Source organism: Archangium sp. (genome assembly GCF_045802675.1).
In the GTDB taxonomy this organism is placed as follows: domain Bacteria; phylum Myxococcota; class Myxococcia; order Myxococcales; family Myxococcaceae; genus Archangium.
This window is the reverse complement of the sequence record NZ_JBJMQO010000042.1, coordinates 56,051-168,971: the sequence shown is the minus strand read 5'-3', so window position 1 is coordinate 168,971 and position 112,921 is coordinate 56,051. Positions and strand designations below refer to the sequence as shown.

At 71.2% G+C, this 112,921-nt stretch carries 94 protein-coding genes (2 of these 94 cut by a window edge); 47 read left to right on the top strand and 47 right to left on the bottom strand.

Going from position 1 to position 112,921, the window contains the following annotated elements:
• The 4 genes in view from ACJ8AN_RS13020 to ACJ8AN_RS13005 are tightly spaced (at most 41 nt apart) and all read left to right on the top strand, a layout consistent with a single transcriptional unit that may run on beyond the window.
• A protein-coding gene (locus tag ACJ8AN_RS13020; RefSeq protein ID WP_407755639.1) for a hypothetical protein crosses the window boundary here: on the top strand, window positions 1–489 show its 3' end. It extends 618 nt beyond the left edge of the window; 489 of the gene's 1,107 nt are visible here — the last part of the coding sequence; its start codon lies beyond the left edge, outside the window; its stop codon occupies window positions 487–489.
• Between the two features lie 41 nt (window positions 490–530).
• Window positions 531–1,448 (top strand): DMT family transporter, encoded by a 918-nt coding sequence (locus tag ACJ8AN_RS13015; protein WP_407755638.1) that lies wholly within the window; start codon window positions 531–533, stop codon window positions 1,446–1,448.
• Entirely contained in the window at window positions 1,445–1,846 is a 402-nt protein-coding gene (locus tag ACJ8AN_RS13010) for a hypothetical protein (protein ID WP_407755637.1), read from the top strand. The genes ACJ8AN_RS13015 and ACJ8AN_RS13010 overlap by 4 nt, the downstream gene beginning before the upstream one ends.
• Window positions 1,847–1,881: 35 nt before the next feature.
• The gene (locus ACJ8AN_RS13005; RefSeq protein ID WP_407755636.1) at window positions 1,882–2,538 is read left to right on the top strand and encodes a glutathione S-transferase family protein; all 657 of its coding nucleotides are present in this window, start codon (window positions 1,882–1,884) and stop codon (window positions 2,536–2,538) included.
• 178 nt (window positions 2,539–2,716) lie between these two features.
• Here ACJ8AN_RS13005 and ACJ8AN_RS13000 read toward each other — a convergent pair whose 3' ends face one another.
• A complete protein-coding gene (locus ACJ8AN_RS13000; protein ID WP_407755635.1) occupies window positions 2,717–3,532 on the bottom strand; it encodes a GNAT family N-acetyltransferase in 816 nt (271 codons plus the stop codon).
• A gap of 90 nt (window positions 3,533–3,622) precedes the next feature.
• Between ACJ8AN_RS13000 and ACJ8AN_RS12995 the strand changes: the two genes are divergently transcribed.
• The 4 genes from ACJ8AN_RS12995 to ACJ8AN_RS12980 all read left to right on the top strand — a co-directional run bounded on the left by ACJ8AN_RS12995 (window position 3,623) and on the right by ACJ8AN_RS12980 (window position 10,908).
• Complete coding sequence (locus tag ACJ8AN_RS12995) at window positions 3,623–4,660, top strand: tetratricopeptide repeat protein (protein ID WP_407755634.1); 1,038 nt, start codon at window positions 3,623–3,625, stop codon at window positions 4,658–4,660.
• 78 nt (window positions 4,661–4,738) lie between these two features.
• Complete coding sequence (locus ACJ8AN_RS12990) at window positions 4,739–5,368, top strand: TPM domain-containing protein (RefSeq protein ID WP_407755633.1); 630 nt, start codon at window positions 4,739–4,741, stop codon at window positions 5,366–5,368.
• 5 nt (window positions 5,369–5,373) lie between these two features.
• The gene (locus ACJ8AN_RS12985; protein WP_407755632.1) at window positions 5,374–6,951 is read left to right on the top strand and encodes a TIM44-like domain-containing protein; all 1,578 of its coding nucleotides are present in this window, start codon (window positions 5,374–5,376) and stop codon (window positions 6,949–6,951) included.
• A gap of 78 nt (window positions 6,952–7,029) precedes the next feature.
• A complete protein-coding gene (locus tag ACJ8AN_RS12980; RefSeq protein WP_407755631.1) occupies window positions 7,030–10,908 on the top strand; it encodes an SNF2-related protein in 3,879 nt (1,292 codons plus the stop codon).
• 18 nt (window positions 10,909–10,926) lie between these two features.
• Here ACJ8AN_RS12980 and ACJ8AN_RS12975 read toward each other — a convergent pair whose 3' ends face one another.
• From ACJ8AN_RS12975 to ACJ8AN_RS12955, 5 genes are all read right to left on the bottom strand, one after another.
• Window positions 10,927–12,738, bottom strand: a complete 1,812-nt coding sequence (locus tag ACJ8AN_RS12975) for an ATP-binding protein (protein ID WP_407755630.1) — start codon at window positions 12,736–12,738, stop codon at window positions 10,927–10,929.
• A 234-nt stretch (window positions 12,739–12,972) separates the two neighbouring features.
• Window positions 12,973–14,622: an ATP-binding protein gene (locus ACJ8AN_RS12970; protein WP_407755629.1), complete on the bottom strand. Its 1,650-nt coding sequence runs from the start codon at window positions 14,620–14,622 to the stop codon at window positions 12,973–12,975.
• 169 nt (window positions 14,623–14,791) lie between these two features.
• A complete protein-coding gene (locus tag ACJ8AN_RS12965) occupies window positions 14,792–15,661 on the bottom strand; it encodes a hypothetical protein (RefSeq protein WP_407755628.1) in 870 nt (289 codons plus the stop codon).
• 343 nt (window positions 15,662–16,004) lie between these two features.
• Window positions 16,005–17,342, bottom strand: a complete 1,338-nt coding sequence (locus tag ACJ8AN_RS12960; RefSeq protein WP_407755627.1) for an MFS transporter — start codon at window positions 17,340–17,342, stop codon at window positions 16,005–16,007.
• Between the two features lie 38 nt (window positions 17,343–17,380).
• Window positions 17,381–17,857, bottom strand: coding sequence for a hypothetical protein (locus ACJ8AN_RS12955; RefSeq protein ID WP_407755626.1), 477 nt, complete (start codon window positions 17,855–17,857; stop codon window positions 17,381–17,383).
• A 187-nt stretch (window positions 17,858–18,044) separates the two neighbouring features.
• On the opposite strand from ACJ8AN_RS12955, the gene ACJ8AN_RS12950 reads away from it, so the two are divergent.
• A complete protein-coding gene (locus ACJ8AN_RS12950; protein ID WP_407755625.1) occupies window positions 18,045–18,224 on the top strand; it encodes a hypothetical protein in 180 nt (59 codons plus the stop codon).
• 15 nt (window positions 18,225–18,239) lie between these two features.
• Window positions 18,240–18,521 carry a hypothetical protein gene (locus ACJ8AN_RS12945; protein ID WP_407755624.1) on the top strand — a complete coding sequence of 94 codons (282 nt, stop codon included), beginning with the start codon at window positions 18,240–18,242 and terminating at the stop codon, window positions 18,519–18,521.
• Window positions 18,522–18,601: 80 nt separating this feature from the next.
• On the opposite strand, the gene ACJ8AN_RS12940 is transcribed toward ACJ8AN_RS12945, so the two are convergent.
• Complete coding sequence (locus ACJ8AN_RS12940) at window positions 18,602–19,000, bottom strand: hypothetical protein (RefSeq protein ID WP_407755623.1); 399 nt, start codon at window positions 18,998–19,000, stop codon at window positions 18,602–18,604.
• Between the two features lie 162 nt (window positions 19,001–19,162).
• Here ACJ8AN_RS12940 and ACJ8AN_RS12935 point away from each other — a divergent pair, with 162 nt between their 5' ends.
• Complete coding sequence (locus tag ACJ8AN_RS12935) at window positions 19,163–19,420, top strand: type II secretion system protein (protein WP_407755622.1); 258 nt, start codon at window positions 19,163–19,165, stop codon at window positions 19,418–19,420.
• Between the two features lie 103 nt (window positions 19,421–19,523).
• Here the strand turns inward: ACJ8AN_RS12935 and ACJ8AN_RS12930 are convergent, their stop codons facing one another.
• The 5 genes from ACJ8AN_RS12930 to ACJ8AN_RS12910 all read right to left on the bottom strand — a co-directional run bounded on the left by ACJ8AN_RS12930 (window position 19,524) and on the right by ACJ8AN_RS12910 (window position 27,092).
• Window positions 19,524–20,471 (bottom strand): hypothetical protein, encoded by a 948-nt coding sequence (locus ACJ8AN_RS12930; RefSeq protein WP_407755621.1) that lies wholly within the window; start codon window positions 20,469–20,471, stop codon window positions 19,524–19,526.
• Window positions 20,472–20,576: 105 nt separating this feature from the next.
• Complete coding sequence (locus ACJ8AN_RS12925; protein ID WP_407755620.1) at window positions 20,577–21,764, bottom strand: Rieske 2Fe-2S domain-containing protein; 1,188 nt, start codon at window positions 21,762–21,764, stop codon at window positions 20,577–20,579.
• The gene (locus ACJ8AN_RS12920) at window positions 21,761–23,434 is read right to left on the bottom strand and encodes a GH3 auxin-responsive promoter family protein (protein ID WP_407755619.1); all 1,674 of its coding nucleotides are present in this window, start codon (window positions 23,432–23,434) and stop codon (window positions 21,761–21,763) included. The genes ACJ8AN_RS12925 and ACJ8AN_RS12920 overlap by 4 nt, the downstream gene beginning before the upstream one ends.
• 19 nt (window positions 23,435–23,453) lie before the next feature.
• The gene (locus ACJ8AN_RS12915; RefSeq protein ID WP_407755618.1) at window positions 23,454–24,227 is read right to left on the bottom strand and encodes a hypothetical protein; all 774 of its coding nucleotides are present in this window, start codon (window positions 24,225–24,227) and stop codon (window positions 23,454–23,456) included.
• Between the two features lie 9 nt (window positions 24,228–24,236).
• Window positions 24,237–27,092 (bottom strand): FG-GAP-like repeat-containing protein, encoded by a 2,856-nt coding sequence (locus ACJ8AN_RS12910; RefSeq protein WP_407755617.1) that lies wholly within the window; start codon window positions 27,090–27,092, stop codon window positions 24,237–24,239.
• Between the two features lie 113 nt (window positions 27,093–27,205).
• On the opposite strand from ACJ8AN_RS12910, the gene ACJ8AN_RS12905 reads away from it, so the two are divergent.
• The 5 genes from ACJ8AN_RS12905 to ACJ8AN_RS12885 all read left to right on the top strand — a co-directional run bounded on the left by ACJ8AN_RS12905 (window position 27,206) and on the right by ACJ8AN_RS12885 (window position 32,919).
• Window positions 27,206–28,186, top strand: a complete 981-nt coding sequence (locus tag ACJ8AN_RS12905) for a fatty acid desaturase family protein (RefSeq protein ID WP_407755616.1) — start codon at window positions 27,206–27,208, stop codon at window positions 28,184–28,186.
• Entirely contained in the window at window positions 28,186–28,821 is a 636-nt protein-coding gene (locus ACJ8AN_RS12900) for a hypothetical protein (RefSeq protein WP_407755615.1), read from the top strand. Before ACJ8AN_RS12905 ends, ACJ8AN_RS12900 begins: the two co-directional genes overlap by 1 nt.
• 66 nt (window positions 28,822–28,887) lie before the next feature.
• Complete coding sequence (locus tag ACJ8AN_RS12895; protein WP_407755614.1) at window positions 28,888–29,244, top strand: hypothetical protein; 357 nt, start codon at window positions 28,888–28,890, stop codon at window positions 29,242–29,244.
• Window positions 29,245–29,285: 41 nt separating this feature from the next.
• Complete coding sequence (locus ACJ8AN_RS12890) at window positions 29,286–31,106, top strand: hypothetical protein (RefSeq protein WP_407755613.1); 1,821 nt, start codon at window positions 29,286–29,288, stop codon at window positions 31,104–31,106.
• A gap of 247 nt (window positions 31,107–31,353) precedes the next feature.
• The gene (locus ACJ8AN_RS12885; RefSeq protein ID WP_407755612.1) at window positions 31,354–32,919 is read left to right on the top strand and encodes a S8 family peptidase; all 1,566 of its coding nucleotides are present in this window, start codon (window positions 31,354–31,356) and stop codon (window positions 32,917–32,919) included.
• Between the two features lie 42 nt (window positions 32,920–32,961).
• On the opposite strand, the gene ACJ8AN_RS12880 is transcribed toward ACJ8AN_RS12885, so the two are convergent.
• The 4 genes from ACJ8AN_RS12880 to ACJ8AN_RS12865 all read right to left on the bottom strand — a co-directional run bounded on the left by ACJ8AN_RS12880 (window position 32,962) and on the right by ACJ8AN_RS12865 (window position 35,396).
• The gene (locus ACJ8AN_RS12880; protein WP_407755611.1) at window positions 32,962–33,351 is read right to left on the bottom strand and encodes an STAS/SEC14 domain-containing protein; all 390 of its coding nucleotides are present in this window, start codon (window positions 33,349–33,351) and stop codon (window positions 32,962–32,964) included.
• A 121-nt stretch (window positions 33,352–33,472) separates the two neighbouring features.
• Window positions 33,473–33,964: a CinA family protein gene (locus ACJ8AN_RS12875; protein WP_407755610.1), complete on the bottom strand. Its 492-nt coding sequence runs from the start codon at window positions 33,962–33,964 to the stop codon at window positions 33,473–33,475.
• Window positions 33,965–35,035 carry a GRAS family protein gene (locus ACJ8AN_RS12870; protein ID WP_407755609.1) on the bottom strand — a complete coding sequence of 357 codons (1,071 nt, stop codon included), beginning with the start codon at window positions 35,033–35,035 and terminating at the stop codon, window positions 33,965–33,967.
• A 142-nt stretch (window positions 35,036–35,177) separates the two neighbouring features.
• Window positions 35,178–35,396 carry a DUF3185 family protein gene (locus ACJ8AN_RS12865; protein WP_407755608.1) on the bottom strand — a complete coding sequence of 73 codons (219 nt, stop codon included), beginning with the start codon at window positions 35,394–35,396 and terminating at the stop codon, window positions 35,178–35,180.
• A 95-nt stretch (window positions 35,397–35,491) separates the two neighbouring features.
• Between ACJ8AN_RS12865 and ACJ8AN_RS12860 the strand changes: the two genes are divergently transcribed.
• The 3 genes from ACJ8AN_RS12860 (at window position 35,492) to ACJ8AN_RS12850 (ending at window position 39,028) form a co-directional block, all read left to right on the top strand.
• The gene (locus ACJ8AN_RS12860; protein ID WP_407755607.1) at window positions 35,492–37,039 is read left to right on the top strand and encodes a class I adenylate-forming enzyme family protein; all 1,548 of its coding nucleotides are present in this window, start codon (window positions 35,492–35,494) and stop codon (window positions 37,037–37,039) included.
• A 106-nt stretch (window positions 37,040–37,145) separates the two neighbouring features.
• Complete coding sequence (locus ACJ8AN_RS12855; RefSeq protein ID WP_407755606.1) at window positions 37,146–38,675, top strand: RAD55 family ATPase; 1,530 nt, start codon at window positions 37,146–37,148, stop codon at window positions 38,673–38,675.
• The gene (locus ACJ8AN_RS12850) at window positions 38,672–39,028 is read left to right on the top strand and encodes a PleD family two-component system response regulator (protein ID WP_407755605.1); all 357 of its coding nucleotides are present in this window, start codon (window positions 38,672–38,674) and stop codon (window positions 39,026–39,028) included. The genes ACJ8AN_RS12855 and ACJ8AN_RS12850 overlap by 4 nt, the downstream gene beginning before the upstream one ends.
• Before the next feature lie 21 nt (window positions 39,029–39,049).
• On the opposite strand, the gene orn is transcribed toward ACJ8AN_RS12850, so the two are convergent.
• From orn to ACJ8AN_RS12830, 4 genes are all read right to left on the bottom strand, one after another.
• Window positions 39,050–39,610, bottom strand: coding sequence for an oligoribonuclease (gene orn, locus ACJ8AN_RS12845; protein WP_407755604.1), 561 nt, complete (start codon window positions 39,608–39,610; stop codon window positions 39,050–39,052).
• 69 nt (window positions 39,611–39,679) lie between these two features.
• Window positions 39,680–40,954, bottom strand: a complete 1,275-nt coding sequence (locus tag ACJ8AN_RS12840; RefSeq protein WP_407755603.1) for a bifunctional alpha/beta hydrolase/OsmC family protein — start codon at window positions 40,952–40,954, stop codon at window positions 39,680–39,682.
• 5 nt (window positions 40,955–40,959) lie between these two features.
• Complete coding sequence (locus tag ACJ8AN_RS12835; protein ID WP_407755602.1) at window positions 40,960–41,634, bottom strand: dienelactone hydrolase family protein; 675 nt, start codon at window positions 41,632–41,634, stop codon at window positions 40,960–40,962.
• 19 nt (window positions 41,635–41,653) lie between these two features.
• A complete protein-coding gene (locus ACJ8AN_RS12830) occupies window positions 41,654–42,349 on the bottom strand; it encodes a phosphoribosyltransferase (RefSeq protein ID WP_407755601.1) in 696 nt (231 codons plus the stop codon).
• Between the two features lie 186 nt (window positions 42,350–42,535).
• On the opposite strand from ACJ8AN_RS12830, the gene ACJ8AN_RS12825 reads away from it, so the two are divergent.
• Window positions 42,536–43,450 (top strand): ribose-phosphate diphosphokinase, encoded by a 915-nt coding sequence (locus tag ACJ8AN_RS12825; protein ID WP_407755600.1) that lies wholly within the window; start codon window positions 42,536–42,538, stop codon window positions 43,448–43,450.
• Window positions 43,451–43,693: 243 nt separating this feature from the next.
• Here ACJ8AN_RS12825 and ACJ8AN_RS12820 read toward each other — a convergent pair whose 3' ends face one another.
• On the bottom strand, window positions 43,694–44,386 hold the full coding sequence (locus ACJ8AN_RS12820) for a DUF1361 domain-containing protein (protein ID WP_407755599.1): 693 nt from the start codon (window positions 44,384–44,386) through the stop codon (window positions 43,694–43,696).
• A 144-nt stretch (window positions 44,387–44,530) separates the two neighbouring features.
• Here ACJ8AN_RS12820 and ACJ8AN_RS12815 point away from each other — a divergent pair, with 144 nt between their 5' ends.
• Window positions 44,531–45,280, top strand: a complete 750-nt coding sequence (locus tag ACJ8AN_RS12815; protein ID WP_407755598.1) for an enoyl-CoA hydratase — start codon at window positions 44,531–44,533, stop codon at window positions 45,278–45,280.
• Window positions 45,281–45,307: 27 nt separating this feature from the next.
• Here the strand turns inward: ACJ8AN_RS12815 and ACJ8AN_RS12810 are convergent, their stop codons facing one another.
• Both ACJ8AN_RS12810 and ACJ8AN_RS12805 read right to left on the bottom strand, forming a co-directional pair.
• Window positions 45,308–45,544 carry a hypothetical protein gene (locus ACJ8AN_RS12810; protein ID WP_407755597.1) on the bottom strand — a complete coding sequence of 79 codons (237 nt, stop codon included), beginning with the start codon at window positions 45,542–45,544 and terminating at the stop codon, window positions 45,308–45,310.
• A 149-nt stretch (window positions 45,545–45,693) separates the two neighbouring features.
• Entirely contained in the window at window positions 45,694–48,438 is a 2,745-nt protein-coding gene (locus tag ACJ8AN_RS12805; protein WP_407755596.1) for a M1 family metallopeptidase, read from the bottom strand.
• 95 nt (window positions 48,439–48,533) lie between these two features.
• On the opposite strand from ACJ8AN_RS12805, the gene ACJ8AN_RS12800 reads away from it, so the two are divergent.
• Together ACJ8AN_RS12800 and ACJ8AN_RS12795 are read left to right on the top strand one after the other, a co-directional pair.
• A complete protein-coding gene (locus ACJ8AN_RS12800) occupies window positions 48,534–49,523 on the top strand; it encodes a lysophospholipid acyltransferase family protein (RefSeq protein WP_407755595.1) in 990 nt (329 codons plus the stop codon).
• 13 nt (window positions 49,524–49,536) lie between these two features.
• On the top strand, window positions 49,537–50,196 hold the full coding sequence (locus ACJ8AN_RS12795) for a metallophosphoesterase (RefSeq protein WP_407755594.1): 660 nt from the start codon (window positions 49,537–49,539) through the stop codon (window positions 50,194–50,196).
• A 3-nt stretch (window positions 50,197–50,199) separates the two neighbouring features.
• Here ACJ8AN_RS12795 and ACJ8AN_RS12790 read toward each other — a convergent pair whose 3' ends face one another.
• A complete protein-coding gene (locus ACJ8AN_RS12790; RefSeq protein WP_407755593.1) occupies window positions 50,200–51,498 on the bottom strand; it encodes a universal stress protein in 1,299 nt (432 codons plus the stop codon).
• A gap of 254 nt (window positions 51,499–51,752) precedes the next feature.
• Here ACJ8AN_RS12790 and ACJ8AN_RS12785 point away from each other — a divergent pair, with 254 nt between their 5' ends.
• The 3 genes from ACJ8AN_RS12785 to ACJ8AN_RS12775 all read left to right on the top strand — a co-directional run bounded on the left by ACJ8AN_RS12785 (window position 51,753) and on the right by ACJ8AN_RS12775 (window position 54,879).
• A complete protein-coding gene (locus ACJ8AN_RS12785; protein ID WP_407755592.1) occupies window positions 51,753–52,202 on the top strand; it encodes a thioredoxin family protein in 450 nt (149 codons plus the stop codon).
• 21 nt (window positions 52,203–52,223) lie between these two features.
• Window positions 52,224–52,889 (top strand): phosphoribosyltransferase, encoded by a 666-nt coding sequence (locus ACJ8AN_RS12780; protein ID WP_407755591.1) that lies wholly within the window; start codon window positions 52,224–52,226, stop codon window positions 52,887–52,889.
• A 127-nt stretch (window positions 52,890–53,016) separates the two neighbouring features.
• Window positions 53,017–54,879, top strand: a complete 1,863-nt coding sequence (locus tag ACJ8AN_RS12775) for a hypothetical protein (RefSeq protein ID WP_407755590.1) — start codon at window positions 53,017–53,019, stop codon at window positions 54,877–54,879.
• Between the two features lie 30 nt (window positions 54,880–54,909).
• On the opposite strand, the gene ACJ8AN_RS12770 is transcribed toward ACJ8AN_RS12775, so the two are convergent.
• Entirely contained in the window at window positions 54,910–55,683 is a 774-nt protein-coding gene (locus tag ACJ8AN_RS12770) for an SDR family oxidoreductase (protein WP_407755589.1), read from the bottom strand.
• A gap of 173 nt (window positions 55,684–55,856) precedes the next feature.
• On the opposite strand from ACJ8AN_RS12770, the gene ACJ8AN_RS12765 reads away from it, so the two are divergent.
• On the top strand, window positions 55,857–56,027 hold the full coding sequence (locus ACJ8AN_RS12765) for an SEL1-like repeat protein (RefSeq protein ID WP_407755588.1): 171 nt from the start codon (window positions 55,857–55,859) through the stop codon (window positions 56,025–56,027).
• 84 nt (window positions 56,028–56,111) lie between these two features.
• Here the strand turns inward: ACJ8AN_RS12765 and ACJ8AN_RS12760 are convergent, their stop codons facing one another.
• On the bottom strand, window positions 56,112–57,227 hold the full coding sequence (locus ACJ8AN_RS12760) for an isoaspartyl peptidase/L-asparaginase family protein (protein ID WP_407755587.1): 1,116 nt from the start codon (window positions 57,225–57,227) through the stop codon (window positions 56,112–56,114).
• Window positions 57,228–57,501: 274 nt separating this feature from the next.
• Between ACJ8AN_RS12760 and ACJ8AN_RS12755 the strand changes: the two genes are divergently transcribed.
• Window positions 57,502–61,794 (top strand): OmpA family protein, encoded by a 4,293-nt coding sequence (locus ACJ8AN_RS12755; protein WP_407755586.1) that lies wholly within the window; start codon window positions 57,502–57,504, stop codon window positions 61,792–61,794.
• A gap of 67 nt (window positions 61,795–61,861) precedes the next feature.
• Window positions 61,862–65,629 carry a protein kinase domain-containing protein gene (locus ACJ8AN_RS12750; RefSeq protein ID WP_407755585.1) on the top strand — a complete coding sequence of 1,256 codons (3,768 nt, stop codon included), beginning with the start codon at window positions 61,862–61,864 and terminating at the stop codon, window positions 65,627–65,629.
• 12 nt (window positions 65,630–65,641) lie between these two features.
• Here the strand turns inward: ACJ8AN_RS12750 and ACJ8AN_RS12745 are convergent, their stop codons facing one another.
• From ACJ8AN_RS12745 to ACJ8AN_RS12735, 3 genes are all read right to left on the bottom strand, one after another.
• Window positions 65,642–66,013 carry a hypothetical protein gene (locus ACJ8AN_RS12745; protein WP_407755584.1) on the bottom strand — a complete coding sequence of 124 codons (372 nt, stop codon included), beginning with the start codon at window positions 66,011–66,013 and terminating at the stop codon, window positions 65,642–65,644.
• Between the two features lie 178 nt (window positions 66,014–66,191).
• Complete coding sequence (locus ACJ8AN_RS12740; RefSeq protein WP_407755583.1) at window positions 66,192–67,820, bottom strand: sigma 54-interacting transcriptional regulator; 1,629 nt, start codon at window positions 67,818–67,820, stop codon at window positions 66,192–66,194.
• A gap of 190 nt (window positions 67,821–68,010) precedes the next feature.
• Window positions 68,011–68,766 carry a hypothetical protein gene (locus ACJ8AN_RS12735; RefSeq protein ID WP_407755582.1) on the bottom strand — a complete coding sequence of 252 codons (756 nt, stop codon included), beginning with the start codon at window positions 68,764–68,766 and terminating at the stop codon, window positions 68,011–68,013.
• Window positions 68,767–69,238: 472 nt separating this feature from the next.
• Between ACJ8AN_RS12735 and ACJ8AN_RS12730 the strand changes: the two genes are divergently transcribed.
• The 8 genes from ACJ8AN_RS12730 (at window position 69,239) to ACJ8AN_RS12695 (ending at window position 78,443) form a co-directional block, all read left to right on the top strand.
• Entirely contained in the window at window positions 69,239–72,745 is a 3,507-nt protein-coding gene (locus ACJ8AN_RS12730) for a tetratricopeptide repeat protein (RefSeq protein ID WP_407755581.1), read from the top strand.
• A 237-nt stretch (window positions 72,746–72,982) separates the two neighbouring features.
• Window positions 72,983–73,375 (top strand): TIR domain-containing protein, encoded by a 393-nt coding sequence (locus ACJ8AN_RS12725; RefSeq protein WP_407755580.1) that lies wholly within the window; start codon window positions 72,983–72,985, stop codon window positions 73,373–73,375.
• On the top strand, window positions 73,372–73,851 hold the full coding sequence (locus tag ACJ8AN_RS12720) for a tetratricopeptide repeat protein (RefSeq protein ID WP_407755730.1): 480 nt from the start codon (window positions 73,372–73,374) through the stop codon (window positions 73,849–73,851). The genes ACJ8AN_RS12725 and ACJ8AN_RS12720 overlap by 4 nt, the downstream gene beginning before the upstream one ends.
• A gap of 19 nt (window positions 73,852–73,870) precedes the next feature.
• Window positions 73,871–74,098 (top strand): hypothetical protein, encoded by a 228-nt coding sequence (locus ACJ8AN_RS12715; protein WP_407755579.1) that lies wholly within the window; start codon window positions 73,871–73,873, stop codon window positions 74,096–74,098.
• Between the two features lie 285 nt (window positions 74,099–74,383).
• Entirely contained in the window at window positions 74,384–74,809 is a 426-nt protein-coding gene (locus ACJ8AN_RS12710; protein WP_407755578.1) for a universal stress protein, read from the top strand.
• Between the two features lie 23 nt (window positions 74,810–74,832).
• The gene (locus ACJ8AN_RS12705; RefSeq protein ID WP_407755577.1) at window positions 74,833–75,339 is read left to right on the top strand and encodes a universal stress protein; all 507 of its coding nucleotides are present in this window, start codon (window positions 74,833–74,835) and stop codon (window positions 75,337–75,339) included.
• Window positions 75,336–77,852 (top strand): cation-translocating P-type ATPase, encoded by a 2,517-nt coding sequence (locus tag ACJ8AN_RS12700; RefSeq protein WP_407755576.1) that lies wholly within the window; start codon window positions 75,336–75,338, stop codon window positions 77,850–77,852. The genes ACJ8AN_RS12705 and ACJ8AN_RS12700 overlap by 4 nt, the downstream gene beginning before the upstream one ends.
• Window positions 77,853–77,921: 69 nt before the next feature.
• On the top strand, window positions 77,922–78,443 hold the full coding sequence (locus ACJ8AN_RS12695) for a DUF3060 domain-containing protein (RefSeq protein ID WP_407755575.1): 522 nt from the start codon (window positions 77,922–77,924) through the stop codon (window positions 78,441–78,443).
• Between the two features lie 14 nt (window positions 78,444–78,457).
• Here the strand turns inward: ACJ8AN_RS12695 and ACJ8AN_RS12690 are convergent, their stop codons facing one another.
• The 7 genes from ACJ8AN_RS12690 to ACJ8AN_RS12660 form a co-directional block, all read right to left on the bottom strand.
• Window positions 78,458–79,930, bottom strand: a complete 1,473-nt coding sequence (locus ACJ8AN_RS12690) for an ATP-binding protein (RefSeq protein ID WP_407755574.1) — start codon at window positions 79,928–79,930, stop codon at window positions 78,458–78,460.
• Between the two features lie 208 nt (window positions 79,931–80,138).
• Entirely contained in the window at window positions 80,139–80,957 is an 819-nt protein-coding gene (locus ACJ8AN_RS12685; protein ID WP_407755573.1) for a hypothetical protein, read from the bottom strand.
• Window positions 80,958–80,998: 41 nt separating this feature from the next.
• Window positions 80,999–82,069 carry a nicotinamidase gene (locus tag ACJ8AN_RS12680; protein ID WP_407755572.1) on the bottom strand — a complete coding sequence of 357 codons (1,071 nt, stop codon included), beginning with the start codon at window positions 82,067–82,069 and terminating at the stop codon, window positions 80,999–81,001.
• 104 nt (window positions 82,070–82,173) lie between these two features.
• Entirely contained in the window at window positions 82,174–84,042 is a 1,869-nt protein-coding gene (locus ACJ8AN_RS12675) for a hypothetical protein (protein WP_407755571.1), read from the bottom strand.
• Between the two features lie 4 nt (window positions 84,043–84,046).
• Window positions 84,047–84,853 (bottom strand): protein phosphatase 2C domain-containing protein, encoded by an 807-nt coding sequence (locus ACJ8AN_RS12670; protein WP_407755570.1) that lies wholly within the window; start codon window positions 84,851–84,853, stop codon window positions 84,047–84,049.
• Window positions 84,854–84,980: 127 nt separating this feature from the next.
• Window positions 84,981–85,670: an NUDIX hydrolase gene (locus tag ACJ8AN_RS12665; RefSeq protein ID WP_407755569.1), complete on the bottom strand. Its 690-nt coding sequence runs from the start codon at window positions 85,668–85,670 to the stop codon at window positions 84,981–84,983.
• Between the two features lie 75 nt (window positions 85,671–85,745).
• A complete protein-coding gene (locus ACJ8AN_RS12660) occupies window positions 85,746–86,762 on the bottom strand; it encodes a nucleoside hydrolase (protein ID WP_407755568.1) in 1,017 nt (338 codons plus the stop codon).
• Window positions 86,763–86,916: 154 nt separating this feature from the next.
• On the opposite strand from ACJ8AN_RS12660, the gene ACJ8AN_RS12655 reads away from it, so the two are divergent.
• Window positions 86,917–87,411, top strand: a complete 495-nt coding sequence (locus ACJ8AN_RS12655) for a DUF1579 domain-containing protein (protein WP_407755567.1) — start codon at window positions 86,917–86,919, stop codon at window positions 87,409–87,411.
• Window positions 87,412–87,515: 104 nt separating this feature from the next.
• Here the strand turns inward: ACJ8AN_RS12655 and ACJ8AN_RS12650 are convergent, their stop codons facing one another.
• Window positions 87,516–88,526 (bottom strand): diacylglycerol/lipid kinase family protein, encoded by a 1,011-nt coding sequence (locus ACJ8AN_RS12650; RefSeq protein WP_407755566.1) that lies wholly within the window; start codon window positions 88,524–88,526, stop codon window positions 87,516–87,518.
• 539 nt (window positions 88,527–89,065) lie between these two features.
• Between ACJ8AN_RS12650 and ACJ8AN_RS12645 the strand changes: the two genes are divergently transcribed.
• The 3 genes from ACJ8AN_RS12645 (at window position 89,066) to ACJ8AN_RS12635 (ending at window position 92,599) form a co-directional block, all read left to right on the top strand.
• Entirely contained in the window at window positions 89,066–90,562 is a 1,497-nt protein-coding gene (locus tag ACJ8AN_RS12645; RefSeq protein ID WP_407755565.1) for a PEGA domain-containing protein, read from the top strand.
• A gap of 25 nt (window positions 90,563–90,587) precedes the next feature.
• On the top strand, window positions 90,588–92,012 hold the full coding sequence (locus tag ACJ8AN_RS12640; protein WP_407755564.1) for an IgA Peptidase M64: 1,425 nt from the start codon (window positions 90,588–90,590) through the stop codon (window positions 92,010–92,012).
• A gap of 128 nt (window positions 92,013–92,140) precedes the next feature.
• Window positions 92,141–92,599, top strand: a complete 459-nt coding sequence (locus ACJ8AN_RS12635) for a DUF2267 domain-containing protein (protein WP_407755563.1) — start codon at window positions 92,141–92,143, stop codon at window positions 92,597–92,599.
• Between the two features lie 68 nt (window positions 92,600–92,667).
• Here the strand turns inward: ACJ8AN_RS12635 and ACJ8AN_RS12630 are convergent, their stop codons facing one another.
• Window positions 92,668–93,447: an SIMPL domain-containing protein gene (locus ACJ8AN_RS12630; protein ID WP_407755562.1), complete on the bottom strand. Its 780-nt coding sequence runs from the start codon at window positions 93,445–93,447 to the stop codon at window positions 92,668–92,670.
• A gap of 264 nt (window positions 93,448–93,711) precedes the next feature.
• Between ACJ8AN_RS12630 and ACJ8AN_RS12625 the strand changes: the two genes are divergently transcribed.
• Together ACJ8AN_RS12625 and ACJ8AN_RS12620 are read left to right on the top strand one after the other, a co-directional pair.
• Window positions 93,712–94,323, top strand: coding sequence for a hypothetical protein (locus ACJ8AN_RS12625; RefSeq protein ID WP_407755561.1), 612 nt, complete (start codon window positions 93,712–93,714; stop codon window positions 94,321–94,323).
• A 158-nt stretch (window positions 94,324–94,481) separates the two neighbouring features.
• Window positions 94,482–95,447: a PDR/VanB family oxidoreductase gene (locus tag ACJ8AN_RS12620; protein ID WP_407755560.1), complete on the top strand. Its 966-nt coding sequence runs from the start codon at window positions 94,482–94,484 to the stop codon at window positions 95,445–95,447.
• Window positions 95,448–95,480: 33 nt separating this feature from the next.
• On the opposite strand, the gene ACJ8AN_RS12615 is transcribed toward ACJ8AN_RS12620, so the two are convergent.
• The 3 genes from ACJ8AN_RS12615 to ACJ8AN_RS12605 all read right to left on the bottom strand — a co-directional run bounded on the left by ACJ8AN_RS12615 (window position 95,481) and on the right by ACJ8AN_RS12605 (window position 100,423).
• Window positions 95,481–99,104 (bottom strand): two-component regulator propeller domain-containing protein, encoded by a 3,624-nt coding sequence (locus ACJ8AN_RS12615; RefSeq protein WP_407755559.1) that lies wholly within the window; start codon window positions 99,102–99,104, stop codon window positions 95,481–95,483.
• Window positions 99,105–99,284: 180 nt separating this feature from the next.
• Window positions 99,285–99,479, bottom strand: coding sequence for a hypothetical protein (locus ACJ8AN_RS12610; protein ID WP_407755558.1), 195 nt, complete (start codon window positions 99,477–99,479; stop codon window positions 99,285–99,287).
• A gap of 98 nt (window positions 99,480–99,577) precedes the next feature.
• Window positions 99,578–100,423 (bottom strand): alpha/beta fold hydrolase, encoded by an 846-nt coding sequence (locus tag ACJ8AN_RS12605; RefSeq protein ID WP_407755557.1) that lies wholly within the window; start codon window positions 100,421–100,423, stop codon window positions 99,578–99,580.
• 198 nt (window positions 100,424–100,621) lie between these two features.
• Between ACJ8AN_RS12605 and ACJ8AN_RS12600 the strand changes: the two genes are divergently transcribed.
• Window positions 100,622–101,293 (top strand): hypothetical protein, encoded by a 672-nt coding sequence (locus tag ACJ8AN_RS12600; RefSeq protein WP_407755556.1) that lies wholly within the window; start codon window positions 100,622–100,624, stop codon window positions 101,291–101,293.
• 83 nt (window positions 101,294–101,376) lie between these two features.
• On the opposite strand, the gene ACJ8AN_RS12595 is transcribed toward ACJ8AN_RS12600, so the two are convergent.
• The 4 genes from ACJ8AN_RS12595 to ACJ8AN_RS12580 form a co-directional block, all read right to left on the bottom strand.
• Window positions 101,377–101,721, bottom strand: coding sequence for a hypothetical protein (locus ACJ8AN_RS12595; RefSeq protein WP_407755555.1), 345 nt, complete (start codon window positions 101,719–101,721; stop codon window positions 101,377–101,379).
• Window positions 101,722–101,865: 144 nt separating this feature from the next.
• Window positions 101,866–102,678 (bottom strand): SEC-C metal-binding domain-containing protein, encoded by an 813-nt coding sequence (locus tag ACJ8AN_RS12590; RefSeq protein WP_407755554.1) that lies wholly within the window; start codon window positions 102,676–102,678, stop codon window positions 101,866–101,868.
• Window positions 102,671–103,855 carry a hypothetical protein gene (locus ACJ8AN_RS12585; RefSeq protein WP_407755553.1) on the bottom strand — a complete coding sequence of 395 codons (1,185 nt, stop codon included), beginning with the start codon at window positions 103,853–103,855 and terminating at the stop codon, window positions 102,671–102,673. Before ACJ8AN_RS12585 ends, ACJ8AN_RS12590 begins: the two co-directional genes overlap by 8 nt.
• Before the next feature lie 111 nt (window positions 103,856–103,966).
• Complete coding sequence (locus tag ACJ8AN_RS12580) at window positions 103,967–105,109, bottom strand: hypothetical protein (RefSeq protein ID WP_407755552.1); 1,143 nt, start codon at window positions 105,107–105,109, stop codon at window positions 103,967–103,969.
• A 195-nt stretch (window positions 105,110–105,304) separates the two neighbouring features.
• Between ACJ8AN_RS12580 and ACJ8AN_RS12575 the strand changes: the two genes are divergently transcribed.
• Window positions 105,305–105,868: a TetR/AcrR family transcriptional regulator gene (locus ACJ8AN_RS12575; protein WP_407755551.1), complete on the top strand. Its 564-nt coding sequence runs from the start codon at window positions 105,305–105,307 to the stop codon at window positions 105,866–105,868.
• Window positions 105,869–105,899: 31 nt separating this feature from the next.
• Window positions 105,900–107,288 (top strand): hypothetical protein, encoded by a 1,389-nt coding sequence (locus ACJ8AN_RS12570; RefSeq protein ID WP_407755550.1) that lies wholly within the window; start codon window positions 105,900–105,902, stop codon window positions 107,286–107,288.
• 3 nt (window positions 107,289–107,291) lie between these two features.
• On the opposite strand, the gene ACJ8AN_RS12565 is transcribed toward ACJ8AN_RS12570, so the two are convergent.
• Window positions 107,292–108,353 carry an NAD(P)H-dependent flavin oxidoreductase gene (locus tag ACJ8AN_RS12565; protein ID WP_407755549.1) on the bottom strand — a complete coding sequence of 354 codons (1,062 nt, stop codon included), beginning with the start codon at window positions 108,351–108,353 and terminating at the stop codon, window positions 107,292–107,294.
• Window positions 108,354–108,453: 100 nt separating this feature from the next.
• Between ACJ8AN_RS12565 and ACJ8AN_RS12560 the strand changes: the two genes are divergently transcribed.
• Entirely contained in the window at window positions 108,454–110,058 is a 1,605-nt protein-coding gene (locus tag ACJ8AN_RS12560; protein WP_407755548.1) for a HEAT repeat domain-containing protein, read from the top strand.
• A gap of 43 nt (window positions 110,059–110,101) precedes the next feature.
• Here ACJ8AN_RS12560 and ACJ8AN_RS12555 read toward each other — a convergent pair whose 3' ends face one another.
• Window positions 110,102–112,921 carry the 3' portion of a PAS domain S-box protein gene (locus ACJ8AN_RS12555; protein WP_407755547.1) on the bottom strand. The gene runs 432 nt beyond the window's last position, so only the last 2,820 of its 3,252 coding nucleotides appear in the window; its start codon lies off the right edge, out of view; the stop codon is at window positions 110,102–110,104.

Here is a 112,921-nt window from a genome sequence, read left to right as displayed (position 1 = left end):
CACCGGCTGGAGCGCTGGCCGGGCCTGGGCGTGGAGGGCTGCTACCTGGCCTTCGACAGCGGCGGGAAGCTGGTGGGGTGCACCTCGGTGTGGGACCCGGACGCGGTGAAGCGCTACCGGGTGATGGCGTACCGGGGCTCCATGCGCTGGGTGAAGTGGGGCTACGACGCGATGGCCACGGTGCTGCGCGCACCGCGCCTGCCCGAGCCCGGCACCGACTTCCGCTACTTCTACCTGTGCAACACGAGCATCGCCGCAGAGGACCCGGCCATCCTGCGCGCGCTGGTGGAGCGGGTGTACGCGGACCACCACGGCAAGGGCTACCACTTCTTCTCGCTGTACCAGGGCGAGGGAGATCCGCTGGCGCCCGCGCTGGAGGGCTTCTTCCAGCGGCGGTTGGACTTCCACCTGTACGCGGTGACCCCGGCGAGCCTCGCGCGCGAGCACTTCCCCGAGGGCCGCACCGGCTTCGAGATGGCCCTGGCCTGAAAGACGAGGACGGGCCTGCGTTTCCAGGTTAGTGGGGGGCCATGAGCGAGCGGCGCGGTGCGGATGCGTTTTGCTTCCAGGTGATGATCGCCCTGTGCATGACCTGGGGTCTGCAGCAGGTGGCCATCAAACTGGCGGCGGCGGACATCGCACCCATCATGCAGGCGTCCACGCGCTCGGGCATCGCCGCGCTGCTGGTGGCCCTGCTGATGTTCTGGCGCGGAGGCTGGGAGGGCCTGCGTCAGGGCACGTGGCCCGCGGGCCTGCTGTGCGGTGTGCTGTTCTCCCTGGAGTTCCTGTTCATCGCCCTGGGCCTCGAGCGCACCACCGCCGGGCACATCTCGGTATTCCTCTACACCTCGCCCATCTTCTCCGCCCTGGGACTGCACCTGCTGCTGCCCAGCGAGCGCCTGCGCCGCATGCAGTGGCTGGGAATCGGCCTGTGTTTCGTCGGCATCGCGGTGGCGTTCGGAGGCGGCGTCTCCCTGGCCCAGATGGATTCACGGATGTTGCTGGGCGATGCGCTGGGGCTCCTGGCGGGCGCGGCCTGGGGTGCCACCACCGTGGTCATCCGAGCCTCGAAGCTGTCCGAGGCACCGCCGGGCCTGACACTCTTCTACCAGCTCGCCGCCGCCTTCGTGCTGCTGCTGCTGATCGCCATCGGGAACGGACAGGTCAGCCACTTCCAGCTCACCCCGCGAGCGGTGGCCAGCGTGCTGTTCCAGGGCGTGGTGGTCTCCTTCGTCAGCTACCTCATCTGGTTCTGGCTGTTGCGCCGGTATCTGGCGTCGAACCTGGCCGTCTTCTCCTTCATGACCCCGCTGTTCGGCGTGACCATGGGAGTGCTGATCCTCCATGAGCCCTTGTCGTTGAACTTCGTCGGTGGCGCCGTGCTGGTGCTGTTGGGTATTACGCTCGTGAGTGGTGAAACCTTGTTCCGGCGGTGGCTACAGTCATGAGAGACAAGCAGATCTTCCAGGACGCGTACTTCACCGTCCTCGTCGACGAGCAGATCGGCATCGTCCGCACCATTCGCAGCAGCACACCGTTCGCCTCGCTCGAGGAGCTCGACGGCGTCTTCGCGCGGCTCGGTGACGCCCTGGATGCACTGGGGCGCTCGCGGTACGGACTGCTCGCCGACCTCCGGGCCGGTCCTGGCCGGAACGATCCCCAGTTCGAAGCCGCCATGGAGCGCCTCCGCCCTCGCTGGACCGGCGGCTTCCGGAGGGTCGGCGTGCTCGTGCGCAGCACCGTGGGGCTGCTGCAGATCCAACGTCACGCCCGGAGCGATGGCTTTGAACGGATGATCTCCAAGCACGAGGACGAGTTGCTGACGTACCTCACCCGGGACGTCTAGAGTTGGCGCGTGACAACACGCCTGAAAGGATGCCGATGATCACCGTGACCGCGTTTCGCTGGGTGCCCCCGCTCGCACAGGGGCTCGTGAGGGATTTCCGGGTGCGATGGGCGCTCGAGGAGGCGGGGCTTCGCTATCAGGAGAAGCTGATCGGACTCGGCCAGGACCAGGCCTCCGAGGAGTATCGCCGCCAGCAGCCCTTCGGCCAGGTGCCGGTCTACGAGGAGGAGGGCCTGACCCTGTTCGAATCCGGCGCCATCGTGCTGCACATCGCGGAGAAGTCGGAGGTGCTGATGCCGCGCGAGCCCGCCGCCCGGGCACGCGCCATCACGTGGATGTTCGCGGCCCTGAACTCGATGGAGCCGCACATCTGGAGCTTCGTCGCCGTCGACAGCTTCTTCGCGAACGAGGAGTGGGCGAAGCTGCGCCGCCCGAGCGCGCTGCAGCTGGCCGAGAAGCGGCTCGATGAGCTCGCCACGTGGATGAAGGGCCGGGAGTGGCTCGAGGACCGGTTCACCGCCGGAGACCTCCTCATGTCGAGCGTGCTCCGCATCCTGCGCAACACCGACCTCCTCGCCGCGCGCCCGGCGCTCGAGGCCTACCGCCAGCGCTGCGAGGCACGGCCCGCCTTCCAGAAGGCACTGGCCGACCAGCTGGCGCCGTTCGCGAAGTACGCGCCTCCAAAGGCGTGAAGGCATCATCCGCCCGCCCCTGGACTGACGTCTCCTTCACGAGGTCAGTCCGTGGGGCCAGGGCAGCGGCGGCCTGAGCACGGCCCCGGAACGAGGATTGAACGAAACCGGGGCATGGGGCTTCGCGCATGGAACGAATGGGACCGGGAGATGCGCTCCCGCGCGAGCCCCCGCACACTCAGTACGAGGCGAGCGGCGGCCGCACCATCACCAGCTTCGGGTAGGCGCAGTGGAAGCCGGCCTTCTCGTAGCTGCGCTGCGAGGCCGTGAGGGGCTCCGTCGAGGACGCCACCACATCGCACCCCCGCTCGGCCGCCCAGGCCATCCGCGCGCGGATGAGCGCCAGTTGCAGGCCCTGCCCCCGGTACGGCGGCGCCACGCCGTCCGCCGACAGCAGCGCCACGCCCTCCGTCGCCGACGCCACGCCCACGCCCCGGGGCTCGCCCTCCTGGAGCGCGAGGAAGCACGTGTTGCCCCGGGTATGCACCAGGCCCAGCCCCCCGGACAGCTCCGCCTCGGAGCCCGCGGGCCGCCCCAGGTACGCGACGAAGAAGAGCTCCGCCCAGCGCCGCTCCTCGCCCGGGAGGATGGGCCGCACCTCGATGCCCGGCATCGGCGGCGGCAGCGGCGAGGGTGTGCGCCACCACACCTGGAGGAAACGCTCCACCCGGTAGCCCCGCGCGCCCAGCTTCGCGGCGAGCGAGGGCTCGCAGAAGGGATTCAGCTCGATGCGGACCGCGCCCCCGCCCCGGCCCAACAAGCTCTCGATACGGTCCAGGTCCGCCAGCCCCACCATGCCCTCCAGCCCCACGCCCACCGCCACCGAGTACGGCGAGCGCGCACCGAGGAAGATGGCCCGCCCGCCCGCGACGTACAGCGAGGGCACCCCCTGCCGCGCGGGGAAGGGCGTCCGGTCGATCTGCTCCGCCTGGGCGTTCTCGATGCGCCTGGCCAGCACGCGAGGATCCACCCCGGGAAGAGACACGGCTGTCATGCGAGGCCTCCTGCGGCGAGTCTGCTCGCAAGCGCCCCGGCGGGTCGAGCGTGCTTGCGAGCCATGCGTCCGCCACTTCATGCTTCGGCAATGCCAAGACTCCGACTCCTGGGGGGACCGTGCGCCGCCCTCGCCCTCCTGGCCAGCACCGGCTGCACCGCGGGCCGCGTCACCGCCCCGCCGCCCGAGCCGACGCGGACCTCCGACGCACCGCGGCTGGACGAGGCCGCGTCCCACTACCAGCGGGCCTTCTCCCTGGGCGGTGAGGGCAAGGCCGCGGAGGCGCTGCCCGAGGCCCTGCGCGCCACCGGGCTGGACGCGGGGAAGAGCCGGTACTGGGAGCTGCTGGGCATGCTGTACCTCCAGCTGGAGAAGCCAGCCGAGGCGCGCGCGGCCATCGACAAGACGCTCGCGCTGGAGCCGGACAACGCGCAGGCGCTCTTCGTGCTCGGCATGCTGCACCTGGACGAGGGAAGGGCCGACGAGGCGCTGGCCGCCTACGAGAAGGCACGCGCGGCCAGGCCGGACTTCACGCTGGCGCACTACAACGCCGGGCAGCTGCACCAGTTGCGCGGCGAGGCGGCCGAGGCGCTCGAGTGCTTCCAGAAGGCCGCCGGGCTGGAGCCGGAGGACTGGAAGACGCGGGCGAAGCTGGTGCAGATGCACCAGGCGCTCGGGCACAAGGCGGAGCGCGACTCCGAGCGCGAGTCCCTGCTGCTGCTGCGCCAGGCGGGCAAGGTGGACAAGGAGTACTTCGTCCGCGAGCAGTTCAGCGTGGACGGCCAGAACGTGATGGCGGTGGAGAACTTCGAGCTGGAGGGCGACTGGGCCCGGCGCTACGAGTTCCAGGTGTTCAAGCCGGGTGCGGAGCGGCCCTCGCTCGTCCTCTCCCTGGGCTCGTATGCCTTCGTCAACGCGTTGAACCGCGAGGACGACGCCAAGGAGGGCGGCAAGAAGGAGAAGGGCCCGCGCCTGTTCCACCTCGACGGCTACCACCCGGACAACTCGCACGACACCTACGGCTTCTTCCAGGGCGAGCCCTCCTACGACGAGACGCGGGAGCAGGTGCTCGCCATCCTCCAGGGCGAGCTGCGGCCCATGTCCTCCACGAAGCCGCCCCCGCCCTGACACGGAGTGCGGGTGCCCGGGCAAGGATTGGGCCCCGGGCACCGGCTCGCATACGCTGCGCGTCCCAGGAGATGACCCATGTGGGCTCGCGCATTCTTCGAAGACGCCACCAAGACGAAGGCCGCTGACGAGGTGAAGGCCATCGAGGCCCGCACCGCCGCCGAGGTGGTGGTGTCCGTCCGCCGCACCTCCGGCCACTACCGGCACACCGACTACCTCGTGGGCTTCGGCCTGGCGCTCGTGGCGCTGCTGGCCATGCTCTTCCTGCCCCCCGAGTTCGACCTGGAAATCTTCCCGGTGGGCCTCGTCATCTCCTTCGCCCTGGGGGCGGTGCTGACTCCCCGGCTGCCCGGACTCCGCCGGCGGCTCACCTCGCGCAAGTTGCAGGAGGAGAGCGTGCGCACGGCCGCGCGCGCCGCCTTCGTGGAGCTCGGGGTGTCGCGCACCACGGGGCGCACCGGCCTCCTCGTCTTCGTCTCCCTCTTCGAGCGGCGCGTGGAGGTGGTGGCGGACACCGGCGTGGACACCGCGGCCATGGGCGAGGAGTGGACCCAGGCGCTGGCGAAGCTGTCCGCCGCCGTGGCCTCCTCCGAGTCCCCCGAGCCCTTCTTCGAGGCGCTGCGCCTGCTGGCCCCTCCGTTGGAGCGGGTGCTGCCGCGCTCCGCCGATGACATCAACGAGCTTCCCGACGCTCCCCACGCCGCGTGAGAACCATGAACCGCCTTGGCAAATGGCTCGTCTTCACCTCGCCGCTGTTGCTGGCGCTCGTCCTCGCCGCGCCGGAGGGCCTGGCCCGGCCCGGAGGTGGCAACACCTACCGCGGCTCGAGCTCCTCCAGCAGCGGCTCCTCGCGGAGCTACTCCAGCAGCGGCTCCTCGCGGAGCTACGGCTCCTCGAGCAGCTCGTACAGCGGCTCGTCGAGCGGCTCGTCCGGCGGGGGCTCGAGTGACGGCAGCGGCTTCTGCTGCCTCGTCTTCGGCGTCCTCGCCGTCGTCATCGTCATCTCGAGCGTCTCCAACAAGAAGAACCCGCCGCGGGCCCAGGACTGGAGCACGGTGAAGCAGCGGGAGCAGCCGCGGCCCTGGTCACAGGAGCGGGAGAAGCTCGAGCGGCTGCGCACGGTGGGGCCGGCGGGCCCGGACGGCAGGCCCGTCCCGTTCGATCCGGACTTCTCGCTGGTGCCCTTCGAGGACTTCCTCTACGCGCTGTACGCGCGGGTGCACACGGCGCGCGGCGGGGGCCAGCTGGAGACGATGGCCGCGTACCTCTCCGAGAAGGCGCTCCAGACGCTGCGGGGCGTGGGCGAGCCGCAGCGGGTGGAGGCCATCGTGGTGGGCGCCATGAAGTACCTCTCGGTGAGCGCCATCACCTCGGGCAGCCTGCGCGTCAGCGTGCGGATGCGCTTCGAGGCCAACTACACCGAGGTGTCCGCGTCGGGCCCGCGGAGCTTCTACGTGGCGGAGGAGTGGCTGCTGGTGCGCTCCACGCAGGTGAAGTCGCGCTCGCCGGAGAACGCCCGCGTCTTCAAGTGCCCCAACTGCGGCGCGCCGCTGGATGGCATGCAGGGCAACACCTGCTCCTACTGCCAGAAGACGGTGAACACGGGCGAGTTCGACTGGGTGGTGTACGAGGTGACGGAGGTGGAGCGGGAGAGCCGTGGCCCGCAGCTCGGCGGCGACACGCCCGAGGAGGGCACGAACCTGTCCACCGTGAAGCAGCCCCGGGTGGACGAGCGCATGCAGCGGCTGTTGCAGCAGGACCCGGAGATGTCCTGGGAGGCGCTCACGGCGCGGCTCGGGTTCATCTTCCAGGAGCTGCAGGTGGCCTGGTCCGAGCGCCAGTGGGAGCAGGTGCGGCCGTACGTGAGCGACAGCCTCTTCCAGACGCAGCTGTACTGGATGGGGGCGTACGAGCGGGCGGGGCTGCGCAACGTGACGCAGAACGCACGCATCACCCAGGTGGAGCTGGCGCGGGTGGTGTCGGACCGGTACTTCGTGGCCCTCACCGTGCGCGTGTTCGCCACCGGCCTGGACTTCACGCTGCGCGAGTCGGACGGGAAGGTGGTGGGCGGCAGCCAGCGGCGCGAGCGCCGCTACACCGAGTACTGGACGCTCATCCGCAGCTCGACGGCCCGGGGAAAGCCGAGCACGGAGAAGCGCTGTCCGTCGTGCGGCGCGCCGCTGTCCATCAACATGGCGGGCCAGTGCACGCACTGCTCGGCGCGGGTGACGTCCGGCGACTTCGACTGGGTGCTCAGCCGCATTGAGCAGGACGAGTCCTACCAGGGATGAGCAGCAGGCGGGCAGGCGTGTTGCCCCGGTGAGACGGCAGTGGGTCCACCGGGGCTTCGCGGTTAGAGTCCGCGGCCCGTGTCGCTGCCCACGCTGCTCACCGCCGAGAGTCTCCGAGCCACCGCTGGAAACACCTTCGCCCGGGGCGAGGCGTACTGGCGCGAGGGCCGGGTGCGCTCGTGCGTGCTGCGCGACGACGAGCTCGAGGGGCTGGTGGAGGGCACGCAGCCCTACCGCGTCCGGGTGTCCGCTCCGCGCGGCTCGCTGCTCGCCCGCTGCACGTGCCCGGCCCGCGAGGAGGTCTGCAAGCACGCCGTCGCGCTCGGCCTCTCGTTCCTCGCCCAGCGCGGCGTGGTTCCGGAGACGCCACCGGAGCCGGCCGGCGGGACGGGCTCGCGGGAAGGGCCCTTCTCCCTGCGCAAGGACCTGGAGCAGTGGGCGGAGGCCCATCACGTCCGCTACGCGCTCTCCGTCTCCGCCGAGGTCCTCCTCCCGGACCTGCCGCTCAACGAGCCCCAGCGCAACGGGCTTCGCTACGCGCTCAACGGACTGGCCCTGCGGGACGTGGGCTCGCGGGAAGGCGCGCAGCGGCATGGGGGCGCTCGCGGCAGGGGACTCGAGACGGCGCTCACCGAAGCCACCTGGGACTACCTGAAGGCCGAGGCCACCTCCGTCCAGCAAGCGTCCGCCGAGGAGAACGCGCGCCGCGAGGTCCATCCGGACGCCGCGCTCGCTCCCCTCTGGTCGCGCCTGCTCGAGGTGCGGCGCACCCTCCGCCCCCTGGCGTCTCCGCGCTCCCGCGAGCGGCGTGCCTCGGGCACGTGGGGCTTCGATGCCCAGGCCCTCGCGCTCACGTGGAAGGAGCGGGACCGGGTGGTGCGCGGCGGCCCCGACTACTCCACGGTGAGCGTCTCCGCGCGGCTCACCTTCCCCGGCGGTGGCGAGGGCCAGGCCGAGTGCAGCTGCGGCGCCCGGCAACGGGGCTGCACGCACCTGCTGGGGTTGATCGACACGACGTTGGAGCTGCTCGATGACGCCAGGCGCGCCACCGAGGCCCGTGCGCTCGCGGATGAGCTCCTCCGTCCGAGCTGGGCCCGTGCACTGAAGGAACTGGAGCTCTTCGAGACCGAGGCCGCGAAGCCTCGCGCCACCATCGAGGTGTGGTGGTGCATGGAGCACGAGCTGGGGACGCTCACCGTGTCGCCGCTCGTGAAGAAGCAGACGCGCCGGGGGACGATGAGCTCGGGCGCGCGGATGACGGCGGCCCGGCTGCTCGAGGAACACCGGGAGCTGCTGTCCGAGGCCGACCTGCGCATCGCCGAGAACCTCGCCTCGTGGGCCCCTGCTTCACGGGCCGCGGGGACATACCCGTCGCGGGCCTTCCTCGCGCTCGTGGGCCATCCCCGGGCCGTGCTGGAGCTGCGCCCGGAGGAGCCGCTGGAGGTGAAGCGCGTGCGGCTCGGCTTCTCCGCCCTTCCGGCCGATGACCACATCCGCCTCGAGCCCTCGGTGGAGGGCGAGCGCTTCAACCCGAAGCTGCTGGGCACCCTGCTCCGCGCGTTCGCCCCGGGAGAGCCGCTCTTCACCGTCGAGGAGCAACGCGGGCGCTGCCTCCTCATCGACGTGAACGAGGACGCGCGCCAGCTGTGGAACGTGCTCGAGAAGCACGGAGACCGCTTCCCCCCGGAGAGCCACGAGCAGCTGCTCGAGCGGCTCTCGCGGCTGGAGGCGCGCCTGCCCCTCGTGGTGCCCAACACCCTCAAGGGCCGCGAGCTGAAGACGGAGACGCGCACCGTCGTCCGGCTGCGGCTGCTGCCCGACGTGTCGCTGGAGCTGGAGCTGCTCGTGCGTCCGGGAGAAGGCGCGCCGCTGTACCACCCCGGCGTGGGCCCGAGGGACGTGCTCCTCTCGCGCGGGGGCGAGCGCGGTTACGTGCGCCGGCAACTGCTGCAGGAGAACGAGCGGGCCCGCGCCGCGCTCGGCCAGCTCCCGCTCAAGGGCGCCGAGGAAGGTCCGCCCTTCTGCTTCCGGATGGGGGACACGGACGCGGCGCTGCGGCTCGTGGCCGCGCTGCGCGATCCTCCCGGCGACATCGACGTCGAGTGGCTGGACGAGAAGCCCCACATCACCTCCTCCGTCGGCCCGGAAGCGCTGAAGGTGCAGGTCGAGCGCAAGCGGGACTGGTTCGGCGTGAATGGAGAGCTGAAGGTCGAAGCGGGGCGGCTGGAGCTCGCGGTGCTGCTCGATGCCGCGCGCAGGCAGAAGCGCTTCGTCCGCGTGGATGCGTACCGGTGGGTGGAGCTCAGCGACACCCTGCGCCAGCGGCTGCTCGCGGTGTCGGACCACACGTTCATCGGCAAGAACCGCGTCGAGCTCTCCCCCGGAGCCGTCCCGGCCATCAACGCGCTCGTCGACGCGGGCGCCGAGGTGAAGACGGGCCCCGAGTGGCGGTTGCTCACGCAGCGGCTGGCGCACTCGCTCTCGTTGAAGCCCAAGCCGCCCACGGGGCTGAAGACGACGCTGCGGGACTACCAGGTGGAGGGCCATGCCTGGCTCAGCCGCGTGGCCGCCTGGGGCGCGGGCGCCTGCCTCGCCGACGACATGGGCCTGGGGAAGACGGTGCAGGCCATGGCCCTCCTCCTCGACCGGGCGCGGCTCGGCCCGGCGCTCGTGCTCGCGCCCACGTCGGTGGCCTACAACTGGGTGCAGGAGCTCGAGCGCTTCGCTCCAGGGCTCCGGCCGGTGCTCTACGCCGAGCAGGCGGACCGGGCGAAGTGCCTGGCGAAGCTCGACAAGAAGGACGTGCTCATCGTGAGCTACGGGCTGCTCGTGCGCGATGCGGCGCTCCTCGCGGCGCTCTGCTTCTCCACGCTCGTCGTCGACGAGGCCCAGGCGCTCAAGAATCCGAACACGCGGCGCGCGCGCGCGGCACGGCAGCTCCAGGCGGACTTCCGCATCGCCCTCTCGGGCACGCCGCTGGAGAACCACCTCGGCGAGCTGTGGAGCCTGTACGCCATCGTCTTCCCGGGCCTGCTCGGAAGCTGGGAGCAGTTCCGCGAGCGCTTCGCCGGCCCCATCGAGCGCGGCAAGGACCCCGAGGCCAACGCGGCGCTCGCCCGCGTGCTGCGTCCCTTCCTGCTGCGGCGCACGAAGCAGGAGGTGGCGCGTGAGCTGCCCGCGCGCACGGAGATTCAAGTCCCCGTCGCGCTCTCCGAGGAGGAGTGGGCGCTGTACGAGGACGCGCGTCTGGCCGCGGTCGCCGAGGTCAGTACCCAGGGCAAGGGGCTGCGCGACGAGCAGCAGCGCTTCCAGGTGCTCGCGGCACTGACGCGGCTGCGCCTGCTGGCCTCGCACCCGCGGCTCTACGACTCCGAGTCCCAGGTCACCTCCTCCAAGATGCGGCGCGTGCTGGAGCTGCTCGAGGAGCTGCGCAGCGAGGGCCACCGGGCGCTCGTCTTCAGCCAGTTCACCTCGCACCTGGCGCTCGTGCGCGAGGAATTGGACCGGGCCGGCTTCACGTACCAGTACCTCGACGGCTCGACGCCCGCGGGGGCCCGGGCCCAACGCATCCAGGCCTTCCAGGACGGCGCGGGCGAGGTGTTCCTCATCTCGCTCAAGGCCGGCGGCACGGGCATCAACCTCACGGCGGCCGACTACGTCATCCACCTGGATCCGTGGTGGAACCCGGCCGTCGAGGACCAGGCCACGGACCGGGCGCACCGCATCGGCCAGAACCGGCCGGTGACGGTGTACCGGCTCATCGCGCGGGGAACCATCGAGGAGCAGATGCTCTCGCTGCACTCGGACAAGCGCGCGCTGGTGGCGGGGGTGCTCGAGGGCACCAACGCGGCGGCGCGGCTCACGACGAAGGATCTGCTCGCGCTGCTCGCGGCGGGCGAGTCTCCGCGCGAGGGAGCCGACGACGGCGAGGGCACGCCAGCGCGCACGGTGCACTGACGTCCGCCGCGCGAGCCCTCACCCGGTGTCCCGGCCGCGCTCCCGCTCTCCCACCCGCTCGCGCTGCACCGGCAGCTCCAGGGTGAAGGTGGCGCCCTGGCCCAGGCCAGCGCTCGCGCACGAGAGCAGGCCGCCCAGCTCCTCGGCCGCCACAGCGCTGGTGTGCAGCCCGAAGCCGTGCCCGTCCTTCTTCGTGGTGAAGCCGTGGGAGAACAGGCGCGCGAGGTGCTCCGGCGCCACGCCCACCCCGTTGTCGCTCACGGAGATGCGCAGGCGCCCTTCCCCTCCCGGCTCCACGCGGATGGTGAGACATGGGTCCTCCCGGCCGCTGTCCTGCATCGCGTGGCGCGCGTTGCTCAACAGGTTGAGCAGGATTTGCAACAGCCGGTGCCGGTCCACCCAGACTGGAGGCACGTCGGCGTACTCGCGCCGCACCTCGATGTGCAGCCGCTCGAGCGAGACGGATTGCAGGCGCAGTGCGCCGTCGAGGACCTCGGGCAGGGACACCCGCTCCACCAGCCCCGAGTGGCTCGCGTACTGCTGCTGCATGGCCACCACCATGCGGATGTGCTCCACGCCCTCGTGCAGCGTCCGCACCTCCTCGAGAATCCCCTCCCGCTCCTTCCCCAGCTGCGCGATGGCGGCCTGGAGGTAGGCCGGGAGCGTCCGGCCCCGCGGGTCCTCGGCGAGGAAGGCGCCCAGGCCCGCCTCGTGCTCGCGCAGCAGCTCCGCCGCCTTCTCCAGGCCGGCCATCCGCAGGCCCCGCAGCCGCTCCTCCAGCAGGCTCGCCGATACGTTCACGCTGTTGAGCGTGTTGCCCACGTTGTGCAGCACGCCCGTGGCCACCTCCGCCATGCCCGCCTGCCGCGAGGCATCCACCAGGCCGCGGTGCAGCTCGCTCAACCGCGCCTCGGCCGCCTTGCGCTGCGAGATGTCCCGCCCGAAGACGGTGAGCTTCACCACCCGCCCCTGCTCGCTCAGCACGGGGCTGACGATGAACTCCATGGTGAGGTAGCCCCCGTCATGCGTGGGGAAGCCCATCTCCTCGTGCACGAGCTGTCCCGCACCGGCCCGGGCAATCCACTCCCTCCAGCGCTCCTGCCGATCCGGAAGGGACAGGCCGAAGATGAGCTCGCCTCGCGGCAGCTCCCTCCCGAAGCGCCGCAGGAAATAGGCCCGCGCCGCCTTGTTGATGATGATCAGCCGGCCTTCCAGGTCCAACGAGCACACGACGTCATCCGTGCTCTCGATGATGCTGACCAGCTCGCTCTCGCTGTCGCGCAGCGTCCGCAGTGCCCGCTGGCTCGCCGCGTGCGTCTCGGCGCGCGAGGCCAGGAACAGCCCGCTCACCGCCCAGCCGCATAGCTGGAACATGGCGGCCAGAGCGCTCAACAGCCAGCCGCTGCCGCTCGCGTCCGGGTCCGCATGGAGCACATGGAAGAGGAGCGCGTTCGAGGAGGAAATCAGGGAGAAGAACAGCCCCAGGCGCCACCCCAGCAGGTAGACCGAGGTCACTGGGATGAGCATGCCCAACGCATGCGTGGCCATGGCCAGCGAGCCCAGGCTGAAGGTGCAGACGAGGTCCGCCCCCGAGATGACGGAGCACACGAGCAGTGAGGGCAGCCGCGTCGACGCGCCCCGGCGCAGCAGCGACAGCGCGACCACGAAGCTCGCCACGCACACCCCGCCCACGAGGCTCAGGCTCCGCGCGTGGGGGGTGAACCACGCCAGCACCACGAACAACACATCCAGCCCGAACAGCAGCGCGCACACCCCCACGAGCAACCGGGCCCGGCTCAGCTCGATGGCGTCCCCCCGGCGCAGGCGCACCGAGAGACACGCGTCCAGCCACGTCCGGATGCGCGCCCAGACTGTCCGGCTCGCGGCTCTCCGCTCCCGCTGCCACGAACCTCTGGACGCGTCAGCGCGTCCATCGGAAATGCTCGCCATGGGCGCTGACCATGCCCCAACAGGGTGGAGGCGAGAAAGCCACCCCCGTGCGTTTCCCGCACCGCGGGTACGGATGCCCGCGCCCCCTCCCATGCCGGGAGTGAAGGGCGCGGCTCAGGAGGCCAGCGCCGCCGGCGCTTCGAGCGCGCGCTCGCCCATGGGCAGCAGCAGCGAGAAGGTGGTGCCCTGGCCCTGCTCGCTGTGCACGCGCAGCTCCCCGCCCATCTTCTGCACCAGCGAGTGGCTGATGGACAGGCCCAGCCCCGTGCCCGAGCCCGCGGGCTTGGTGGTGAAGAACGGGTCGAAGATGCGCGGCAGCACCTCGGGAGCAATCCCGTGGCCGGTGTCCGAGACGTCCACGCGCACGAAGCCGTCCTCGGACGAGGTGCGCACGCGCAGGGTGTGGCGCTGCGGCGCGCCGGGCTGCATCGCCTGGAGGGCGTTGATGACGAGGTTGAGGAACACCTGGCTGAGCCGGCTCTCGCTGGCGAACACCGCCGGCAGCTCCACCCCGTAGTCCTTCTCCAGCTTCGCCGTGCGCTTGAGCTCCGTCTGGGCCATGCGCAGCACGAAGTCCAGGCTCGCGTTGACGTCCACGGGCGCGAGCGACTCGTCCGGGGCGTGCGAGAAGTAGCGCATGTCGCGCACGATGTCCCGGATGCGCTTGCACCCATCCAGCGACTCGGCGAGCACCTCCTGGGCCTCGACGAGCACATCCGCCAGGTGCGCCGGGAAGCCGGGCAGCGCGGCCAGCTGCCGCTCCAGGTCGTCGCGCCACCCCTGCAGGTAGCTCAGGTTGGAGAGCACATAGGCGATGGGGTTGTTGATTTCGTGGGCGATGCCCGCCGCCAGCGCCCCCACCGACGCGAGCCGGTCGTTCTGGATGCTCTGCTGCTCCAGCCGCCGCTTCGCCGTCAGGTCATGCCCCACGACGAGCAGGCGCCGCGAGGAGCCCACCTCCTGGAGCGTGGCGGAGAGGTCCAGCACCACGCGCTCGCCCCGCGCGGACCGCAGCCCCACCTCCACGCGCACCGAGCCGCGCGCGAGCAGCGTCTGGAGCGCCTCGCGCAGCGGCTCGCGCTCGGACTCGGGGGCCAGCTCCTCGAAGGAGGTGCCGAGCAGCGCCGAGGGCTCGCGCTCCAGCAGTCGTGCGGCCACCGGATTGGACTCCACCACCCGCCCCGCGTCGTCGAGCAGGAAGACGGCATCCCCGGAGGACTCCATCAGCTGCCGGTCGCGCTCCTGCGTCTGCTTCACCTGCAGCCGCAGCCGCAGCAGCAGCTCCACCTGGCGCTTGAGCGCGAGCAGGCCGCGGCGCTGGTCCTCGCTCAGCACGTGGGGCACGCGATCAATGACGCACAGCGTGCCCAGGTTGAAGCCGTCCTCGGACTGGATGGGCACCCCGGCGTAGAAGCGGATGTAGGGAGCTCCCGCCACCAACGGGCAGGCGGCGAAGCGCGCGTCCTTCGTGGCGTCCTCGATGACGAAGACCTGCTCCTGCTCGATGGCGAAGGTGCAGAAGGAGATGCAGCGCTCCGTCTCCTTCACCCCCGGCAGGCCGGTGATGGCCTTGAACCACTGCCGCTCGCGGTCCACCAGGCTGATGAGCGCGATGGGGACACCACACATGCGCGCGGCCAGTTGGACGAGGTCGTCGTACTCGGACTCGGGAGGCGTATCGAGGATGCCGTAGCGCTGGAGCGCCTGGAGCCGCTGTTCTTCGTGCAGAAGGCCTGGGGGAAGCATGCGCTGTTTGATTTGCATCCCAACCCCGCATGCGGCAGTGCTCCGCGGCACCACTGTGGGAAGGGCGACACTCGCGTGGTGTGTCCTTCAACACAGAGAGAGCAGCCAGCCTGAAGTCCGCCAACGCCGCTGGAAGAAGGGGCCACGGAGCAGCGGAGAAGGCCTCCCGGAAGCCCGCGCGGGCCGCTCAGTGATACGCGACGAGCGTGACCCGGACCCGGCTCTTGCCGGCGAAGCTGGGGAGCCCGGTGAACCCCACGCCCAGGGCGGATGGACCCGCGACGGTGCGCAACAGCTCGAAGCGCCACTCGCTCACCACCGCGTCGCGGCCCTTCAACACCTCCGGCGGCGGTGGCCCCGCCTCCTCGCCGAGCGCCTGCACGGACGACACGGCCGCCCCGTCCAGGCCCGGATCGCCCGAGGACGCGAGGAGTTCCACGGCGAGCACGTGCCCATCGGCGGCCTGCGTGAGACGCACCCCCACCACGCCATCGGTGCGCGTCCATTCGTAGGGCAGAGAGTAGGCCAACCGTTTGTAGGCGTCCTCGACCACGGCCGGTTGCGAGGGCAGGCTCGCGAGTGGATCGGGCCGGCGCAGCTGCGCGAGCGGGTCCTCCATCGTCGCGGAACGGGAGAGCACGCTCGAGACATCGCGGGCCTTCTGGCGCACCTTCGCCCCGAGCTTCGCCTCGCGCTCGGCGTCCGCCTGGGCCTTCTCGAAGCGGCGCAGGAGGGTCCGGCCCACGCCGCTGAAGTACGAATGCGACAGGCCGTTGCGGGTCCGCGCTTCGGCCATGCTGTCGCGGACCGTTCCGGCGACGAGCTCCTCGGGAGAGGCGGGGTGCTCGGGGGCGTGGAGGCGGGTGCCCGGCGGCCCGGGCTCGGCGGGCGTGACGGGGAGGGTTCCGTTGGGCGGCGGCACCAGCGTCTCCGCGCCCGGAAGGAGCGAGGGCCGCGAGGGGCTGTCCTCCGCTCGGGGGCTGTCGTTGGCCAGGGGCGCGGGCGTGGGAGCCGCCTCGGGCACGTCCTCCTGCGGCGGGCGATCGCTTCGCTCCACGCGTGTCCGCTGCTTCGGCGCACGGCGGGGTGGTACCGGCGGAGGCGGTGGCAGCGGAGCGGTGCGGACGGGAGGAACGTCGACGACGTGTACCTCCACGGGGACGTTGAAGGCACGCGAGGGCGGAGGGGGCGGCGCTGGAGGCCGCGTCCACAGCCAGCCCAGGAGGCACAGATGCAGCAAGAGACTCGCGGCCAGGGCGAGCCGCAGGCCACCGGAACGTCTCCTCTGGATACGTGGCTTCGTGGACACCGGGCCGCGGGCCCCCCACTCACATGTGTCCTTCCTCTACGCGAGCGTCAACCGGCCATTGCGTCCCGCTGTCGGGGGGTGCACGCCCCCGTCACTCCGCGTGGGCGTCGAAACGGTTGTGCCGTTGCGTGTCGCGCATGAGGCCGTACACGAGCAGCGAGCACAGGATGCAGCCGGACACGTACCAGAAGAACCAGCTCTCGTGGCCCTGGAGCTTGAGCCACGTACCCAGGTACTCGGCCGTGCCGCCGAAGATGGAGACGGTGAGCGCATAGGGCAGGCCCACGCCCAGGGCACGGATGCTCGCCGGGAACAGCTCGGCCTTCACCACCGCGTTGATGGACGTGTAGCCCGACACGATGACGAGCGCCGCCAGCACCAGCAGGAAGGCCGTGAAGACATCCTTCGTCCGCGTGAGCGCCGTCATCAGCGGCACCGTGCACAGCGTGCCCATGACGCCGAACCACATCAGCACCGGCCGGCGGCCCACCTTGTCGGAGATGAAGCCGAACACCGGCTGGAGCAGCATGTAGATGAACAGGGACACGACCGAGATGAGCGTGGACTGGTCTCGCGTCAGGCCCACCGAGTTCACCAGGAACTTCTGCATGTAGACGGTGTACGTGTAGAAGGCGAGCGTGCCGCCCATGGTGAGCCCGACCACGAGGGTGATTTCCTTCGGGTGGTTGAGCAGCTCGCGCATGGGCCGGTGCGCCGTCTTCCGGGCCCTCTCCGCCTGGAAGGCCTCCGTCTCCTCCATGTTGCGGCGCATGTAGAAGCCGAACACGGCCAGCGCGGCACCGCACACGAAGGGGATGCGCCAGCCCCACGCCTCGAGCTGCGCGCCCGTGAGCACCACGCGCTGTAGCACCAGCAGCGTCAGCGTCGCGAGCAACTGGCCCATGATGAGCGTGACGTACTGGAAGGAGCTGTAGAAGCCGCGGTGGCGCGAGGTGGCCACCTCGCTGAGGTACGTGGCGCTCGTGCCGTACTCACCACCGAGCGAGAGCCCCTGGAGCAGCCGCGCCAGCACGAGCACCACCGGCGCCAGCACGCCGATGTCCGCGTACGTCGGGCACACCGCGATGACGAGCGAGCCCAGACACATCAGCGTGACCGACAGCGTCAGCGCCGCGCGGCGCCCGCGCAGGTCCGCGTAGAGCCCCATCACCCAGCCGCCAACGGGCCGGATGAGGAAGCCGAGCGCGAACACCGCCGCCGTGTTGAGCTGCTCGACGACGGGGTTGTCGCTCGGGAAGAACGACTTCGCGAAGTACAGCGAGAACGCCGAGTAGATGTAGAAGTCGAACCACTCGATGAGGTTGCCCACCGAGCCGCCGAAGATGGACAACAGCCGCTGCCGCATGCCGCGCTCGGCGGTGGCCGATGATTCGGTGCTGGTCGAGGACACGGACTGGGTCGGGTTCACGGGGCCGAACCTATATCAAACCCCGCGCCCCGCTCCGCTCAGGCCGGAAACAGGTGCCCGCGCAGCTCGTCGAGTCCCAGCGGCGAGCACAGCTCGGGCGAGAAGAGCACGTCGAGCGCACGCTGGGCGAGCGCGGCGGCGGGCGCGGCGACGAGCACCCGGCCACACTCCTCGAGCTGCTCGCGCACCAGCCCGATATCGCCGTACAGCTCGGCGAGCTTCATCCGGTCCTCGACGGACAGGTCGCGCTTGAGCTCCGCGGTGACCTGGCGCAGCTGCACCGAGCGCCCATCCGGCCGCTGCACCATGGGCTCGGGCTCGTCCTCGTCCACCTCCTCGCCGAGCAGCGGCCAGATGTCCGTGAGCGCCGTGGGCGACTCGACCACCAGGAGGCCCACGCGCCGGGCGCACTCCTGACACGAGGCGCCACCGAAACGCGGCAGGTTCAACGCGGGAGAGGCTTCAGCGCCACAGAAGAGACAGGCGGCCACGGCCGGACGGGGAGTGGAATCCATGGGGCTCTCCCGTAACGTCCTCGCGCCATGGAGGCCAGCACTCCCGCTCCATTTCGCCTGCCTGCCCGTCTGGCCTGCCTCCAGGTGGACAAACCGCGGGCCGCCCGCGTCCGTCGGCCCGTCCCTGCCGCACCGCCCGCGCCGTGGCCATGTTCGAGCAAAATTCCTCACGAAAGGCGGGGCGGAGATGAACGAGCAGAATCCGGACGACAAGAAGGGAACGCGTCAGGGCGCGGGCGAGAACCAGGACGAGCAGATCCGACACAAGGGAGGCGAGCGCTCCACCTCCGAGGAGAAGCAGTCGGGCCCGCAGCCCGAGGGCAACGGCGGCACCGGCCAGCCCGCGGCCTTCCCACCGCACAACTGAGCGCGAGGAGGCACCATGTCTTCGGAGTGGGCGCAGGAGGCCGAGCGTCAGGCGAAGGCCATCACGCGGGACCTCGTCGAAGTGGGCAAGGTGAAGGGCTTCCGGGTGCTGTACCAGAAGCGGGAGGCGCGCTTCGTGCTGCACGCCCGGACGGCGACGGCCTACTTCTCGGCCCACGATTACCAGACGCCCCGGGGCATGGACTGGCTGCAGCTGCGCATCGACATCCTCACGCGCGTACGGCAGGGAATGCAGCAGGGCGAGCAGGACGAAGCCGAGTCCACGCCCGCCCCGTGAGGACGCACAGTGTGGAGCCGCGTCGCTCCAGCGGCTTCACGTCTTCAGGATGAACCGAGCGCCTCTCCCTCGAGCCAGTCTCAGTGCTTGCAGAACCAGTCCCACATGACGCAGTGGCCCAGCTTGTCGTTCTCGACGCACTCCTTGCGCCAGATCTTGCATCCCGGCGTCTCGCCGGGCAGGTCCTCGAGCTGGCTGCTCATCGACTCGCTGAGCTCCAGTCGATTTCCCTGAGGCAACCCGAGCAGGTCGCGCATCTCGTCATCGCAGACGAACACGACGTTCCCCGGGTTTTTCTCCGCCCGCTCGAGCTGCTCACGCTGGCTCGTCATGAAGGCACGCTGGTCGGCCGTCAGCTCGAACTTCGGAGGCAGTTGGTGGTTGCGGTTGGCCTGGATGAGCTGCTCCAGGTAGCCCTTGATCGAGGCGCGCTGCTCCCGCGTGAGCGCGGGCAACCGGATCTCGATGTCGCTCTTCATGGTGTGCTCCCCCTGTGATGGACGAAGCGTAGCAAACAGAGGCCGAACCGGCATCCGACGCTCACGCCCAGCAGGCACAGCCCACCGCATCACCGCCTTGGGTTCTTTAGGGTTGCGGACCAGGGCTGGCGTCCATGAGCGGCGCCAGACGCGAGGAACGACATGGACCCGAAGAAGACGCGGACGCAGTGGCGCGGTCAGCGCGGTGTGACCCTCATCGAGTTGATGGAGCTCCTCACCTTTCTTGGACTGATCACGGCGGCGGTGGCCGTGGTCATCATTCCAAGGATCGAGGAGCCCGCGCAGGGCATCGCCACCACCGCCTCCGGCGCGAACGGCACGCCGGGTGGAGAAGGGCCCCACGCGGATGGCTCCTCACTCGGCCTTCAAAGAGACGCCGCGGTGAGCCAACAGCCCTGACTTCACTTCCCGGTGGGCTACCGCGACAGCCCGTCGAAGTGCGTGTCGAGGCGAACCCGAGCGTCGGGGCGGTTGAGCTCGTTGACCTTCGGCGACCCACTCCTCACGGGCCGCGGAAGGCGGCGGCGTTGCGGAGCGCGCGGAAGGTGGCGGTGCCGACACGGTAGGTCTCGGAGACCTCGGCCGCGGTCGCGAACGGCCGCTCGGCGATCAGGGAGTCGACGACAGTCTGGTTGATCTCGAAGGCGAGGATGCCGTGCAGCTCCTCGGCGTTCGCCTCGTTGGCGAGGGCGACGATCGCGGTGGCCTCGGTGGCCGAGGTCGCGATCTGGTCGTAGATGCCGCTGCAGCTCGCGCCGACGAGGCTCGCGGCTCGCGCGGCGGTGAGGAGTTGCTGGAGCCGGGTCTCGGCGACGCCGTTGACGGCGACCACCGACGCGATCGAGCTGAACGGCGCGACGGTGCGCGCGTCGACGATCGCCTGGGCGACGTTGCTCGGCAGGTAGGCGTCGAGCGCGGCGTACGACGCGGTGTTGACGTAGGTGAGGAAGCCGGCGCACTCGGGCGCGGTATCGCCCTGATCGTAGTCGTAGGTGAGCGGGCCGCACTCCTCGGGATAACCGTCGTGGATCGCGGCGCCGACGACCGTGGTGTTCCAGTAGAGAACCGCGCCATACGGGTTGTCGCCGACGTGGTAGTCGACCTGGACGTAGCGCTGGCCGGTGCCGCTGTCGCGCAGGATGGTGGCGCGGAGCTCGTGATCGTCGGCGTGGAGGAAGGCCTCCTCGACGGTGGTGATGTCGTTCCAGGCCGACTCGCGGAACGCGGTGACAAACTGGGCCTTCTGGAGCGCGGTCAGCTCGGGAATGTCGGCGGTGGTGTAGGTCCGGACCGACAGCACCTCGTCGCCGAGGCCGCAGGCGCCGATCGACTGCGCGGCGCTGCCGAAGTCGGTGGAGTCGGTGGAGTCGGTGGAGCCGGCGGCGCAACCGGCGGCGGTCACGGCGAGGAGCGAGGACGTGATGAGCGCGAGATAGAGCCTGCGATGCATGTGGGTTCTCCTGGGGGCAGGCAGACACTCTAAAGCAGCGAGCCCCCAGGGACGAGGGCGCCAATCCCCATGGGTTGCCAGGTCTTCCAAGACATCGCACCCGGCTCAAATCCAGAAGACGATGTCGCGCTCCTCGTCGCCGGGGCCCGGGCCGTGTCCGCCCTCGCGCAGCCAGCCGCGGTAGGCCTCGATGTCCGCGTGGAGCAGGTCCGCCTCGGTGCCCGTGAAGACGCCGCCGCCGGGGCCATTGAGCAGGCCCTCGCGCTGCACCTTCATGATGTTCACGTCCTGGAGGATGACCTGCGTGGTGTACCACTTCACCAGCGGCTTCAACGCCCGCGCCACCAGCGCGCGCGGCAGGTCATACGGCAGCCGGTAGCTGATGGCCGTGTACACGAGGCTGTCCGTGGGACCGATGGGCGTCACCTGTGAGTTGATGGCGAAGCCGCTTCGGTCGCCCCACATGTAATCCACGCGCGTGACGTTCGGGACGAAGTAGTGGTCCGTGTGGACCATGGGCAGGCCCCCCGGATTGAAGAGGCGCCCGAGCCCCGTCACGGTGTCCTGCTCCTGCTTGTACGTGACGAGCACGCTGCCCTCGGAGCGCTTCACCGTGGCGGGCACGCGCTTCTTCGCCACGCGGCGGAACCAGCCCTCGTGGACGAAGACGGTGTGCGGCACGTCCATGAAGTTCTCCACGAGGTTCGTCACCCCGTTGGGGAAGCGCGTCACCATGAAGTACACGGTCCACTTCGGCTCGCCCCAGTACGGCACCCGGAAGGCGGGACGGCGCGCGCGCGTCGAGTCCCCACCCATGAAGACGAACACGAGCCCGTCCTGCTCCAGCGTGTCGAAGCGCTGCAACCGGCCGAGGTCACACGGGCGCACCTGGAGGCCCGCGCTCGCGTGGCCGTTCGCATCGAGCACCTCGCCGCACTGCTTCGGCCCGAGCGAGGGAACCTCCACCACCGCGCCCGACGCGTCATACACCCAGCCGTGGTACGGGCAGCCGAGCCGCCCATCGAAGACGGCTCCGGCGGACAGGCGCGCGTTGCGGTGCAGGCACCGGTCGCGCAGGGCCACGGGCCGGCCATGCTCGTCGCGGAAGAGCACGACGCTCGTGCCGAAGACGGTGCGCGAGAGCGGCTTGCCCGCGGGCAGCTCGGTGGAGAGACAGGCGACGTACCAGAAGTCCTCGAGGGCGCCGCAGCGGGTGAGGTCGGCCTCGGCCTCGAGGTCCACCGCGGGCGCGGTGACGAGCGCGAGGCTCGGGGCTTCGTTCGGGTTCCTCATGGGTGCTTCGCTCCTCGGTGGGAGAACCAGGCGCTCCAGCCCGCCTGGCGATGAAGGTCGGTGGGTTTGATGTCCCCGGCTCGCTGCCCGAGCGCGATGCAGCGGGCCTCGTAGTTCCGGGTACCCTCGGTGACGCGGACGGCGCGCACGGGCCCGAGCTGGCCGAGTTCCCGGGCATAACGGTAGTGGTAGCCCTCGCGGAGCGCGTGCTCGAGGGCGTGGGCGGCCTCTTCGAGGCGCGTGTCGGGCGCCTCGGTCTCGAGGAAGAGCCGGTAGGCCGGAGGCGCGCCGCTGTCCCACTCGGGAGCCACCATGGCGAAGGGCGGGCGCTGGCCGCCGAACGCACCGGGCAACAGGGACTCGAGCACGGCGGAGACGCGCGTGGCGGCGAGCTTCTCGCCGACGAGGTCGCTCACGGTATCCGCGCGGCCGAGGAAGCGCAGACACGGCGTGGCGTGGTGGTAGCCCTCGACGCGGACGAGGTCTCCGATGCGGTAGCGCAGCAGCCCGCCCGAGGTGGACAGGAGCACGGAGTAGGTGCGCCCCACCTCGAGCTCCTGGGCGAGCCGGGGACGGGCCTCGGGGTGCTCGGGGTCGAGGAACTCGAAGAAGTGGCTGCGGATGGCGAGCACGGGGGCGGGGGCACCGAAGAGCGGGAGCGAAACCACCCCCTCGGTGGCGAGCAGCCCCTTGCCCTGGACCTCGACGCCCTCGAAGCGGCGGCGCGCGGGAGCGACGGAGTGCGAGGCCTGCGCATCGGTCCACATGCTGAGCAACGAGAGCCGGGGCCAGAGCGCACGTCCCTGAAGCCCGGAGCGGAGCACCTCGCGAAGAACGCGAGCCCGCTCGGGCCGGGGCTCGAATCGCATCCGCGATAGCACCGAGCCCAAGCTTCCCTCTCCCTCCGGGAGAGGAGGCCTGCACACCCCGCGTTCCAAATCCTCGGCCAGCCGCTCCCCGTGCCGCTCCAGCGCGTCCATGAGGAGCGTGAGGAAGCTCGGGTTCCACACGCTCAGGAGCGCGAGGTCCTCGCACGCCACGAGGAACCACAGCGTCACATACCGGCACGACTCGACGTCGGGCAGGTGGGCCACGGCGCCGGGCACGGCGAACACGCGCGAGAGCAACGGCTGCAAGAATCGCGGGAAGTACGCCGAGTCCTCCACGCTGCCCACGGGAATGCCTCCCGGGGTGCGCCCCTGCTTGCGGCCGATGGGCGAGATGGACCAGTAGCTCGGGCCCTCGCGGAGGGCGGGGCGCGAGTGCAGCAGGTCGTACAGCATGGGCGCGAGCGCGCGGTGGAACTCGTCGAGCAGCCCGCGCGTCACGGGGACGAGCTTGGACGCTCCCGAGGAACCGCCCGAGGGCTCGAAGCGGACCACCGGCTCGCGGGTGAGGACGCGCGGTGTCCCCGCCTCGAGCGCCTCGATATCCCCGAGCACCGAATCCGGCGTGGAGATGGGCACGGCGTCCTGGAGCTCGCGCGCGGTACGCAGGAGCGAAAAGCCCGGGACTCGCGTGGCCTGGGTGGTGTCCCGGGTGGCGCGGAGGACGCGGGACAGGCACTCGGCCTGCGCCAGCTCGGGACGGGTGAGGGCCCGGTGGAAGCGCAGCGCCGACGGTGCCTGGGCCGCCATCAGGCACGACAGCATGCGGCGTGACGTCAGCACGGATCCAACCCGGGGCTCGTCATGCCCTGGCTCCCACTCCCATCCACTTGAGGCCCCGGCGCGTCCACAGCCGCAGCTGCTTCATCGTCAGCTCCGTCAGTGCCCACAGCAGGTCCCTCGCGCGGATTTCCGCCAGGCACACCAGCTCTTCCCCATCCACGTGCCCGGGGTTGCTCTTCGCGAAGAAGGCGATGTCCGGATGGGCCGCCGCCGCCCGGTCGATCGGCGCCACCCCATCGCGCACCCGGTAGTGCGAGCTCCCGAAGCGCACCGTGCCTCTCGCCGCGTCGTACTGCGAGCCGAACCACCGCGCGGCCAGCGAGTGCACGAAGGACACGCGTCCCGCCGGAGCCTCCCAGTCGTGGCGCGGCAGGGTGCGAGGGAAGTGATTCACCGCGAGCAGGTACGTCTTGTAGCCCGCGCTCAGCAGCAGCCACAGCAGGGGGCGCAGGGGGCGGCGCAGCTTGCGCGCGAGCATGAAGCGCCCGAAGCGCACCTGAAGCTCCTTCTGTCCCCAGTAGTCCGGATGGATGACGGTGTCGCCCGAGAAGACGACCTCCACCGTGCGCCCCTCCACCTGCTCCTCGGCGACGCGCAGGGTGCTGAAGCCCACCAGCTCGCCCGAGCGCCGCGCGGACAGGAGAATCACATACTGTTTGTCGGCCAGGTCCCGGGCGAAGCGCTCGGCACTGACGCCCGCGTAGCACACCTGCATCAGCGCGAGCAGCTGCGCGCGCTGACGCTCGGTGAGCGACGCGCACGGGACGGTGGCACCCTTCAAGGCGGAGAGCATCGGGGCCTCCTAGTGGCTGCCCCGCAGGTCCGCGGTGACGGCACCCTGCGAGATGACGTGGTAGCGATCGGCCTCGAGCTGCACGGACTGCACCCCGCCGCCGTACCAGTGGATGGTGGCCGTCACCGGGCCCGCGTGGTGGCCGAGCCCGAAGTGCAGGCGAGGGTCGGCCGAGGCGCTGAGGCCTCCCATCAACCCCACCTCCTGCACCTGCTGCACGGGGTGGCCGCCCTCCTCGTAGGACACGACGACGCGCGAGCCCACGGCGCTCCGGGCCGTGCGCTGCCCATCGCCCACGAGCGAGAGGGCCACGAAGTGCGCCGCGTCCTTCCCCGCTCCGTCGCGCAAGGTGTTGCGGTACACGGACACGGGCCCGTGCTGGTTGGTGATGACGGCATCCAGGTCGCCATCGTTGTCCAGGTCCGCGAGCAGCACGCCGCGCGAGTTGTCCGGATCATCGATGCCCAGTTCCTTCGCCACATCGACGAAGTGACCGGGGTCCTCGTCGCCGAGGTTCAGGTACGCGCGCCGGGGCTCGTTCGGATAGATGACGCGCCCGCGGATGTCGCCCCACTTGTCCGCGTAGGTATGGACCTCGGGGCCGGACTGCATGAGCTTGTGATTGACGTACCAGTAGTCCTTGCGGCCCGAGTCGTACAGATGGTCCAGCCGGTCATCGAGGTGGCCATTGGCCTGCACGAGGTCCGGCCAGCCATCGTTGTCGAGGTCCCCCGCCGCCGCGCCCCAGCCGAAGCGCCGCTCGTTGAGCGCACCGCGGAAGGTGGCCTCGTCCTTGAACTCGGGGACGAAGGGATCGTCTTTGCCCGGGGACACCATCCACAGCAGGCTGCCCTCGGCCTGCAACGCGTGGTGCACGTTGGAGACATAGACATCCAGCCACCCGTTGCGATCGAAGTCCGCCACGGTGGAGTTCATCCCCTTGTACGTGTCCTTGCCAATCTCCCCGAAGAGCTTCCCCTCGACGCGGCGGAAGTGCTTGCCCTGCTCGTTGAGGTAGACCTCGTCCGGGCCGAAGTCGTTGGCGATGTAGAGGTCCGTCCACCCATCCTGGTTCAGGTCCACCGTGCTCACGGCGAGCGACCAGCGCGTCTCCTTCAGCCCCAGGGCCGCCGAGTCGAGCTTCTCGAAGGTGCCATCGCCCCGGCCGCGGTAGAGCACGTTGAGGCCGCCGTTGTCGGCGTTGTGCCAGCCGTTGTGGAAGAAGCGCAGCATGCGCCGGTCGCCGGGGTACTCGGGCGGTGGCAGCTTGAAGAAGTTGAACGGCGTGGGCTTCTCGTAGTCCGGCAGGTGCGTGGTGAGCGCATTGGCCACGAAGAGATCCAGAATCCCATCGCGGTCATAGTCGAGCAGCGTCACCACCATGCTCACCGAGTGGTCTCCCATGCCGGCCTTGGTGGTGACGTCCTCGAAGGAGGGCGTGCCCGTCTCGCGCATCATGTTGCGCAGCAGCTTCGAGGGCCCGAAGGCCACGGCGATGGCCAGGTCCATGTCCCCATCGCCGTCGTAGTCCACGAAGGTGCCACCGGCGGCGGCGCCCTCGGTGGTGTAGCTCGCGGCGATGTGCTCGAGCGCGGGCACCTTCACGCGCTCGAAGCGGAAGTCCCCGAGGTTGCGGAAGAGCGCGGCGCGGTCCGCGTCCGACTTGAGCGGATTCGTCAGGAACAGGTCCAGCTTCCCATCCCCGTCGAAGTCCCCGGCGGCCACCGCGTCGCCCACGCTCAGCACCCACTTGGCCACGTGCAGCACGCGTGGATCCACGCGCGTCAGCACATCCCCCATGGTGGAGCCGAGCCCCGTGCGCGAGGCCTCCATGCGCTCCATGTGGAAGGGCAGCGGGCGATTCAGCGCGCCCGGCGTCACGGCGAGCGAGTAGCCCGCGGCCAGCGCGGCCCCGAGTCCTCCCACCGCCGCCACGCGCTTGAGCGGCCCGGGAGAGAACAGGCCCGCGAAGTACGCGCGAGGCCCGCGCTGCCACAGGGCGCGCCCGTGCAGGAAGAGGAAGCGCACGGTGGCGACGGTGAGGGCCGCGTAGAAGAAGGTGAAGACGCTCTCCTTGAGGTGGAGCACCAGGTCCACCAGCGTGAGGGCGAGCGCGAAGAGCACCTGGGCCCGCGGCGTCTTCGGAGACGTGCCGGGATCGGTGATCATGTAGAAGGTGAAGATGAAGAAGGCTGGCGCCCCGAGCGTGCCGAGGAAGAGCACCTCGGGCGGCAGGTGGTGGCGGAGGATGTACGCGCGCAGGCCCGTCTGCAGTGCGTAAAAGAAGAGGAAGCTCAGCACCAGCCACGTGCGGCCCACGCGGAAGAAGAAGAGCACCAGCGCCGCCATGACGATGAAGGCAGACAGGGCGATCTCGCCATTGGCCCACTGGTAGGCCGGCGCGGCGGTGATGAGCTCGCGGGTGAGGAGCAGCGAGGTGGCCACGCCGAACATGGACGGATTGAAGACGTGGCGGCCCTCGTAGGTGAGCACGTACTTGGAGCCGATGGTGAGCCACACCGGCAGCAACAGCAGCCAGCTCGAGTGCGAGTAATTGAGCAGCAGCGCCAGCGAGCAGCACGAGATGTAGCCACTGAGCGGCACCACCTTCTCGCGGCGCAGCAGCCAGCCGAGCCCCGCGTCCAGCACGCTCCCGCTGACGACGATGGTGGCCATCTGCCACGGGCTGCGGTTGAAGCCGAAGAAGCAGAAGCCCAGCACGCCATAGAGCGTGAGGATGGCCGCGAAGGGGATGCGCGCGTCGCTCCACCTCGGCCAGACCCAGCCCCAACGCTCGACACGGGGCGTCGTGTGCACCACGGTGCTCAGCGGCACCGCGTGTGTCACTGCCTGCTCAGCTCTCATGGGATGCGCCTCCGAGCGCGCGCCGAGAGTGCCGCGCCCCCGTCCCTCTGTCCAGGTTGGGCGGGGGGCTTGCATGTCCCCCCGGAAGCCTGCCCACCATCTCGCTGATTCCCATGTCTCCCTCCACTGGCGCGGCCCTCGCTGCAAACTCCGGGCACACCGCGCGCCCCACTCCCACCGAAGGTCTCCTGCCGCTGCGTGCCCCGGTGCCCGTGGAGCTCCTCACGCGCGCCACCCTCCCGGGGCTGTACCGGCTCGCGGCCGCGCAGTGGGCATGGATGGGGCTGTGCTGGGCCGGCATGGTGCTCGTCCCCGAGGCCGCTCCGGTGCTCGCGCTGCTCGTCGCGGGAAGGCTCCACGCGCTCGGCGTTGTCCTCCACGACGCCATCCACCTGCCCTGGCGCCACAAGGGCCCGGCCCTGCGCGTGCTGGAGCTCTTCTGCGGCCTGCCCGTCGCCACCACGCTCGAGGCCATGCGCTACCACCACCTGCGCCACCACCACGACGCGGGCCTGCCGAACGACCCGTACCGCCGCCCTCCCGCGAGTCCCTGGCGCCAGCTCGGCGTGTGGCTGCGCGTCTGCCCCATCCTCCCCTTCTGGGTGCTGCGCGGTCCCTTCGGCCTGCTCGCGTGGCTGCTGCCGCCGCTGCGCACCCCGTACGCGCGGCTCTTCCTCCAGGAGCGCTCGGGCCGGGAGCTCTCGCGCGACGCCGAGGTGCTCGCCTGCGCCCGCGCGGAGACGGGACAGGTGCTCTTCCACCTCGGGGTGCTCGCGGCGGCGCTGCGCTGGCCCACTGCGGTGGGGCTCGGCTACGGACTGCCCTTCCTGATGGCCTCGGGGCTGTGCGCCTGGCGCCTGCTCGCCGAGCACACGCCCGAGTCCGTCCAGGGCCGCACCCTGCGCGACGTGCTCGCCTGCACGTCGGACCATGGGTTGGGACTCGTGGGCCGGCTCCTCACCGCGCCCCTCCACGTGGGCTGCCACGTGGTGCACCACCTGCATCCCCAGGTGTCCCTGCACCACCTGCCCCGCCTGCGCGCCTGGTACCTCCTGCGCTACCCTGACCTCTACCCCCGCCCGCGCCGGCCCTGATGCTCTCCCCGCTCTCCCGCGTCCTCATCCTCGCCCTGCTCGCCCTGGCCGCGCTGCTCGGCTTCCTCTTCTGGCGCAAGCAGAACGTGCAGCGCTCCCGCGGCGGCCGCATCTCCCCGCCCAAGCTCGCCTGGCTCTTCTACGCCATCTTCCTCTGGTTCCTCCTCTGCCCCCTGGTGGCGCTCGACGCGGCGGTGGAGCCGAACCTGCGCGGGGTGCTCGGCGGCTTCGGCGTCCTCATGTGGGTGCGCGGCGGGGCCGAGCTCTACATGCTCTACGTCTCCCACAACTGGAAGCCGCCCTACGGCATCGGCCACGACGTGCTGTGCATCGCGTTCCTCCTCGGCGGCCTCTCCTGGTACCAGCTCCACCGCACGGGCCCGCTCTCCCGCCTGGACGCGTGGGCGCTGTCGCTGCTGGCACTCGTGCTGGTGAGCCTCTTCGTCGAGGTGATGTACGCCACGCTCTTCTTCCAGGCGGTGGAGGGACACACCACGGGTGAAGACGGCATCTGGTTCGCCGACGAGGAGCAGGCGCGCTTCCGCCGCATCAACCGCATCACGCTGGCCTGCAACATTCCGCTGTATGCGGGACTCGCCAGCCTGCTCGCGATGGCGCTCGGGTTCGGGGTATAGGAGGTGCCCCAACTTCCTCCCAGGCCGGTGCGAGGAAGCACGCACCCACTCGGGGGGACACATTCCATGACTTTCAAGACGCTCGCTTCCGCCACCCTTCTGTTCACGCTGGCACCGCTGACCCTCGCCTCGGCGCAGTCCTCCACCTATCTCGAAACGGTCGTCTTCGAGGCCGTGGACAGCTACGCCTCCGCTGACGGGCGGCTGTCCGTCACCGGAATCGTCACGGGAGAGGCCACGCCCCGGACCCTCGCCGTCGACATCAACTACTCGTTCCCGGGCCACATCGAGCTCGGGCGCTCCTGCGAGCGGCTGACGCTCATGGCCATGACGAAGCCCGGCCAGTACCTCCTCCAGGTGAGCTACTACAACTACGGCGCCAGCGACCATCCGCTCAGCACCTGCCGCCTCACCCGCCGCTAGTCATTCCCTCGCACGCGCACGAACAAAGGCGGAGCAGAGATATGACGCGATGGATGTGGATGGTGCTCGCGCTCGCGCTGGGCGGAGCACAGCTCGGCTGTGACGGCGGCACGGCGGAGCCCGACCCCAATGGGGACTCGGACGGCGACGGCGTGGTGAACAGCGAGGATTGCGACGACACCTCGAACCAGCGCTGGAAGCAGGTGCGGGTCTACCGCGACGACGACAAGGACGGGCACGGCTTCGGCTCGGTGGTGACGCTGTGCATCGGCGACGGGTTGCCCACGAGCTTCGCCCTCGACGCGGACGACTGCGCGCCCGACGACGCCACGCGCTGGCGGCTGCCGGACGATTTCATCTACGCCGACAGGGATGGAGACGGCGTGGCCTCGGCCACCCCGCTGAAGCTCTGCGTCGGCACGGGGCTGCCGGGCGGCTACAAGGCGGCGCTGGCCGAGGGCGAGGACGACTGCGACGACGCGGACGCGAAGGTGTGGACGCGGCGCGCGCTGTACGAGGACGGGGACCAGGACGGCTACCCCGGGGGCGCGCTCGTGCCGCACTGCATGGGCACGACGCTCCCGGCGGGCACCTCCGAGACGGCGACGGACTGCGCGCCCGAGGACCCCATGCGCTACACGATGGTGGCCTACGCCTACCGGGACGCGGATGGGGATGGGCGCACCGTGGCCGGGAGCGGCGAGGTGTGCGGCGGTGCCACCCTGCCCGCGGGCTACCACTCGAGCCCCAGCGCCTCCAGTGACTGTGACGACACGCGCGCCAGCGTGTGGCAGCTGCTCGGCGTGTACGCCGACTCCGACGGCGATGGCGCGGGCAGTGGCGCGCAGGAGCTGCGCTGCTCCGGCTCCGTCCCCGAGTCCGGCTACTCCCAGCTCGGCTCGGACTGCGCTCCGGAAGACAACACGCGCTGGATGACGCAGGCCTACTCCCACCGCGACGCGGACGGGGACGGCGCACGGGTGGCCGAGTCCGGGCAGGTGTGCGCGAACAGCGTGCTCCCGTCCGGGTACTTCACGTCGGCGGGCTCTTCCGCGCCCGATTGCGACGACACCAACCCCCTGGCACGCGTCACCTGGAACGTCTTCGCGGACGCGGACCTCGACGGCATGGGCGCGGGCCCGGGCGTGACGCTGTGCGCGGGCACCTCGCGGCCCGCCGGCTACGCGGACACCCACACCGACTGCGCTCCCGACGAGCCCTCGCTCTGGCAAGGCGCCACCTACCAGTACCGCGATGCCGACGGGGACACCTTCACCGTGGCCTCCGGTGGCTCGCTCTGCATAGGCGCCAGCCTGCCCGCGGGCTACACCCACTCGCCCAAGGGCAACGACTGCGACGACTCGCGCGCGGACCTGTACCAGGGCTACCAGGCCTACGTGGACGAGGACGGCGATGGCGTGGGCGCCGGCAGCGCAGCCCCCTTCTGCACGGATGGCACCGTGCCCGCCGGCTACTCGCTGAAGGGCACCGACTGCGCCCCCACCGACGCGGCGAGCTGGCAGCGCCTGCCCTACAAGTACGTGGACGCCGATGGCGATGGCCGCACCGTCCCCTCCACCGGCGACGTGTGCACGGGCGCGACGCTCCCCGCCTCCTACGCCACCACCGCCACCGGCAACGACTGCGACGACTCCCACCCCGCCCTCTACCTCTGGCGCGTCCTCTACCCGGACCGCGATGGCGATGGCGTGGGCGCTCCTCCCCGCACCGTCATGTGCCTCGACGACGGCCCCGTTCCCCCCGGCTACTCCCTCTACGGGTTCGATCCCGACGACTCCAACCCCGCCACCGCCTGGCCCTCCGAGGAGCCCGAACTAGAAGTGCTCCTTCTCGACGAGTGACAATACGCTTACCCGTTCAGAAACGGAAAACAGGATTTCGCGGGGTTGTTCCCCAGTTGAAGAATCTCTGCTAATAGTGCCTTCAACGTAAAAATCTACAACCCCGGGCTCTTGTGCGTGTGGGTCGGACCCGCATGGCAGGCTGCCTGCATGACGGCGGTGGGGAGTCTCCGGGCGATCCCCCCCGCTCGTAGCCCGCCGTCATGGCCGTACCTCCCCCCCCCTCCACTCGTAGGAAGGATGGACGATGAAGGCCACTTCTCTGAAAACCCGCGTGACTCGCACCCTGATGATGGGCCTGTGCCTGCTGGCGGCGCCCGCCGCCCGGGCCAGTGGCGTCCTGGTGCTGGAGCCGCGGCTGTCCACCGTGAAGCCCACCAGCCCCGAGCTCGAGCCGGAGACGCCGGTGCAGCGACTGGTGGTGAAGTTCCACGAGGGCACCCGGGTGCGTCTGCGCGGCGGCCTCATCCAGGTGCTGGCGAGCGAGCGTAGCAAGGCCGAGCACGGCCGCCTGGCGCGCCTCGGGCTGTCGGAGAACAAGGTGCGCAAGGACCTGGTGTCCGCGCTGAGGGTGTTGGCGCTGGTGCCGCGCATGGGCCCGGCGGGGCGGCTCTTCCGCCAGGACGAGCTCACCCTGGCCGAGCACAAGCGCCTCGCCGAGGAGCGCTCCGGCAAGGAGATGGCGGACCTGGACCTGTACTTCGAGGTGCCGTTGCGGCCCGGCACGCTCGCACAGGACGTGAACGAGCTGGTGATGAAGCTCAACGCGCTCGACAGCGTGGAGATCGCCTACGCCGAGGCGGCCACCGAGCCGGCCTTCTTCGGCCGTAGCTCCGAGGCGGACGCGGCCCCGTCCGCGGACTTCGAGGCGCGGCAGGGCTACCTGGACGCGGCCCCCGGCGGCATCGACGCGCGCTACGCCTGGAGGCTGCCGGGCGGCACGGGCACGGGCGTGAACATCGTGGACGTGGAAGGGGCCTGGAACGACTCGCACGAGGACCTGCCCCGCTTCTTCTACATGGGCGGCGTGCAGTACGGCGACGCGGGCTGGCGCAACCACGGCACCGCGGTGATGGGCGTGATGGTGGGCCAGGCCAACGGCCACGGCGTCACCGGCATCGCCCACGGGGCGCAGGTGGGCAACGAGGGCATCGCCGGCCAGAGCATCGCGAGCGCCATCACCCGCGCGTCGCTCGCGGCGGGCCGGGGTGGCGTGGTGCTGCTGCAGCTGCAGGCCAAGGGGCCCCGCACCGCGCGCGACTGCACCTGCAACACCAGCCAGTGCAATGAAATCCCCCTGGAGTACTGGGCGGCCAACTTCGACGCCATCGCCCAGGCCACCGCCAACGGCGTGCACGTGGTGGAGGCCGCCGGCAACGGCGGCGTGGACCTGGATGACCCGGGCTACCACGGCGCCTTTGATCGGACGGCGCGTGACTCGGGCGCCATCTTCGTGGGCGCCAGCACCGCCACCACGCACGCGCCCATGTGCTGGACGAACCACGGCGGCCGCGTGGACGTGCACGCCTGGGGCGAGAAGGTAGTGACGCTCGGCTACGGCGACCTGTCCGCCGCGGGAGAGAATCGCGCGTACACGGCCACCTTCAGCGGCACCTCGAGCGCCGCCCCCATCGTGGTGGGCGCGGTGGCGGACCTCCAGGGCATCGCCCACGCCGTGGGCCTGGGCGCCCTCGAGCCGCGCGCCCTGCGCGAGCTGCTGCGCGCCACCGGCACGCCGCAGGCCCCGAGCACCTGGCGCATCGGCTCGCAGCCCGACCTGCGCACCGCCATCCCCGCGCTGCTCTCGCGCTGAGTGGGCACTTCCCCTCTCCCTTCTTCGGGAGAGGGCGTTGACTCAGGCGGAGATTACCTGCTCGTCGCCGTGGAGCAGCCAGTGCCTCGCGGCGTCGTCGTCGGTGAAGCGGCGCAGAATCTTGTCCGTCCCGCTCTCGCGCGCCACCCGGTTGAGCTGCAGCACCGCCAGCTGGCTCTCCACCATCTCCGCCACCCGCTTCACCCCGTTGTGCAGCCCGAACTGCTGCACGTCCCGGAGCATCTCCGCCACCTCCGGCGAGGTGGGACGGAAGGTGCGCATGTCCGCCTTGACCTTCACCTCGCGCCCGGCGAGCCCGAGCGTGGCGGCCTTCAACTCCTCGACGAACGTCACCATCTCGTCGCGCCGGATGAGCCCATCCAGGACGAGCTCGATGACCGCATGCTGCTTGTCGACGTCAATCCTGTACACGAGCACTCTCCTTCCGTGCGGGGAACACACGGCGGGGGGAAAGAAGCGGGTCTGGGGAATGCGGAAGTCTGTCATGGCCTTCCAACTGGAGTGCCAGCACGCTCGTCGAGCTGTCAGGTAGTCAGCCTCTCTCCACCACGGAGAGTAGCAACTCCAGGCACCGCGCCGCCGTGGCCCGGCGGATGGCGGCCCGGTCCCCGGTGAAGACGTGGCGCTCGTGCACGACGGAGCCGCCCCGCCGGGCCACCGCGAGGTGCACGAGCCCCACCGGCTTGGCCTCCGAGCCTCCCGACGGGCCGGCAATCCCCGTCTCCCCGAGCGCCAGGTCCGCGGGCGAGTGGGCCAGGGCGCCCTCGGCCAGCGCGCGAGAGACTTCCTCGCTGACGGCCCCGTGGGCCACCATCAACGGCACCGGCACGCCGAGCAGCTCCGCCTTCGCCCCGTTGGAGTAGGGCACGAAGCCGCGCTCCACCACGGCCGAGGCGCCGGGAATGTCGGTGAGGCACGCGGACACCAGGCCTCCGCAGCTGGCCTCGGCCAGCGCCAGCCGGACGCCCGCGCGACGGCAGGCCTCCAGCACGCGGCGCGCCCGCTCTTCCAGTCCAGACTCCATTCACCCTCTCGGTTCCGCGGTGGCACAGATGACGGGCACCAGCAGCTCCTCACGGTAGCCCACGCCGACGTACCCCTCTCCCCGGCGGATGTGCACCGAGGGGTGGGGGAAGGACCAGGTGCCCTCGAGCAGCCGGCCCGGCGCCAGGGAGAAGCCCGCCCGGCGCAGCCGCTCGAGCCACGTCTCCACCCGCTCGTGCCGCTCGTAGCGCTGGCTGTCGTCCACCGCGCCGAGGATGTCCTCCAGCTCGCGGCCGAAGAAGAGCTTGATGCCGTTGCGCTCGCGCGCGGGCAGGCCCAGCTCGTCCACCAGTTGGAAGTTGTGGGAGAAGTGGTGCCACACGTTGCGGAAGCGCTCGGTGAGCGAGTCGGTGACATGGTCCGAGTGGGGCTCGCACAGCACCACGGCGGCGGGCTCCACGGCGCGCATCCGGTGGAACACGTCCTGCCGGTCCACGCCCGCGGCCATGTGGTGCAGGGCGAAGGCCGCGTGCACCACGCGAGGCCCGGGGCAGCCGCGCAGCAGGGCCCAGTCCTCCTCGTCGAGCGCCTCGATGACCTTGGGGATGCCCCGGAAGCGCAGGGAGATGCCGAGCTCGCGCGCCGTGTCCGTGAGGCCCGCCTCCGCCTGGCGCAGGCTGTTCACGTCGGGCTCCACGCCCACCACCGTGAGGTGCCGGGGCGCCGCGCCCTGGGCCGCCAACGTCCGCAGCAGCGCCAGCTCCTGCCGCCCCGTGCCCAGGCCCACGTCCAGCAGCGAGGCCTCCTCGTGCCCCGACAGCAGCCGGCACACCACGTCATTGGCGATGCGGCCCGCCAGGCCCACCATGGGTAGCCGCTCGGCCACCAGGTTGAAGAGGGAGATTTGCGGCAGCTCGAAGCGCCGCAGGTAGAGGTTCATCTGCTGGGCCTCGCCCACCCCCAGCCGCCGGGCGAGCGCCGTGGCGAAGAGGAAATACTGCATGTCCTCGTCCACCGCGTCGATGTCCAGCAGGCGCGTGAGCGCCGCCAGCGAACGACGGGCCGCCGACGACCGGCCCTCCTCAAGCTCCTCCAGAGCACGTGACAACACCGCAAATTTCTCCGAGCGCACGTCTCCCACCTCCCGGCATCACGGTAAGGCCAGGGCCCCGTGAGCGAATTGATTGATGGAGTCTTCTTTGGATCCCGGCGGGGTTGGAGGAGGAGCGCGGGAGCTGTGACGCGGAGGCGTGTTAGCGGCGCCGGCGCCCACCGCCAAAGGCGATGAGCAGCACGCCGCCCGCCACGCCCGCGCCACCGAGGATGAGGTCGCGCTGGGTGCGGTCGGAATAGCGGCCGGTGACCTTCTCCAGCGCGCGCTCGGAGAAGGAGCCGGTGGCGCGGTAGGCGCTCACCAGGAGCATGGAGCCAGCGACGACGAGCACGAATCCCAGGATGCGGGCGATTCCCACGGCGTTTCCTCTCGGTGGTGTGCAACGGCCGGGACCTCCCGGCGCGGCGCGCAGGTTAGTGCGGAACGGGCGCCCGGGGGGTAGCTTCCGCGCGCATGGCGACCTCCCTCCTCGAGACCTTCCTCACCCGCGCCCGGCAGTCCCCCGCCTGGCCCGTCCTGGACTTCGAGCAGCAGCGCTTCACCGCCGGACAGCTCGCCACCCAGGTGGCCGCCTTCGCCAGCGCCCTCCAGCGCCGCGGGTTGAGGCCCGGCGAGCGCGTGGCCCTCTTCCTGGAGAACAGCCCCGCCTTCGTCCTCGCCTACCTGGGCACCTGGTCCGCCGGGGGCGTCGTCGTCCTCGTCAACACGCAGTACCGCATGGTGGAGCTCGGCCACATCCTCTCGGACGCCGGGGCGCGCGTGTGCGTCACCGGGGCCGCGGGGGCCGCCGAGCTCGTCCCCCTGAAAGAGCAGCTCCCCGCGCTCGAGTGGCTCGTCACCGTGGAGCCTCCCACCGCTCCCGTGCCCTGGCCCTGCGTCGGCTTCGACGCCCTCCTCGCCGAGGGCGACGCCTCGGTCTCCCTCCCGCTGCCCCAGGGCGAGCAGCTCGCGGTGCTCGGCTACACCTCCGGCACCACCGGCCGCTCCAAGGGCGCCATGCTGCTGCACCGCAACGTGCTCGCCAACGTGCGCGCCGTCACCGAGGCCTGGCGTTGGACCGCCCAGGACAGGCTCCTGCTCACCCTGCCCCTCTTCCACACCCATGGCCTCATGGTGGGCCTGCACGGCACGCTCTACTCGGGGGGCAGCGTGGAGCTGCGCCGCCGCTTCGCCGCCCCCGAGGTGCTCTCCGCCCTGCGCGACGAGCCCTCGCTGACGATGTTCTTCGGCGTGCCCACCATGTATAGCCGGCTCGTCGAGGAGGCCCGCCGCACCGGCGTGCGTCCGCGCCCGCTGCGCCTGCTCGTCTCCGGCTCCGCGCCCCTCAGCCCCCAGCTCTTCCACGACGTGGAGGAGACGTTCGGCCAGCGCATCCTCGAGCGCTACGGCATGACGGAAACCATCATGAACACCACCAACCCCTACGAGGGCGAGCGGCGCCCCGGCACCGTGGGCTTGCCCTACCCCGGCCAGGAGGCGCGCGTGGTGGACGTGCGCACCCGCCAGCCCCTGGCCGCTGGCGAGACGGGTGAAATCGAGGTGCGCGGCCCCCACGTCTTCGCTGGCTACTGGCAGCGCCCGGACGCCACCGCCGAGGCCTTCGACTCCGAGGGCTGGTTCCGCACCGGGGACCTCGGCCTGCGGGACGCGGACGGCTACTTCCAGATTACCGGCCGCGCACGCGAGCTCATCATCAGCGGCGGCTTCAACGTCTACCCGCGCGAGGTGGAGGAGGTGCTCGCCAGCCACCCGGGCGTCGCCGAGGTGGCGGTGCTCGGCCTGCCGGACCCGGACTTCGGCGAGCAGGTGGTGGCCGTCGTCGTCCCCCGCTCGCCCGCGCCCGAGCCCCAGGCCCTGGTGGAGTGGTGCAAAGACAGACTGGCCAGCTTCAAGAAGCCCCGCCGCGTCGTCTTCGTGGATGCCCTGCCCCGCAACGCGCTCGGCAAGGTGCAGAAGCACCTGCTGCGCGAGCGACTCCCTTCCCCCCCTTCCGTGCAGTAGCCAACAGTCCCCTGAACGTTCGGGCACCTTCAGACACTCGCAACGGAATTCTCCTCGGGGCGTAAGAAGGGCCGGTAGTGTCCCATGGGCGAGAGGAGCGGCGAGCGTGAACGAAGCCGAGCTGTCCGAGGAGCCTGCCCGCCGGGTATCGACGGGGTCCTCGGGGCTGGACACCATCTTGAATGGCGGGTGGATTCACGGTGGCACGTACATGGTCACCGGTGCGCCCGGCACGGGGAAGACCATCCTCGGCAACCAGCTGTGCTTCTCGCACGTGACGGGCGGGGGCCGGGCCGTGTTCGTCACCCTGCTCACCGAGTCGCACGGGCGGATGATGACGCACCTGCAGCGCATGCACTTCTTCCGGCGCGACGTCATCGGCCAGTCGCTGCACTACGTGAGTGGCTACGCCACGCTCAAGAGCGAGGGGCTCGAGGGGCTGGCGCGGCTGCTCTACCACTCGGTGCGCGAGCACCATGCCACGGTGCTGGTGGTGGACGGGCTGCTGCCGATCCAGGAGAGCGCCGGCTCGGCGTTGGTGTTCCGCGAGTTCCTCCACTCGCTGGGGGTGCACAACGCGCTGGCCGGCTGCACCACGCTGGTGCTCACCAACCAGCAGGAGAGCGCGTCCGACCCCCAGTTCGCCATGGTGGACGGGGTGCTGGTGCTGGAGATGCGGCTGCAGGGGCTCAAGGCGGTGCGCGCCGCGGAGGTGACGAAGCTGCGCGGCGAGCCGCAGCTCACCGGCCAGCACACCTTCGAAATCAACGACACCGGGGTGTGCATCCACCCGCGCCTGGAGGCGCTCTACGCGCACCCGCCCCAGGACACACCGGAGGCGGGGCGGCGGGGCTTCGGCCTGGAGCGGCTGGACGAGATGATGGGGGGCGGGGTGCAGCCGCACTCGGCCACCATGCTGTTCGGCCCGCCGGGCAGCGGCAAGACGCTGCTGGGGCTGCACTTCCTGGAGGCCGGCGCGCGCCAGGGCGAGCCCGGGCTCTACTTCGGCTTCATGGAGACGGGCCCCCGGCTGGTGGCGAAGGCCGCCGGGGTGGGGCTGGAGCTGTTGCCGTGGGTGCAGTCGGGCCGGCTGGTGCTGGAGACGCGCGCGGCGGTGGAGCCGCTGGCGGACGCCCTGGCGCACGAGCTGCTGGGCCTGGTGGACAGACACCGGGTGCGCCGGCTCGTCATCGATGGACTGGAGCCACTGGTCCAGGAGACGATGGGCACCCGGCGCACGGCCGGCTTCCTCACCGCGCTCACCAACGCGCTGCGCTCGCGCGGCGTCACCTCGCTGATGACCTTGCAGACCAACGTGCTCTTCGGACCCCGGCTGGAGGCGAAGCTGGAGGGCCTGGAAGCCATCGTCGACAACATCGTGTTCCTCCGGTATGTGGAGCTGCGCTCCCAGCTGTACCGGATGCTGTCCATCCTCAAGATGCGCGAGAGCGACTACGAGCCGGCGTTGCGTGTATTCTCCATCTCGTCGCGAGGCATCGACGTGGCCGAGACCTTCGAGAGCGCCGAGGCCATCCTCACCGGCCAGGCCCGGCCCCTGGACGTGAAGAAGCCCAAGCGCTCGCGGCGCAAGAAAGCGGAGCGGCTCATGCCCTCCCGGCGACGGAGCCGCGCATGAGCAAGCTCCTCATCGTGGACGACGAGGTGGCCATCCTCGAAGCCCTCACGGACATCCTCTCGGTGGAGGGCTACGACGTGGCCACGGCCGCCAACGGCGCCGAGGGCCTGGAGCACGTGCACAAGGCGCGGCCGGACCTCATCCTGCTCGACTTGATGATGCCGGTGATGGACGGCCAGGAGATGCTGCGCCGGCTGAAGGAGGACCCGGACCTGCGCGCCATTCCCGTGGTGGTGATGAGCGCCGGGCGGGTGTCCAAGTCGGAGCTGCAGGGCAGCCGCTTCCTCGCCAAGCCCTTCGAGCTGGATGACTTGTTGGACACCGTGTCCGCGGAGCTCAACAAGCCGCACTGAGGGACGCGGCCCACCGGGCCCCTACCCGCCCGTGGGCGCGCGGAACAGGTGCGCGCGGTAGTGCGTGAGCTCGGCGATGCTCGCGCGCAGATCCGCCAGCGCCGTGTGCCCCGAGGACGTCTTCTTCATCGGCACCATGTCCGGGAACCACGCGTTGCCCAGCACCTTGATGCTCGTCACGTCCACCTGCCGGTAGTGCAGGTAGCGGTCGAGCATCGGCATGTACTTCACCAGGAAGCGCCGGTCCGTGTGGATGGAGTTGCCGCACAGCACGCCCTCGCCCAGCGCGCAGTGCTGCGCCACCAGCGCCGTCACATCCCGCTCGGCCACCCGCAGGGACGTCTGCGACTCGCGCACCCGCTTGATGAGCCCGTTGCGCGTGTGCATGTCCTTCACCACCGGCTCCATCCGCGCCAGCACCTCGTCCGGCTGCCAGATGACGCGCTCCACCTCCGCCTTCGGCACCAGGTCCGGTCCCGTGATGATGACGCCAATCTCGATGATCGCGGACTCGTCGGGGTCGAGCCCCGTCATCTCCAGGTCGAGCCAGATGAAACACGGTGGGGAAGTGGGTGCCGGCATGGGGCTCTCAGTGTACCCGGGTTTTCAGAACGGGGGCGGATACCCTCACCCCGGGGGGCTTGCCCCCCTCTAACGAGGGGGGGATCCTCTCCCGGTGGGAGAGGGAGTGGAGGCACTGTCTTCCTCCAGGAACGTGTGCACGTCGATTTCCGACTCCATCGTCCGGTGCACCGGGCAACGGTCCGCCATCCGCACCAGCCGCTGCCGCTGCTCCGTGCTCAGCGGGCCCTCCAGCATCACCGTCCGGTCGATGCGGTCCACCTTCCCCTCCTTCGTCTCGCAGTGGCTACAGTCCTCGGCGTGCACCTTCGAGTGCCTCAGCCGCACCGACACGTGCTCCAGCGGCCACCCCTTGTCGTTCGCGTACAGGCGCAGCGTCATCGCCGTGCACGCCCCCAGCGCCGCCGCCAGCAGCCCGTAGGGCGAGGGGCCCGTGTCTCCTCCTCCGTACTGCGCCGGCTCGTCCGCGCGCAGCCGGTGCCGGCCCACCCGGATGTCCTGGGCGAAGGGGCCCTCGCCCGCCTCGTGCACCTCCACCACGCCCTGCGACAGCTCCGGCCCCGCCTCGCGCTGCGCCTCCACCTCCCCCGAGCCCACGTACCTCCCCGCCCACGCCCCCAACACCGCCGCCGCGAAGCGCGCGTCCTCCGGCCGGCTCAACAGGTGGTCCGCTCCCTCCAGCGCCACGATGCTCTTGGGCTCCCTCGCCGCCGCGTAGAACCGCTGCGCGCTCCCCAGGCCCACCACCCCGTCCCCCGTCCCGTGCAGCACCAGCAGCGCCCGGCCCAGGCCCTGAATCAGCTCCTCCATCGGTGACTCGGTGAGCGCGTCCAGGAAGCGCCGCGAGAGGCGCAGCGCTCCGTTCCCCAGCGCCACCCTCGCCTCGCCCCGCGCCCTCGCCTCCTTCAACACCGGCGCCAGCAGCCCGTGCACATCTCCCGACGCGAAGGGCGCTCCGAGCGTCGCCACCGCCCTCGCCTCGGGCACCTCGAGCGCCGCGTGCAGCACCGCCGTGCCCCCCAGGCTGTGCCCCAGCAGCAGCCGCGGCGCCTCGCGCGTGGTGCGCAGGTGCTGCACCGCCGCCAGCACGTCCTCCACGTCCGAGAAGTCGTGCACCGTGGGCCCCGCTCCGCCCGCCTCCGTGAAGTCGAAGCGCAGCACCGCCAGCCCGTGCCCCGCCAGCGCCTCGCTGATGGCCTTCGCCGGGAAGAGGTCTCCCCCGCACGTGAAGCAGTGCGCGAACAGCACGTAGGCCACCGGCTTTCGCGCCGGCAGGTCCAACCTCGCCTCCAGCCTCCGGCCGCCGGCGCCCTGGAACGTCACTCTCTCGGTACGGGTCTCCATGGGCCTCAGGGTCTCGTCTCGAGCTGCGGCGAGCCTCCGAGGAAGCGCACGAACCAGTCCCCCGCCAGCGCCGCCACCCGCTCCAGCGCCCCCGGCTCCGAGAACAGGTGCGTCGCCCCCGGTATCACCTCCAGCGACCGGGGCCCGCCCAGCTGCTCCAGCGCGTCCTGGTTCAGGTCCAGCACGATGTCGTCCGCCCCGCCCACGATGAGCAGCGTCGGCGCCCGCACCCGCTCCAGCGCGCCTCCCGCCAGGTCCGGCCTCCCACCCCTCGACACCACCGCGCCAATCGCCTCCGGCCGGTCCGCCGCCGCCACCAGCGCCGCCGCCGCCCCCGTGCTCGAGCCGAAGTAGCCCACCCGCATCCGCCGCAGCTCCGGATGCCGGAACACCCAGTCCGTCACCTCCCCCAGGCGCCTCGCCAGGAAGTCGATGTCGAAGCGCAGCGCCGCCGTCACCTCGTCCTCCGCCTCCTCGTCCTCCGTCAGCAAATCGAACAGCAGCGTCCCCACCCCCGCCATCCGCAGCGAGTACGCCACGGAGCGGTTGCGCGGGCTGTGCCGGCTGCTCCCACTGCCGTGCGCGAAGAGGACCAGCCCCTGCGCCCCGTCCGGTACCGCGAGCGTCCCGCCCAGCCTCACCTGCCCCGCCAGCACCTCGAATTCCCGCTCCACCGCCATGTCGCTCCTCCTCCGCTGCTCAAACCCACCAGCCGTCCCCGGCGTTCATCGCCGCCTCGGGACTGCCCGGCTCCAGGTGCTGCCCGCGCGCCCGCCCCAGCAGCTCCTGCACCTCCTCGTCCGACGTCTGGCTGAAGTCGTCGTAGAACTCGCCCACCGCCATCATGAACTCGGCCGGGTGCGCGCAGACGAGCTCGTCCACCTCGGGGCGCAACGCGTCCAGCGACTCCACCGCCCCCACCGGCACCGCGAGGACGATTCTTCCCGGCCGCCGCTCCCTCAACGCCCGGATGGCCGCGCGCACCGTGCCGCCCGTCGCCACGCCGTCGTCCACCAGGATGACCGTGCGCCCCTCGAGCCGCGGCGCGGGATGCGCACCCCGGAAGCGCGCCACGCGGGCCGTCACCTCCTCCGCCTCCCGCTCGGCCGTCTGCATCACCACCGTCTCCGAGAAGCCCAGCGAGCGCATCATCCCCCGGTCCAGGAAGAGCGCCCCGCCCTCGGCCACCGCGCCCAGCCCCAGCTCCGGCTGCCCCGGCGCCCCCACCTTGCGCACCACCCACACGTCCAGCGGCGCCTCGAGCGTCCGGGCGACCTCGTAGGCCACGGGAATGCCTCCCCGTGGCAGACCGAGCACCAGCGGCGACTCGGCCCGGTAGTGCGTCAACAGGGCCGCCAGCTGCCGGCCCGCGTCCGTCCTGTCTCGAAAGCGCATGGGTCCCCCCCGGGGCATGGGTCTCCCTCTAGGAGAAGCACGGCGCGAGCCATTGGCTCCCGACGCCCCACCGAGGGCCCGGCCACCCACTCGGCACGGGTGCACCACCCTCCATGCCCTCTCCCCCCCGGAATGAGGGATGATGCGAGCACCCCGCCCCGGCCCCCCGGGGCCGCGGAGGGGACCATGGACCTGACCGTCTTCAGCGGCACCGCCAACCGCCCACTGGGTGAAGCCCTCGCCCGGGAGCTCGAGCGCTCCCTCGGCAAGTGCCACATCGAGCGCTTCCCCGATGGCGAGCTGCACGTGGAGCTCCAGGAGGACGTGCGCGGGCGCACCGTGTGCCTGATTCAATCCACCGTGCCCCCGGTGGGCGAGAACCTGCTGGAGCTGCTGATGATGGCCGACGCGTGCTGGCGCGGCGGCGCGGCGCGGCTCATGGCGGTGCTGCCCTACTTCGGCTACGCGCGGCAGGACCGGCGCGCCACGCCCGGCGAGGCGCTCGGCGGCAAGCTGGTGGCGGACCTGCTGGAGCGCGGGCACTTCGAGCGCCTGGTGGCGGTGAACCTGCACACGCCCTCGCTGGAGGGCTGCTTCGCCATGCCGCTGGAGCACCTGGACGCGGCCCACCTGCTGGCCGAGGCCGCCCGCCCCCACGCGGGCCCGGGCGCGGTGGTGGTGTCCCCGGACCTGGGCGCGGTGAAGCTCGCCGAGCGCTACGCGCGCCAGTGGGGGCTGCCGCTGGCCATCGTGCACAAGCGGCGCACGAGCGGCTCCGAGGTGAACGTGCGGGGCCTGGTGGGCGAGGTGCGCGGGCTGCGGCCCATCATCGTGGACGACCTCATCTCCACGGCGGGCACCATCGCGGCGACGGCGGAGGCGGTGCTGGAGGCGGGCAGCGCCGATGACATCACCGTGGTGGCCACGCACGCGCTGCTGGTGGGCCCAGCGGTGGAGCGGCTGAGCCAGGTGCCCGTGCGCCGCCTCATCTCCAGCGACAGCGTGGTGCCGCGCACGGGACTGCCCTTCCACCACGAGGTGGTGAGCCTCGCCCCGCTCATCGCCGACGCCATCCGCCGCGTCACCGGCGAGCGGCGCTGACGCGGGAGGACCTCCCGGGCGCGTTTTCCCGCAACTGGTCCGATGGTCGTACCAGTCCGCACGAAACGCGACCGGGGAGGGCTCCGCGCCTACTTCACGCACGGCTCATTCGATGGGGGATTGTTCTCGCACTCAGCCTCGCCACGGCGTCCTTCAGTGCAGCCGTCGGGCCGGGCGGGTTCTTCGGCCGCATCCCGTCGGCTCATCGTCTTCTCCCCAGGGGCGAACCTGCTCCGGGGCGATTCACGCGCCCGCCCGCTCGCGCCGCTGCCTCAGGCTCTCGAACATGAGGTACGAGAGCAGCACCAGCCCCGCGAACACCGCCGTCGTCCCCACCAGCCACTCGTACGCCAGCGGCTCGCGCACGTGGTCCACCACCGTCTCCAACAACGAGCGCGGCCGGTTCACCACGTTCCAGCTGTTCCACCGCTCGAAGCGCCCCAGGTAGATGCCGTAGCCGCACAGCACCGACGCCGCCAGCACCCCTCCCCACGCCACCGCCCTCCCCCACCGCTCCTCCAACAGCCGCTTCCACACCTCCAGCGACAACAACCCCAGCAGCCACCCCGTCGCCGCGAAGCTCGCCAGCAGCGCCGCGTCGAACCACATCGGCACGCCCGGCCTCGGCTTCAGGTGGATGAAGTCCGTGAGCAGGTACGGCGCGTTCGGGAACGCCAGCAGCCACGCCCCACCCAGCGGCAGCAGGTTCCACCACCTCCCCCGCCCTCGCGCGTGCACCACCCCCGCCCCCAGCGCCAGCCCGTACGGCACCCACGCCAGGAACAGGTTCCACACCAGGAAGACGAAGCTCGTCCTCCCGCTCCACTCCAGCCGCAGGTGCAGCAGCACCACCGCCACCGCGCTGCCCAGTAGCGCCGGCAACAGCCCATGGTGATGCAGGAGCGACAGGAGACGGGAGCGCGGAAGTGTCTTCATGGCATTCATCGCGGGTGTGGACGGGTCAAGGTGACACCGGGAGGTGTGGCCCGGGAGCCACGTCGTCAGGGCCAGAAGGCCTCCCACCGAGGAACAGAGCAAGCCCCGGGCCATTCCCCCTTCCTCCCGCTAAGCTCCCCCGCCATGTCCGACACGCTCCTCTCGAACCTGGAAGCCGGGGTCCTCACCCTCACCTTCAACCGGCCGCAGAAGAAGAACGCCTTCACCGGCGACATGTACGACGCGGCCGCCCGCGCCCTGCTCGACGCCGACCAGAACGAGGCCGTGCGCGTCGTCGTCCTCACCGGCGCCGGCAGCACCTTCACCGCCGGGAACGACCTCAAGGACTTCCTCGAGCACCCGCCCACCGGCGAAACCAGCCCCGTGTTCCGCTACCTGCGCGCGCTCGCGCACCTGTCCCGCCCCGTGGTGGCCGGCGTGGACGGCGTGGCGGTGGGCATCGGCACCACCATGCTCCTGCACTGCGACTACGTGGTGGCCTCCGAGCGCGCTGTCTTCAGCATGCCCTTCATCAACCTGGGCCTGTGCCCCGAGGGCGCCTCCAGCGTGCTGCTGCCCCGCGTGGCCGGCATGGCGCTCGCCTCCGAGCTGCTCCTGTTCGGCGACCCCTTCGACGCGGCCACCGCCCTGCGCGCCGGCCTCGTCAACCAGGTGGTGCCCGACGCCAGCCTCCCCGAGGTGGTGCAAAAGCGCGCCGCCGCGCTCGCCGCCAAACCCGTGGAGTCCCTGCGCCTCACCAAGCGCCTGCTGCGCGAGCCCCTGCGCGCCACCGTGGACGAGGCCCTCGCGCGCGAGGGCAAGGAGTTCGTCCAGCGGCTCGGCTCGGCCGAGGCCCGCGAGGCCTTCAACGCCTTCCTCTCCAAGAAGAAGTAGCCCGGACGAAGCAGCCCGGGCCGCGCCTCAGGCCGCGCCTTCCAGCAGCACCGCCTCCGAGGCCGCTTCCCTCACGCGCTCGGCCGACAGCTTCAGCCGCCGCACCACCCGCCCCATGTCCCCGGGCGACATCGGCGGCCACACCCGGGGGGGCGAGCGCGGACGGCTCGGCCGCGAAGCCCCGTCGCTCGCGCCCGGCTCGTCCGAGGGGGACGAGTGGGGATTCACCAGGGGAGTCAGGCCGTCGTCCTTCTCGTGCGCCATCGTCGCCTCCGCGGGGAAACCGCAGCCGTGATTGCCGGTCAAAGGCTAGGGGTCCCCTCCCGGACGGTCAAGGCAACCGGGCTCTGGCTGGAGAATCTGTTTTCCACCCAAAACCCGGAAAGCCCCGATTGTCGGACGAGCGACAGCGCTCAGCGGCCCGAGGGCGCCGGCAGCTTCTTCGGCGAGGCGAGGAAGGACTCGAGGGAGGTGCCCTGGGCCGCCTTGAAGGCGATGCACAGGTCCACGCTCTCGAGCACCTGGGCGAGCGTGCGCGGGCCGCCGGGAGCGCGCGCCATGCGCTCGGTGAAGAAGGCGGCGGCCTCCTGGCGGTGCACGGGGTCGCAGTAGGAGACGGCCGACAACGCCAGCCCCTCCACGCCCTCCTCGGGCAGCCGCGCGGCGAGCGCGTCGTAGTTCTCCTTCACGAAGGCGAAGGCCACGTCGCGCGTGCGCACATCGAAGCCGGCCCGGAAGAGCAGCCAGCCCACCTCGCGCACGTCCGTGCCCGGGTCCAGCACCAGCTTCAGGTTCTCGCGCACCAGCGCCGGGTCGTTGAAGCCGCCCAGCGCGTCGGTGAGCTGCTCGCGCTTCTTGCGCTCCTTCTCCGAGCGCAGGGCCGCCATCAGCTTGCCGTACAGGGCCGCGTCCCCATGCGAGGCGGCGATGCCCAGCGTGGTGCCCACCAGCTCCGGGGCAATGGCCTTGCTGTCGCCCACCCACTTCTCCGTCAGCTTGAGCGCCTCGGCCACCAGCTTCGGGTCCCCGCCCTGCTCGCCGGCAATCCGCAGCAGCGTGGGCCGCAGCAGCCGGGTGTCCTCGTCCTCGTTGGCGCGCGGGGTGAAGCCCAGCGCCCGGGCCCGCGCCCCGTAGGTGTCGCGCAGGAAGCGCTCGCGGTCGGCGCGGCGCGCGTCGGAGAGCACCGTGGGCCGCAGCAGGCCCACCAGCTCCAGCGACGCCTGGAACACCTGTCTGTCCTTCTCCCCCGCCAGCCCCGGCAGGAGGCCCAGCGCGTCCGAGGCCGCCATCGTCCCGGCGCTCACCAGCGCCTGCACGTCCCCGAGCAGCGCCACGCGCTCGGCGCGCGAGAGGTGGTGGCTCTCCGTGGACAGCAGCCGGCCCAGCATCTGCGCGTCCAGCGAGGTGCGGTAGTAACCGGCGCCGTCCGCGTTGGGCAGCAGCCAGGTGGGGCAGCCCTTCGCCTCGGGGAGAGGCAGCTCGGCCGTCTCGCCCTGCAGGACGGTGCAGGCGCGGCCGGACACGTTGCCCGAGCCGTAGCGCACGCACAGCGGCACCTTCCACGTCTGCTTCGCGTCCGCCGCCGAGCCCACCGGCAGGAAGCGGCTCTGCGACAGCTTCACCGTGGGCACCTTGCCCGAGCAGTCCAGCCGCGCGCTCACGAGCGGCGCGCCGCCCTGGTCCAGGAAGGAGCCCAGCACGCCGGACACGTCCTGGCCCGCCTCGGCGGACAGGGCGTCGAGGAAGTCCTTCGCGGTGGCGTTGCCGAAGGCGTGGGCGCGCAGGTGGCGCTGCACGCCGCGCTGGAAGACGTCGCGGCCCAGCCAGCTCTCCGTCATGGCCAGCACCGTCGAGCCCTTCCCGTAGGTGATGCCATCGAAGGCGTTGAGGACGTCGTCCTCGCTCTCAATCGGCTGGCGGATGCGGCGCGCCGACAACAGGCTGTCGGAGCCCAGCGCGTACGAGCGCTCGCGCACGCGCTCGATGGGGGCGTCCCACGTGGGCTGCGCGCCCTCGACGAGGCGCGGCGTGGCCCAGGAGGCGAAGGCCTCGTTGAGCCACAGGTCGTCCCACCACGCCATGGTGACGAGGTCGCCGAACCACTGGTGCGCCAGCTCGTGCATCTGCACGTTGTAGAAGCGGCGCTGCCGGCCGATGGAGTCCTCGGCGGGCTTGGAGAGGATGAGCCCCGTGTTGAACGTCACCAGGCCCGGGTGCTCCATGGCGCCCCCGAAGAGCGGCACGGCGAACACGTCCAGCTTCTCGTACGGGTAGGGAATGCCGAAGTACTTCTCCAGGTGGCCGAGAATCTCCGGCGTCACCTTCGCCGCGTAGGTGCCCTCCACCGCGCGGCCCTTGGGGGTGATGATGCGGGTGCGCACCGCCTTCTCGCCCGAGGGCCTGGCCTCGAGGAAGTCGAAGGGGCCCACGCCGAAGGCGATGAGGTAGCTGGGCAGCGGCTGGGTGCGCGCGAAGCGGTACGTGGTGGTGCCCCCGGCGCCCGGCTCCTCGTTCACCAGCGGCGAGTTGGTGACGGCCACGTTGCCCGCGGGCACGTGGAAGGTGAGCTGCCAGGGCACCTTGAAGCCCGGCTCGTCGAAGCACGGGAAGGCGCGCCGCGCGCCGAGCGGCTCGAACTGGGTGTACGCGTACCAGTCCCCGCCGTCCTGGGCGCGGAAGGGCCCGCTCGTCTCGCGCTCGGAGAGCGTGCCCTCGTAGACGAGCCGCAGGTGCGCGGCGCCGGGCAGCAGCGTGCGCTCGGGGATGAAGCCGAGGAAGTCCCCCTGGCCCTTCGTCTGGGTGACGGCCACGGGCGCGCCGCCCACGGTGAGCACGGCCTCCTTCACCGTGACGCCATGGCCGAGCAGCCACACGGCGTCGGTGGCCTCCTTCACGTCCAGGTCGATGTCCACCACGCCCTGGAAGCCAGGCTTGGAGGGGTCGACGGTGAGCTCGACGGCGTAGGAGGTGGGGCGCACCTGGCCAGGCAGGCGCAGCGTGGGAGAGACGGGCGCGGGCCGGGCCGCGGGGGCCGGAGTCGCCTGGGCCTGGGCCGCGGGAGCGCTCGCGGAGTCTGGAGTGGGCACGGGCTGGCGGGCGCCGCAGGCCGTCAGGGCGGCGAGCAGGGCGAACGAAGCACGTCGGTTCGTCTTGGGCATGGCCGGGGGTCTAGCCCAGGACGGGCGGGCAGGGTAGCGACGGCCAGTGGGAGCCCCCTTGCCTGCCATCCCGCTTCCAGGTGGAGTGCGCCGCCGTGTCCCTCCCCGTGCCCGCTCCCGAGTCCCCCCGCCTTCCCCTCCCGCTGCCCCCCGCCCGCCTCACCCAGGTGCTCGGTGAGCGTCCGTCTCCGCTCATGGGGTGGCTCGCCAACCGGCTGATGGACGCGGTGTGCGCGCTGCCCGCCTCCCTGCGCGATGCGCTCGCCCGCTTCGTGGGCTGGCTGGCGTACACCCTGGGCATCCGCCTCCACGTGGCCCTGGAGAACCTCGCGCACGCCTACCCGGAGAAGAGCGAGGCCGAGCGGCGGGCCATTGCCCTCGGGGCCTACATCACCATGGCGCGCGTGGTGCTCGAGTCCATCGACGCGAAGGACCACCTCGAGCCCGCGTGGGAGGAGCCCGAGGTGCGTGGCCCGGGCTGGGAGGCGCTCAAGGCCAACATCGCCAGGGGCCAGGGCGCGCTGCTGGTGACGGCGCACTTCGGCAACTGGGAGCGCGCGGGGAAGATGCTGCTGCGCCGGGGGATTCCCCTCAACGCGCTGGTGCGGCCGCTCAAGGGCGCGCTCAACAACCGCATTGTCGACAACCGCATCTCCGCGGGCGCGGGCCTCATCTACCCCAAGGGCGCCATCGCCCAGGCGCTGGAGGCGGTGAAGCTGGGCGAGACGGTGCTGATGCTGCTGGACCAGTCGCTGCCGGCGAAGGCGGCGGTGTTCCCGCCCTTCTTCGGCCGGCCCGCGTCCACCACGCCGGCCATGGCGGTGGTGGCGCAGCGCTCGGGCTGCCCGGTGTTCGTGGTGATGGGCATCCGCGACCCGAGCGGCCGGAAGATGTGGCTGGAGGTGTCGGAAGCCATCGCCCCGCCCCAGGTCGCGGGAGAGCAGGACGCCCTCACGGCGCACACGGCGGCGGTGACGGCGGTGCTGGAGCAGTACGTGCGGCGCTACCCGGACCAGTGGCTGTGGCTGCACCGGCGCTGGAAGGTGCAGCCGCCTCCGGAAGGCTCGGCCGCCCCCCAGGGTTGAACCCACGAGAGCGATGACGCGAACCCTCTTCATCGGAGACGTGCACGGCTGCGCGGAGGAGCTCGACGCGCTGCTGCGCGAGTGCGGCTACCGCCGGGGAGACCGGGTGGTGCTGGTGGGAGACCTCGTGGCGAAGGGGCCGGACTCGGCGGGCGTGGTGCGCCGGGCGAGGGAGCTCGGCTTCCTGGCGGTGCGCGGCAACCACGACGAGCACGTGCTGCGCTGGCACGCGGGGAAGCAGCCCGAGGGCAAGAAGCTCAAGCCCGAGCACCGGCAGGTGCTGGACACGCTCGAGGCCGAGGACTGGGCCTGGCTGGAGTCGCTGCCCCTGCACCGGCACTTCCCCGAGCTCAACGTGCGCGTGGTGCACGGGGGCTTCGTGCCCGGCGTCCCGCTGGAGGAGCAGAAGCCGGAGCTGCTGCTCAACCTGCGCAGCATCACCCCCAGGGGAGAGCCCTCGAAGAAGATGGACGGGGGCGCGCCGTGGGGAAGCCTGTGGAAGGGCCCGGAGCTCGTCATCTTCGGCCACGACGCGCTGCGGGGCGTGCAGCAATACCCGCACGCCATCGGCCTGGACTCGGGCTGCGTGTACGGCCAGCGCCTCACCGCGTACGTGCTGCCCGAGGGCCGCTTCTACTCGGTGAAGGCCCGGCGCGCGTACATGGGGCTGTGAGGCTCACCCCTCGGGCGGGCGCACCACCATCACGGGCCGGTCCGCGCGCGCCATCACCGCCTTGGCCACCGAGCCCATCGGCGGCGTCCTCAGCCCGGTGCGCCCGTGCGTGCCCAGGCAGATGACATCCGCGCCGAAGCGCTGCGCGGCCCGCAGCAGCGTGTCCGCCACGTCCTGGCCCACCAGCACCTCCACCTGCACCTTGCGCCCGTTCGCATCCGCCTCCCGCGGCACCAGCTGGTGCATGCGCTGGCGCAGGTCGCGCTCGGTCTCCGTCATCTGCGCGCCCTCGCCCACCGTCACCAGGTACACCGTGCCGCCGTTGGGCAGCAGCGAGAAGGCATACGGAATGGCCCGGTTGGCCCAGTCGGAGAAGTCCGTGGCCACCAGCACCGAGCGCAGCGGAGGAATGGGCACCGAGGCCCCCCGCGCCGCCACGCCCACCGGCACGCTCGCCACCGACATCCTCGCCAGCCGCAGCGCGTGGTGCGACACGCTCCACAGCTTGCCGAGCGCCCGCCGCTGGTGCGTGCCCACCACCAGCACGTCCACCTTCTCGTCCGCCGCCAGCGCCACCAGGTGGTCCGCGATGCGCCCCACCCCGGACTCCACCCGCAGCCGCACCGGCGGCTGGCCCTGCCCCTCCAGCGGCGCCACCAGCGAGCGCACCTCCTGCTCCAGCGAGCGCCGCAGCTCCGGCGTCACGTCCTGGAAGGCATTGGGGTGCGCCAGGCCCATGCGCTGGTACTCCTCGTGCGGCCAGTAGATGCGGCCGGCCACCACCTCCACCTGCCCGTAGCGCCGCAGCGCGCGCAGCCAGTCGCGCGCCGCCTCGAAGGGCAGCGAGCGGTCCACGCCCAGCATCACCTTCAGCGGCCGCTTCCCCGCCACCCACGCCTCGAAGGGCCCCGCCTCGCGCACCACCAGCAGCGGCACCGTGAGCGCCGTGGCCAGCCGGTCCACCGTGCCGCCCACGCCCAGGAAGGGCGAGGCGCTCGTGGGCCCCGCCGTCACCACCAGCCCCGCCCCCTTCTCCGAGGCGAAGCGCGTCAGCTCCTCGGCCGGCTCGCCCGTGAGCAGCTGGTGGCTCACCCGCGCGCCCAGCTTCTCCAACCGCCGCACCTCGTCCTGCAGCGCCGAGGCCGCCGTGTCCTGCAGCGTCTGGCCGAAGGCGCGCGCCAGGTCGCCCGGCAGCACGTGCACCAGGAAGAGGGGCTCGTCCAGCTTGCGCGCCAGCTCCGCGGCGGCCGTGGCCGCTCGCTGCGCGGCGTCCGAGAAATGGGTGGCACAGAGGATCGTCATGGCGGCTCCAGCGCGCGGGCCCTCGGGGGGCCAGGTCATTGAAAAGATCGGTTCACATCTCGTGCCGCGCACTCTAGCCAGCCCCCGCCTGCCGACGGGATGAATCGCGCGCCCCCACGCCCCGCAAAAGCCGCATGCGCGACGGAGCCCACCGCAAAGCCTGCGCGCCCGCTCCTGGAGCGCACGGGCACCCGGCCCCGGGCTCGCGAGGGCCCGCATCGCTACCTTCACCCGAAGAGCCCCTGGAGGTTTCCATGTTCCGCTGCGCGTCGTGTGGCGCCTTCAACCGCGTGCGCGAGCCCCATCCCCCCGGCCAGCCCACCTGTGGCCGGTGCCAGCGGGCGCTCGACCTGTCGGGTGCACCCCAGGAGGTAGAGGGGGAGGACCTGTGGCGGGCCGTGAAGGCCTCGCCGGTGCCCGTGCTGCTGGACCTGTGGGCACCCTGGTGCGGCCCGTGCCGCGCCGCCGCGCCCATCCTCGCCGCCGTGGGCCATGCGCAGGCCGGCAAGCTCCTCGTGCTCAAGCTGAACACCGATGCGAATCCCCAGGCCTCCAGTCAGCTCGGCGTGCGGGGCATTCCCACCTTCGTCGTCTTCTCCGGCGGCCGCGAGGTGGCGCGCCGCAGCGGACTGATGCCGCAGCCGGAGCTGGAGCGCTGGGCGCTGTCGGCCGCACAGGGAGGAGGACCCTGGGCCTCGGCCTGAGGGGCGCGAGGAGGGACGAGCATGAGGATGCGATTCCGGGACCGGGGCGAGGCGGGGCGGATGCTGGCCGAGCGCCTGGGAAACATGTGGGGCGAGGCCCCGGTGGTGCTGGCGCTGCCGCGAGGCGGGGTGCCGGTGGGCTACGAGCTGGCGATGGGGCTGGGGGTGCCGCTGGAGGTGCTCGTGGTGCGCAAGCTGGGCGTGCCGTGGAGGCCGGAGCTGGGGATGGGGGCCATCGCCGAGGGCGGGGCGATGTATGTGAATGCCGACGTGCTGGAGTACGCGGACCTGAAGGAAGACGACGTGCGAGCGGTGGCGCGGCAGGAGGCACGCGAGCTGGCGAGGCGGGTGCGGCTGTACCGGGGCGGGATGCCACTGCCGGAGCTGCGGGGCCGCACGGTCCTCCTGGTGGACGACGGACTGGCGACGGGAGGAACGGCGAGGGCGGCGGCCCGGACGGTGCGAGCACGGGGGCCACGGAAGCTGGTGCTCGCGGTGCCGGTGGCGGCGTCGGAGATGGCGGACGCGCTGCGCCACGAGGAGGTGGACGAGGTGGTGACGGTGCAGGAGCCGGACATGCTGGGCTCGGTGGGCGCGTGGTACGAGGACTTCCACCAGGTGGACGACGAGGAGGTGCTCGCGCTGCTGATGGAGTCGCACAACCTCGGAGCCTCCCCGGCCCCGTGAGAGCAATCACCCCTCGCCCTCCGGGAGAGGGACGGGGTGAGAGTAGCGCGGGCCCCGGGTTGAACCCAGACACTCGTGGCAGGAAAGCCGTGCGACGAGGCGCTCCGTGCAGTAGAGGCACCGGAGCATGGCGCCGCCCTCTCCCACCGAGTCCCCCACCGCTCGCGTCTGGCCCTGGAGCGAGCGGGTGCTGGCGTGGGCGCTGGTGGTGACCGCGGGGCTGGCGCTGGCGTACCACGCGGGCTACCTCGCGGTGCCCATCGTCGACGACGCGGCGATCTCCCTCGCCTACGGGCGCACCTTCTTCGAGGGGCACGGCTTCCGCATCACGCCCTACTCGCAGCCGGTGGAGGGATTCTCCAATCCACTGTGGACGGTGCTGCTGGGTTTCAGCCGGTGGCTGCCCCTCGCGCCAGAAACCTTCACGCACGTGCTGGGCCTGCTCCTCGGCCTGCTGGCGCTGCCCGCCTTCGCGCTGTGGGGGCCCCTCTCGGAAGACCGGCCGCTGCGCGTGGAGGACGCGTTGGCGCCGTGGGTGGCCGCGCTGAATCCCTCGTATGTGTATTGGATTGCCAGCGGGATGGAGACGGGCCTCCAGGCCTTCCTGCTGGGGCTGTGCGGGGCGCTGCTGCTGCGCGGGCTGCGCACGGGCACGGGGGCGGGCGTGGGGTGCGCGTTGGGCCTGCTGTGCCTCACGCGGCCCGAGGGCGTCCTCTACACGGCGGCGGCGGGCGGGCTGTGGCTCGTGCACCGGGCCGTGGAGCGGCGCTGGACGGGACGGCAGGCGGCGGGCATCGCGGCGTGGCTCGCCCTCCTGGTGGGGGGCTGGCTGGTGGTGCGCTGGGGCTACTTCGCCGACGTGCTGCCCAACACGTACTACGCCAAGCGCCTGTGGCTCTTCGACGGGGCCACCTACGTGCGCGGCTTCCTCCAGGCCTACCCGGTGCTGCACCCCGTGGCGGCGGCGGGGCTGGTGCTGGGGCTCGCCGGAGGCGGAGCGGGCGGGCGCCGCGGGGCGCTCGTGGCGCTGTTCGCGGCGAGCGGCGGGTACTTCGCCTGGCGCTCCGGGGACTGGATGCGCGAGTGGCGCTTCGTCGCGCCGCTGGTGCCACTGCTGGGCGCGGCCATGGCGGTGGGCCTGTCCGGGGTGCGCCGGCTGTCGGCGAAGGCGGCGGCGCGAGGGCTCGTGTGGCCGGCACGGGTCGCGGTGACGCTGGCGTTCGCGGCGGCGGGGCGGGTGCTGGGGCCCGCGCTGCGGGACTCGCTGGGCCGGTCGCCGGGGGTGAAGGCCACGCCGGAGCTGCCCTACGCGTTCATCGCCGAGCAGGCCCGGAAGGTGGACAGGCTCGCCGAGTCCCTGGGACAGCGCCATCCGCTGGTGGGCCACCCGGACATGGGCGGGCAGGCCATGGTGCTGCGGCAGGCGGACATCCTCGACGTGGCGGGGCTCGCGGACTACGCGATGGCGCACCACGCGGGCAACCTTCCGGCGATGGAGGACTACCTGGTGTCGGAAGGGCCGCCCGTCCTCCTGGACGCGCATGGCCCCAGCGGGCACCTGCGCCAGCTCCCCCAATTGATGGCGCGCGTCCACCCGGTGGGCGGGCCGGCGTACCAGCTCAACGGCCTCACCGCGACGGAGGACCCCCGCTGCCCGGGAGGCAAGGCCACGGTGCTGGCCTCGAGCGCCGAGGAGCTGGCGCACCAATTCGAGCAGGACATTGAAGAGAGTCAGGCCCAGCGGGGCCTGGGACGCTGGCGCTGCGCCCGGGCCTACAAGGCCACGAGCGAGCTGCCCTCGTCCCGCGAGCGCGAGCGGCTGGCGGACCTCGCCCAGGCGCGCGGGGAGGAGTGGGTGAAGCAGGGACAGCTCCTCCCAGCGCTGCGCCTCTACTCCCTGGCCACGCTGCTGGACGACGGCAACGCGCACCGGCGCCGCGAGACGGAGAAGCTGCGCGAGCGCGTGTTCCCACCACCCCCCCGGCCCTGAGAGACCGCCCGCGAGCGCGGCTCGGGAACGTCAACGTCCCGCGAAGGTGCCACCGTCGATGTTGAGCGCATGGCCCGTGACGAAGGAGGCGCCCTCCGAGCACAGCCACACCACGGCCTCGGCGACCTCGCGCGGCTGGCCCACGCGGCCGATGGGGTGGGAGGCCTCGACGGCGCGGGCCATCTCCGGGTACTCGCGGAAGAAGTTGTCGATGAGCGTGGTGCCGCCGATGACGGCCGGACACACGGCATTCACACGGATGTTCTGCTGCGCGTACTCGAGCGCCGCCGTCTTCGTGAGGCCGAGCACCCCGTGCTTGCTGGCGGTATAGGCGCCCAGCCCCTTGTTGCCCATGAGCCCGGACATGGAGGACATGTTGACGATGGCGCCTCCGCCCTGGGCGAGCATCTGCCGCAGCTCGTACTTCATGCACCGCCAGACGGACTTGAGGTTGGTCTCCAGGACGGAGTCCCACTCGTCCTCGGAGTACTCGTGCATGGGGCCGGGCGTGACGCTGGTGCCCGCGTTGTTGAAGGCGACGTCCAGGCGGCCGAAGTGCTCGACGGCGCCGCGCACCATGGCCTCGACGTCGGCGGTCTTCGTCACGTCCGTGCGGATGGCGAGCGCCTCGCCACCGTCCTTGTGGATGAGCGCCACCGTCTCGGCGTTGCCCTCGGTGCCGCGGCTGGCGACGACGACCTTCGCGCCCGCGCGCGCCATGGCGATGGCCGTGGCCCGGCCGATTCCCGAGCTGGCTCCCGTCACCAGCGCGACCTTTCCTTCGAGTTGCCTCTTGTGTGTCATTGCCTGCTCCAGTTGAAGGGCGGCGGCACGTTACCGCGCACCTCCCACGAAGAGGGCATCGGCGTTCAGGCCGCGAGCTTGTTGCTCACGTGCTGGAGCACCGCCCGGTGCGTCGAGGGCAACCAGAGCAGCGGGAAGCCGATCTCCGGCCAATACATGGGGCTCCAGCGCCCGTGCCTGATGCTTGCTCATTGCCTGTGTCCGTTCACGCGGGCTGCGCCTACCTCGGCAACGTCTACCTGAACGGAGAGGGAGTGAAGGCAGACGCGGTCCAGGCCGTCAGTTGGTATCAAAAGGCGTGCGCGGGCGGATACACCGAGGCCTGCGCCAGCGCGAGGAAGTGAGCGCCTTGGAGCCCCCGCGGAAAAGGGCCCGGACCCCTCAAGGTCTCCCTCGGGATTCCGGGCCCTTCCGCGCCCCGCGCTCTCCTACTCCTTGAAGATGGCCACGGCGGGCACGCCGTCCGAACCGATGTAGCCGCGGTACATGCCCGACGAGTTGAAGGGCATGGCCACGTTGCCCTGCGCGTCCATGGCGATGACTCCGCCCTCGCCGCCGGCCTTCACGAGCACGTCCATGACGACCTGGTTGGCGGCCTCGAGCAGCGGCAGCTCCATGTATTCCACGCGGGCGCAGATGTCGCGGGCCACGCCGTAGCGGATGAAGTACTCCCCATGGCCGGTGGCCGAGACGCCGCAGCGGGGATCCGCGTAGGTGCCCGCGCCAATCACGGGCGCATCCCCCACGCGGCCAAAGCGCTTGTTCGTCATGCCGCCCGTGGACGTGCCCGCGGCGAGGTTGCCCGACTGGTCGAGCGCCACCGCGCCCACCGTGCCGAACTTGTGATCGCTCCCGGCCTGGGTCTCGTAGAAGCTCGAGGGCCCCTGGGGCTGGCCCTGCTCGGGCGGCGCCTGCTGCTGCTGCTTCTCCGCCTCGAGCGCGCGCTGCAGGCCCTGCCAGCGCTCCTCGGTGTAGAAGTAGCTCTCGGGGACGAGCTCGATGCCCTGCTGCTTCGCGAACTCCTCGGCCCCATCGCCAATCATCATCACGTGCGGGGACTTCTCCATCACCGCGCGCGCCAGCGTGATGGGGTTCTTCACGTGGTGCAGGCCCGCCACCGCACCGGCCTCGCGGGTGCGCCCATTCATGATGGCGGCGTCGAGCTCGTTCTTCCCGTCGTGGGTGAAGACGGCGCCCTTGCCCGCGTTGAAGAGGGGCGAGTCCTCCATGACGCGGATGGCGGCGGTGACGGCGTCCAGGCTGGAGCCCCCCTTGGCGAGCACGGCATGGCCGGCCTGGAGGGCCTCGGTGAGGACGGCGCGCACGGCGGCCTCGCGCTCGGGGGTGAGGGACTCGCGCTTGATGACGCCAGCGCCGCCGTGGATGACGATGCCCCAGCGCGGGGCGGGCTTGGAGACGTCGTCGGAGGAGCTCATGCGCTTCTCATCTTCACGTTTGGAGGTGAGGGAGGTGGAGCAGCCGAGCGGCAGCAGCAGGGCCACCAGGGCGGTGGCGGAGAGGGCACGACGGAGCGGAACGGGCATGCGCGGAGACCTCGGGGGGATGACGGGCGAGGGTCTATCATGCGTGCGTCCCTCTCTGTCCCCGGCTCTCGTTTCCCGATGACCGGGACTGACGTGTCAACGGCTCCGCCACGAGCGCGGCTGACATGACGGCTGACGTGTCAGAACGCGTGTCCGCCGGGCTTTTCCCTCTGTCAGCCCCCCTGGCGGCTCCTGGCGCGACGCGTGCAATCACGTCCCGCATACCCCTCGGGCGCTGTTTCCCGTGCCCCGGGGGAGTTTCCAGGAGCCCGTCATGCATCCCTCTTCCACTCCCTCTCCGCGCCGGGTGTCCCGGCGTGGTGGGGCCCTCATTTCCCTGCGCGCGGCACTCGCGCTGCTCATCGCCGTCACCTCGGGCTGCACCCGCGGCGACACCTCCGAGGCGTCCGCCCGGCCCGACACCGCCGCGAGCGCTCAGCCGCTCTTCACCAACGGCAGCTTCGAGGACGGCTCGCTCACCGGCTGGAGCGTCTCCACCAACCTCAACCCCGGCATCGCCACGATTCCGCCCGCCAGCACCGCGGACCTCAACCTGCAGCCCGGTGGCTTGGACTTCACCTCCGCGAAGCAGGCCCCGGGCGGCCCCGAGAGCGAGATTCCCGCGGGACTCGACTCCAGCGCGTCGCTGCGCTGGCCCCGGTACGGCAAGTGGGCCGCCGTGGTGAACGAGCTGGGCAAGAACCGCAACGTCAACCGCCTGGTGCAGTCGGCCACGCTCGCCTCGTCCGACGTGGACCCCGCCGACGGCAAGGTGCACGTGCGCTTCGCGCTCGCCCCGGTGCTCCAGAACCCGGGCCACTCGCAGGAGCAGCAGCCCTACATCTACATCACCCTGCGCAACGTGACGCGCAACGAGGTGCTCTGGAATACCTTCAACTTCGCCAATCAGGCCGGCGTGCCCTGGAAGACGACCGCCACCAACGTCCAGTACACCGACTGGCAGGCCATCGACGTCGCCCCAGGTGACGCGAAGCTCTCCGTCGGCGACACCGTGGAGCTCGAGGTCATCGCCGCCGGCTGCCAGCCCGGTGGCCACTGGGGCCACGTGTACGTGGACGGCTTCGGCTCCTTCCTCCCCGGCCTCTCCATCGCCGCCAGCGCCGCGAAGTCGGCCAACGCGGACTCGGACCTGACGTACACCTATCTCGTCAAGAACTCGGGCTCCGACCCCGTGGACAACACCCACGTCACCATCCACCTGCCGGACCAGACGTCCTTCGTCTCCATCGACACGCCGCCCGGCGTCACCTGCACCCACGACAGCGTCACCCGCACGGTGACGTGTGACCTGGGCTCGATGAACCCCACCGCCAGCACCCACTTCGACGTGAAGGTGCACATCGACCCCTCGGCCACCGGCACGGTGTCCCACGGCGACTACTCCGTCAGCGGCACGGGCGTGTCCCCGCTCATCGGGCCCCTCGTCCAGACGGCCATCACCTCGGGCGCCACCTACGCCGACCTCTCCGCCTCCATCACCGACGGCGTCGTCGCCGTGGGCTGGGACAAGCCCGTGCACTATGAGCTCACCGTCTCCAACGGCGGGCCCAACGCCGTCACCGGCGCCGCCATCGACCACGACTTCCCCGCCGAGCTCACCGGCGTGTCCTGGACGTGTACCGCCTCGGGTGGCGCCACCTGCCCGGCCGCCTCGGGCACCGGCCCCCTCCACACCACCGCCGACCTGCCCGTGGGCGGCAAGCTCACCTACAGCGTGGACGGCAAGGTCGTCCCCGGCTCCGGCTCCGGCACGCTCAGCTACCGCGCCTCGGTGTCCGTGCCCTCGGGCATCCAGGACCCGGATGACACCAACAACGTCGCCGTGGACAGCAACGGCATCGGCACCCTGCACACCCTCACGGTGCAGAAGGACCCCGCCGGCAAGGGCAGCGGCACCGTCGTCACCAGCCCCGCCGCCATCAACTGCGGCCCGGGCTGCGCCTCGGCGAGCGCCGACTTCCGCGAGGGCACCCAGGTGAGCCTCACCGCCACGGCTCGGCCCGGCAGCACCTTCGCGGGCTGGAGCGGCGGCTGCACCGGCACCACCAACCCCTGCACCCTCACCGTGGACGCGGCCGCCACCGTCACCGCCCTCTTCACCGTGAATACGTACCCCGTCACCGTCAGCAGCGGCCCGGGCGGCACCCTCGTCTGCCCCTCGCCCGTCGAGTACGGCCAGTCCGTCACCTGCACCGTCACCGTGACGCCGGGCTACGCGCTCGGCTCGCTCTCCGACAACGGCGCGGACGTCACCTCCTCCGTCAGCGGCGGCACCTACGTCCTCACGAATGTCACCGGCGCCCATGACCTGGAGGCCGTCTTCACGAAGAGGCCGGGCACGGACTGGGGCGGCGCCTGCACCCAGGACAGCGAGTGCTCCACCGGCTTCTGCGCCGATGGCGTGTGCTGCAACACCGCGTGCGATGGCCAGTGCGAGGCCTGCGGTGAGGCGGGCAACGTGGGCACCTGCGTCGCGGTGACGGGCTCGCCCCGGAGCGGCCGCGCGGCCTGCGGCTCGGATGGCACCGAGTGCGGCGGCGTCTGCGATGGCACCGTGCGCGACACCTGCGCCTACCCCAGCGAGTCCGTGCAGTGCGGCACCCCGAGCTGCTCCGCGGGCACCGCCGTCACGGGTGGCACCTGCAACGGCGCGGGCGCCTGCACCTCCGAGACGGTGAGCTGCGGCAACTACGCCTGCGGCGAGGTCGCCTGCCTCGCGGCCTGCGTCTCCGATGACCAGTGCGCGGCGAACGCCTTCTGCCTCTCCGGCCAGTGCAAGCCCCAGGGCGAGCACGAGAAGTGGCTCGTGCAGGGCAGCGGGTGCTCCAGCACCGGTGACGTCGCCTCGGCCTGGCCGATGCTGCTCGGCACGCTCGCCACCTTCCTGCGCCGCCGCCGGAAGACGGGGGCCGCGGTTGCCGCCGCCGCCGCGGTGGTCTCCGTGCCCGTGGCCGCCCAGGCCCAGGACGACATGAGCCGCTCCTTCCTCGTGGAGCGCTTCCAGCCGCAGCCCGGCCGCGATGACCTCCTCGGCGTCCAGTCCGCGAACGTCCCCGAGCACCTGTCCGCCAGCGTCCGGCTCTTCGCCGACTACGCCAACCAGCCCTTGCGGCTCGTCTCCGCCGAGGACTCGAGCTACCAGCGCCTGCTCGTGGGGGGGCAGACGTACCTCACGCTCGCCGGCTCGCTCGCGCTGTTCGACCGCTTCGAGATTGGCGCGGCCCTGCCGGTGATGGCCTACCAGTCCACGAGCCCCGCCGGGATGGTGGACCCCCAGCTCCAGGCGGGCCTGCCCACCACGGCGCCCTCGGACCTGCGCCTGTCGCTGAAGACGGCACTGGTGCGCGCCGAGGACTTCGGGCTCGCGCTGTCGCTGCCCGTGTCCCTGCCCACCGCGCCGAAGGACTCGTACCTCGGCGGGGGCAGCGTCACCTTCAACCCCACGCTCGTGGGCGAGTGGCGCGGTCCCCGGGGCTCGGCCCTCATGGCCAACGCGGGTGTCTTCTTCGGCCGCCCCCAGCAGTTCCTCAACCTGAACCTCGGCACGGCGGTGACGTACGGCATCGGCGGCAAGGTGGACCTGGTGCCCAGGTGGAAGCTGTCGCTGCTGTCCACGCTGGCCGGTGAGGTGGGACTGAACAAGGTCTCCGTCCCGACGAGCCCCCTGGAGCTGATGCTCGCCCTGCGCTGGGGCTTCGTGCGCAACCTGGAGATGACGCTGGGCGGTGGCCCGGGCCTCACCAACGGCTTCGGCACGCCGCGCTACCGCATGCTCGCGGCCCTGAGCTACGCCCCCTCGGCCTCGCCCCGCCCGGTGGCGCAGCCGGCTCCGGCTCCGGCGCCCATCGTCGCCGCCCCGCCCCCGCCGCCGCCTCCTCCCGCGCTCGTCGCGCATGACGACGAGGGCCGGGTGATGGCGGGCCAGTCCCTCACGCTCGACATCCTGCGGAACGACGAGGGCCTGTCGGGTGAGACCCTGCGCGTGGCCGAGCTGGGGGTGACATCCGCGGGTGGCATCGTGGAGACCACGCCCGAGGGCGCGCTGCGCTACACCGCGAAGGAGGGCTTCTCCGGCCGCGACACGTTCACCTACCGCGTCACGGGCAGTGGCGAGCGCTCGGCCACGGCGAACGTGGTGGTGACGGTGGATGCGCCGCCGCCTGCTCCGGCTCCGGCTCCGGCGAAGGTGGTGGTGGAGAAGGGCAAGCTGCGCACGCTCGAGAAGGTGTTCTTCGCCACGGCCAAGGACAACGTGCTGCCCCAGTCGCAGTCCATCCTCGACCAGGTGGCCGACGTGCTGACGAGCAACCCGGACATCAAGAAGCTGCGCATCGAGGCGCATACCGACGGGGCCGGCAAGCCCGCCTACAACAAGGACCTGTCGCAGCGCCGCGCGCAGTGGGTGCGGGTGTACCTCATCCAGAAGGGCATCGTCGCGGAGCGTCTGGACTCGGCGGGCTTCGGCATGGAGAAGCCCATCGACACCAATGACACGGCCGAGGGCCGCGCCAACAACCGGCGCGTGGAGTTCGTGGTCGTCGAGTAGGCAGGCAGGGCCCGAGGGAGTGGCGTGTGGGTTCCCCCTCGCATTCCACCTCCTCGGGCCCGCCGGTATGCTGGGCCCTGTGAGCACCCCCGGGGCGAGGCAGGAGCGGTACGAGGAGGAGTTGCTCCTCGCGTTGGACGAAGGACTCATCTCCCACGAGGAGGCCGCGGACCTCCGTGAGGAGGCGCTCCGCCTCGAGCGTGGCCCCCTGGAGCTGCTCCGCGAGAAAGACATCCTCTCCGAGGACACCCTCGTGCGGTTGCGCCAGGAAGTCTCCCGGGAGGACACGGACCGGCACGAGCGCCCGGCACCGGAAGGTCCCAGTGGCGGCGCCAGCGGCTCCCAGCCCGAGGAAGGCATCACCCTGGCTCCCGGGACTCCCGGTGTGGCCACTCCCTCCCCCGCCAGCCCGAGCGCCCCGTCTCCCTCGGGCAGCGGCCCCTCCGCGGACGCGCCCCGCGAGCCCGCTTTCCCGATTCCGGGCTGGGAGCGCTACCAGCCCGTGCGCTTCCTCGGCCAGGGCGGCATGGGGCTCGTCTTCCTCGCGTACGATCCATTGCTGCGCCGCAACGTGGCCCTCAAGTTCGTGCGCGGCGAGGACCCCGAGCTCGCGCGCCGCTTCCTCGCCGAGGCCCGCGCCCAGGCCCGCGTCCGCCACGAGCGCGTGTGCGAGGTGTACGAGGTCGGCGAGGTGCACGGCCGGGGCTTCATCGCCATGCGGTACGTGGAGGGCCAGTCCCTCGGCCAGCTCGCGGGCTCGCTCACGCTGGAGCAGAAGGTACTGGTGCTGCGCCAGGCCGCCGAGGGCGTGCACGCGGCCCACCGCGCCGGGCTCGTCCACCGCGACATCAAACCCGCCAACATCCTCGTGGAGCGCACCGAGGACGGGGGCCTCGTCCCCTTCGTCATGGACTTCGGCCTCGCGCGCGACTGGCGGGACGAGGGCACGGCCTCGGGCTCGGTGCTCGGCACCCCGCACTACATGGCGCCCGAGCAGGCCCGTGGCGAGGTGTCCCGCCTGGACCGGCGCGTGGACGTCTACGCCCTGGGCGCCTCGCTCTACGCGCTGCTCACCGGCCAGCCCCCCTTCACCGGCGCCAACGCCCTCGAGGTCATCACCCGCATCCAGTCCGAAGACGTCCGTCCCCCGCGCGCGCTCGACAAGGACCTGCCCGCGGACCTCGAGGCCATCATCCTCAAGTGCCTGGAGAAGGAGCGCTCGGCCCGCTACGACTCGGCGCGCGCGCTCCTCGAGGACCTGGAGCGCTTCCTCTCCGGCGAGCCCGTGCTGGCGCGCCAGGGCCTGGGCTACCGGCTGCGCAAGAGGGCCCGCAAGCACCGGGTGGCCCTGTCGCTGGGCTCCGCCGCGCTGCTGGTGGTGTCGCTGGCGCTGGGGCAGGCGGTGCTCGCCCGCCGCGAGGTGGCCGAGCGCGAGCGCCTCTCCCGCCGCTTCACCGAGCGCGTGGAGCGGATGGAGGCCTCGGCCCGCTACTCCGCCCTCTCCCGGCTGCACGACACGCGCGAGGACCGCGAGGCCCTGCGCGCGGACATGGACGCGCTCGAGGCCGAGGTGCGCCAGGCCGGCCCCCAGGCCGCGGGTCCGGGCCAGTACGCCCTGGGCCGCGCGCGGCTCGCCCTGGACGACCTCGAGGGCGCGCGCGAGCGGCTCGAGACGGCGTGGGCGCTCGGCTACCGCGAGCCCCGGGTGGCCTGGGCGCTCGCGCTGGTGCTGGGCAAGCTCTACCAGGAGCAGCTGCTGCTGGACGTGGAGCGCCGCGGCCCCGAGCAGCGCGAGGCCCGCCGCCGCGTGCTCGAGCAGCGCTACCGGGACCCGGCCCTCGCCTACCTCCGCCAGGCCGAGGGCCCCGACCTCCCCGCGCCCCCGCTCCACGTGCGCGCGCTGCTCTCCTTCTACGAAGGCCGGCTCGAGGAGGCGCTGGCCCACCTGGACGAGCTCGGCCACGCCCAGCCCTGGTTCTACGAGGGCCCCCTGCTCCGGGGTGACATCCTCCTGGCCCGCGCCACGCAGCGCTGGAACCAGGGCGACAGTGCCGGCTCCCAGGCGGACCTCGAGGCCGGGCGCCAGGCCTACGCCGCCGCCATCGCCACCGCCGAGAGCCAGCCCGAGGTGCACTACGCCCTGGGACGGCTGGAGCTCGCCGCGCTCGTCATGGAGCTCTACGGCCAGGGCAACGTCCTGCCCCACTACCAGCGCGGCCTCGAGGCCCTCTCCCGCGCGCTCTCCGCCGCGCCGGACTCCTACCGCGCGCGGCTGCTGGAGTCGTACTTCCACCGTCGGCTCGCCGAACAGCGCACCAGCCAGGGCGGCAACGACGTGGAGCCGCTGCTGGAGAAGGCCATCGCCTCCGCGCGCGCCTCGCAGGCCCTCGCGCCCCCGCGCGCCCGCGTCCCCTTGCAGCTCGCGCTCGCCTACCGCCTGTGGGCCCGCTACCGCCAGCAGCACTCGCTGGATCCCCGCGAGCAGCTGCGCCTCACCATCGAGTCCTTCGAGCAGCTCGGCTCCGGCGAGCGCGACTACGCCTTCCACGCCAACCTCGGGCTGGCGTACAAGGTGTGGGCCGACTACGAGGCCGAGCATGGGGGAGCGCCGCTCGTCCACCTGGACAAGGCCATCGACACGTACCTCGCCGCCATCCACCTGGACGAGCGCCAGGCGGATGCGTGGATCAACCTGGGCAGTGCGTACCGCCAGCGGGCCTCGAACCCGGGCGCCCCCGACGTGGCGGGAGACCTGGCGCGGGCCCGGGACGCGCTCGAGCGGGCGCTCACCCTCAACCCCACCAACGTCGTGGCCTGCTACCAGGGGGCCTATGCCTCCGAGCTGCTCGCCCACTGGCGCCGCGAGCACGGCGAGGAATACGGACCGGACCTGGAGAAGGCCCTGGCGCTCTACCGCAAGGGGCTGTCCATCAACCCCAAGCTGCCGCAGCTCCACAACGGCCTGGGCGCGGCGCTGCTGTGGCGGGCCGAGCAGGCGTGGGAGGACGGGGGGGACACCGGCGCCCCGCTCGCCGAGTCCCGGAAGGCCTTCGAGCAGGCCCGGGACGCGGCCCCCCAGCAGGCCTGGGCCTACAACAACCTCGGCGAGGTGGAGGCCGTGCGGGCCACCTTCCAGCTCGCGGGGCGGGAGAACCCAGGGCCGAGCGCCCATGCGGCGGTGGACGCCTACCGCGAGGCGCTCGCGCGACAGCCCGGCGATGCCGACCTCTGGGCGAACGTGGCCCGCGTCCACGTGCTGCTGGCCACCTGGGGGCTGGAGCAGGGGGGAGATCCCCGGCCAGACGCCGCCCGGGCCGAGGAGGCGCTGAGCCACGCCCGCGAGCTCAACCCCCGCCTGGGCAATGGCTGGCGTTACCTCGCGGAAGCGCGCGGCGTGCGGGCCCGCTGGCTGGCGCGGCGCGGCCAGGCGAAGGAGGAGGACTTCGAGGAAGCGGCGAAGGCCTTCCAGCAGGCGCTGGAGCTGGAGCCCCAGCGGCAGGAGTACCGGCTCGCCGCGGCGGAGCTCCACCGGGCGTGGGCCGGGTGGAAGCAGCAGCGGGGCGCCGACCCCGTCCCGGTGTTGAAGCGGGGCCTCGAGTTGGCCGAGCCGCTCCTCGCCGCGAGGCCCCAATGGGCGCGGGCCCGGGCCGTACGCGCCAGCGTGCTCCTGGCACTGGCCGCTACCGCCGCGCCCGCCGGGCAGCAACGGGCGTGGCGGGAACAGGCCCGCGAGGACCTGGAGCAGGCGCTGGCCCACAATCCCCACCTCGAGCCGGCGTGGCGGGACATGCTTCCCACCTCACGCCAGCCCGTGGCGGACGCTCCGGTGCCCTGAGGCACCGGGTGCCTACTTGTCCTTCTTGGGCTTCTTGTCCTTCGGGGGCGGAGGGGGATCCGTCGTCACGTCCAGGTCGCCCCGCTTCGTCTCATGCTGGGGAAAACGCTTGCGCGTGTGCTCGTCGGGCGTGACGGTGTACGGGTAGTTGCCCTTCGCGGCGGAGGCGGCGACCGTGTGAGCGCTCTGGGACGTCAGCGAGGAGCCGCTCTGCAGCGTGAAGGGGCCCTGCGCGGTGAAGCAGTCGGCCGAGTCGAAGGACACCTCGAAGGTGCCCTGGACGTCGTCCGCCAGCTGGAACGTCACGAGGTCGCCCTGTTGGACATCGGCGGGGTTGGGTCGGACGGCATCGGACAAGACTTCGATGATGAGGACGTTGGGCATGGGTACGAGCGCTCCTATGTCCCGCGCGGGGACGTTGAGATGAACGTTGCCGGAGGGAAGTTGCAGTCACCGTACCAGCGGCCCTGACCTGCGCTGGCCCTCGGAAGCCCGTGGCCCCCGTCACGCCGGAGCCCCCGCGGACGCGTCATGGACACGTCACGAGGCCCGCGCGGACGTGTCAGCCACCGAGTCCCAGCTCGCGCACGCGGCGCTGGAGCGCGCGCTTGGAGACCTCGAGCCGGCGCACCATCTCGTCCAGGTCGCCCTGGCACTCGTGGAAGCAGCGGGTGATTTCCTCCGGGCTCAAGTCCCGGGCGGTGCGGATGAGGGTGCTCTTGTCGATGAGCACGTAGACGGAGGAGCGGGGAATGCCCAGCCGGTCCGCGGTGGCCTTGAGGTCCCACGAGCAGGCGCGCAGGGCCTCCAGCAGCTCCTGCTCGCCCACGTCCGAGGGCTTGCGCCGGGTGGGCTTCTCCGCGAGGGCGTCCGGCGCCTCGGCGGTGGACGGGGCGGGCGCGGACAGGCTCTGCCCGGGGATGGGGATGGCGGCGGAGTCCAGCTCCTGCTCCAGCCGCGAGTCGATGCGCAGGCCCTGCAGGCCGCGGCTGCCGATGACGAGCTGCCGGGCGACGTTGCGCAGCTGGCGGATGTTGCCGGGCCACGCGTAGCGCATCAGGCGCATGGCGAGCGAGGCGGGCAGCCATGGCTCCGAGCGGGGATCCGCGCTCGTCAGCCGCTGCACCTCGCCGGTGGTTTCCAGCTCCTGGCGGGCGAAGTGCATGAAGAGCGGGCCGATGTCCTCGCGGCGCTCGCGCAGCGGGGGCACCTGGATTTCGAAGCCGGCGAGCCGGTGCAGCAGCGGCGCCTTGAAGAGGCCCTGGCGGATGCGCTCCTCGAGGTTGGCATCGGTGGCGGTGATGAGGCGCACGTCCACGCGCACCGGGGCGTTGGCACCCACGGGGAACACCTCGCCCGTCTCCAGCACGCGCAGCAGCGCCACCTGCACCTCGGGAGGGGCCTCGCCCACCTCGTCGAGGAAGAGGGTGCCCCCGTGGGCGGCGCGGAAGAAGCCCTCGCGCTCACCGGTGGCGCCCGTGTACGCGCCCTTGCGCGCGCCGAAGAGCTCGGAGGCGACCAGCTCCTTGGAGAGGGCGCCCAGGTTGACGCTGATGAAGGGGCCGTCGCGGCGCGGGCTGAGCTGGTGGATGGCGCGCGCCACCAACTCCTTGCCCGAGCCCGTCTCGCCCCGGACGAGCACCGGCACGTGGAGGTCCGCCACGCGGGCGATGTCCTCGCGCACCCGGCGCACGCCCTCGCCCTGGCCCACCATGCCCAGGTCCCCCGGGCCGGACGCCGCCGCGGAGGAGAAGGAGGCCAGGTGCAGCAGCAGCACCACGCGCTCGGCGAGCACGAGCGGCACGCCCGAGGCCAGCTCCTGGGGCGAGAACTCCCGGCCGCCGGTGACGGCCTCTCCGGCCACGTGCACCGTCGTCCCATCCTCGGGCACGAGCAGCCGCAGCCCGCCGCGGGCCCCGGGCTCGAACTGCACGGGCTTGCGGCTGATGAAGGGGTCTCCCAGCGGCAGGGCCAGCAGGCTGCCGGGGCGGGAGAAGTCCGGCGCATTGCGTGAAAGCGACGCGGTCCTCCCCACGGTGGCGAGCATCTCGAGCAGCAGCCGCTCGCCGATGCGCTGCGGCTGCGGGTGGGAGACGATGGTCAGGGCCGGCACGATGCGCGGCGCGAGCGCATCCTTGCCGCGCGTGGTCACGGCGGTCGTCGAGAGGTCGTCGGAGATCTTCAGCTGCATGGGACCCGATCGGGGCGGCAACACCGTTGGGAAGTGTACACCGACCCGGTACGGGGTTGTCCGCACCCCGAAGACCCACAGGGTGGGACACGAATCCCATCTTCTCAACCTGCAATACGGTTAGCAGTTGCAACAACAAGGGGTGTTCGAGCCGGCCCGTCGAACACCCGAGGAGTGCCCCTGGCCGGGCCTACTGCGCGCAGTAGGTGTCGCGGTTGATGATGGCCGTCACGTTGACCACCGAGCCCGGGCGGATGACGAACTCGCTGGCGCCCACGTGCTTCGTGTCCTGGCTGCACCAGTCATAGGTGTAGCCCAGGCCCGTCCACGGATAGCGCGTCGTCTGCCAGAAGCCGTAGCTCGAGGCGTAGTTGTTGGAGAACCAGTTCTTGTGCTCGGTGGACGCGCCGGCCGGGAACTGCAGGCCGCACACCGAGTCGGAGATCTCCGGATCCGGGCACGGGCGGAACATGTCGCCCGGCTTCACCCACAGCTCGACGAACTGACGCCCGTTGTCGGACGCGTTCGCGGGCGGCAGGCCGAGGAACTGGTTGATGCGCACGATGCGGGCCGCGTCGTCCGGCAGCGTCTTGCACAGCTCCTGGAGCTGCGGCACCGCGGTGACCCAGACTTCCCGCGACAGCGTGTTGTCGCCCTGCGCGTAGCCCGTGTACGTGGTCCACGCGACCATGCGCACCGCGCTCTGGTCCGCGTTCCAGAACAGCTTCGGATTGCCCGGGGTAATCGCCCACAGGCCGTCGACGACGTCCTCCTGGGTGGGCTCGACGGCGTCGCTGATGGACGCGTCGTAGGTCTCCTGGGTGCAGGCGGCCGGCTGCGGCTCCGGCATGGGCTCCTGCTCCTCGGGACCACCGCACGCGACCAGCGACATCAGCACGGCGGTGACCGGAAGCCACCGCGGACGAGGCCTGGCATCGTGGAACATTCTCTCTTCGCTCCTGTAGGGGGGGATGTGGCCCGAGCGCTCTAGAGCAAAGACGAGGCCCCGTCGAGCCTCGGAGCCCACTCCACTCCCTGGCCCCGGAATCGGGAGGCCAGCGTGTGGATGAACCCTCGCACGAACAGCGACTGCCGGAGGAAGAGTCCTTACTGATGGTCGAGGCCATCAAGAAGCTCGACGCCCTCGTGCACTCGCGGCGGTGATGACGCAAGCTAGGCCGGTCGGCCCCGATCGGGTTCCTTCCGCAAACGGGCTGGGGCAGACTTCACGGCTCAACTCAGAGCAGGCGTACCGGGCGGGGGAATACGTGTCGCGAACACTCGTGGAGGATGTCGCAGCCGCCCTTCGAAGCAAGGACACCCTTATCATCGTGGGTTCCGGCGTATCCATCGGTGCGACACGCGCCAGCCCCTGTGCTTCCTGGGTGGGGCTCATCAAGAGTGCGGTCTCCTTCTGCATGGCCAAGAAGCTCGTCAACCACTCCGGGTGGGATGAGCGGGTCCTCAACCAACTCTCCGCTGGAGACCTCGATGAGCTCCTGGGCGCGGCGGAAGCCGTCAGCCGCAAGTTGGGCGCACCCGACAAGGGCACGTACAGGAGCTGGTTGAGCGAGTCGTTCAAGAACCTGAAGGCGGAACGCTGGGACGTGCTTCATGCACTGCGGGACCTGGGTGTCCCCCTGGCCACCACCAACTATGATCACCTGCTCGAAGACGCCACCGGACTGGAAACCGTCACCTGGCAGCAGGGACCCGAAGTCGAGCTCACCCTCCAGGGAGAGCAGAAGGCCATTCTCCACCTGCACGGAAGTTGGAAGGTGCCCGAGTCCGTCATCCTCGGTATCCGGGACTACGAGCGGATACTCGGGGATGAGCATGCCCAAGCCATCGAGAAGGCCATTGGCTCGCTCCGAACCCTTGTGTTCGTGGGCTGTGGCTCGGGGCTCGATGATCCCAACATGGGAGCGATGCTCCACTGGGTGAAGAAGATCGTCTCCAAGTCGACGAGACCGCATTACGTCCTTGTCCGGGACGGAGATGTCGCCGCACTCGAGAAGGATTTCCCCCGGACGGGGAAGATCCGCGCCGTTGGCTATGGGAAGGACTTCGATGCCTTGGGGCCCTTCCTGCGCTCTCTCGTCCCGGCCACCCCCTCGGGAGCGCTCACCACGGGAATGGAGGACATTCCAGAGGATGGCACCGGTCCGAGTGGCCATCTGGAAGAGCCAGAGAAGCTCCCCGCGCGCCCGCCGTACTGCTTCGGCCGGGACACCGTCCTGGAGGAGCTCGTCACCACGTTGCTCGAGCCCAAGGTCCAAGCCACTCCCATCCTCGGGCCGGCGGGAATTGGAAAGAGCACGCTCTCAAGCGCCGCACTCCATGATTCCCGCGTCGTGGCTCGCTTCGGGGATCGCCGCTACTTCGTCCGCTGTGAAATCTGCCGCACCGCGGACGAGCTGGTCGCGCAGCTGGCACGAGCCCTCCGGGTTCCACCGGGACGCAACCGGCGGGAGCGGCTGCTGTCCGAGCTGGAGCAGGAACCGACGCTCCTCATTCTCGACAACCTGGAGACGCCCTGGGAAGAGGATGGCTCCCAGACCGAGCAGTTGCTCCTCGAGTTGGACGCACTCCAGCCCGTGGCCCTCGTGGCCTCGGTACGAGGGAAGGCCCGTCCTTTTGGACCTGCCTGGCGCAAGCCCATCGAGCTGAAGCCGCTCGGACGTGAAGACGCGCAGCGCGCCTTCCTCGCCATCGCGGGAGAGCAGTTCGAGCACGATCCGCGCCTGGGAGAGCTCCTGAGTGTGCTCGATGGAATCCCCCTGGCCATCGGGCTGTTGGCCCATATCTCTCAGGTGGAGCCCAACCTCGAAGGCATCTGGGAGCTCTGGCGGAGCAAGCGGACCGCGGTCCTTGAGCGAGGAGAGAGAACAGGACGGCTCCTGAGCCTGGATGCGTCCTATGAGTTGTCCATCAGCAGCCGGCGCATGACGAAGAACCCCAATGCCCGGCGGCTGCTGAGCATCCTGGCCCTCCTGCCGGCGGGAATGAGGCACGAGGAGCTGAAGACGTTGCAGGAATCGTTGGATGCCCTCGGCGCCGCCCGGACGCTGCGCGAGGTGGGCCTGGCCTTCGATGATGACAAGCGCCTGCGCATGCTGGTTCCTGTCAGGGCGTACGTCAGCCACCACCATCCCCCCGAGGCCTCGGATCTCTCCCTCCTCTTCGCCCGCTACGCGCCGATGGCCCACAGCCTGGGCCCTCGCGTTGGACGCGATGGGGGCGGAGACGCGGTGCGCCAGCTCGCGGACGAGATGGCCAATCTGGAATCGGTGCTCCGCCAGGGCCTGCAGGAGAAGGAGCCTCACAAGGCCATCACAGCGGCGCTCGAGCTGAGACAGTTCCTGGTGCTTTCGGGATTGGGGACACCCCAACTGCTGGAGAGCGCACGTGAGGCCGCCCGCCGGATGGGCTACATCCACGACCAGGCCCACTGCACGTTCAATCTCGGGAAGTTCGCGCTGACCCGTACGAACTACCCGGAGGCCCGCCAGCACTTCGACGAGGCCCTCCGACTCTATTGGCGAGTGGGCAGCGTCCTCGGAGAGGCCCACTGCATCCGCAATCTGGGGAAGCTGGCACTGGCGACGTCCAAGCCCGACGAAGCCCATCGTCACTTCGAGGAGGCGCTCCGCCTCTATCAGCGCGTGGGGGACGTGCTCGGCGAGGCCAATTGCATCCGCAACCTGGGAGAGCTTGCCCTCGCGAGCCATGAGCATGAGAAGGCCCGCAAGTACTTCGAGGAAGCACTGCCGCGCTATCAGCGCGCCGGCAGCGTCCTCGGCGAAGCCAGTTGTGTCTGCAATCTGGGTGAGATCGCCTTGGCGCGGCAGGAGTATGCGGAGGCCCGCCAGCACTTCGAGAAGGCGCTGTCCCGCTATCAGAGTGCCGGCAGCATTGGCGGGGAGGCCAGCAGCCACCGGTACCTGGGGCAGATCTCCCTGAAACTTCTCGATCCGGGGAGGGCGAAGCAACATCTCGCGGCGGCACTGTCGCTCTATCAGAGTCTCGGTGACACCGAGGGTGAGTCCCGGTGTCATCACCACCTGGAACAGGTCGGGCTCGTTGACTCCGTCGCCCCGACCCTGCTGGGAGAAGACCTCGACGCCACCGGCTTCATCCGGGCCCTGCCCCCGGAGCTGTCCCTGTCCGCGATCCTGACGGAACAGCATACGGCCGCACAACGCGTCGAAGACGATGGTGCGGACCCACGCCCCCCCGGGCTACCGTCGCCCACCACCCATCGGCTCTATCACGTTTACGCCGCCCAGCGGCTGTTCGAGCGCGGGCTGGCGGCGTACGAGCGCGCGCAACACGATGAGGCGAAGCGCGACTTCGAAGAAGCACTGGGGTCGTACCGCAAGGGGGTGAGCCCCCCCGGCGAAGCCAGCTGCCTTCGCTACCTCGGAGAAATCGCCCTGGCCCGCACCGAGCTCGAAGAAGCCCAACGGTGCTTCGAGAAGGCCTTGATGTTGGTGGACGACGACCGGGACAAAGCCCACTGCTACTTCAATCTCGGCATCGTCGCCATGGAGCGAACGGACCTCAAGGAAGCCCAGCGGCGCTTCGAGGTGGCCCTCCCCCTGTACGAGCAGAAGCGCGACAGCCGCAATCGTGCCAATTGCCTCCGCAATCTGGGAAAGATTGCCCTGGCTTGCGCGGACTACGAAAAAGCCAGGAAGAGGTTCGACAGAGCCCTGCCCGTCTATCGAAGCCTGGGCAGCGTCAGCGGAGAGGCCAGTTGCCTCCGCAACCTCGGCCGGGTCGCGCTGGCCTGCTCCGCTCCCGATGAAGCCCGGAAATACTTCGAACAGGCCCTGCCGCTCTGCCAGAAGCTGGATGACCATCTCGGCGAATCCATCTGCCGGAAGAACCTGGAGGCCCTCGCTCCCCTCAAGTCAGGTTGAGGAGAAGCCGCATCGCGCCCAGGCCTGGAACCTGGCGTGGACGCAGGCTCATCGAGCAAGGCCGCACCCTCGCCGCATTCCCTCCACCCATGAGCCCTCCCGTCTTCATCTCCTACGCACGTAGGACGAGCCTCGCGCCAAGCCAGGTGGGGAAAGTCCTGTCAGGGTGCTCTCGGCGCGAAGAACGAGGCCCCTTCCGGTCGCGCTTCGTCCCGACTGGTACGACCATCGGACCAGTTGCGGGAAAACGCGCCCGGAGCCTCCCCCCTGACAGGACTTACCCCATCTGGCTTAGCCCAGGCGGCACTGGGCGGTCCCGGCGGACAGGCCTTCCTGGACACGACGGACATCGACGTGGAGGAGCACTTCCCCCGCCATCTGGTGGAGGCGCTGTTCGACGCCAGGGTCGTGGTCCTCTTCGTCGACGAGGCCTACTTCCAGAGCTGGTACTGCCGGTGGGAGCTGCGCGCCGCACTCGCCCCCCTGCTGGCGCTCGCACCAGGTGCCTCGAAAGAGGAGAAGCAGAGCGCCCTGGCCCACCTCGTGGTCGCACTCCCGCCCGCCGGCCGCTCCACGTTCGATCTGAACCACCGAGCAGTTGCGTTGGGCCCGGACTCCCGCCCTCGCTGAGCGTCAGGCCGAGCTGGGTTTCTCAGTGGGAATCCTGCTTCGAGCGCGGCAGCTTCCCGGAAGCACGCCAACTCCAGGAGAAGGTCCTCGAGGCGCGAACGCGACTGCTCGGAGAAGAGCACCCGGAGACCTTGCTGGCGAACGGCAATCTGGCGTCGACGATTCATCAGCAAGGGGACCCGTCCCGAGCCCAGACCCTCCACGAGCAGGTATTGAACGGCCGAAGGAAGGTCCTGGGGAACGACCACCATGCGACGCTCGAGACGAGGCTGAGCCTTGCCGAAACGCTCAAGCATCAAGGGGAGTTGCTCGAGGCCAGGAAGCAGGGAGAGCTCGCGTACGAAGGGCTCAAGCGTGCACTGGGTGAAGAACACCTGCAAACACTCCAGGCCGCTCACAACCTAGCCGGGACACTCCTGCGGATGAAGGACCTTCCAGCTGCCCGCAGCCTCATGGAAAGGCTCGTCGCGGGGTGACTTCGAAGGTGCGCGGCGGATGTTCCAGCAGGCGCTCGAAACAGCTCACGGCATCTACGGAAATCAGCACCTGATCACGACCCAGCTTGCCTGGGGACTCTTCAACACCCCTCAAAAGCTCGGGGATGTCACCGCGGGCTGGGACCTTTTCGAGCGGTACCTCGACTGGCTGTTGAAGCGAGCACCCGAAACCCTCCCCGATTTCCAGCGACAGGTTCGCGAGCGCCTCATCGTCACCGGGAGTTGACGCTCTCCGTACCGTGCCGGAGCGCCGTCCCGGACCCGCATCGGCGTCACCGTCTCCCCGCCCATGCTCCAACCAGACGGGCAGGCGCCTCTTGCCGGGCCGGGCCCCCGTCCCTCGCCTCCCGGCTCCGGCGGAGCGGAATGTGCATCTTTGAAAGGAAGGTGCGGGAAGCGCGCAACGCTTGCGCCCTGGCCGTGCGGCACGCAGCCCTTGCGCGCTCGCCCGTGTCATACCGGGCCCGTGCCTGGGGCCAGCGCTGGCACGGGACATGGAATGGAGCGGGGTATGGCTCGCGTCCTCATCGCCGTCGATGGCTCTCCTCCGTCGCTGCGCGCCCTGGAGTTCGGCGCGTCCCTGGCGGCGAAGCTGGGAGTGGGAATCGTCCTGCTGAACATCATGCCGCAGGTGGCGCTCTCCGTGGGCGGCGGTGGCCCGGGGACGCTCTCCGAGCTGCAGCACTCCCTCCAGGCCGAGGGCACCCACCTGCTGGAGTCCCTGGCGGACAAGGCCCGGCCGCTCGGCGTGGCGGTGGAGACGGAGCTGGACGTGGGAGATCCGGCGATCGCCATCTACGACCGCTCGGAGCTGCCGGACATCCAGATGGTGGTGATGGGGAGCCGGGGACAGGGAGCGATGGCGCGGCTGCTGCTCGGCAGCGTGGCCACCAAGGTGGTGCACACGAGCAGCAAGCCGGTGGTGGTGGTGCGATGAGCAGCGGACCCGGAGGACGCGAGATGCGGCGGATACTGGTGGCGGTCGACAGCACCGAGGTGGCACGCGAGGCGGCGCGCGTGGGGCTGGACCTGGCCGGACGCGTGGGCGCTCGGGTGACGCTGGTGCACGTGCTGCCTCCGTCCGTGGCCGCGGGCGAGACGACCGACTTCGCCGCCTTCGAGCACGCGTGCGAGGACTACGCGGGCGGACTGCTCGCGGAGATGCGCCAGCTCACCGGCCGCAGCGGGCCGCCCACCGAGACCTCCGTGCTCCACGGCGATCCGGCACAGGCCATCTCCCAGGCGGCCGGGGCGGAGGACGTGGACCTGGTCATCGTGGGCACGCGGGCGCGGGGAACGCTCGCACGCACGCTGCTGGGGAGCGTGGCGGACACGCTGCTGAGCCACTGCCCCAAGCCGCTGATGGTGGTGCCCGAGGTGCCCCTCAAGGCGCGCACCCCACAGGAGAGCGCGGAGGAGGAGCTGGAAGAGGCGCTCGCGCCCTCGACGCTGGGAGCCCAGGGATGAACGGCCCGCCTCCCACTCCTCTCCAGCAGGAGGCCTCCCGGACCCTGCCCGGCCCGGACGTGCCTGGGACGCCGCGGCCCCTCAACGCCGCCGGAGCGGCACCGCTGGGGCTGAGCGGGGCCGAGGCCACGCGGCGCCTGGCCGAGCACGGGCGCAACGAAATCCAGCGCGAGCAGACGCGCTCGCCCTGGGCGGTGCTGCTGGAGCAGTTCCGCTCGCCGATGATTGCCCTGCTGCTCGGGGCGTGCGTGGTGTCGGCGCTGCTGGGCGAGCACGCGGACGCCATCGCCATCGGCGCCATCGTGGTGCTCAACGCCCTCATCGGCTTCGCGCAGGAGTTCAAGGCGGAGAAGGCCCTGCTGGCACTGCGCTCGATGACGGCGCCGCGGTCGCGGGTGATGCGGGACGGCTACGCGGTGCAACTGCAGGCCTCGGAGGTGGTGCCCGGGGACGTGCTGCTGCTGGAGGCCGGAGACGTGGTGGCCGCGGACGCGCGCCTGCTCGAGGCGCACGCGCTGGCCACCAACGAGGCGGCGCTCACGGGCGAGAGCGTGCCGGTGGACAAGGCGGCGCGGCCGGTGGCCTCGGACGCAGCCCTGGCGCAGCGCACGGACTCGGTGTTCCTGGGCACGGCGGTGACGCGCGGCACGGGCGTGGCCGAGGTCCAGGCCACCGGCATGCGCACGGAGCTGGGGAAGATTGCCCACCTGCTGGCGTCGACGAGCGACACGCAGACGCCGCTCGGGCAGCGGCTGGAGAAGGTGACGCGCACCCTGCTGGTGGCGTGCGTGGCCATCGTGGTGCTGGTGGCGGCGCTGGGCCTGTGGCGCGGAAACGGGTGGCTGGTGGTGCTGCTGTCGGCCATCTCGCTGGCGGTGGCGGCGGTGCCCGAGGGCCTGCCCGCGGTGGTGACCATCGCCCTGGCCATGGGCGTGCAGCGCATGGCGGCGAGGCACGCGCTGGTGCGCCGGCTCCAGGCGGTGGAGACGCTGGGCTCGGCGACGGTGGTGTGCACGGACAAGACGGGCACGCTCACCACGGGCACCATGGAGGTGCGCGAGGTGTGGGGCACCCACTCCGACGCCATCCTCTTCGCCTCGGCGGCGTGCTGTGACGCGTCGCTCGGGCCGGACGGCAAGGAGGGCACGGGAGACCCGACGGAGCTGGCGCTGCTGCGCGCGGCGCTCGCCCACGGCATCCACCGCGAGGAGCTCGAACGCGACCGGCCGAGGGTGTTGGTGCGGCCCTTCGACTCGGAGACGAAGCGCATGAGCGTGCTGCGCGCGGACGGGGCGCTCTACGTGAAGGGCGCGCTGGAGGTGCTGCTGCCCCGGTGCGCCAGCGGTACGGAGGGCGCCACCGAGGCGGCGCGGACGCTGGCCAGCCGGGGCCTGCGGGTGCTCGCGGTGGCGCGCGGCCAGGGGCCCGAGGAGGAGGGACTGGAGCTGCTCGGGCTGGTGGGCATGGCGGATCCGCCGAGGCCCGAGGCGGTGGCGGCGGTGGCGGCGGCGCGCGCGGCGGGCGTGCGCACGGTGATGATTACCGGAGACAGCCCGGAGACGGCGCAAGCGATTGGCCGCGAGCTGGGCATCCTCCTGCCGGGAGAGGACCCCGCCGAGCGCATCCACGCGCGGGTGACGGCCGAGGACAAGCTGCGCATCGTCCGGCGCTGGAAGGAGCGGGGCGAAATCGTGGCGATGACGGGCGATGGGGTGAACGACGCTCCGGCGCTGCGCGAGGCGCACATCGGCATCGCCATGGGGCGCACGGGCACCGAGGTGACGCGCGAGGCGGCGGACCTGGTGCTCACCGACGACAACTTCGCCACCATCATCACGGCCATCCGCGAGGGCCGTGCCATCTACGAGAACATCCGCAAGACGCTGGTGTACCTGCTGGTGGGCAACGTGGGCGAGCTGGTGGTGATGTTCGCCGCCTCGCTGGTGGGCCTGCCGCTGCCGCTGCTGCCGCTGCAGCTCTTGTGGATCAACCTGGTGACGGACAGCCTGCCGGCGCTGGCGCTGGTGATGGATCCGGCGCGCTCGGAGCTGCTGGCGCATCCGCCGAGGCGTCCGGACGAGCCGATGCTCGGCGCGCCCCAGTGGCGCCACATCCTGCTGGTGGGAGCGCTGGAGGCCTCGGTGGTGCTGGGCGTCTTCATCTGGGCGGACCCGACCTGGCACTTGGAACGTGCGCGAGCGCTGGCCTTCTCCACGCTGGTATTCGCCGAGCTCCTGAGAGCCTTCGCCGCGCGCAGCCCCACGCGCCTCTTCTGGGAGGTGGGGCCGCTCACCAACCGGGTGCTGCTGGGCGTCGTCCTCTTCTCGGTGGGGCTGCAGCTCGGGCTCTACGAGCTGCACTCGGCGCGGGGGTTGTTCGGCCTGGGCGAGCTGTACCCGTGGGAGCTGGGGCTGGCGTTCGCGCTGGGCCTCATCCCGGTGTCGGTGCTGGAGGTGTCCAAGCTCGTACGCCGCTGGACGCATGGCGCTTCGTCACCATTGCGCTCCCCGTGAGGGGCGTGTTGATTGCGCCGCGGCGGAGGCCCTCCCCGGCCTCCGTGACCTCACAGGGAGGGGTGCACGATGTCGAAGTTCGTTCGTGGAACGGTGCTGTCCGGCGTGCTCGCGAGTCTCCTGCTGGTGCCCGCCGTGGGCGTGGCCCAGGGCCGCACGGCCGTGAAGGTGAACAAGAACGGCCACACCGAGGTCCAGGTGAAGGCGGGCAACACGACGGTGAAGACCGACGACGCCGACGCGGACTCGCTGGGCGGCGCCGATGTGGAGGACGAGGACGAGGGCGCCAAGGGTGACGAGAAGCCCGCGGACGACAAGCTCGAGGTCTCCGGCATGGGCGGCAACGCGACGCACCGCTGCACGCCGAAGACGGAGGTGGAGGTCAACGGCAGCGACAACACGGTGACGCTGACGGGTGACTGCAAGAGCATCAACGTGAGCGGCGCCAACAACAAGGTGAAGGCGGAGGGCGTCGCCACCATCGACGTGACGGGCAGCGGCAACGAGGTGACGTGGAAGCGCGCGGTGGGCGGCAAGAAGCCCAAGGTGAACCGCTCGGGCGTCGACAACAAGGTGACGCAGGCGCGCTGAGCGCGAGCCGCCGCTCAGTGCACGGGATCGGCCGGGCTCGGGGCGGGGTCCCCGGGCCGGGCCTCCCCCGCGTGGGCCGGAGCGTGGGACAGGGGCAGGCAGACGCGGAAGGTGGAGCCCACGCCGGGGCGGCTGTCCACCTCGATGCGGCCTCCGTGGGCCTCGACGATTCTCCGGGCCACGGACAGACCGAGCCCCACGCCCGGTGCAGTCTCGCGCGCCTTGCCCGTGCGCCGGAAGGGCGCGAAGAGGTGGCGCAGCTCCTCGGCCGAGATGCCGATGCCCTGGTCCTTCACGGCCAGCACCGCCTCGTCCCCCTCGGGGGCGACGGACACCTCCACGAGGCTGCCCGTGGGCGAATACTTCAGCGCATTGCTCACCAGGTTGTGCAGCACCTGCTCCACGCGCATGGCGTCGCAGCTGAGTATGACGGGCTCCTCGGGCAGCAGCAGCCGCAGGTCATGCGAGGAGCTCCCGGCCTGGTACAGCTCCACCACCGAGGTGGCCAGCTCGCGCGCGTCGCGCTCCTCCAGGCTCAGCTCGAAGCGCCCGGCCTCGATGCGCGTGGCGTCGAGCAGGTCTCCCACCATCCGGTCCAACCGCGCCACCTGGCGGCGCACCAGGGCCATCGTCTTCTGCATCCGCTCCTCGGGCACGGGGCGGCCCGAGGTGACGAGCGCGGCGGACATCTTCAGCGCGGACAGCGGGTTGCGCAGGTCGTGCGCCACGCCGGCCAGGAAGGTGAGCTGCTCCTCCCGCTGGCGCGCCAGGGAGTTGGCCATCTCGTTGAAGGTGTGGGCCATGTCGCGCAGCTCGGCGGGGCCCTCCACGGGGGCGCGGGTGCGCCTGCGGCCGGAGCCGAAGCGGCGCATGGCGCTGCTGGTGTGGAGCAGGGGGCGGAAGACGAAGCGGCGTAGCCACAGCAGCATCCCCACCCCGCCGAGCACCAGGAGCGCGGCCACGGTCCCGCCGTACAGGTTGGCGAGCTGGTCCCACCGGTCCGCCTGGGATTGGATGGCCCGGGCCTCGTTGACGTTGAACTCGACGAGCCGGTCCAACGAGGAGAGCGCGGCGTCCATGCGCGGGCCCATCACCCGGCGCATCTCCAGCGTGGACACGTTGCCGAGGCTCTCGCGGGCGCGGAAGAACTCGGAGATGGAGCGCTCGGCCTCGTCGAGCAGGGCGCGCTCCTGCGCCGTCTGGGCATTGCGCTGGGCCTCTATGAGGTGGCCGCGGATGGTGGTCTCGGTCCGGGTGATGGAGTCCTGGGGATCCGAGGGCAGGCGGAGCGTGGGCTCGGGCAGCCGGATGAGGGTGAGCAGGTCCACCTGGAGCGCCTCGGCGAGCCGCACGCCCTCCACGGCATCGCCCATGCTCGCGGTGGTGCGGTGCAAGTAGCTCGTCAGGACGACGAGCGAGGCGGCGGCGCCTAGCGACAGGATGATGAGCGCGGCCATGGCCGCGGTGAGGACGCGCTTGAGGCTCATGGCGCCTCCGGGCGACGGAACCAACCACCATGCGGCACGGGGTGAGGGCTGCGGAGGTCCACGCGATTCCTCCCGGAGACACGGCGGCGCGGGGCTCCGCGCCGTCCCTTCTCAGCAATAGAAGATGTGTCCGGAAGAAGCCGGAAGGCGGCGCCCGGCTGGAGGGGGAGCCGCCAGGCTGTGAGCGGAGGGAGGAGCGAGCCCCCGCTCAGGCGCCGAAGCCACCGAGGGCGGTGCGACTGAAGCTGGCGGCGCCCTGGCTGACGCGGACGGCGGACTGGCTGAAGACCTGGAAGGCCTTGCGGATGTCCTGGGCGCTCTGGCCGGGGGTGAGGATCCACTTGTCCTCGATGCCCATCTCCCGGAAGACCTTGCGGAAGTCGGTGCTGCCGTCGTCGATGCCCATGGCGGCGACGATGTGATTCTCGGCGCGGCGCAGGTCGTTCACGAGCGCGGCGACCTCGCGGGCGCGGGAGCTCTGCGAGTGGCAATCGGCACCATCGGTGATGAGGAGGGTGACGGTGCGGGCGGAGACACCATTGCGGGTGAACTCCTGGGCCTTGGCGAGCACGGTGCCGAGCAGGACGACGGCCTGGTCATAGAGGGGCGTGCCCTTGTCGGCGTCGTAGTTCTTGGAGTGCATGCGGACGACGTCCTCGAGGGGCCGGAAGGGATTGAGGACGAAGCCGTTGAGGTAGCGGGTGTGGAAGAGGATGCCGTCCTTCTGCTGGGAGGAGAGGAGGGCATCGAGGACGAGGTTGTGACCATCGCAGACGGTGCGGGCATGACCGGAGTGCTGGATGGAGCCGGAGTCATCGGGCATGACGGTGACGAGGACGACCTCGGAGGCCTGGACGTCATCGACGCTGATGCCGAGGCCGGCCTGGATTTGAGCGCCGAGGTCGACGACGGTGAGGGCCTGGAGGGCGGCGGGACTGAGGACGCCCTCGGCGTGAGCGGCCTGGAAGAGTTGGGAGACATTGACGCTGGAGCTGTTGCCATTGCCATTGCTGGACGAGGAGCTCATCTGAGCCTCCGGGAAGAATGAGAGGAACGAGCCGCACAGGACTACGAGATGCGCAGATCCGGCCAGGCGGCGAGCGGGTCCGTGGACTTCACGAGGTGCATCCCGGCATCGGCGAAGCGCTTGAGGGCGGCGTCGGCCTGGGGAGTGAAGTCGGCGGCGAAACCGCCCTTGCCATCGGGGACGGTGACGGCGGACATGCAGTCGGTGAGCAGGTACACCTTGCGAGCGAGCGCGGCGTCCTGGGCGAGAATCTCCCCGAGCAGGTCATCAATGGAGCTCTTCACGCAGTGACTCGCGGCCTGACCGGCGATGACGACGGCGTCGGCGGTGAGCAGGGTCTTCAGGAACTGGGTATTGCGCTGAGCCAGCGGCTGCCCGTCGTGGCGGGTGAGGACCTCGGGGCGCATGACGGAGTAGTTCTCCGTGAGGGGATTGCCGCCCTTGACCTCGGCCCAGGACTGGGCGCCGCGGACGAACGAGTGGAACAGCCGAGCCTCCTGCACGACACCGGAGATGGCATGCCCATCGCTGCCGAGCAGGCAGTGCGGGGGCCACAGGTAGAGGGTGTACTTCCCGGCGCGCTCGAGCTCCTCGCAGTAGTACTTCACCTGCTTGAGGAGCCAGGGGTAGTTGCCGCCGCAGAGCCACTTCGCCATGGAGGGATTGGGGCGGACGAGGCCGCGCTCGATCTGCTCGCGAGTGATTTCGCGGTAGGCGGAGAGGGGCTGGTCGTTCTGATCGACCCAGAAGGACGGGAAGAAGATCTGGTAGGCGAAGTGGGTATCGAGCGTGGTGGTGACGTTGGTGAGGGCGCCGAGGTTCTTGTAGATGAACTCGGCGATGCGGCGGTTGTCGTCGATGGCGCCGCGGCCCGAGCGGCCGGCGACGTAGAGGGAGCCCTCGGGGAAGCAGAAGTCCTTCTGGACGTCGATGAGGAGCAGGTGGAGGTTGAAGGAGTCGGTGGCCGCGACAGAGAGGCCGTGGGCGGCGCGCCAGGCGTGGGACTCGGACTGGACGGCCATGGCGTTGGGCCCGTAGGCGTACGAGCTGGCGTTGGCGGCCTTGTAGAACGACGGAAGCGGCAACTCCTTCAGGTTCGACTGGCTCTTCATGTGCGTCCCCCTTCGTGTTCCGACAACACCAACATAGTGTCCTAGTTACACCATGTCAAGCCGAGGTGGCCCGATTCGGGGCCGCCCCGGGGTACGTCCGGGTGTCAGGTCATGCGCAGGGCGGTGACGTCCTGGTGGCGCACGACGGTGAGCCCGTGCTTCGTGAGGAAGAGGCGGCTGTCCGCGTCGACGAAGGGCTCGGTGTCGGGGAACTCGCGGACCACCTCGAGCCGGCCCTGGCGCAGCTCCACGCGCACCAGTCCCGCGTCCGTCGCGGCGAACAGCGCCTCCCCCGCGGCGCACTTGCCCCGCAGCGAGCCGAGCCACGAGCCATCCCCCGCCTCGCCCTTCGCGCTCGCCTTCACCGCGCCATCCGCGCCCACCACCACGCAGTGGTGCACCGTGCGCCCGCCCGTCTCCTCGGCGAGGAAGAGCCAGCAGTGCGAGCCCTCGAAGACGGCCTCCGCGTCCACCAGCCGGCCCGAGGGCCACGGCAGGGCCAGACCATCCTTGAGGCCGGGGCGCTCGGCGTCGAAGACGAAGGCGCCTCGCAGCGAGCCCGCGCGGTGGAAGCCGAGCCCGAAGCGCGGCCCCACGAAGAGGCGCGTCTGTCCGGCGAGCACATCGCCCAGGCGCTCGGGACCGAAGGCCCCGTCCCGCCACAACGCACCGGCATGCGCCCAGTAGCGGTGGCGCGCGTTCGCCGCGAAGGCCGGACGCTGCTCGGGCGCATCCACGCCGAGCCGCTCGGGGCGCTGTCCCGGAGCGAGCACCGCGAACTCCCCGCCCTTTCCCACCAGCGTGACGGCACCCTGGAGGGCCCATTGCAGCGAGGGGTCCAACAACCCCTGGAGCACGGCCGAGCCATCCTCGCGCCGGTAGGCCCCATCCGCGTGGTACAGCCAGCGCGGCACGCCGTCCTCGACACAGGCTTGGAGGAGAACGCCCTCGGTGGTGAAGAGACGGGTGGCGACCACCTGGCCGCGCACGGTGGTGACGGGCGTGGTGGTGGCCGTGGCGCTCGGGCGGCACGTGGGACACGAGGCCCGCGCGTGCTCCACGCCGCACGAGGCGCACACGGTGAAGCGCAGCGAGTCCAGCAACGGCAGCGGAAAGGGCCCGCGGGCGTCCTCGACGAACACGCGGTGCAGGCAGTGCAGCAGGTCATCCGGGAGCACGCCGAAGGGCGTGGCGGGCTTGGGGTACTGCACCTCCGGGTGGAAGACGGTGAGGCGCTGGAGGACGCGCGCGGTGGGCGTGGCCTTGGGCGCGGGAGGCGTGGGGCGGTGGATGCCGCCATAGGGCCCCACGCACAGGAGGCTCTGCATCAGCGCGACGGCGAAGGCATACCAATCACTGTCCGTGGACGCCGGGCGCGAGGGCATCAGCCCCTGGGTTGCGCCCCCCAGGCGCAGCGGGTCGAGGAACTTCTCGGTGAAGACGGTGGCCAGGTAGCGGCCGAACTGGAAGCTGTCCGCGTCGATGAGCCAGGCGTCGTCGCCGGTGACGAGGATGTTGAGGTCGTTGAAGTCGCCCACCACCACGCCGCCGCCGTGGAGCGCGGAGAGCGAGCGGTGCAGGCCCTGGAAGAGCCCGGCGACGCGGGAGGACGGCACGCCCGCGCGGCGGAAGGCCGGGTCACCGAAGCGGCGCAGGGGCTCGGCGCCCTCGAGCTTGCGCATGGCGTAGCCGAGCACCGTCTGCCCCTTCTTGTCCGTGGCGAGCGCCTGCGGAGAGATGACGCGCGCGGGCAGTGGCTTGGGGAACGCGGCCAGCTTGTGCTGGTGCTCGGCGATGCGGGCGCGCGCGGCGGCCTGCTCGCCGGGGAGGTTGTCGTAGTCGGGGTGCTCGGGAGGCTTGAAGAGCTTGAGCACGCGCCCGTCGCCGAGGTCGAAGACATCCGCCTCGCCGCCCTTGCCGAGCGCCTTCGTCGGGTCCAACCGGAGCTTCTTTCCCTCGAGGTACACGTCCATGGCGTCACGCCCTCCCCTGCCGGCGGCGCAGGACGACGAGCGTGGTGTCATCCGAGAGCAGCCCGGGCACGCGCACGAGGCGGTGGGCCGGGAAGTCAGCGCGGACGGACTCGCGGTTGAGGAGCGCGAGCCGGCGGCGCAGTGCATCCGGATTGGTGAAGTACCGCTCGTCGCTCCAGAACTGGGAGAGCGGGCCCACGGGCTCCTCGCGCTCGGGCACGCGGGCCCCGGCGAGGCCCGCCAGGTCCGAGACGCCGTCCGTGCCGAGCAGCAGCGAGTCCACCTCGGCGGTGGGCCGCAGGGCGTTGGCCTTCAGCGAGACGGCGCCCGGCTCGAGCAGCCCATAGGACAGGTACGGCGGCGCATTGCCGGGAAAGGGCCCGAGCGGGTGGACGTCGCCATTGAGGGCCCACAACCCATCGCCCGCGGAGAAGACGAGCGTGTGCTCCGGGGTGACGACGGCGCCCACCACCGTGAACAGGAGGGCCTCGCCGATGGACCGCTGGCCGAGCTCGCCGGAGATGGCTTGCAGGAAGCAGAGCACGTCGGCGCCCAGGCGCTGGAGGAACTCGGGCGAGCCAACGGGCACCTGCTGGCCCAGCAGCGAGAGCGCTGCCTCCACGACGCGGCGGGCCCCGAGCTGCGCGCCCAGCTCGCTCTGTGCCCCACTGCCGCACCCGTCCGCGACGACGGCGGCGAGCCCGTGCCCGGTGGCTCGAGCCCAGAGGGCATCCTGGTTGTTGCGTCCGGCTCGGGCGTGCTCCCGTCCCACCACGGTGGCGGCGGCGAGCTCGAAGGGCAGCGAGGACATGGCTCTCCTCTCCAGGGGGCCCTGGCATACTTCGTGTTGTACCGACACCTAGTTAGTGTCTATACAACACGAAGTCAAGCCAAAGCCGGGCGCCGCCCCGCGAGGTGGGGCCTGGGAGTCCGGAGGCCTACAGCTCGAAGTTGAAGCCCGCCTTCTCCAGCTGCTTGTACTTCTTGTGGTCGAAGCGGTAGAGGCGCGCGGCGCGGTGGGAGACGTCCTGCTCCACCTCGTCCAGCTCCTCGAGCAGCTCCATGGAGAGGATCTTCTTGCGGAAGTTCCGCTTGTCGAGCTCGCGCTCGAGAATCTTCTCGTACAGGCGCTGCAGCTGGGTGAGGGTGAACTTGGGGGGCAGCAGCTCGAAGCCGATGGGCTGGTAGCGCACCTTGCCCTTGAGCCGCTGGAGCGCGGTGGCGAGGATGTCCGCGTGGTCGAAGGCCAGCTTGGGCACGTCATAGACGGAGAACCAGGCGGCCTCCTTCGCATCGGTGGCGGCGTGGACGCGGTGGTCCGTCAGCTTCACCAGGGCGAAGTAGGCCACGCTCACCACCCGGCCTCGAGGGTCCCGGTCCGGCGCGCCGAAGGTGTAGAGCTGCTCCAGGAGGTTGGGGCGCACACCGGCCTCCTCCTGGAGCTCGCGGCGCGCGGCGTCCTCGAGCGACTCGTCCATGCGCACGAAGCCTCCCGGCAGGGCCCACTTGCCCTGGAAGGGCTCCACGCCTCGCTGGATGAGCAGCACCTTGAGGTCCTCCTCGTCCAGGCCGAACACCACGCAGTCCACCGTCAAAGACGGGCGCGGGTACTCGTAGGTGTAGCTCACGGGTGATTCCTTTCGTGTCGTTCCTCCGAGCGCGTAGTGTTGGAGCGACACGAAGTCAAGCCGCGTCCCGCGGGTCTACCGGCCTTGGAGGGTGTCGAGGAAGAGCTCCTCGAAGCGGGCCTGGTGGGCCCTGAGGCCCACCCGGACGCGCGTGCCCTGGGAGGACGGCATCGTGCGGCCCAGCGAGGGGCCCTCCTGCACCACCTCCAGCGGGCGCGGCTCGAAGGGGACCACGCCCGGCCGCGTGGCGGCGACCACGGTGAGCGGATCCCACCAGTAGAGCAGGCCGAAGCCGATGCCGTACCGCACCTCCGGCTGCGAGAGGATGGAGGAGACGAGGCCCAGCTCGGGCGTGGCGGGCTCGGAGCCCACGCGGAGGGAGTCCAGCCGGCTGGCGAACGCCTGGGTGACGGGCACGTCCTGGGTCGCGTCCAGCGGGACGAGGAACACCTTCCGGGGGTTCAATGTAGCGATGAGCGCCTGGGCCGAGGCCGCATCGGCCATGATGTTGAACTCCTGCGTGTTGTCGTACTGCGACTCCAGGCCGCAGCAGATGTTCCCCGGGACGTGGACGGCACCGCCCATGAGGTACACGGACTCGACATGGCTCTCGAGCTCCGGCGCGAGCTCCAGGGCCTCGGCCACGTTGCCCACCGGTCCGAGCGTCACCACGCGGACGGACTCGTGCTCGCGCAGGATGTCCGCCAGCAGTTGGGGAGCACTCACCGCGGAGGGCTCGTCGCTCTGGGTGCAGCCCTCGAAGACCCGCGAGAGGAGGGTCTTGATGCCCTCGCGCATGAAGGGGGAGGCCAGGTTCGTCACCTCGCGCGAGCCCTCGGCCACGGGGATGTCCGGCAGGCCGCAGGCCTCGAGCGTGCAGCGCACGTGTTGAATGGCCGAGCCCAGGGAGCCCGCCCCCGCGTTGGTGACGGTGACGGCCGCCAGCTCGATGCGCCCGAGCTTGTGCTCCTGACAGAGGTAGGCCAGCGCCGAGATGTCATCGAGGTCCGCGTCGACATCCGCCACCAGCACGGGCCGGCGGGCCTCGGCGGAGGCATACGCGCCTGACGACAGGACGGCTACAAGGACCATGGAAACCTGCAGCAGGAGTGGTCTCATAGTTCCTTTATGATGCCCTCGCACGGCGACCGCGGGGAAGCCGGGGAGAACAAAAACAGTCTCCCTGTAACCCATGGGTAGCGGCTCTCCTGAGGTCACGTGCCGAATCGTCCAACCGAGGAGCGCCATGTCGCAGACGAAGCCAGGCCCCGCCGAGCCGCAGCTGGGAGCCGAATACGCCGTGTTCCAGAAGGACGTGGGGACGTGGGACGCGCATATTGTCGTGCGTCCGGGCCCGGGGCAGCCCGAGCAGGTGTCGAAGGGCGTCTCGGAGAGCCGGCTCGTGGCGGGGGGCCGGTGGCTCCTCACCGACTTCCTCAACGAGACCTCCGGCTTCGAGGGCCACGGTGTCTACGGGTGGGACCCGGCGAAGAAGAAGTACGTGGGCACCTGGGTGGACAACATGCGCTCGTTCCTCTCCGTCTCGGAGGGCACGTGGGATGCGCAGGCGCGCACCATGACGTTCCACAACGAGATGACGCGCCCTGATGGAAATGTCATGCGCTGGCGCGAGGTCACCGAGACGCGTGACCCCGACACCCAGGTCTTCCGCTCGCTCTTCCCCGGCCCCAACGGCACCGAGTTCGAGATGATGACCGTCACGTACACCCGACGGCGGTAGGCACAGCGGAGGAACAGGGCGGGCTGAAGCGCCCCGGCAAGTCCGTCGTCACCTACGTGCTCGGGCTGCCGGAGCGTCCTGCCCGCTGAGGGACGCCTCGCGTCTCACGCCACCGCGATGAGCCGCCCGAGCTGCCGCCAGTCCACGAGCCGCACGGACTCCTCGGCCAGGGAGAAGTCGAGCGTGTTGCGCATCCCCATGCAGTCGCCGCCCATCTGGAAGGGCACCTCGCGATCGAACTCCATGCGCAGGCGCTCGACGAAGAAGTCGTGCATCTTCGGCATCGGGTGCGCCCCGCGCCACAGCTTGAGCATGTTGCGCGTGGCCTCGAGCACTCCCGCGCCGTACACGCGCACCGACAGCCGGTGCGGCACCGCCTGCGCGAACGGGAACGCCTTGAAGCCAAAGCCCCACTCGGGCGTGGTGGCCGCTCCGGCGACTCCGGCGGGGCCGTCGTAGAGCAGCGCCCCCGTTTCGCCCCCGGGCAGTGGCACCACCGTGCCGCGCGCATCCACCGTCAGCGCCGGGCTCCCCATGTTGTACACCCTCACCCGAGGGCCCCCGCTGAACATGTGCCGCGGAATGGTGCGGGTGAACATGGCGCCCAGGTAGCCGCGCAGGCCCGCGTTCGCCTCGCGCAGCGGCCCCGCGGGGAACTTCGTGAGCTGATCCTTGAAGTCCTGAATCATCTCCGCGTCCCAGCCCGTGCCCGCGAAGGGCGCCACCTTGTTCTCCACCCGCACGAGCGAAAAGAGGCGCAGGGGCGGCAGCCGCTCGCCACAGGCGGCCAGCTGGCGCAGGGCCTTGAAGGGCCTCGGCGCTCCGGTGACGCGCGCCCAGGCGTTGCCCGTGCCCAGCGGCAGCACCCCGATGGCCGGCAGCGCCACGCCCTGCTCGCGCAGCTCGTTGAGCAGCCCGGTGATGGTGCCGTCCCCGCCGCCCGCCAGCAGCAGCGTGGGCGGGTTGGGACGCAACTGCTCGTGAATCCAGTCGCGCGCCTCGTCCAGCGAGCGGGTGAGGGCCAGCCGGGCCCGAGGGAAGAAGCGCTGCACCATCCCGCCGACTCGCTCCGAGCCACGGCGTGCGCGCAGGTTGACCATCACGGCGATATTCATGACGACGTCACTCTCCCCAAGACATGTCACGGCTTCGTCATGGCGGACTCGCCCGGCCGACACGTTCCGGTGGCGGACACCTACGGGGTTTCCCCCTCCACCCGGGGCGAGCGCCATGCGCCCGCCCAGGCTGTGGAGTGCCCGTAGCCGGCGCAACCCGCCCGCCCGGACCAGGAGTCCACCAACCTGCCAGCCACCACCCTCCGGTCCACTGTTGGACGCACGCGACACCCTCGCTGCCCAAGATGGCGATGACGCAGGGCGGCGCACAGCCGGGACTCCAGGTCCCCCGAGGGGCAGGCAGCGTGGCGGACACTCCGTCCATGATCGGGACGGCGGACGCGGGGCCGGGCTGGGAGCGCCGCTCGGGCTGGCGCGAGCCGCCGTGGTGGGTAGGGAGCGGAGAGCCCGCCCAAGGCCGCGAAATGACGGCGCTTTGGGGCGCGGGGGGTGGGTTGTGGGCACGGCGTCGCGGCTGGTATCCGTGAGGCCGTACGCCCGGCAGCCAACGGAACGGGCCCTGCAATCCGCCCCACGACATGACCCTCTTCCAGAACCCGTACTCGATGGTGGTGGTGCTCGCGCTCGCGCTCGGTGGAGCCGCGGGGGCGGCCCCGCGCCGCGTGGTGGTCGCCAGTGGCGACTGCAAGGACGCGGAGCTCAGCAGTCAGACCAAGGCCCTCTACGACACGCTGGTGGCCCGCCCCGGGGAGAACGTCCTCACCGCGGCGGACTTCGCCGAGCGCCTCTTCCCCCAGCCCTCCGGTAGCTTCGAGGACATCCAGCGCCAGCTCGAGGCCGCCCAGGGCCAGTTCTACGAGGCGCGCTACGCGAAGGCCGCGCAGGCGCTCGACGAGGTGCTGCGGCAGGTGGCGCGGCTGCCGGTGGGTGAGGCCCACTGGAAGCTGTACGTGGACACGCAGTTGCTCCAGGCGCTCAACCAGCGCGCCATGGGCCACGTGAAGGAGAGCGATGACGCCTTCCGCAACGTGCTGCGGCTGGACGCGCGCTACACGCTGGACCCCGACTACTACACGCCGTCCACGTGCCAGGCCTTCGACAAGCTGCGCCGCGAGCTGACCAAGGGAAAGAAGGTGAGGCTCTCGGTGAAGTCCACCCTGCCCGCCTCCGAGGTGTTCCTCGATGGCCGGAGCGTGGGGCAGACGCCGCTGACGCTGGAGGTGCCCGCGGGCACGTACGAGCTCACCGTGAAGAAGGGCGAGGCCGTCAGCTTCCCGCGCCAGTTGCCGGTGCAGGGCGAGGAGACGCCAGTGCTCGTGGACCTGGCCTACGAGGGCGCCATCTCGGCCAATCCCTTCCCGTGCCTGGCCTCGAGCGCGGAGGGGGAGCAGTCGCTCTCGCACGCCATCCGCCTGGGAGGCACGCTGGGCGTGGAGGAGGTCATCGTCGTGAGGCTGGAGCGCGCGAGCAGCGGGCCCAAGTGGCTCGCCGCCACGGTGCTCAACGTGGAAGGGGGCCAGAAGCTGCGCGAGGGCGGCTTCAAGACGCAGGGGCTGGAGGCTCCGGCCGAGTCGCTCGCCGCGCTGGTGGACTTCGTCACCACGGGCAAGGCGCAGCCCAGCGTCGTGGTGGCCCAGGACGACACCCAGGCTCCGTGGGAGAAGCCCTCCACCTCGGGCGCCGCTTTCACTCCCACCTCGGAGCTGGCGGCGAAGTCCGGCGCGGTGCGGCCGCTGCGCGTGGCCTCGTACGTGACGCTGGGCGCGGGCGTGGCGGGGCTCGCGGGCGTGGGCGTGCTGCGGCTCGCCATCCAGCAGGACTCGCAGGCGCTGAAGGACGGCCACCACCTCAACGCCAAGGGCAACATCGACGCGAGCGACGCCGAGGGCCGGGCCATTCTCGGCCGTATGGCGGACAAGGTGCGGGTGCACAACGCGCTGCTCATCGGCTCGGGCGCGGCGCTGGCCACCGGGGCGGTGATGTTCTTCCTCTCGCCGGCCCAGCCCCCGCCGGTGACGGTGGGCGTCGTGGCGGGCCCGGACGGGGCGGCCGCTTCGCTCTCCGGGACGTTCTGACGCCGGCTCGGGTACGTTCCCGCGCATGAACGTACTCCTGGCCCTGCTCCTGGCCGCGAGCGCCGCCCCGAGCGCTCCGGCCACCCGCACCTTCCGCGTCGACTACTTCCACACCGGCAACGCCACCGAGGAGCGCTTCAGCCTCGACCGGCTCGTGGTGGAGCCGCTGCCCTGGCCCGGCTCCCCCTCCCGCACCGTCGACGAGACGAACCTCGGCAAGTACCTCTTCGAGGTGCGCGACCGGGACACCAATCGCCTCGTGTACTCGCGCGGCTTCGCCTCCATCTACGGCGAGTGGGAGGGCACTCCCGAGGCGCGTGAGCTCAATCGCACCTTCCACGAGTCCCTGCGCTTCCCCTCCCCGGTGAAGCCCGTGCAGGTGATTCTCAAGAAGCGCGCCAAGGACAACTCCTTCCGCGAGGTGTGGAGCCTCCCGGTGGACCCCCAGGACATGTTCGTGGACCCCGCCGAGCCCGCCTCGCCCGGCGCGCTGCTGAAGCTCGTGGACAACGGCCCGCCCGCGGACAAGGTGGACTTCCTCATCCTCGGCGATGGCTACACCGAGCAGGAGCGCCCCAAGTTCGAGAAGGACGCCCGGCGGCTGGTGGACATCCTCTTCACCTTCTCGCCCTTCAAGGAGCGCAAGCAGGACTTCAACGTCTGGGGGCTCATGCCCGTGGCGCGCCAGTCCGGTATCTCCCGGCCGTCCACCGGCATCCACCGCGACTCGCCCGTGGGCGCCACCTATGACGCCTTCGGCAGCGAGCGCTACGTCCTCACCTTCGAGAACCGCCGCTTCCGCGACATCGCCGCCTTCGCGCCCTACGAGTTCGTGGAAGTCCTCGTCAACGGCAACACCTACGGCGGCGGCGGCATCTTCGGCCTCTACAGCACCGTGGCCGCCGACAGCCTCTGGTCCCCCTACGTCTTCGTCCACGAGTTCGGCCACCACTTCGCGGGGCTCGCCGACGAGTACTACACCTCGGACTCGGCCTACGCCCCCGCCGAGGAGCGCGTGGAGCCCTGGGAGAAGAACGTCACCGCCCTCAAGGATCCCGCTCGCCTCAAGTGGAAGGACCTGATGGCCGCGAGCACCCCGCTGCCCACGCCCTGGAAGAAGGACGAGTACGAGACGCACGCGGGCCAGGTGCTCAAGGAGCGCCGCCGCATCCGCGCCGAGCGCCGCCCCGAGTCCGAGATGGACGCCCTCTTCACGCAGCAGCGCGACTGGGAGGAGAAGTTCCTCTCGCAGCAGGAATACTCGGGGAAGGTGGGCGCCTTCGAGGGCGCCATGTACGAGGCCCGCGGCTACTACCGGCCCCAGCTCGACTGCGTGATGTTCACCCGCGACCGCGTGCCCTTCTGCTCCGTGTGCCAGCGCGCCATCACCGAGGTCATCGACCTGTACTCGAGTCCCAGGAGCGGCAAGGGAGCGAAGCCGGCCCCCTGAGGCCGTGCCTGATGCCGGACCCCGCATTCGGGAAGCGGGGACCCCGGCCGCCAGGGCCTCCGTCCCCTGCCTGCTGCCGCCGGGGTTGAACGTCTCCAACCTGACAGGGAAAGGAGGCGGACATACCCATGGCCATGATGCACAATCAGGAGACCGAGTCCTGGTCGGGTGAGGGCGTAGGAACGAGCGCGGAGTCCTTCCTCGCGCGAATCAATCGCGAGGTCCCCGAGTACTCCCCGGCCGAAGCAGCGGATGCGGTCATCAGCGCACTCTGCGAACGGCTCCCCGGCGGGTTGGTTCAGGAGTTGAGGGAACAGTTCCCCGAGAGCCTGCGCCGGCTCTTCGAGCGCAGTTGGAAGGACCGGAGCGTGAACGCGCAGAAGTTCAACAAGGACGACTTCTACCTGGACATCGCCGAGCGACTGCAGATCGAGCCCGAGAACGTCCGCCTCGTGCTCCATGTGGTCTTCGGCTCCATCCACTCGCAAATCACCGAGAAGCTCGCGGAGAAGATCGACGCCGAGCTGCCTCCCAACGTCTCCGGCACCTGGAACGGCGCGCGCCGGGACGCGGACCTGCCTCGCTGAGGCACGCCGGACCCGCCCCGGAGGGCCTCGCGCTCTCCGGGGTTTCTCCTGGGGATTCACCTCGAGACTCAACGGCCCGGGCCCGGTGAGGAGTCGATGGCGAAGACGAGCATCACCGTCGCCGTCACCGTCTGCTCCTGGGGCTGGATGGGCGTCGTCACGTCCGCCGCGCTCCCGGCCGCCCTCGCCTGGAAGCGCTCCACCGGGATGGGATGCTCCGGTTGCGTCACCGTGCTCGCGTCCAGCACCGGCCCCAGCTTCACCCCCAGCGACGAGGCCAGCACCTGCGCCGACTGCCTCGCCCGCTCCACCGCGTTGCGCAACGCCTCGCCCTGCGCCACCTCCGGCTTGCTCAACCCGAAGCGCACCCCGTCCACCCGGTTCGCCCCCGCCCCCAACGCCGTGTCCAGCAGCGCTCCCACCCGCGCCAGCTCGCGCACGTGCACCTCCACCGTGTTGCTCACCCGGTAGCCCCTCAGCTTCGGCTCCTCGTTCGGCTTCACCGGCGGCTGGTACTCCGGGTACACCGCGTAGTTGTTCGTCTCGAGGTCCTTGCGCGGGATGCCCGCCTGCACCAGCGCGGTCATCACCTTGTCCATCTTCCGCGCGTTGTCCTCCGCCGCCGCCTTCGCCGTCGGGGCCAGCGTGTCCACCGCCAGGGTGAGGAAGGCCTCGTCCGGGGCCGCCTTCGCCTCGCCCAGGCCCTCCACGCGGAGGGTCCGCTCCGAGGTGCTCCCCCCCGGCACCGGCGCGGGCACCGGAGCCGGTTGGCGGGGCTGGGCCAGGGCTCCCGGGGCCAGGGCGCTCATCAGCAGGACGAGCAGCGGGGCGATGCGACCGGCGGGCATGGGCGGCCTCCTGGTGCGGCGGGCTCCTCCTCAAGGTGTGTCCAGGGGCCACGGGTGGCCGCGCCCGGACGGAGCACCCGTTCCGCCGGACACCGGGTGGACGGGAACGAGCACGCTCCCCTCCTCCCTCCACGGCAGGGCGAACGAGCCCACATTCCGGGTGAAGTCCCGAACCTGGAAGCGCTCCCCACGCGCGTGAAGCGGTATTCTCGCGCGCCAGGGGCCCCGCTCGCGAGGCCGGCGAGACGGACTGGAGGGAGTTCCATGCGAACATTGTTGGTGCTGGTGGCGCTGCTCGCGGGCGGTTACGCGGGCTACCGGGGCCTGGTGGCCCAGACGTCCTATTCGTCGCACTCACCGGCGCAGCTCGACGAGCTCGAGGCCGAGCACCAGCGGCAGCTCCTGAAGGCCAGCGGTGAAGCGTTCGACACCCACCAGCTCTCGCTGACGCTCCTGCGCGAGGAGCGCTCCCGGCGCTTCGAGGTGCGGGCCTCGCTCGGCGTGGCGGGACTGTCCTTCGTGAGCGCGCTCGTCCTCACGCTCGTCTCGCTCGTCCGGAGCCGGCGCCGCACCGGCACCTCCGGCGACGAGGAGCCGCAGGCCACTCCGGAGCCCATCGGCCACTACCGCTCGGCCGGGAAGGCCTCGCGCGCCCAGGCCGCGGCACTGCTCGGCGTCCGGCCGGATGCGCCTCGCGCCGTCATCGAGGCCGCCCTCCAGGCCCAGCTCGCCGAGAGGGACCCGTCCCACCTCCACGGGCTGGACCCCGAGCTGCGCCAGCGCGTCCTCCAGCAGCGCGAGGCGCTCCTCCAGGCCGCGAACCTGTTGCTCGGCCGACAGGAGATTTCCCTGCCTTCCGACGTTTCCCAGGGTTGAGCCCTCTCGGACGGTCGCGCTGTCCACCGTCCATCGGTCTCTGTGTCCCCCGGACCGTTGCTGCCCCTGGCTTCACTCCCCATCCTCCCCCCTGCGGACCGGACCGGTACGTACTTCCACGAGCCGGCGAGGTCCTGAGGTCGAGGGGGAACACCACCGTGGCCAACGACACCCTGCACCTGCGCGTCACCCGCATTTCGCTCGAAGCCGAAGGCATCCGCTCCTACGAGCTCGTCCCCGCCGACGGAGGCCGGTTGCCCGCCTTCGAGCCCGGCTCGCACCTGGACGTCCACGTGCCCGGCGGCTTCTTGCGCCAGTACTCGCTCTGCAATGACCCGGCGGAGACGCACTGCTACGTGCTCGGCGTGCAGTGCGACCCCAGGGGCCGCGGCGGCTCGCTCGCCATGCACGAGCGCGTGCGCGAGGGCGACGTGCTCACCACGAGCCTCCCCCGCTGCGACTTCCCCCTGCTGTACGGGCGCGCCTACGTGCTCGTGGCCGGCGGCATCGGCATCACCCCGCTGCTGTCCATGGCCCACGCGCTCAGCCGGCAGAGCACGCCCTGGCACCTGCACTACTGCACCCGCTCGCCCGAGCGCACCGCCTTCCGCGAGCGGCTCGCCACCTTCGCCGGCCACGTCACCTTCCACCATGACGGGGGAGACCCGGCCCGGGGGCTCGACGTGAAGGCGCTGCTCGCCACGCGCACCGGGGGCACCCGCCTGTACTGTTGCGGCCCCGCCGGCCTCATGCGCGCCGTGCGCGAGGCCTCCATCGAGCACCAGTGGCCGCGCGAGAAGGTGCACTTCGAGGCCTTCTCCGCCGAGGCCACCGGCGCCATCAGCGACCTGGCCGACACCGAGTTCCAGGTGGTGGTGCGCAGCACGGGCGCCTCCTACCCGGTGCCTCCGGGGCGCACGGTGCTCAACGTGCTCCGGGACAATGGGCTGAAGGTCCCCAGCGACTGCGAGGCCGGCACCTGCGGCACCTGCCTCACCCGCGTGCTCGACGGAGATCCGGATCACCGCGACACCTACCTGCCCGAGGCCCAGCGCACCGCGCGCTGCAACATCCTCGTGTGCGTGTCGCGCGCCCGCTCCAGGCAGCTCGTGCTCGATTTGTAGGCCCGCGCCGGGGCCCGGCCCGTGGAGGTCCGCTCAGGCCGCCTGGCCCGGGCCTCCGCCGCGCACCTTGGCCACCCACTCGCGCACCTGCTCGCGCAGCTTCTGGGGATCAAACGGCTTGTCCACCCGCGCGTTCTGCACGGTGTCCATGAAGGTCCGCGCCGCCGGAGTGAAGGCCCCGCCGGTGACGAACACCATCCGGCGCGCCACGCCCGGCGCCGACTGGCTCAGGTCCGCGTGCAGCTCCATGCCCGTGAGGTCCGGCATCATCAAGTCGCACAGGACGACGTCCACCTCCGCGCCCTTGGGGCCCCTGAGCAGCTCCAGCGCCTGACGCGAGTTCGTCACCACCTCCACGTCGTGCTCGCGCGCCAGCGTGCGCCTCAGCGCCGAGCTCACCATCACATCGTCATCCACAATCATCACCCGGCCACGCACGCGCGCGCCCTCCTGCTCTTGTTGCATCGGACGAACCCCCTGAGTCTGAGACGCGGGCGCTGCCGCGGCCCGTAGTGTCACACGAACCCGCGTCCCCTTGCCCGGCTCGCTCTCCACGGTGATGTCTCCCCCCATGGCCGTGACGAACCGGTGACACAGCGCCAGCCCCAATCCCGTCCCCACACCCACCGGCTTTGTGGTGAAGAAGGGGTCGAAGATGCGACCCATGACGTCCGGGGGAATCCCACACCCGGAGTCACACACCTCGGCCACCACCCGCTCGCCCTCGCGCCGGGTCACCAGCCGCACCTCGTGGTGGGCCGCCAGGCCCTCGGGCAGCGCCTGCGCCGCGTTGATGATGAGGTTGAGGAACACCTGGGCCAGGCGCGACTCGTTGCCGTCCACCCAGCCGGCCTCCCCCCCGTACTCCTTCACCAGCCGGGCCCGCGGGGTGAGCTCGTTGCTGGCCAGCTTCGCCGCCGAGTCCAGCACCGCGTGCAACTCCACCGGCCCGCGCGCCTCCTCGTCCCCGCGGGAGAACGTCCTCAGGTCCTGGACGATTCGGCGCACCCGGTCCGCGCCGTGGCGCGCCTCGCCCAGCACCCGGCCGATGTCCTTGAGCCGCTCGCGGCCCGGCACGCCCACGGGCAGCTCCCGCCCCAGCGCTCCCGCCTCCGCGCTCGCGTAGTCGAGGTTGGAGACGATGTAGGCCAGCGGGTTGTTGATTTCGTGGCCCACCCCGGCCGCCAGCGTGCCCACCGCCGCCATCTTCCCCGCCTGCACCAGCTGGGACTGGGCCTGGCGCAGGGCGCGCAGGTTCTCGTCCAGCTCGCGGTTGGCCGTGGCCAGCTCGCGGGTGCGCTCGTCCACGCGCGCCTCCAGCCAGCGCTCGCGCCGGCGGATGCGGTGCATCTGCACCCCGTAGAGGACCAGGGCCACCGCCCCCACGCCCAGCACGCACAGCACGTAGAAGCCCAGCGTCTCGCGGAAGCGCGGCACCACCGTGAGCTCCACCATGGCCCCGGGCTCCGTCCACACCGCGTCCCGGTTGGCCGCCGTCACCACGAAGCGGTAGTTGCCCGGAGGCAGGTGCGTGTACGAGACGGCGCGCCGGTCCTCCGCGTCCACCCAGTCCTCGTCATGGCCCTCCAGCCGGTAGCGCAAGGGCAGGCGCGTGGAGTCCCCCAGCGACAGGGCGGTGAAGCGGAACTCCACGTCCCGCTGCCCCGGCTCCAGCACCAGCTTCCCGCCGAGCGCCACCGGCCGGCCCTGCACCCGCACCTCCTCCAGGCGCGGCTCGGCCGGCGGACGGTGCACCACCAGCCGCTCCGGGTTCACCGACACCACGCCCCGCAGCGTGGGGAACCACAGCCGCCCATCCCGCGAGCGCCAGCCGGCGGGGAAGAGCGAGCCGTTGCACTCGGAGCTGCGCATGCCGTCGCGCCGGTCGAAGAGGATGGGCCGCACCGTGGTGCGCTGGCCCTCGGCCACCTCCTCCAGCTCGCGCCGGGACACCCGGAAGATGCCCCGGTTGCTGCTCATCCACAGGTAGCCCTCGGAGTCCTCGAGCACCCGGAAGAGGAAGTCCTCGTAGAGCCCCTGCGCGGTGGTGAAGCGGGTGAAGCGCCCGGCGCGCACCAGGGTGAGGCCCGTGCTCGAGGCCACCCACAGGCCGCCCCGGGGGTCCGCGTACACGTCCAGCACCCGGTCTCCCGCGAGCCCGTCCGCCGCGCCGTAGCGGGTGAAGGTGTCGCCCACCAGCCGGTACAGCCCGTCCCCGGCGCCGAACCAGAGCGTGCCCTCGGCGTCCTCGGCCACGGAGACGACGGGCTGCGCCGGGCCGCCCCGCTCCGGGCCCCAGGAGGTGAAGGTGCCCGCGTGCAGCCGGCTCAACCCCGCGCCCGTGCCGAACCACAAGTCCCCGCGCGAGTCCGCGAAGATGGAGTAGACGACGTCGTCGGCCAGCCCCTGCTCGGGGCCCACCCGGGTGAAGCGCTGCCCGTCGTAGCGGAAGGCGCCCCCGGTGGTGCCCACCCACAGCTGGCCCTCCCGGTCCTCCCCCAGCGAGCGGATGTTGGCCCGGGGCAGCCCCTCCTCCGGGCCGAACGAGGTGCTCACCCCGTCCTTCAGCCGCGTCACCCCGCCCGCGAAGGAGCCCACCCACAGCGCCCCCTTGCGGTCCTCCAACACCACCGAGGTCAGCTCGTCGCGAATCCCCTCGGGCTGGCCGAAGGTGACGAAGGGCGCGTCGCGCAGCCGGCTCACGCCCCCCATCGACGTGCCCACCCAGAGCGAGCCCTCGCGATCCTCCAGCAGCGACAGCACCGCCGTGCCGAAGACGCCCTGCCTGGGGCCGAGCACCGCCACGCTGCTCCCCGACAGGCGCGCCAGTCCTCCCGCCTCGGTGCCCACCCACAGGTTGCCGTCCCGGTCCTCCGCCAGCGCCGTCACCTTGTCGTCCGGCAGCCCGTCGCGCGCGGTGAGCACCCGGGCGTGGCCCTCGTGCAGGCGCACCAGCCCGTCGTCGGTGCCGGCCCACAGGGCCCCGTCATGGCCCTCGAGCAGCACCCGCACCGGCCCGCGCACGCCGCCCGGCAGGCGCACCGGCTCCACCCGCTCCCCGGACAGCCGCCCCAGCCCCTTCGACGTCCCCACCCACAGCTCGCCACCATGGTCGCGCAGCAGCGCCCCCACCTGGTCCGAGGGCAACCCCTCCGCCGTGCCATAACGCCGCGCCTGCCCGTCCCTCACGTGGAAGAGGCCCTCCCGGGCGCCCACCCACAGGCTCCCGTCCGCGGCCATCACCAGCGAGAACACCTCCACCTCGCCCAGCCCCGCTACCTCCGGGCGCTGGAAGCGGCCCTCGCGGTACACCAGCAGCCCCCGCCCGGTGCCCACCCACAGCGCGCCCGTGGCGTCCTCGGCCAGCGCCCGGATGATCTCGTCTCGCAATTCGGGCGTGTTGCGCTTGTCATAGACGGTGAAGTGCACGCCGTCGAAGCGCGCCAGGCCCTCCCACGTGGCCACCCACAGGTAGCCATCGTGCGTCTGCGCGAGCGCGAAGCCGGTGTTCTGCGGCAGCCCGTCCTCGTCCTTCCAGGACTCGAGGCTGTACTGGGTGACGCGGCGAGCCGGATCCAACGCGAGCGCGGGCCCTCCCAGGCCCACGAGCACCGCCATGGCCAGCCCCAGCAGGCCGCACTTCCCGTCACGTCGCATTCGGGCCACATGTGCCATGCCCGACGCTCCCGGAGCAAACGGCTCCCCGTGGTTTTTCCCTGGACGGCGGCTCGCCCCTGCTTCCTGGAATTCCAGAAGGCCCCCACCGGAGCGCCGGGCGAGGGAGCCACCGGAGGCGGCCCACTCGTTGGGGGAGCGAGCTTCGCGAGGGGGGAGGGCTCAGGAGAGCTCGGCGCGCGAGAAGATGCGGCGCAGCAGGGCCTCGCCCTCGGAGCGCGGCGGCGCCGCCGAGACGAACGAGGGCAGCCCATGCCCCTCGAAGCAGGCCGACTGGGCCTCGGCGCCCAGCGGCGGCAGGCCGAGGCACCCGGGGCCCGGCTGGGTCAACGCAGTCTGTCCGCTCTGCTGGCACATAGGAGACCCCCCAGGAAGGAACGCCGCACCCGACGCAGTGTGCCCCCCGGGTCTGACATCCCAGGTCACCCCCGGAGGCCTCGAGGCAGGGCCGGCGCTCAGTCCTTGTTGACCTCGCAGTAGGCGAAGTTGATGGCGTTGGCGTCGCGCGGAATCACCAGGTGCTGGAGCTTCGAGAGGAAGCAGGCGCTGGAGTCCGGGTCCACCGTGTAGTTGGGGCGGCGGCAGTCGAGGTTGCCGCCGTTGTGGGTGGCCGGGTCCACCAGGAAGTACCCGCCGCACCAGGGCGGCACCACCGTGTCCCCATCGCTCACCACCGAGGCGTAGTGCACCGGGCCCAGGAAGGTGGCGCCGGGCGTCTCGTCGTTGGAGCCATCGCCCTCGGGGGCCACGCCGTTGAGCTTGCGCAGGAAGGCGCTGTTGGAGCAGTCCTCGGGGTTGACGCCCGGGCAGCCGGAGACGAGCCCGCAGTTGGTGATGCCGTTGTGCGGCGAGGACATCACCACCAGGTCATCCACCACCCGGTTCTTCAGGAAGCGCGTGTAGTAGCGCGCCACCACCGTGCCCTGCGAGTGCGCCACCAGGTCCACCGCCGGGCACGCGCCGCTCACACACGGCACCTTCTGGTCGATGAAGGCCGCCAGGCACCTGCCGTACGTCTCGTTGACGTAGCCGCCCGTGTACCCCGGCAGCGCCGAGCAGAAGCTGGCCGAGCCGCAGTCGCGCGTGAGATCGATTCGGAAGAGGTTCACCCCCTCGGTGTAGCCGCGGGTGCTCCAGCTCGCGACGAGCGCGTCCCAACGCGTCGCGTCGTCATTGCGGCCATGGACGAGGATGACCGGGTTCTTCGGCGTGACGGTGGAGCACGACGTGGCGCATTGCGCCCGCGCCTCCATCCCCACCAGACACGTCACCGCCACTGCGAGAGCCAGAATCGCTTTCATGCATTCCTCCGTGCGCGGGGGAAGGACCCCGCCCGGAGGCAAAAGAGCACGAACTTCGTGCATCCCGCGAATTCCAGGGGCAGCGCCCCTCTGGCGGGCGGTGCACCGGCCGGGGAGCCGGGCGGGATTCACCCTCCGTTGCAGCTCCCTTCAACCCGGCCACAGGTTGCCATCGGACACTCGAAAGGAGTCCATGACATGAAGTCCGTCATCCGGATGGGTTTATGTGCGGCGGCGCTGTGGGGCGGCGCGGCCCTGGCTGGTGATGAATGGAAGCAGACGGAGCCGGTGTACGGCGGCTCCGGCATGGTGCAGGAGCCATCGGCCTACGTCCCCGCCGCCGAAGCGGGCGCCGATCGTGGCCTCTACGTCCTGCTGGGTGGCGGCGCCGAGGGCTACACGGGTGGCAACGCCTCGTCCCTCAACCCGGGCTTCTCCTACGGCGCCACCGTGGGCTTCCGGCCCACGCGGCAGCTGGGCGTGGAGCTCAACTACAGCGGCGGTCTCACGGACGTGGACGATGCGGGCCCGGGCGGCGCGGCCAATGGCGCGGACATCGTGCGCAACGGTGGCCAGGCGGCCGTCACCCTGGGGCTGACCCCCACGAGGCTGCAGCCCTACATCCTGGGCGGCATCGGCGTCCAGAACTACAACGTGAACGGACTCAGCCCGCTGTTCGGCTACACGGATGACACCAGTGGCTTCGTCCCGGCCGGCGTGGGCCTGCGCTACAACATCGGCAAGCTGCTCACCGCGGACGCCCGGGTGGACTACAACATCCCATTCTCGCAGGACTTCGCTCCCTCCGGTGAGAACGGCTTCTGGGACGGCCGTTACCAGGCGCTGCTGCAGTTCGGTGGCACCTACTAGCCCTCACGGCCGAGCTCCATGGCTGACGCGGGGAGGCCCCGGGGCCCACGAGCCCTCGGGTCTCCCCGTTCGTCTTTTCCCCCTCAGGGGTAGCGCGCCAGGAAGGCCCCCAGCTTCACCCCCGCCTCGCGCGTGGCCGGGTCCAACCCGTGGCCCCGCGTGGCGGGCAGTTGCATCGCCAGTTGCACCAGCGCCGGCTTCAGCTCGTCCCAGGCCGCCTCGGCCTCCGCCGCGCTGCCGAAGTGGCGCGCGTGCACCAACCACCCGGCAATCCCGCACGTCACCGCGTGGAACGAGCGCTCCACGTCCTCCTCCAGCGTGAGGCGCACTCCCGCCGGGTGCTCCTCGTCCCGGACGATGGTGCCGCCCTCGGCGCCGCCCAGCCCCAACGTGCCCTCCACCGGCCTCCAACCCTGCTCGTCGCTCATCGTCTCTCGTGCCTCCCGCACGCACCCTGCTCCAGCCCCCCGGGGTCCGGCAACCGCCCGCGCGTGCGCGACCCGGCGGACTCCCGCTTCCCCGCCTGGAAGCCCTCCGACGGGGGGCGCGTGGCACGCGAGGGCACCTTCGCCTCACCGGCCGTGGTCGCGGTCCAGGTGGCACGCCTCGTACCGGCGCCCGCTGCCGCACCAGCACGGCTCTCCAGGCGCGGGGCGCTCACGGGGCGGAGGGTGCAGCTCATCGAGCACGCACTGGAACACCTGACTCAACCGGCGACGCGAGCGCTGGGCCCGCTCCACCTTCGCGCGCTGGGCCGCGTCCAGCCTTCCCCCGAGCCCCTCGATGGCGGAGGCCAGCTCGATGGCCGTCTGGTTGGCGAACAGATCGTCATTGTCCTCCTCCACCGGGTAGTCATCCAGCTTCCGGGCCAGGGCCGGCAGCGCTCGAGGGTCTCCGTAGCGCGACAGGTTCATCGCCCCCTGCGTCACGTCCCCCTGGAGCTGCTCGAGGAGCGCCGCGAGGATGCGCTCGTCCCGGTGGCCACTGCGCGCCAGCACGCACAGCAGCCCGAGCCGCTCGTCCTCGTCCCGCGCGAGAGCGAGCGCCCCCAGGGCCTCGGGAACCGCCCCGGGCCCGAAATCCCCCAGCGCGTAGAGGAGCGTGTCGTAGAGCAGCTCGCCCGGCTCGGTCTGCATGAGCCGCCGCACCAGGGGCGACACGGCCCCGGGAGCGCCCAGCCTCGCGAGCAACCGCGCCGCGTGCACGGGCGGAAAACCCTCGCCCGGCGCCATCACATCGGCGAGCGGCTCGTCACGCAGAATCTCCACCAGCGGCTCCACCGCCTCGGTGCCCAGCGAGAGGATGTCCTCGCTCACCGGCTCGGGCAGTGCCTCCGCGAACTCCAGCAACCGGCGCACCCGCGCACGCGCATTGGACCTAGCCATGAGGCCACCCTCCCCGGATGAACTGGTGCAGCTCCTGCGCGAGCCGCGGATCCCCCGCGGTCGCGAACTGCTCGGGCAGCGTCGAGAGCAGCTGCCAGGCCTGCTCCCACCACTCGGCCAGCTCCTCGGCGGACACCAGGCCCTGGTGGTGGAGGAACTCGCCCCACGGGCGCAGCGCGAGCGCCGTGGCGGCATGCACGTGCGGATGCAGGGCGCGCTCCTCGGCCATGCCGCGCACCCAGTGCTCCAGGTCGCTGAGCACGGGCAACAGCAGGTGCATGGCCCGCGTCACCCGGCCATGGTGGCCGAAGGGGCCGGGCAGCAGGTGGAAGAGCTCCGGGAAGAGCAGCTGCGTGCGCCCCCAGGGCCAGCCCTGCCGCATCCGCAGCTGCGGCTCGAAGGCCATCACCAGCACCCGCTGCTCGTCGAAGAAGGTGTCCGGGGGATGATCGAGCACCTCCTGGGACGTCTTGCGCGCCCACGGCTCGCGGCCGGTGCGCAACGCCAGCCCCCGCCCCACCCAGTGCGGCACCGCGGAGCCGAACACGGCGAGCCGCTCGTTGAGCCGCGGGAGCGACAGGTGCGGCTCCTCGCGCAGCCCCGCGTCCATGCAGGTGAGCACCGCGCGCGTCACGTAGTCCACCCGCGTCCACTCGGCGAGCGACTCGTCCTCGCGCACCCGGGGCCACGCCTCCAGCAGCCCCGCGCGCGCCTCGTCCAGACGGCCCCGGAAGAGACACCACTCGGCCAGCCGCGACACCAGGTCCGCGTCCCCCGTGTGCCTCGCGAGCGACACGAGCGCCTCCTTCACGTCCCGGCCCGGCAGGCGCAGCGCCAGCTCCACGCGCCAGGTGCGCACCGCCGGCTCCGACGCGTACACGGCCGGGGCGCGCTCCTTCCACGCGTCCAGCAGCGGCTCGAGCTCCGGGTAGCGGCCCGCCTCCTCCAGGGCCTGCTCGACCCGGCTGCCCACCTCGAAGGCATCCTCCTCGTCGAAGCCCGGGTGGCTGGCGGCCTCGCGTGCCAGCTCCAGTTTCTCGTCCACGGAGGCCGCTTGCAGGCGCTCGTAGAAGGCCAGGGACAGCCCCGACTCCTCCCGAGCGCTCGCGGTGCGCTCCTCCTCATCCCGAGGGAGCCGCGGCTCCCCGGGTGCCTTGTCGTGCCATTCGTTCGACATGGGCAGCCACTGTAGACATGACCGGAAAAGTTGGCACGGAAATCTGACCTGAAATGTCGGCCGCGCAGCGCGTGTGACCCCAGGGATAGGGACCCGTTCACCTGACTCCGCTCACCGCGTCCAGCGCAGGGCCGCCGCCGTGGCCGGGCCCACGCGGACCTCCTCCAGCGAGCGCGGCAACCGGCCCTGGTCCTCGCCCAGCGGCACCTCGCCCACCATGACCTCGGCGGCCGGCTGCGGGTAGAGCGGCTGACGCCCGGGCTCCACCAGCCCCTCCGGCACGAGCGCGTGCCCCCGCGCGTCGTAGGCATCCACGGCGCCAAGGCAGTGGAAGAGCTCGTGCGCGAGCGCCGTCAGCTCCAGGGTGAGCCCGGTGTCCTCCTGCACGCCGCGCACGAGGCCCACCGAGCCGCCCGCCTCGGCCATGCCCTCCACGAGGCGCTCACCGCCCTCGGAGGTCGGCTCCAGCATGACGTAGATGCGCGCATCCCACTTCCGCGAGGACAGACCCGCGGCCTCGTCCACGGCGGACAGCGCGCGGGACAGCGCCCACGCATGACGGGCCCGGGCCACCAGCGAGTCCTCGGGCGGCGACAGCTCCACGCCCGTGGGAGCCAGGGGACCGGCGAGCACGAAACGCACCGGCCGGCCCAGGCCGTCGCGATAGCGGCCCGCCTCGCGCTCGAGCCAGCCCTCCAGCTGCCCCACGCCCTCGCGCCAGGCCTCGAGCACCTCGGGCTTCACCTCGCCGCGAGCGAGCAGCACCACCCCGACATCCAGGGGCCGCTCCCACGTCACCCGCCGCTCGAGGGAGCGCTGGCGCGAGGTGGCCCAGAACGCGAGGAGCACGAAGACGACGAGCAGCACGGACACGCGCAGCCCCTTCGCCCGGGTGCGGCGGGCCCTCTTCGCGGAGCAGCGTGCACAGAGCGGCTGGCCCTCGGGCCCCCGGCACAGCACGCACACCAGCGCGCGGCAGTCCTCGCACGGCGACTCGGCGGCCAGGGACGCGTGGGTGCCGCACACCGCACGGCCCTGCCCCACCACCGGCACCGGCTCGCAGGCCACGCCGAGCTGCCGCAGCGCCTCCACCAGACGCCGTGCCTCGCCCTCCTCCAGGTCCCGGGGCAGCACGCGAGGCTCGGCCAACAGCTGGCGCGCCGACTCCAGGGGCACCTGGAGCGCCCGCGCCAACACCATCACCGCCCCGCGCGAGCGGGAAGCCTCCACCTGGACCCGGAAGACATTCGCCACGCGCCCCACTCTAGCGGATGGCGCCCGGAAGCCGCGGCCCGGGGAAATAAATCTCAGCATCGTGGAACAATATAAATCCGCTCCCGGTGGCTCACGAGAGCTTGCGGCGTCAAATGGCGGGGAATAATACTCCCATCCATGGGAAGGATATCGGGAGCGCGCAACCGGGATCATGAGGAGACGCGGTCGAAGCTCGTGGCGAGCCTCGCGCGGCAGCTGCTCCTGGCGGGGGGCACGCACCCGAGCCTGCGGGTGCTCGCGGAGGGCGCGGGAGTCGACCCGGGCACGCTGCGGCACTACTTCGGAGACCGCCGCGGGGTGGTGCAGGCCGCCTTCGAGCACCTGATGAAGTTCGGAGAGGAGCGCGTGGCCTGGGCCAAGACGCTGGCGGAGCGGCCAGCGCGCGAGGCCTTCCATCACCTGCTCGAGCAGCTCTCCGCCGCGTGGACGGGAGCCCTGGGCGGCATGCACGCCGCGGGCTTCGCCGAGGGCATGAGCGACTCGGAGCTGGGGCAGATCTACATCTCCTCCATCTTCGAGCCCACGCTCCACTCCATCGAGGAGCTGCTCATCGTCTTCCACGCGCGCGGCGAGCTGTCGGTGCCGGATGCGCGCGTGGCGGCGCTCGCCCTGCTGTCCCCGGTGTTGATGGCGCTCTTCCATCAGCACCAGCTGCACGGACGCCGCTGCCGTCCGCTCGACCTGGCTGTCTTCCTCGAGCGCCATCTCGACGGGTTCATGAAGGGCTACGCGAAGTAATCCACACGTTTTTCCAATTGGGAGTCATCCGATGACCGCGCCGCGGTTGTTGCTGTCTTGTTGCGTCCTGATGTCCGTCCTCGCGGGGTGCCGGGACAAGACCGTGCCCCAGGTGCCCGAGAAGGTGGTGGGCCACTGCACCTATACGAACAAGTTCAGCAACCTCGAGGAGTGCCGCGACTACCTCGGGGAGTGGAGCGACACGGAGGCGACGGAGAACTGTAAGGACGAGGGCGCGACGGTGGTGCTGGGCTCGGCGTGCGGCATCGAGGAGCGGCTGGGCTACTGCTTCCTGGAGGGAGACAAGGACGACCAGTGGCAGCGCATCACCTTCCCCGGCGTGAACGCGGAGAAGTGCGCCTCCATGCAGCGCGGGTGTGAGCTGTTCGGCGGCGGCGTGTTCGACCCGGCGCCCGTCTGCGGCGGCAAGGTGGTGGACCTGGGTGACACGGGGCTGCCCACGTTCCAGCAGCCGGTGCTCACGTGCGTGGACCCCAAGGCGGGCGAGGCCCCCGGCCAGTCGGAAGGCGGGAAGGTCTGCACGTGGGAGATGATTTCCGGCGCCACCGAGCCCGGCCGCAGCTTCAGCGACTACGCGAGCTGTGACCGCGTGCGCACCCAGCGCCCCTACTACCCGGTGCCTCCCGCGCCGGACGCCGAGCGCGAGGATCCGCGCCTGAAGGACCCGGTGTACGTGGCCGAGGTGAACTGGGTGAGGTCGCAGATCGAGGCGACCGCCTGCGTGTGCTGCCACTCGACGCGCGCGCCCAAGGGCCCGTCCAACTGGTACGTCGAGTCGCCGGGCAACTTCATCAACTCGTTCAACCCGCGCGGCCTGGCCATGGGCGCCGGGTGGATCAACACCGTCGGCTTCGGCGCCTACCGGCCCGAGCACAACAACGGTTTCTCGCGCGCCTCGCCCGAGCGGCCCAACGACTCCATCTTCGTCACGACGGATGCGGCCCGCATCGCGCGCTTCTTCGAGGCCGAGCTCCTCCAGCGCGGCTACAAGCGCGAGGACTACACCAGCCAGCCCTACGGCGCGGGCCCGCTGGACGACCAGCGCTTCTACCGGCCCACCACGTGCGAGAACGGTGAGGGCATTTCAGCCGATGGCACGCTCAACTGGCGCGGAGGCAAGGCCCGCTACGTGTACGTGCTCGAGCAGGAGGCCACGTCGCCCACGGTGCCGCCGAACCTCGACCTGCCCGAGGGCACGCTCTGGCGCATCGACGTGCCCGCGGACGGCACGCCCGTGGCGAGTGGCTCGGTGCGCTATGGCGTCGTCCCCGCCGGCATGTCCCAGCGCTTCCCCGCGAGCGGCTCGCCCGCGACGCTCACGAGCGGCAAGACGTATTACCTGTACGTGCTCGCGGACATCATCGTCCCGGTGACACGCTGCCTCTTCGTCGCGCCGTGATGCTCAGCCGAGCCGCTCGGACTCGGCGATGAGCTCCCGCATCAACTCTCCCGCCGGGCGGCCGCGTGACAGCGCGGCGGCCTGGCCCGCCCAGAGCGCGATGAAGCGCGAATCGCCCCGGGCCGACGCGGCGCTTCGCAGGGGCGTCGTCGCCGCGTGCTGGAGTGGGAACGGGAGGATGTCCTCCGAGTCCCCGATGGCCTCCGTGAAGGCGTTGGCGAGCCCCCGGGCCGGACGGCCGGAGAAGGCTCGCGTCACCACCGTCGAGTCGTCGTGCGCCTCGCGCAGCGCGGCCTTGTAGACGGCGGCGATGCCCGACTCGGGGCAGCTCAGGAAGGCCGTGCCGAGCTGCGCGCCACTCGCGCCCAGCACCCGCGCGGCCGCGATTCCCCGCCCGTCCATGAGGCCTCCGCTCGCCACCACCGGGAGGCGCACCGCGTCCACCATCTGCGGCACCAGCGCCATCGTGCCCACCAGCGCCGCCTGGAAGGGCCCCGCGAAGGTGCCCCGGTGTCCACCGGCCTCGGCGCCCTGCGCCACCACCACGTCCACTCCCGCCGCCTCCAGCAGCTTCGCCTCGCGCACCGTCGTCGCCGTCCCCGCGAGCAACATGCCTCGAGCCCTCAGCCGCTCGAGCACCGCGGCGGGCGGAATCCCGAAGGTGAAGCTGAAGACGCGCGCCCCGCTCTCCGCCACGGCGTCCACCTGCTCGTCGAAGGGGGGCAACGGAGATTTCGGCGGCTGCGGCGGCGCGAGCCCGAGCTCCTCGTGGTAGCGCGCCAGCACCGCGAGCATGCGGCCCGGCTCCACCTCGCCCGGCGCGGGCAGGGGCGCGAAGAGGTTGATGGCGAAGGGCTTGTCCGTGAGCTCTCTCACCCGCCGCGAGTGCTTCACGATGTCCTCGGGTTTCAGGTAGGCGGCACCCGTCGAGCCCAGCCCTCCCGCGTTCGACGCGGCGGCGACCAGCTCTGGCGTCGTGGCGCCACCCGCCATTGGAGCCTGGATGATGGGGTGCTCGATTCCGAGCAGCGACGCGAGCCGGCTCCAAGCGTTGAATCGGGTCATGCCTTCCCTCCCGTGAGACTCCGCCTCTACATTGTGCCTCGGAAGCCCTCCGCGGTGGCAAATCGTTCAGATGCGCCCCGCGCTCGTCAGTCGATCCCCTATGAAATCCCTCTCCCCTCGCGCCCGGGCGCTGCTGGATGCGTTGCACTCGAAGACGGGCTACCTCGAGCAACTGCGCAACGCCCGGGGGGCCGACCGGGACGCCCTCCTGCTCCCCCTCGGAGCACAACAGGAGCCGGCCCTGGTGCTGCCCGTCTTCCGGATGTTGTGCTGGGCCCGGGACGACGAGACGCGAGCCCTCTCCGTGGCCCTGCACCACCTCGTCGCCTGCCTCGGCCCGGAGGACGTGCGCGGCGTGGACGAGTCCCTGCGCCAGTCCAGTCTCCACGACACGGACTACTCCGAGCTCCGGCCCCAGTACCTGGACCGCTTCGCCTCGCTGTCGCCCTCGGTGATGGCGCTGCTCACCTGTCACCCGAATGGCTTCACGCGGCAGGCCGCCCTACAGCGCCTGGCCGACAGCGGGGACGTGGCCGCCTGGCCCTTCCTCCTCGTGCGCCTCAATGACTGGGTGGGGCCCGTGCGCGACACCGCGCTGCGAGCCGCGATGGCGGCGCTCCCCCGAGTTCCCCTGGAGCTGCTCGTCCGGCACTTCCCCCTGCTGGAGACGCTGCGCCAGCTCACGCGCGCGGACCACTCGCCCTTCCTCGAGGCGGCGATGGCGCGGCTGGGCCAGCCGGACGCGCTCGCGTGGCTGGAGCGGCACCTCGAGGCGTTGTCGTGGCGGTCGCGGCGCTCGGCCTTCCGGCTGTTGATGAAGGGCCCCCCGGAGCTGGCCCGGAGCGCCGTCGAGCGGTGCCTGGACGACGCGGATCCGGTGGTGCGGCTGCTCGCCGTGGAGCACGTGGACGCGCTCTTCTCCGACGAGGAGCTTCCCCCGGTGCTCGCGCGCCTGGAGCGCTCGCGCACCATGTTCATCCGGCGCGAGGCCTATAACCTCTACGCGCGGCGGGTGCCCGCGCTCGCCGGGGCCAAGGTGCGCGAGGCGTTGATGGACCCGAGCGGCGCCATCCGCGACTACGCCCAGCGCCGGCTCTCCGGCACCGTGGACGTCTCCGAGCTGTACCGCGCGGCACTGCGGGAGGAGCCCGTGCGTCCCGGAGCCGTCGCCGGACTGGGGGAAACGGGCAACGTCTCGGACGTGCCGCGGCTGAGGGCCCTGCTCGCTCACCCGCTCGTGGCGGTGCGGCGCGAGGCCGTCACGGCCCTGGGCCGGCTGGACGGGGATGGCAGCGTGGAGGCCCTGCGCGAGCTCTTCCTCGACCCGGCGCCGAGCGTCTGCCGGGCCGCGGCCGCTGCTCTGTCCCAGCGCACGGGGCGCATCACTCCCGAGTGGCTGCGCCGCTGCCTCTTCCGGCCGGGGCTGTTCCCCCATGCCCTCCGACAGGCGCTCGAGCTCATCGTGGCCCTGCCGCGCTTCGACGCCCTCCCCCTGCTCATCGACGCCGCCGCGCTCCCGGATGAGCCCTCGCGCACGCGGGCCCTCCACCACCTCGAGCGGTGGACGACCGCGTCCTACCGGAGCTTCTCCGCCAATCCCTCACCGGCGCGGCTCCGGGAGCTGCGGGAGGCGGTGCGCTCGGCCCGGCACCTCGAGCCCGGACTGGCCCACGAGTTGGAGCACATGCTGCGCGCGTACGAGTGAGCCCGGACTCCGGGAGTTGGGGCCGGTGAGCCCAGTCCAGGCGCTACGCGCGTCCCTGGAATCTCCGCGCCTGGAGCGGAGCCGCGCCCAGCTCCGCTCCAGGGAGCTCCAGCCGGGTGAAGTCGGGGAACGCGGGCAGCTCGACGAAGAACGTCGCGCCGTGGCCGGGGCCCTCGCTCTCCACCCAGATGCGGCCGCCGTGGGCCTCGACAATCTGCCGGCTGATGAAGAGCCCCAGGCCCAGCCCCGACACGTCATTGGCGGAGATGGCCCGCTCGAAGCGGTTGAAGATGCGCTCCTGGCTCTCCTCGCGGATGCCGAGCCCCTGGTCCTTCACGCTCAGCAGGATGCGCCCCTCGTGCGAGCGCAGCGCCACGGCCACCGGCTTGTGGTCCCCGTAGCGCATGGCGTTGGTGAGCAGGTTCGTCACCACCTGCTCGATGCGGAAGGGGTCCCACTCGGCCTTGAGCCGCTCGGGGGCCTCCAGGGTGGCGGGGGTGCCCGACTCGGCCAGGTGCGGGCCCAGGCGCTCGAGCACCTCGCGGGTGAGCGACACGGCGTCCACCTGGCCCGGCTCGATGACGAGGCGGCCCGTCTGGATGCGCGCGATGTCGAGCATGTCGTTGACCAACCGCGCCAGCCGCGCCAGCTGATGGTTGGACTGCTCCACCAGCTTGCTCACCTGCGCGGGCGCATAGGCGCTCGGGTCTCCGCGCTCGATGCGCCGCCGCGTCATCTGAAGTTGCAGCTTCAGCGACGTGAGCGGGGTGCGCAGCTCATGGCTCGCGATGGAGAGGAACTCGTCGCGCGCGCGCAGGGCCTCCTTGAGCTGGGCCTCGGCCTCCAGTTGCGCGGTGATGTCCGTGTTGGTGCCGAACCAGCGGCGCACCCGGCCCGAGCCGTCCCGGATGGGACAGGCGCGCGAGAGGAACCAGCGGAACTCGCCCGTCCGGGAGCGCAGCGGGAAGGTGTCTTCCCACACCTCGCCCGAGGCGATGTGCTTCGCGTAGCGCTCGGTCACCCGCGCCACGTGGTCCGGGTGGTGGACCTTCTGCCAGCCCCACCCCTGCATCTCCTCGAACGTGGTGCCCGTGTAGTCGAACCAACGCTGGTTGTACCAGAAGAGGCTGCCCGTCTCGTCCGCCATCCAGGCGAGCTGGGACATGTTGTCGGCGAGCGCCTCGAAGCGCTCCTTGCTCTCGCGCAGGGCGGCTTCGGTGCGGTGGCGCTCGGTCAAATCGAGCATCGAGCCAATCATGCGCACGGCCTTGCCGGAGGCCTCCCGGGCGATGTGCCCACGGTCGAGGATGGCGGCGTAGGAGCCGTCGCTCCTGCGGAAGCGGTACTCATCGGCCCACGTCTCCTGGGTGCCGTCGATGGCCGCGTGGATGCCGGAGACGACGCGCTCGAGGTCCTCCGGGTGGATGCGGCTGTACCAGCCGTCGATGGTGGGGCCGAGCTCCTCCTGCGTGCAGCCGAAGTGCTCCCGCACCGCGTCGTTCCAGTCGAGCCGGTCCGTCGCGAGCTCCCAGTCCCAGATGACGTCGTTGGTGGCGCGGCCGACGAGGCGGTAGCGCTCCTCGCTCCGGCGGACGGCCGCCTCGGCCTCGACGCGGGCCGTGATGTCCATCTGCGCGACCACGCCCCCGACAATCCTCCCCGCCCCATCCCGCACGGGCGCGGCGGAATTGAGCATGGTGCGGCGCATCCCCGGCGCGTCGAACGGTTCGATCTCGATGATGTCGCCGGGGGTGAGCTCCCCGCGCAGGGCCCGGACCATGGCCCACTCCTGGGGCTCCAGGCGGCGCCCGTGCCGCTCCGAGCCGTCGGCCCACCAGCCCTTCCACTCGCGGTACTCGTCCACGCTGGAGGAGCGCGGCGCTGTTCCCCACAGGCGCCCATTGGCGGGGTTCATCCGCACGAGCTGGCCGCTCGCATCCGCCACGATGATGCCCGCGGGCGCCGCCTCGAGCACCGCGTCGAGCAGGCGGCTCTCGGCCTCGGCCCGGGCGGCGGCCTGGTACGCGCGGGCCTCGCTCTCGCGCAGCGCCTGCTCGGCCCGCTTCCGCTCGGTGATGTTCTTGAGGACGATCGCCACCTGTTGGCTCCCCGGCTCGCCCACGCGGGTGGCGTACACCTCGAGCCAGCGGTCCACCGCCGGGGTGTGGTCCTCGAAGCGGATGGAGCCGCCGGTGCGCGCCACCTCCGCGTAGCGCTGGAGCCAGGACTCGTTGATGACCGGAAAGAGCTCCCCCACCGTCCGGCCGACGGTGTTCCGGAGCCCCGTGTGGGTCTCATAGGCGGTGTTCGTCTCGAGAAACCGGTAGTCCACGGGCTCGCCGTGCGCATCGAAGATCAGCTGCAGCAGGCAGAAGCCATCGTCGATGGACTCGAAGAGCGTCTGGTAACGCCATTGCGACTCGCGCAGCGCCTTCTCGGCCCGGGCCTGGGCGGTGAGGTCGCGGGTGATGACGATGGCGAGCACCTGCCGTCCCGCCTCGTCACACACGGGCGAGCCGCTGAAGTGGATGCGCCAGTCCTGTCCGGTATCGCGCCGCCGGGTGCGCAGCTCGCAGGCGACCACCGTCTCGCCCCGCAGCACCCGCGACACCGGCCACTCCTCCACCGGCAGCAGCCGCCCGTCGTCGGTGGACAGCTCGTAGAGGGTGGCGAAGAACGGGAGGTCGCGCTTCATCTCCGCGGCGCTCGAGAAGCCGCAGATGCGCGCCTCGGCCTCGTTGAGGTGGACCACGTTGCCGGCCATGTCGAAGACGACCACGCCGTCGGCCATCGCGTTGAGGATGGCCTCGAGCTGCGCCTTGCTGCTCCCGGTGGCCCCGGCCGCGTCCGTGCCGTTGCCGTG

Excerpts from the sequence above, each read along its gene's own strand:
- ACJ8AN_RS13015 (WP_407755638.1), top strand. The coding sequence starts at position 531 with ATGAGCGAGCGGCGCGGTGCGGATGCGTTTTGCTTCCAGGTGATGATC.
- ACJ8AN_RS13010 (WP_407755637.1), top strand. The coding sequence starts at position 1,445 with ATGAGAGACAAGCAGATCTTCCAGGACGCGTACTTCACCGTCCTCGTC.
- ACJ8AN_RS13005 (WP_407755636.1), top strand. The coding sequence starts at position 1,882 with ATGATCACCGTGACCGCGTTTCGCTGGGTGCCCCCGCTCGCACAGGGG.
- ACJ8AN_RS13000 (WP_407755635.1), bottom strand. The coding sequence starts at position 3,532 with ATGACAGCCGTGTCTCTTCCCGGGGTGGATCCTCGCGTGCTGGCCAGG.
- ACJ8AN_RS12995 (WP_407755634.1), top strand. The coding sequence starts at position 3,623 with ATGCCAAGACTCCGACTCCTGGGGGGACCGTGCGCCGCCCTCGCCCTC.
- ACJ8AN_RS12990 (WP_407755633.1), top strand. The coding sequence starts at position 4,739 with ATGTGGGCTCGCGCATTCTTCGAAGACGCCACCAAGACGAAGGCCGCT.
- ACJ8AN_RS12985 (WP_407755632.1), top strand. The coding sequence starts at position 5,374 with ATGAACCGCCTTGGCAAATGGCTCGTCTTCACCTCGCCGCTGTTGCTG.
- ACJ8AN_RS12970 (WP_407755629.1), bottom strand. The coding sequence starts at position 14,622 with ATGCAAATCAAACAGCGCATGCTTCCCCCAGGCCTTCTGCACGAAGAA.
- ACJ8AN_RS12955 (WP_407755626.1), bottom strand. The coding sequence starts at position 17,857 with ATGGATTCCACTCCCCGTCCGGCCGTGGCCGCCTGTCTCTTCTGTGGC.
- ACJ8AN_RS12950 (WP_407755625.1), top strand. The coding sequence starts at position 18,045 with ATGAACGAGCAGAATCCGGACGACAAGAAGGGAACGCGTCAGGGCGCG.
- ACJ8AN_RS12945 (WP_407755624.1), top strand. The coding sequence starts at position 18,240 with ATGTCTTCGGAGTGGGCGCAGGAGGCCGAGCGTCAGGCGAAGGCCATC.
- ACJ8AN_RS12940 (WP_407755623.1), bottom strand. The coding sequence starts at position 19,000 with ATGAAGAGCGACATCGAGATCCGGTTGCCCGCGCTCACGCGGGAGCAG.
- ACJ8AN_RS12935 (WP_407755622.1), top strand. The coding sequence starts at position 19,163 with ATGGACCCGAAGAAGACGCGGACGCAGTGGCGCGGTCAGCGCGGTGTG.
- ACJ8AN_RS12930 (WP_407755621.1), bottom strand. The coding sequence starts at position 20,471 with ATGCATCGCAGGCTCTATCTCGCGCTCATCACGTCCTCGCTCCTCGCC.
- ACJ8AN_RS12925 (WP_407755620.1), bottom strand. The coding sequence starts at position 21,764 with ATGAGGAACCCGAACGAAGCCCCGAGCCTCGCGCTCGTCACCGCGCCC.
- ACJ8AN_RS12915 (WP_407755618.1), bottom strand. The coding sequence starts at position 24,227 with ATGCTCTCCGCCTTGAAGGGTGCCACCGTCCCGTGCGCGTCGCTCACC.
- ACJ8AN_RS12910 (WP_407755617.1), bottom strand. The coding sequence starts at position 27,092 with ATGAGAGCTGAGCAGGCAGTGACACACGCGGTGCCGCTGAGCACCGTG.
- ACJ8AN_RS12905 (WP_407755616.1), top strand. The coding sequence starts at position 27,206 with ATGTCTCCCTCCACTGGCGCGGCCCTCGCTGCAAACTCCGGGCACACC.
- ACJ8AN_RS12900 (WP_407755615.1), top strand. The coding sequence starts at position 28,186 with ATGCTCTCCCCGCTCTCCCGCGTCCTCATCCTCGCCCTGCTCGCCCTG.
- ACJ8AN_RS12895 (WP_407755614.1), top strand. The coding sequence starts at position 28,888 with ATGACTTTCAAGACGCTCGCTTCCGCCACCCTTCTGTTCACGCTGGCA.
- ACJ8AN_RS12890 (WP_407755613.1), top strand. The coding sequence starts at position 29,286 with ATGACGCGATGGATGTGGATGGTGCTCGCGCTCGCGCTGGGCGGAGCA.
- ACJ8AN_RS12885 (WP_407755612.1), top strand. The coding sequence starts at position 31,354 with ATGAAGGCCACTTCTCTGAAAACCCGCGTGACTCGCACCCTGATGATG.
- ACJ8AN_RS12875 (WP_407755610.1), bottom strand. The coding sequence starts at position 33,964 with ATGGAGTCTGGACTGGAAGAGCGGGCGCGCCGCGTGCTGGAGGCCTGC.
- ACJ8AN_RS12860 (WP_407755607.1), top strand. The coding sequence starts at position 35,492 with ATGGCGACCTCCCTCCTCGAGACCTTCCTCACCCGCGCCCGGCAGTCC.
- ACJ8AN_RS12850 (WP_407755605.1), top strand. The coding sequence starts at position 38,672 with ATGAGCAAGCTCCTCATCGTGGACGACGAGGTGGCCATCCTCGAAGCC.
- orn (WP_407755604.1), bottom strand. The coding sequence starts at position 39,610 with ATGCCGGCACCCACTTCCCCACCGTGTTTCATCTGGCTCGACCTGGAG.
- ACJ8AN_RS12840 (WP_407755603.1), bottom strand. The coding sequence starts at position 40,954 with ATGGAGACCCGTACCGAGAGAGTGACGTTCCAGGGCGCCGGCGGCCGG.
- ACJ8AN_RS12835 (WP_407755602.1), bottom strand. The coding sequence starts at position 41,634 with ATGGCGGTGGAGCGGGAATTCGAGGTGCTGGCGGGGCAGGTGAGGCTG.
- ACJ8AN_RS12830 (WP_407755601.1), bottom strand. The coding sequence starts at position 42,349 with ATGCGCTTTCGAGACAGGACGGACGCGGGCCGGCAGCTGGCGGCCCTG.
- ACJ8AN_RS12825 (WP_407755600.1), top strand. The coding sequence starts at position 42,536 with ATGGACCTGACCGTCTTCAGCGGCACCGCCAACCGCCCACTGGGTGAA.
- ACJ8AN_RS12820 (WP_407755599.1), bottom strand. The coding sequence starts at position 44,386 with ATGAAGACACTTCCGCGCTCCCGTCTCCTGTCGCTCCTGCATCACCAT.
- ACJ8AN_RS12815 (WP_407755598.1), top strand. The coding sequence starts at position 44,531 with ATGTCCGACACGCTCCTCTCGAACCTGGAAGCCGGGGTCCTCACCCTC.
- ACJ8AN_RS12810 (WP_407755597.1), bottom strand. The coding sequence starts at position 45,544 with ATGGCGCACGAGAAGGACGACGGCCTGACTCCCCTGGTGAATCCCCAC.
- ACJ8AN_RS12805 (WP_407755596.1), bottom strand. The coding sequence starts at position 48,438 with ATGCCCAAGACGAACCGACGTGCTTCGTTCGCCCTGCTCGCCGCCCTG.
- ACJ8AN_RS12795 (WP_407755594.1), top strand. The coding sequence starts at position 49,537 with ATGACGCGAACCCTCTTCATCGGAGACGTGCACGGCTGCGCGGAGGAG.
- ACJ8AN_RS12790 (WP_407755593.1), bottom strand. The coding sequence starts at position 51,498 with ATGACGATCCTCTGTGCCACCCATTTCTCGGACGCCGCGCAGCGAGCG.
- ACJ8AN_RS12785 (WP_407755592.1), top strand. The coding sequence starts at position 51,753 with ATGTTCCGCTGCGCGTCGTGTGGCGCCTTCAACCGCGTGCGCGAGCCC.
- ACJ8AN_RS12780 (WP_407755591.1), top strand. The coding sequence starts at position 52,224 with ATGAGGATGCGATTCCGGGACCGGGGCGAGGCGGGGCGGATGCTGGCC.
- ACJ8AN_RS12775 (WP_407755590.1), top strand. The coding sequence starts at position 53,017 with ATGGCGCCGCCCTCTCCCACCGAGTCCCCCACCGCTCGCGTCTGGCCC.
- ACJ8AN_RS12770 (WP_407755589.1), bottom strand. The coding sequence starts at position 55,683 with ATGACACACAAGAGGCAACTCGAAGGAAAGGTCGCGCTGGTGACGGGA.
- ACJ8AN_RS12760 (WP_407755587.1), bottom strand. The coding sequence starts at position 57,227 with ATGCCCGTTCCGCTCCGTCGTGCCCTCTCCGCCACCGCCCTGGTGGCC.
- ACJ8AN_RS12755 (WP_407755586.1), top strand. The coding sequence starts at position 57,502 with ATGCATCCCTCTTCCACTCCCTCTCCGCGCCGGGTGTCCCGGCGTGGT.
- ACJ8AN_RS12750 (WP_407755585.1), top strand. The coding sequence starts at position 61,862 with ATGCTGGGCCCTGTGAGCACCCCCGGGGCGAGGCAGGAGCGGTACGAG.
- ACJ8AN_RS12745 (WP_407755584.1), bottom strand. The coding sequence starts at position 66,013 with ATGCCCAACGTCCTCATCATCGAAGTCTTGTCCGATGCCGTCCGACCC.
- ACJ8AN_RS12740 (WP_407755583.1), bottom strand. The coding sequence starts at position 67,820 with ATGCAGCTGAAGATCTCCGACGACCTCTCGACGACCGCCGTGACCACG.
- ACJ8AN_RS12735 (WP_407755582.1), bottom strand. The coding sequence starts at position 68,766 with ATGTTCCACGATGCCAGGCCTCGTCCGCGGTGGCTTCCGGTCACCGCC.
- ACJ8AN_RS12730 (WP_407755581.1), top strand. The coding sequence starts at position 69,239 with ATGGCCAAGAAGCTCGTCAACCACTCCGGGTGGGATGAGCGGGTCCTC.
- ACJ8AN_RS12715 (WP_407755579.1), top strand. The coding sequence starts at position 73,871 with ATGTTCCAGCAGGCGCTCGAAACAGCTCACGGCATCTACGGAAATCAG.
- ACJ8AN_RS12710 (WP_407755578.1), top strand. The coding sequence starts at position 74,384 with ATGGCTCGCGTCCTCATCGCCGTCGATGGCTCTCCTCCGTCGCTGCGC.
- ACJ8AN_RS12705 (WP_407755577.1), top strand. The coding sequence starts at position 74,833 with ATGCGGCGGATACTGGTGGCGGTCGACAGCACCGAGGTGGCACGCGAG.
- ACJ8AN_RS12700 (WP_407755576.1), top strand. The coding sequence starts at position 75,336 with ATGAACGGCCCGCCTCCCACTCCTCTCCAGCAGGAGGCCTCCCGGACC.
- ACJ8AN_RS12695 (WP_407755575.1), top strand. The coding sequence starts at position 77,922 with ATGTCGAAGTTCGTTCGTGGAACGGTGCTGTCCGGCGTGCTCGCGAGT.
- ACJ8AN_RS12690 (WP_407755574.1), bottom strand. The coding sequence starts at position 79,930 with ATGAGCCTCAAGCGCGTCCTCACCGCGGCCATGGCCGCGCTCATCATC.
- ACJ8AN_RS12685 (WP_407755573.1), bottom strand. The coding sequence starts at position 80,957 with ATGAGCTCCTCGTCCAGCAATGGCAATGGCAACAGCTCCAGCGTCAAT.
- ACJ8AN_RS12680 (WP_407755572.1), bottom strand. The coding sequence starts at position 82,069 with ATGAAGAGCCAGTCGAACCTGAAGGAGTTGCCGCTTCCGTCGTTCTAC.
- ACJ8AN_RS12675 (WP_407755571.1), bottom strand. The coding sequence starts at position 84,042 with ATGGACGTGTACCTCGAGGGAAAGAAGCTCCGGTTGGACCCGACGAAG.
- ACJ8AN_RS12670 (WP_407755570.1), bottom strand. The coding sequence starts at position 84,853 with ATGTCCTCGCTGCCCTTCGAGCTCGCCGCCGCCACCGTGGTGGGACGG.
- ACJ8AN_RS12660 (WP_407755568.1), bottom strand. The coding sequence starts at position 86,762 with ATGGTCCTTGTAGCCGTCCTGTCGTCAGGCGCGTATGCCTCCGCCGAG.
- ACJ8AN_RS12655 (WP_407755567.1), top strand. The coding sequence starts at position 86,917 with ATGTCGCAGACGAAGCCAGGCCCCGCCGAGCCGCAGCTGGGAGCCGAA.
- ACJ8AN_RS12650 (WP_407755566.1), bottom strand. The coding sequence starts at position 88,526 with ATGAATATCGCCGTGATGGTCAACCTGCGCGCACGCCGTGGCTCGGAG.
- ACJ8AN_RS12645 (WP_407755565.1), top strand. The coding sequence starts at position 89,066 with ATGACCCTCTTCCAGAACCCGTACTCGATGGTGGTGGTGCTCGCGCTC.
- ACJ8AN_RS12640 (WP_407755564.1), top strand. The coding sequence starts at position 90,588 with ATGAACGTACTCCTGGCCCTGCTCCTGGCCGCGAGCGCCGCCCCGAGC.
- ACJ8AN_RS12635 (WP_407755563.1), top strand. The coding sequence starts at position 92,141 with ATGGCCATGATGCACAATCAGGAGACCGAGTCCTGGTCGGGTGAGGGC.
- ACJ8AN_RS12630 (WP_407755562.1), bottom strand. The coding sequence starts at position 93,447 with ATGCCCGCCGGTCGCATCGCCCCGCTGCTCGTCCTGCTGATGAGCGCC.
- ACJ8AN_RS12625 (WP_407755561.1), top strand. The coding sequence starts at position 93,712 with ATGCGAACATTGTTGGTGCTGGTGGCGCTGCTCGCGGGCGGTTACGCG.
- ACJ8AN_RS12615 (WP_407755559.1), bottom strand. The coding sequence starts at position 99,104 with ATGCGACGTGACGGGAAGTGCGGCCTGCTGGGGCTGGCCATGGCGGTG.
- ACJ8AN_RS12610 (WP_407755558.1), bottom strand. The coding sequence starts at position 99,479 with ATGTGCCAGCAGAGCGGACAGACTGCGTTGACCCAGCCGGGCCCCGGG.
- ACJ8AN_RS12605 (WP_407755557.1), bottom strand. The coding sequence starts at position 100,423 with ATGAAAGCGATTCTGGCTCTCGCAGTGGCGGTGACGTGTCTGGTGGGG.
- ACJ8AN_RS12600 (WP_407755556.1), top strand. The coding sequence starts at position 100,622 with ATGAAGTCCGTCATCCGGATGGGTTTATGTGCGGCGGCGCTGTGGGGC.
- ACJ8AN_RS12595 (WP_407755555.1), bottom strand. The coding sequence starts at position 101,721 with ATGAGCGACGAGCAGGGTTGGAGGCCGGTGGAGGGCACGTTGGGGCTG.
- ACJ8AN_RS12590 (WP_407755554.1), bottom strand. The coding sequence starts at position 102,678 with ATGGCTAGGTCCAATGCGCGTGCGCGGGTGCGCCGGTTGCTGGAGTTC.
- ACJ8AN_RS12585 (WP_407755553.1), bottom strand. The coding sequence starts at position 103,855 with ATGTCGAACGAATGGCACGACAAGGCACCCGGGGAGCCGCGGCTCCCT.
- ACJ8AN_RS12570 (WP_407755550.1), top strand. The coding sequence starts at position 105,900 with ATGACCGCGCCGCGGTTGTTGCTGTCTTGTTGCGTCCTGATGTCCGTC.
- ACJ8AN_RS12565 (WP_407755549.1), bottom strand. The coding sequence starts at position 108,353 with ATGACCCGATTCAACGCTTGGAGCCGGCTCGCGTCGCTGCTCGGAATC.
- ACJ8AN_RS12560 (WP_407755548.1), top strand. The coding sequence starts at position 108,454 with ATGAAATCCCTCTCCCCTCGCGCCCGGGCGCTGCTGGATGCGTTGCAC.